Genomic DNA, 113,449 nt, shown 5'->3' on the forward strand with positions numbered 1-113,449 from the left:
CTTAGTTGGCTCGGCGTCCCGCTCAAATCCCATAAAGGCATGATAGGCGTGCTCACGGTAAAGCGTTACCTCGGTGGCGTGAGCTACCACCAGAAGGATAGGGAGCTCCTGCAGTTTGTTTCCACGCAGATTGCCACCGCAATTGAGCGTCAGCAGATGCAGGCCAGGCTTCAACATCTTGCGCAGTATGATCCTCTCACCACCCTACCCAATCGGGAGTTTCTGACGCATCGTCTGGACATCGCACTTACCTCGGCCGAGCGCGAGCAGCGTCACTTATCCCTGCTTTATCTTGATCTGGACAAGTTCAAGCAAGTGAATGACACCTTGGGGCATGATGCTGGTGACTGCTTGTTGCAAGAAGTGGCTACTCGTCTCAAGCTATGCATGCGCGAAACCGACATCGTGGCACGCCTCGGCGGCGATGAGTTTGTCGTGCTGTTGCAGGATGTCTCATCGCCGGAGCAGGCCGCCCTGGTAGCCGACAAGATACGGGGTGTTTTATGCCAGCCTTTCAGCATTGACGGCCGGCTGCTCACCATTCGTCCCAGCATAGGCATTGCGTTCTATCCTGATCATGGACAGGATCGGCATCAATTGCTGAAATATGCGGATAAGGCCATGTATAGCGAGAAGCATTATCGTCAGGGCTTGATATTCCCCTCATGAGGACTTCAGCCAGGCGGTGGTGATCGGTGGGCAGCCAACAGTCGGGAATGCCGTGGTTTCAGTTGCTTGAGTCCTGCAAGCGCTCTGGCTCGTGTGCGTCAATCTTCGCCATTTTTTGCAGTTGCTCTTGCATGGTGACGATGGGCTGCCACCCTAGTAGTTCGCGTGCTTTTGTTACATCCACTGTCAGCGAATCCAGCAAACGTTCTGATATGTCAGACTTTCCCAGCACGCGCGCACTTATCTTAAGCAAGTCTGTGGGTACAGAGACCAGGCGCGGGCTTACCTCATAAGCCTGGGCCACTCTGCGTAACAGTTCGCTTGTCGATACGTCATCCTGATCGGATACAAGAAAGGTTTCATTTGCTGCACGGGGGGAGCGCTCCCGGTCCACGCACAGTGCAATGAAATCAACCAGGTTGTCGAGCGCTAGCAGTGATCGTCTGTTTTTAATGGCGCCCAGCGGAAGGGGAACACCATGCCGAACCCAGCGTAGCATGCTGGCAAAGTTGCCTTTTACCCCGGGGCCATAAATCAAAGGTGGGCGGAGGATGACAATTTCCATGTCAGACTCCATGGAAAGTTGGATGAGGCCTTGCTCGGCCTCCCATTTGGATTGGGCATAAGCGTCTTTCGGCGCGGGCATATCGTTTTCGCAAAATGCGCCCGAATCGCCGTTGACCTTGACTGAGCTCAGGTACACAAATCGCCGCACGCCAGCGATGGCAGCCTGATGTGCCAGGTTAAGGGTGCCGTGCAGGTTGACTTCCCGGAAGGCCGCCAAAGGATCATTGGCGTTATCGCGCATGACATGAACGCGTGCTGCGAGGTGGACTACGCTATCGCAGCCACGCAGGGCGTCGCCAAAGTACGTTTGTGGACCCAGGCTTTCGATCTGGAAAAACGCGTTCTCCGGCGTCGCGGGCCGCCTGCCAAGTTCTACGACAGCGATACCCGTGTGCTGCAGTCGAGCCAGCAAGCCTTTGCCTACGAACCCGGTTGCTCCAGTTATTGCAATGCGAAGTGTCATATCCCTTTCACCAGTCCTGGCCTATCTGCAAAAATTGGGAGCGGCGAATGCCTCATTCATGGATCCCGTCTGTGCGAGGTAATCGCCCCAGGTGTTTGCGAAAATAGTGCAGCATGCTGCCGATGTGCCATCGCATGTAACGAAGATTTTTGTGACTGGCACGCCGCGCATCATGAAATACGGTTGCGTCCGGGCAAAGCAGTACATGGCTACCAGATTTCCAAAGTCGCACGCAGAGGTCAACATCTTCGTAGTAGAGGAAGAAGTGGTCGTCGAATCCTCCCAGACGCTGGAAATCTACTCCGCGAATGAGCATGAGCATGCCCGCTACCCAATCGACAGGGAGGCTGGAAATGCCCGGCGGGACGGCATAACGACCATCGTTTAAGCCCAAGAGTTTGGCGAGGAGAGTCAAGGGTGTCGGGAAGCGTCTGGCACTGTCCTCTGGAGTTCCGTCAGGCGCTAACACGCTTGGTCCAACCAGTCCGACGCGCGTATCCGCCATGCAAGACAGCATTTTGGGGAAAGGGTCGGTCTCGATTCGAATATCCGGATTCATGATGCAAAACCATTCCCCATGCGCATGTTGGAAAGCCGCATTGTGGTTCGCACCAAAGCCTTTAGGCGTGACATTGTCTATTTTCTTGACGACGAACGGAAAGTCTTCCAGCGAGAACGCCATCTCCTCCGGCAGGTTGCACGTCAGGATCACCTCGATTGAGGCGGGGTCGACCCTTGTGGAAATATCCGAAAGCAGTTTCTGGACCAAATCTGCTTGCAAATGGCTCACGATAGAAATTGAAATCAATGGGTTAGCTACCATATGTTTTGTTTAGAGGCGCCGTTCAAAAACCGAGTCTGGTCTTGAGAATAATCAGAATTTTGGTGATGGTCAGGTCAATAAGATTCCGCCATCCAATGTTTGTCACCGCGCATGCTGCCATTCGCAGAGACTTTCCTGTCTGCCCCTCCATATAGACGATGCGCGCAAATGTCGAAAGGACATACCCAGCAGCAGCGGCGGCAGAAAAATAGGGTTTTTTTACGATCAACCAGTGAATGCAAAATGCGCTATTGATACGCCCTGCCTGCACTCGCTTGCGCATGTCAGTGGCCCGAAAATGATAGGAAGCACATTTGAGATTCTGAAATACGAGATTCACTCCCAGCTCCTGCGCGCGCATCATGAAATCTGAATCCTGATGCCGAGTCAGCGTCTCGTCGAACAATACTGTTCTGGCAACATCGACGGGACAAACGAATGTGCTTGTCTGCATGTGCTGTCCCGCAGCAAATACATAATCGGCAACCCGCTCTCCATGACGAATACCCCGGATAGGCAAAAGCGCCCCGGTAGGCCGGTTACGGATCAATTCGAATTTGCCGTAGAGGACAAACCGCTTTGCTGGTAAACGCGCTATTGCCTCCATGGCCCGTTCCAGACGCGTCGGAACCCAGGCGTCATCAGCATCAAGGAATGCAATATATTCCCCCTTGGCGGCCTTGATACCCCGGTTGCGAGAATATGCGCCGTTCATATTGGCATCATTCGTCAGCACCCTCAGGTTTAGCTCTGTCCGGTATTGTTCCAGCACCTCAAGCAAGGTTGCCAGATCGTTTGACGCATCATCGATCACAATCACCTCAAAATCGGTGAAAGTCTGTTGTTTAACGGAGTCCAGAGTTCGAGCAATGGTGGATGATGCGTTGTAACAGGGGATGACAACTGAAAATTTCATACACGAAAGTCTTTACAAGCTTTTTCCCCAACTATCTAGGATCGGGCCAGATAGCTTTACAGGTTGATTAATCAAATTGTTAATTTCCACGCGAGCTTTTTCACCACTCGTATGTATCCAGTCTGCCACCGACTGTTTTCTTAACATTCTTTTTTCTCTCGTGTCGGAATGAATGACTTCATCCACTACACTTAATAATTCACCAGTATTTGATACTCTGCGAACGTCTAGTCTGCATTCGAATGCATATTGTGGATGCATTCCTGTAGCAATGACAGGAATACCCATACTTAAAGCTTCTAAAAGAGCGCCACTACTGGTTGGAGAGATAACAACCGCAGCTCCATGCTGGATTAAATAATCGCTTGTACGCAGCCGACTAAAAACTATGCCGTACTTTTTCTCATAATATGAGATACGCATCTTTTCACCTGCCGGATGCGGAATCGCCACAATTCCCAGATTTTTACAAAGAGGATGGTCTCCTAGCTGATGAAGCAATCGTTCATTTTTTAATGAAGAAACCGTACAGGACAGGATTATCTTCCCACTTTTGGCAATGCTATCCATTGGTATATTTATCGTAGGGTCGCCCATCACTTTAAGGCCATCTGTTTTTGCACCAAGCTGGCTGTAATACTCAAGATCACTTATGCCTCGAAGCAGTGCAACATCCGTAACTATGTCGGCATAACGCCTTACCAAAGCCGTAGGCGCATGAGGTATGTAAACGGATGGAATTTCTCTTTTGCGGGCCTCGGCAACCATCAATCTGGTTTTTATGCTTTCATTGGATGCCACTACTAAGACGCGAGGCTTTTCAATATCCAGGAGGTGCGCTGCGGTATATCTGAATCTGGCAGCGTCATTTATTAAGGGAGCAACAAACGCTAGTATTTTTTTGGAAAATTTAGTACTTAAAGCGGAATATACTTCAGTGGAAATTATGGGGTCAGAGATTGCTACATTTCTTGGTAATAAGCTGGACTTCTCTTCTGTAACGAAGTTTAAAGCAAGGCGTTGATTTCTGGTCACCCAGAAACTCATAACTTGATTGCAGAGCGCATAACCTTCAATTCGTGCAGAGAAATAATTATCTCTCAGAGAGTTGACAAAAGGAAGTTTTAATTTTGCAATCGATAAGAAATACTCTTTGATCCATTGTCCATCAAAAGGCTCAAGTAGCATCAATTTGTTTATCTTAAGGCCTAGATAAGGGCGTATAGCCCAGACCAATGGGTCATGAATATATTCACCCAAGACTTCGTCTATTAATTGCTCTATTTCCCAACTATTGCTGGTTTCCGCGAGTGATATATGAGAATGGAAATTATCTGATGACATATTTAAAAATTAATTGTTGGAGGTTGGTGTTTATTTGTAACCAATCGCCACCAACGAATCCGTTGCGTCTATTCCCGCCAGTATGTCCTGATAACCCCGCTCTAACGGTGCCATAAATGCCCATTTCTCGTGCCCACCCGGTTTTTGTTTTGAAAGCCAATAAAGATGATTGGCTAATGGATAACGCTGATAGCCGGCAATTTCAGCGTTTTGGTATCCGGCGGCTTGCAGGAGCGTTTTCAAACTCTCACGGGTATGAAGAATCAGGTGTTCGCTCCAGAAAGTGAAGCGCTTGAATGCTTCGCAGTCATACAGGGTGAAAAGTGCATCTCTGGCATGGGGTACTTCGATCAGAAGCATGCCTTCGGGGCGCAATACGCGTCGAAGCGAACGGAGAACCTCCAGGGGCTCGGTCAGGTGTTCGAACACATGAAACAGCGTGACGATATCGAGGCTGTTATCTTCTATTGCATCCATACTGTTGACGACATTGTGTCCTTTTGCTGAAACAATTGCTGCGCGTTCTCGACTTGGCTCCAGTCCAGCCGCCCAAGCGGCTTCTGATGCCATTTCGTCGAGCATGCCACCCAGGCCGCAGCCAAAATCCAGCCACCGCTTGTTTCGGATGTATCCACCGAACTCGGCGGCGCGCCGAACATTGTCTTCCAGTCTGGGAGTAACGATATCGGCACCGTGTACGCTGTAGCTGTTTTTTTCTTCGCGTTCTGCGTAATAGGTTTCTGAAACATGGTCGCAGCGCGAGAGGACGATCACCTCTGTCATCGCGTCTCGCAATACGGCAACGTCTTCGCGATCACGTACTCGAGGGTAATAGACTTCCAGGCGGTCGCGGTGTAAAACCCCGAGCTTTTCAAGCGCGATAATCAGGTCGGACATGCTGGGCTCCATGGTTGGGGGCTAGCGTTCAAGGCGCGTTCAATGGTGCGAAGGTTGGCTTCCGTTTCTGTCCATACCTTTTGCTGGGCGGTTGCGATATCGGCATGCACTGTATGTCGATCCTGCTCCAGAGCCTTCAGGGCCGCTTCCAGGTGGTCGGCAAGCTTGGGTGAATCCACTTCAACTCCCCAATCGGGACGCTCGATATCATCAAGCAGGAAGCGCATTTTGTCATGACTGATAATGGACATGATGGGGCGACGCAGGCCGAATGGAATCATTTGCGCATGACCTCGCATGCCAAATGCGAAATCAACGCGAGCATAAAAGTCCATGACTTCTGCCGGGCCTGCGTCGGTCAGGTCGGCCGTGTCGTAATTTACACCTGCTTTATCCAGATACGGTTCGATGTCGCGGTCCATGGTTTTGTGGGCGGCCATGATGATTTTCCAGCCTCGATCCTGTGCCATGCGGACAGCCGCGGCAACATTGTCGAGGACATGGCCGGAGTCCTGTCCGAATCTCAGTGCTGCACGATCGAATGCCGCATTGAAGGCAAATATGCGTTCTTCTTTCGCATCGTGCGCCATCGCGATTTCCCGGTATTCAGGATAAAGTTGCCAGAGTACAGTGGTTGGGCAATATTGCCTGCGCAGTACATCAAATTGCTGTGGCTGCAGGTAGTTTCTCAAGGCATGGATCGAGCCGGTATTTCGTAGCCCGAAGAAGGCACTTTTTTCGGTGAGCGCCCGGATATGCTCAGTAAACACTGGGTCGAAATCATCCTGGCCGCGAAAGCGGTTGTAACCGATGGCGAATATGATCACAGGAATGTCGATGGCATTCACTGCCGATATTTTGCTGTTCCACTGCCAACCGCTGCTACTAACATCACTGCCTGCCTGATCACGCAACAGAAGCCCCCCGCCGCCAATCACGATGCCGTCGAAATTCTGGTTAACCTGAAGTGCATCTTCAAGGGAAAAAGGCTCCCAGGCTTGCCGTAATTCCCAATCACATGGTCCTAGCAGGGTATCAAACGCTTTTCTGACCACCGGAAACAGCAGGGTGTCGCCAGCGTTTCGATTGGCGGAATTGTGCACACCAATATGGAGCAATCGCTTGGCGCCCACGCGACCGCTACTGGTTTTCATGGGCAACTTGACCGGCGGGCCGTAGGTCGTGATGTTACGTAAGGTCATGTTGTTTATTCTTTATCGGATTTCCAGGGCTCAAATGCTTCACAAAATTTACTTGCCAGCGTAAGGTCATCAGGGGCGTTGATGTCGATTGAATGCATATTGTCCATCACGAATCCAAGCGCGTCATCGACATGGAAGGTTCCCGCCCGCTGAAGGATATCGGGTCTGGCCAGAAAGATGGAGCCGTTAACACTGTGCAGCTTTTTGAGACCCTGACGCTGTGCGTTTGGATTTTCTTCGGGAGCAACTCTGACAAGCTTGTCTCCATCCAGGTAGCGCAGATTCGTCATGTATTTGCCCAAGTCGACCACGCTCACTACGCTCGATGCGTGATGGTCGTGAAAGAGCTTGGCTGCCCCCTGTATGTCACTGGCGCGTCGTAGCGGACTGGTCGGCAGCAGCATCATCGCCCCGGCAGGCACATACGCCTCTTCTCTTTTGAGCCACTCCAGCATATGCAATATCACGTGGATGGCGTGGATGTCATCGTTGGCGAGCTCATTCGGCCTTATGCATGGCACCTCGGCCCCCCATTGCCGCGCTACCTTGGCAATTTCTTCGCTGTCCGTAGACACAATGACTCGGGCCACCACATTGGACTTTAGTGCGGCTTCAATGGACCAGGCCAGCAATGGTTTTCCACCAAGGTTGACCAGATTTTTGCCTGGGATGCCCTTGGATCCGCCTCGTGCTGGAATGATGCATACAATCTCATTATTCCCGGACATGGCTAGCCAATCACCTCTGCTAGCGGCTGTGCGGAGAAACTTTTCTCCAGTCTGTCCAGCGCAATCCAGAAACCTTCGCCCCCATTCTTGTGTCCTTGCCAGATTTCTGGAATAAAGGAGATGCCCGGCGACCATTGTTTCAGATCGCGTGCCAGACTTTCGAAATCAATCTCGCCTGCGCCGATCTGCAGGCCTTCATCGTGATGGCCTTTGGCATCGACGATATGAAGATGCGCAACATATTTGCCTACATCGCGCGTGAAGTGCTGCATTGACCAGCCAAAATAGTTGCAGGCCAGTTTGGAATGCGAGATGTCGTAACATATCCGCGTCCCATATTTTTCGCAGAAGCGGGCTATTTCAGTATGGTCCATGAACAGGTTGTGGTAACGCTGTCCTCCGAAGTGCCACGGGAAGGGGGGCATTGTTTGCGGAATAATCTCAACCCCTTCGCTATCAACTTCTGCCAACGCCGCGCCTATGCGGTTGTAAAGCACCTGGCGCTTGGCTTCGGGGAGGAAGTGGTCAGAGGTGAATCCTCCTGCATTGATGATGATCAATGGACGCTCAGTTTTGGGGAAAAATCGTTTGAGATCGCGCGTACGGTTAATGACACGCTGGAGTTCGGCAATCGAGCGAGCGCGGTAAGCATCATCTTCGGAGGATAAGTCCATCACATGGTCGCCCGCGAACAGTTCTGGGCTGTGAATCACGAGACCCAGCGAGGATGGGGTGCTGAAGTAGCTTGATGGGTCCAGGTCGAGATCTCGATAGCTGAAATGAATCTCCACAAAATCCATGGGAACATCTTGTGTTAGTTCCCGGAAGTCATGATAACGGACCGGGATACCCCAGGGCCGGTCAAAGCTATATGGGCGTGGTTGAGCACTTTCACCCATGATGTCGCTTTCGAAGAAAACATCCCCGGGAGACATGTCACGACAGGCCGAGATGCCGAGCAAATCGTTTAGTCGCGATGGCTGCAACCCTCTACCAGGGCTTCGGGCAATAATCATTTCTTCCGAGATTTTTTCACCTTTGCGGATTTCGCGAGCAGCTACCAGAGATTTGGCCAGCACCTCCCGGTTCAGCCTCTCCCCTTGGCTAATGGTACGCGTTGAGCTCGAACCGATGGCCTCTTCGACATTGCGAATGGCTTTAACCATGGTCGCGAATTCGTCAGGTAACAAGCTGACCCTGTGGTCATTACCCTCCATGTTGCGGTCAAGAGTGAAGTGCTTTTCGATAATCTTGGCGCCACGTGCCACGGCTGCGATACATACCTCAAATCCACGCTCATGACCGGAATAGCCTACTGGAACTTGAGAGATTTCCTTCAGGCGATCCAGGTAGGCCAGGTTGATGTCGCTCATGGGGGCAGGATAGGTCGAGTTACAGTGAAGCAGGGCAAATGAGGCTCCCTGTTGCTTGAGCAGCGCAACACTGTCCTGAATTTCCTGCTCCAGGGACATCCCGGTGGATAGGAGCAGCGGCTTTCCGGTTTTTGCTGCAGCCTCAAGCAGGGCATGATTGGTCAAGTCAGCAGAGGCAATCTTGAATCCTTCCAGCCCGTACTCGTCAAGTCGTGCGAGGCTTGCCAGATCCCATGGTGTACAGAGCGGCACCATGCCGCATTGGCGCGTGAAATCCAGGATTTCAAACATCTCATCCACCGAAAGCTGGAATCTCTTCAGCAGGTCAAGGGTATATTCGGAACCCAGGTCTTCGCTCACAGCCTCGCCACTATTGGCGTACAGGCTCTCCATGTCGCGCAGCTGAAATTTGGCGCAATCGGCCCCGGCCTCTGCCGCCAGCTCGACAAGGCGTTTCGCCAGGTCAATGTTGCCGTTGTGATTGTTTCCAATTTCAGCAATCAGAAATGCGGGTTTTTCATGACGAATTTCGTGATTGCCAAATCGTAATACTGGCTCTTCCCGCCAGGCAATGGCGATTAGTCGACCAGCTTCGTCAACAATCGGTATGGAAGTGATCTTGTTTGAAAGGAGAGCCTCTATTTTTTCTGGAGGTTCGCCTTCTCGTACCCAAACAAAGCTGGTATTCGTGATTTGCTGGACAGGTTTCTGAAGATTGATTTCTTGAGTACTGACGACCCAGCGACGAAAGTCGCCATCCGTTACCAAGCCCTCCAGTACCCCTGTTTCAGACAAGCAATAAACCAGACGACGGGTATTGCTGCTTATCTTCTGCAGAGCATGCTGAATCGAATCTTCGTAATATACGATATAGGGCGTGATTTGCTTGCTAATGATCATTACTTTTGCCTTGCATCAATTCCTGAAAATTGCACTCTCGTTTGATAACGCCAGCTTCGACTTCAATGATTCGGTCACACTTGGACAGTGTAGACATTCGATGAGCGATCATAAGAACGGTCATTTCATCATCAAGGCTCGCTATGGTGTCCATGATAGCGAGTTCTGTCGCATCATCCAAAGCACTGGTTGCTTCGTCCAATACCAGAACATCGACATTTTTATATAGTGCCCGGGCGAGTCCAATTCGCTGTCTTTGCCCGCCAGACAAGCGTACGCCACGTTCGCCGACCTTTGTTTTGTAGCCATCCGCGAGGCCTTCGATAAAGTGACTTAATTGAGCTTTTTTTACACTTTGTTCTACCCGATTCATGTCTATCGAAGACGGATCGCAGCCTAAAGCGATATTCTCGGCAATGCTAGCATCGGACAAAAATATTGTTTGGGGGACATGGGCGATCCTGGTTTGCCAGCGCCTGCGGTTATGACCTGACAGGGGAGTTCCTTCGATTTCGACAGTGCCGTGAGTTGGTTCCAGCAGCCCCATCACGAGATCTATCAGCGTGCTTTTGCCGCTACCTGTTTTTCCAATAAATCCGATAGTTTCTCCCCGATGAATAGAAAGATTGATTCCTTTCATGATTTGGGGCCCGTCAGGCGAGTAGGCAAATGACACATCACATAGCGATATCAATACATTATTGTGGAGCTCAGGTGCCTTGTTTTGCTTTTCGATGGCAAGTGCATTATCAGCGGGTATTTCCTGATTAAGCAGCGTCAAAACGTCGTCAATAACGGCCTGATTGCCACTGATGGAGGCCCAGGCTGCATACACTTGCTGCAACTGAGGCAGCAGTTTTTGTGCGCCCAGTGCCAATACTCCCAAGACCGGCACCGCTTCTGCCAGACCGCCCTCCCGACTGACCCACCATGCCAGCACGATCATCAACATCATGCCTATCCCCTCAATAACATAACGAGGCATTGTTCTTATAAAAGAGTTAGTGGCTTGTGCTCGTCGTTGCTGGCTATTTAGCTGGGAAAAACGATTGGAATAAACCCGTTGGGTATTATCAATAATAACGTCACGAATACCCCCCAGGCCCTCCTGTATGGCCTGAATTCGAAGAGATTCCCGGTGAGAGATAATGCTGCTGTTAGCTCGTAAGGTTCGGCGCGAGAATATTGAGGCTCCAACATACAAACAGCTGAACGTCAGCATAGCTACTCCAGCCGTAACAGCATCAACTTGCAATAGCGCCACCAATATAGCCAAGACCATTATCAAGGATACGAAGCCTTGGACTAATGGATTGATAACCTGCTGGACCAGAACATTGACCTTGTTGATACCCCCAATGATTTCACTGGTATTTCTGGCGATATGGTATTTGTAGGGTTGCAAAAGTACCCGTCTGTATATTTCGTTTCCGATATCGCCACCTAACGCAAAAGTGAATCTATTGCTCACATAGAGCAGGGTCACGCGCAACAAGGTGGCGATAAATGCGATGGCCGCGAATAGCAAGGACGCTTCAATCAGCGACAAATCGCAAGGGATGAGGGGAATCTTGCAGGTCCCGCCTCCTGTTTTCCCCGATAAAATCGCCAGAAATGGCACGATGGCACCGAGCGTTGCTACCTCTGCAACTGCTCCAATAAGCATAAGGCCGAACACCATAAAAAACTGCCACTTGCGGCGCGTGGAGAGCTTGCTGTACAGAGTCAATATGTTATTGATTGGCATGGTGGTTTTTGGTTTGGATTATCTATTTCCTGGCTGTTGGCATTTGCTTAAGTATGCGACGTTGAGGATAGTGTTTTCACGCAGTCGTTGCTTGTCTCAAACCATGCTATACACCGCGGCATCATACCTAAAAACTCAGAAAAAATTCGCTCAATGGACTGAAGTGGAATGGTTTTCAAGTGAATAGGATACCATTTCACAAGATGATTTCCTTGTCATCGGTTCCTTGCCGATTATTACTTACTTATCTTTAAACTTGTCATGATTTGCTCATGCCCCTTTGATTAAGTGGCCCTTATCAGCCCTGAAGGACAAGAGTCGCATGAGCCCCGCGTCAGAGTTTGACCAGCGGAGGCCAGATCAGGCGGTCAAAGTGGAGAAACTATGCGCGTGGCAAAGTAATGTCGGGTTGATGTGTTACAGAGGTTCGTACAAATAAAAACGCCCGACGTAAAGTCGGGCGTTTAATGTTGGTGGTGTAGTCCCCTACGAGAGAGAACCTTCCTGCCTCACCGGCGAGGACACCGTAGGCGAGATTATATACGATGCGGAGGTCCGGGTGGACTTTGGCTGTCTCCGCGCATTTCCGACCTTCGATAGCTTGCGCTGCCACGGTCAGCGCCCGGGGTTCTTGACCTTCAGATGGCGGCATGAATAGCGCTGCTGCCCCCAGGACACGGCAAAGGTTTCGGAAACCTCGTACCAGTTGCCACCTGGATGGCCACCGCCGTGGTTCTCCCCCATGCAGGAGCATTCGCAGTGAAAGCCCTCAGCGTTCCAGCATGCCGGAGCGCATTTCTGGTGCTCCCGATACAACTGGATCACGTAGACCTCTTGGTGTCGCCTCAGCGCAAGTTTGATCACGCTGTCGAACCACGCAGTCGGAATTTCCCAGGCCTTGAACTGCGCACACCAATCTGGCTTCAGGCGTCGGCCATCCCGCAGCCACTCCATGTTCCCTTCGGCAAACGGAATGCGCGCCAAGACCGGGAGTGGCTTATTGCGCTTGAAGATGACCGGGATTTTTCCCTGACGCCAGAGATCCTTCAGTTGCGAGTCGCTCAGATCCTGTGACATGAGGGACTCGACTCCCTGGCTCAGCGCTGCTTGTTGGCTTGGGACAGGACCGAGGCCGCCAGTTCTTTCGTCTCTTTGGCGTATCGGTCGCTGGCCAAAACGCGTGCGGCCTTGTCTTCCATCTGGGCACCGGTCTGTTTGTCGCCGCTGCGCTGAGACAGTGCCGAAGCGGCCAGACTCTTGGCCACTTGCGACGAACTGCTGCTTTGCAGCGTTTCCGACGCCAGCCGACCAATTCGTGAGGACGTTTGCTTTGTGTTCTTGGACATCGCTGTTCCTTTCACATCAGGATTTGGAGACGGGCCGGAATGGCACCACCTTATTGCCTTGGGCTGGTTGGTCATCAACCTGCTTCTGGGTTGCTTTCAGTCGCGCAAACTCCACGACATTGGTTTTGCCCTGGAAGTAACCTTCGGGCAATCCGGCGAGTGCTTCCACGTCGCCCGCAGCCAGTCCGATGTGTCTCGGGATGGCGTCCAAAGGCATGACCTTCTCTTCGACCAACAGATCGATGGTGCGACGAAGCAGGCGTGGCTGCTCTGGTCGACGATCCTCGTCTCCGGGTTCCGATTTCGCACCCCACCGAGCAGAGCGACGCTTGAAAAGCATCAGAGCACCATCTTCATCCAGCATCTCAAGTGCTTTGAGCCGCATGATGATCGCCGCTGCCGACACGCCCCAACGGCGCTTCAGCAGCAACAAGTCATCCAGAGTCGGTGGCACACGAACTTCGCTGGCGAACGTTTCGGCGGGCAGCAAAAATGCGCCAGCGAAACGGTGTGCCTGCGCTTCCATCATTTTGTGGCGCGCGTTGTCTGTCGTGCGCTGAATGTGACGATGCAGGATCAGATGCCCGACCTCGTGGGCAAGATCGAAGCGACTGCGGTACCCATTGTTTTTGTCGGCGGACAAAAGAATGAGCGGTCGCCCCAATGCGTCACTCCAAGCCGATAGCCCTTCGATCTGAGCGATGCCGGTTTCTTCCCGGACGACGATCACTCCAGCGCCTTCTACTGCCAGCGCCAAGTCTTGAATCGCCGAACGGCCCAAACGCCACAGGTCCCGGCATTCGCTGGCAGCCTTCTCGATGTCCTCGTTAGTGATCTCTTCTGGATCGGTGTAATCGCGAGAGGGTAAATTGACATCGGGGTAGTCAACGTACTCCATCAGGGCAGCCGCCACGTCCTGGGCCCACTCAAGGCGGGCCTCAAGCATGGCTCGTGCAGCGACGTGTGCTGACGCGTTGCTGCGAAAAAGCGGCAACGACAATTTCGCCCCGGGCGCACGCGTAAACCATTCCGGCGTGACGTTGACCACGCCAGCAAGGCGTTCAAGCGCGTCACGCTCGGGCGCTTGCGTTCCTGCGCGCCACTTGCTGATGGTCGCCGGAGACACATCGACCATCGAGGCCAACTGGACTTGAGTCAGACGACGGGCCGCAAGAATTTGGCTAAGTCGATCTTTCTGAAATCCTTGTACACCACCCCTGCTCATGATCCTGTTCCGTCTTTGTCTTGTTGTTTGCCAATGTTCTTCTTCAGCTTCGGCACAGCCAAATCGTCCTGGCCTGCTGTCGGCTGCTGGTCGTAGCGCTTGATGAATGCGTCAATGGGTTCCCGGAAAAGCCAGCCTTGCATGTGGCGATCTGGGACCGCGATTTCGATGGAGACGGGTGTTTCCGGCTGGCTATGCAGCGACCCTGCAAAGCAGGCCACGACGAACACAACCGCTTGGGATGGCTCCACGTAGCCTGAAAAGAGTCCAGGTTGAACGAGTGGCTCGATGGCTGCGTTCGCCAGGGACATCTGTTTTCGGGTTTCGCTACGCCGCCCGCTGTTCCAGACCCCATACTTGGTGTTGAACCGTGCCAAGGTGAAGATCCCAGACCGGCCTGTGACGATCTGATTGCCGCGTAGCGGTGAGGGAGATGCGTCTGCAACGGCGAGAGCGCGATGGAAGGACTCGTTCATATGGAAGTGGCGCAACTGCCCCACCACGCTGGGCAAGTGCCCGTCATCCATCCCTCGCGCCGCAGCATAGGCACGTTGAGCGCCGACCAGCTTGGCTTCTTCGAGGCCCATGACAAGCTCACGCGGGATATTCCTCACAAGCAGGTCATGGATCGTTTCTTGGTTCGGCTGGGCCATTGGTAACTCCGTCATCGGATTTCGTTCAAGCGGATTCTATCATCAAATAGTTTCGCTTAAAAGGTTTTCTTGTAGTGGATGCTGCGATTGAGGCGGTAACGCCCCCGATTTGTAGCGCGCCCAGCGCATCGTCTGTCAGCAGCGATACCGGGAGAACATGGGCGCAATGTTTCGTTTTGTCTTCCACAAGTTGCATTCGACGAAATAACGGAACATACTCTACCCATGCTCTCCAGTACCCACAATCAACGCGTCCTCGATCTGGCCAGCCAGAAGGGGCTACTGCGCGCCAGCGATCTGGACGCCATCAGTGCGCCTCGGGTCGTTCTGACGCGCCTGACCGCTGCGGGTCTACTAGAGAAGGTGGGGCGTGGCCTGTACCGTCTGCCGGATGCACAGGTTTCGGAATTCGAGAGCTTTGGCACCATCGCCACCAAGGTACCTCAAGCGGTGTTCTGCCTGCTTACGGCGCTGCAGTTTCATGAGCTGACCACGCAGCTGCCGCGTCAGATCTGGATCGCCATGCCTCGGGGTAGCCACCCGCCCCGTGTCGACTACCCGCCCGTCAAGATGGTGCAGTTCACGGGCGATGCCTACTCGGCAGGGATTGAGGAAGTCGAACGCGACGGTGTCAGGCTCCGGGTGTACGGCGTGGCCAAAACCGTGGCGGACTGCTTCAAGCACCGCAACAAGATCGGGCTGGATGTGGCGCTGGAAGCGCTGAAGGACGCCCGTGCGCGCAGCAAGGCCTCCGTCGACGACATCTGGCGTTTCGCCAAGATATGCCGCGTGGCCAATGTGATGCGACCCTACCTGGAGAGCGTCGGATGAGTGCGGCCACCCCAAATGTCGCGGCATCCGTCCGTGCGCGTCTGCTCAATGTCGCCAAGGCGCAAGGCGTCGATTTCAATCAGGTGCTGGTGCGCTTTGCCTTGGAGCGCATCCTCTATCGGCTGACCCAGTCGCCGCACGCGGACCGTTTTCTGCTCAAGGGTGCGCTGCTGTTCACGCTCTGGTACGACATGCCACACCGGGCCACACGCGACGCCGATCTGTTGGGTTTCGGTGCCAGTGATCTGGGGTCAGTAGCCCAAGTATTCCGGGACATCGCAGCTGTACCGGTCGACGACGGCATTGTGTTCGACCCAGCCTCCGTCACGGTCGAGGAGATCCGCAAGGAAGCTGGCTACGGCGGCGTTCGCGTGATGATTGCAGGCGATCTGGCCAGAGCACGCTGCAAGACCCAAATCGATGTCGGCTTCGGCGACGCCGTCACCCCGGCGCCTGTTGATTCGGTCTACCCAGTACTGCTGGAGGAAATGCCCGCGCCACGGCTGCGGGCCTACCCAACGTACACCGTCATCGCGGAAAAGCTCCACGCCATCGCATTGCTGGGCATGACCAACAGCCGCCTGAAGGACTACTTCGATCTGTCGGTGCTGTTGGAACGAGAAACTCTGGACACTGCTCTGCTGGCCCAAGCGATCAAGGCCACGTTCGAAAGACGGGGCATGGCGGTTCCTGACGCGCTGCCAGTCGGCCTGACGGACGAGTTTGCGCACGACGCTTCGCGCCAGGCGCTGTGGCTGGCATTTCTCAAGAAGAACGAACTTCCGCCAGAACCCTTGCCCGCCATCGTTGGCCGCTTGAGCGTGGCATTGGCACCCGCGTTGAACACCGTCGCTCGTTGAATATCCCTTCATAGGGCAGCCGCTTCGCGCCCTTCGCCACGGTCAGTGGCGGTCTCCATACGGACTTTGCATGGAGACCACGATGACTACTCGACTTTGCGCGCACTGCGCCCACCCCTTCGAACCCCGCCCACAGGTTCCCGACCAAGCGTTCTGCTCCGCCCCTGAATGCCAGCGGGCTCGCAAGCGCGACTGGCAGCGGGCAAAACTCCAATCCGATCCTGACTACCGCATCAACCAGCAGGCGGCCCAGCGCGCGTGGTCACAGCGCAATCACGACTATTGGCGCAATCACCGAGATGCACAACAGGTCAACGGCGATCAAGGGGAGCAACCTACCGCCACCCATCGGCAGCCAGTCATCGATCCGGTAAAGATGGACGTGTCAGCTCTGCCTTCCGGCATCTACCGGATCACAAGACGTCCAGATTTTCCGAATGGAACACCCGGCTCTTGGGTGGTTGAAATCACGCTGCTGTGCGAAACCTGTGAATGCAAGATGGATGCGTCAAGAGATGACTTGATCGACACCCAGGGAATCCAGCCTTAACTTCAAGCCCAAATGGGCTCTCGATCATCCTGGATGGCAACAATTTCAACCATGTGCATTCCGGCCGCGTATCGCAGGTCATGTGTATGCCAATGAGGTGAAAGGCAGGCCCGAGAGCAAGTTCACACAACATAAAGTGATCGGGTCTATGCAGGCAGAAGAGTTCTCCATTCCGGGGGCGGATCAGCCACCGACATTTCGGGCTGCCGAATACGTGCGGATGTCGACCGAGCACCAGCAGTATTCGACGGAAAACCAAGCGGACAAGATCCGCGAATACGCCGCCCGGCGCAACATCGAGATCGTTCGCACCTATGCCGACGAGGGCAAGAGCGGCTTGCGCATCGATGGGCGGCGAGCGCTGCAGCAGCTGATCAAGGACGTCGAGACAGGCAGCGCGGACTTCCAGATCATTCTGGTCTATGACGTCAGCCGCTGGGGCCGGTTCCAGGACGCCGATGAGAGCGCCTACTACGAATACATCTGCCGCCGCGCGGGCATCCAGGTGGCCTACTGTGCCGAGCAGTTCGAAAACGACGGCTCCCCCGTCTCAACTATCGTCAAGGGCGTCAAGCGTGCGATGGCTGGCGAATACAGCCGGGAGTTGTCGGCCAAGGTGTTTGCAGGGCAGTGCCGCCTGATCGAGTTGGGTTTCCGCCAGGGTGGCCCGGCTGGCTATGGGCTGCGACGTGTGCTGATCGATCAGTCCGGCACGCTCAAAGGTGAATTGGCTCGCGGCGAGCACAAGAGCCTGCAAACCGACCGCGTCATTCTGCAGCCGGGACCGGATGATGAGGTCGCCGTGGTCAACCAGATCTACCGCTGGTTTGTCACCGACAACCTGACGGAGCTGGACATCGCCGAACGGCTGAACGCACAAGGAACGCGTACTGACCTTGGGCGGGATTGGACACGAGCGACCGTCCGCGAGGTGCTATCCAACGAAAAATACATCGGCAACAACGTCTACAACCGGCGCTCCTTCAAGCTCAAGAAGCATCGGGTGGTCAACGACCCCGTGGCCGGTCAGGTGATGTGCAAATGGAGATAGGTTCGATTTCTGTCATGGCAAGCGTTCCGATGGAAAACGCTGCTCATGCTAGAAACCAAGGGCACTTCGCGTAACGTGATTTAGCGTGAGTACGCGGGTTTGGCGCTATGTCTCTTTGGGCCTATACCAAGCCGCGCGCTGGCCATTCACTTCCCGATACCGAAGCTCGAAAAGGCGGGATTCGTGCACGACCTGCCGCCAACTGCTGCACCCATACTTGGCCGGCAGTTGATCGGGATGCCTTTCTGCAATCCATCGTCCAGCAGTAGCGACCGGCGTCCACTCGTCGACAGCCAACTGATCTGCTGCTTCACGCAATGCGCGAACAATTCCGGCTGCGGGCCAATCCACCGAGCCATCCGGCGCTATGCCGTTGATCACCAGATCGCGGAAGGCATCGGACTGGGCAAACTCCGCCGCCAGACGACGGGCCTGATCCATGTGCTCCGCCCAGCCTCGCAGTTGCTCAAAGTGTTGATCGACGCGACTGTAGGCCGCCACCAAGGACTCTTGCGCACCACGGCATCCGTCCAGACTCCAAAGGTCGTGCTGGTCGATAAAGTGGTGCACCAGGTTGTTCCGCAGCAGAACCAGTTCCTTCAGATCGTTTTGCGTCGTATCGAAATCCTCGGCAGACATCCGCAAGCTCATCTTCATCTTGAACGAGATGATGTTGTCGGGCGCATCTGGTTCGGCGACCTCGTCTTGCTCGCCGCTGGTGACATACGTTCCGAGCAGCGTGCCAACCAACGTACCCAGAGTCTTGTTTGCGGCATCCGCAATGCGCTCCGCTTGGTTCGATTCGAGGGGTGATCCTGACGCGGAGATTTCATGGTGGGCCACGATGGCCTTCATCAGTTGTTCGTACTGCTGCAGACGCAAGAGACAACGGCCCAGCATTCGCTGCACCTCGCGTTGCAAGGTCTGCAGTTCTTCATCTATGGGTTGGATCGGCAAGCCTGTCATCGAGGGACTCACCGTACTGGCAATTGCCCGTTCGAGACGAACTGATCGAAGCTGTCAAAGCTCTCGCCGTCTTGCCAAGACCGATCCCATGACCGTGGTTCAGCACTTTCCAGTAGCAGAAGGGTCAGGACGCGATCTCCTGTGGTGTAGCTGTGCTTGAACTCGCGCAACTTCATGTGTGGTGCCTCCTCCGGGCACCAGATCGCGGCAGACATCTCTGTGCCATCCCACTCCTGCTCAACGGTGGAATCAGCAGCGAGGGTGCCGGGTAATGGTTCCTGCGGATCGTCAGTGCGCCGAATGCGGGCGCGCGTCTTGACCGCGCTGCTGCTGCGCCATTCGTACTTCACGAAACCGTTGTCCCAATAGACAAGGATTGCCCGCTGCGTGGTGAATTTGATGAACCGAATGCACAGCGCCTCGAACGACACCTGGAACCGTTTGGCAAGGGCGCTCAGGACATGCAAGTCGATGCGCTGGTTTGAGATCCACTCGCGCAGCAAGTCGCCAGGCATCAGCAGGTTGCTGGCAAAGTCGTCCGCCTCACGTTCGATGACACGGATAGTGTCCGCGCCGGAGTACACGCTTTCCTTGTCGCAGTTGAAACTTTGCCGCTGATCACGGTGAAGGATGAAGTGGCCCAGTTCGTGAGCTATGGTGAAACGCTGGCGCTCGGGGTTTGCCTTGCCGTTATAGAAGATGCCCCACTCTGCGGTGTCCTGTGGGTTGCGCACCAGCATGCCTTCGCAGCTATTGATGTCCAGCACCATCGGGGCCTTGATCTCCCGCACCCCTTTGCCGTAAGGCGTCTCTGGAAGCATTTGCCGGACGACTTCCAGATTCACGGCATCTGGCATGCCGTCGGCGTGCCAGGCCCGCAACCATCTCAAGACGGTGCTGGCCGCGATGGAACCGGTGAGGGGCTGGGATACGCTCAATTGTCAGACCGCCTTAGCTCTTGTCAGGGAACATGATTTTGAGGGCCTGACGGTAGCGATCTTTCTCCTCGTCCGTCATTCCAGCGTACTCGCGGAAGAAGGCCACATCTTCTGGACTGGCTTGGGGAACCTGATCGACGGGCTCCCCCATCACATCCTCCATCGTCACGCCCAGCACCTTGGCTATCGCCTGAATTCGCTCGGCAGAAGGGCGCTGGCCGTCCTTCATCTCCAGTTCCCATATGTACGCCTTGGTACAGCCGACAGCGTCGGCGACCTGTTGCAAGGTCAATTTCTTTGCCTCGCGTAAGCGTCGCAGGCGTGCTCCGAACGCTGAAGCCATAGCGATGCTCCTGTAGGGGAAAACAGTCAGTTAACAAAAACAAGACCGCTAGTATAGCCGCGAGATACAAACGAGGTCTAGATGTGCCGATTTGATTGACAAGCGGAAATCTGAGGTTCAGAATCGCACTTGTATCTCGCTACTTTACTTGTGCGAGGTGCGTGTTCAGTAACCCAGTCGCTGGCCAGTGCAGTCCGTACATCGGTCGCAGACCTTCGACGCCGATCCAGAAAGGACGATCAAGATGAAGAAGACCTTTGTCGACGTGATGCTCGAGCTGCCGGTGGATGCCACGCTGCGCGACTTCCTGACCACCCACAGCCTGCCGGTGCCCCATGGCTTTGCCTGGGATGACACACCTGAGACCAGCCAGTTTCTGGTCGAAGCGGTTAAGGTCTGGCCCGACATTGCTGCCCGCGACCGGATGACAGCCAACCTCATGGCCAGCGTTCAGTTGGGCGATGCGGCAGGCAAGCAGGCGATGTTTGAGGCGGCCGTGGCCGATGGTGCTGCGCTGGCGGGCTTGGCGCTGTGTGCAAGTGACGTCCACCGTTCCTTCTGGCTATACGTCCACCACCCGGCGCTGTTCGAGCGCGCCTATGACTTCAGCTTTTGGGAACAGCATGGGCAGCAGACGCAGCAATACGACCTTGGCTTGAAACGCCAACCGAACGGTTCGGATGCCAATCTGACAGCGTTGCGTCATGCCATCTCGGCTTTCTACAAGCGCGAACTGCAATGCGGAGACGGCAGCGTGGCGCACTTGGTCGAGCGCAGTCCGGGGGTGTTCCTGTTGTCGGTCCATGTCAAGGACATGGCGATGCTGCGCCTGGAGTTCGAGGGAGCGACCCTGAAGCGCCGGGTCGGCAACCCCAACATTCACATGGTGCTGGAGTACGCCAAGTCCACCGGTGTCGTGCGCACGCTGGTGCGCGGCGGGGCAAAGTATCAGCAAATGCTGGTCGAGGCCTTCGCGGAGCATGTGCTGGGCGTGAAAGCAAGCGCTCACAAGATCAAGTCGCCGACTCTGGATCTGTCGATGCTGCGCACCGGGTTCGATGTGCCGGAGGTCTTTGAGGACGGTTTTTCGATGGTGCAGCTCAAGGCACTCACCCTGCTCAGCCCCGACACGGCGCTGAAGATCGAATGCACGGCGATGCAGTCCAGCCAGCAACGCTCGGTGCACGATTTGCTGAAGGAGAAACTCCCAGGCCCGCTGGAGGGTCAGTGGGCGGTGACAGCGGCACAGGTCAATCTCTATTACCCGCCCGAGCCGGGCAGGACTCGCCCCAAGGTGGTTACCATCGAAGTGACCAGCAAAGGGCGGCTGAACCTGCACAAGTTCGACGCCAACATGCAGGCGCAACTGGAGGGTTACCTTGTCGCGGTGGGCATCTTGCAGAAGGGCCAGACCCTCAGTGCCCAGGAATTGCCGCCAGAGACCGACGCAGTCAGTTCATCATCGGCCTACGAGGACTGATCAATGGCGACGCACGATGCCTGGGCCTTGGTTTGCCGTCTGTTCGCGGGTGGCACGCCGGTACTGCGTGCCACGCTGTCGCCACGCGAGGTATCTGCTTTGTCTCTGCTCGGCAAAACGGTCAGGCCAGCAGTGCTGGATCAGTCTTTTGTGCTCTGCCCCCACTGCCAGCAGCATCGGGCGCAGGTCTGGAGTGACGGCCGGGGCGGTCGGATCTGCCGTTGCCCGGAGTGTGGCCAGGTGCCGGTCGAGGCAATCGATGGTGCGGCATTGGCCCTGGATGAAGACTGGCTGCGGCAGAAAATGCGCCTCGCGCTCGACATCGAGAGTCGCGACGACGTAGATGATTTGGGCGACGGTGCTTGGCGGCTCGGTAACGCCCGCCGATCTCCGGTCGTGCTGGCCCGAGATCTGACGAGAGTGCTGCATGAGCCGACCTTGCTGGATCGTGTCCGAGTTGCGGGTAGCAACATCCGAGTCATCACTCCCAGGCCGCGCACGACTCGTGGATCGCCATTCGGCTCAGGAGTGGAATGGCTGGCGCTGGAAGAACGATTCACGTTCTATGGCGGCGGGATCTCGTTCATCCCTTCGGCACCGTCTGCAGCGCCAGCAGTGGCCGATCCGGCCGCACCTGTGAACGGGCCATTCTCAGCGGACTTCAAGTGGGCGACGCTGCCGGACGTGCAGGCCACGCCGATCCGGTTCACCGATGGTCAGGCTAATGTCTTCGAGTCGCTGTGGTCGTTCAAGGGAGTCGAGGTGGACGGAGAAAGGATCATGCAGCGCGCTGGCCAGAAGAGCGACAAGCCGATTGACCTGTTCAAGATCAAGTCGAAGGACAAGGGCAAGCCGGAGCACGAGGCTCGACTGGCGGCCTACGGAGCACTCGTCGTCACGCAGCAACGCGCAGGCTTGTATTCCATGCCTTGCGCGGCGGCAGTGTTGGCGTGACGGACTGCTGCTCCAAGCAAGCCCGACAACGAATGGCAATGGCACGCGCACAAATCATGGTCGCAAAAGGCCATGTGCGTGTGCCACGGCGAAGAAGTTAGCGCCGATTTCGAGAGAAGAGAGGGCGGAACGGAGCGCAACTGGGGATGTTCCTGCCAGACCACAGGACCCCGGTCGCACACGCAGAATGTGCGGGAACCCCGCGTGGCATGCGGGAAGCACAAATGAAAACGCCCAACTGAGAACAGTTGGGCGTTGAATTTTGGTGGCCGGGGGCAGAATCGAACTGCCGACACGCGGATTTTCAATCCGACAAATTACCAATTTTTTTATGTTGATTGATGTTTTGGTATTTCAGAAAATCACACAATAACATTGAGTTAAGCAATATCACTACTTTTTCATAATTCACGGATATTCATTTTTGTTGATATAATTTGCCTACATAGTGCCTACATGGGAGCGCAAATATGGCAAAGCGGGAAAATTTCACGGCTGACCGAATAGCAGCATTCAAATGCGCACCAGATAAACAGCAGTGTATTTTTTGGGATGGCAAAGCCCCCGGTTTGGGTTTGCGAGTAACGGCCGCTGGTGCTAAGTCCTATGTGTTTGAAACGCGCTTGAATGGTCGTTCCCTTCGTATCACTATTGGCAGCCCCCGAACATGGCAATTAAGCAAAGCGCAGGCTGAAGCAACGCGGTTAAAGGCACTGACTGACCAAGGCATTGACCCCCGATTACAAAAAGCAGACCAGCTTGCCGAGAATGAACGACGGCATAAAGAAGCTATCCGGAAAGACTTAACATTTGCAAAGGCATGGCGAGCGTACATTGAGGCTCGACGTCATAGATGGAGTGCTCGCCATTTAGCAGACCATGAAAATATTTCTCGGGCTGGTAGCAATGAAAAGGTATCGGGCGCTTTATCTGGATTGATGCCTTGTAAGCTGGCAGAGGTTGATGCTTCAAAGGTGAAAGCGTGGCTTCGTAATGAGGCCGCCAATCGACCAACACAAGCTGCACTAGCTTTCCGTCTGCTACGTGCTTTTCTGAATTGGTGCGCAGATATGCCCGAGTATTGTGGCATTGCTGCTGCTGATGCATGTCAAACGCGCACGGCAAAAGATACCTTGCCAAAAAGAAATTCAAAAACTGACTGTTTGCAAAAAGAACAACTTTCAGCATGGTTTGCTGCTGTTCGGGCTATCAACAATCCCATTATTTCGGCTTACCTTCAAACCTTGATGATAATTGGGTCAAGACGTGAAGAGTTAGCGGGACTTAAATGGGAGGATGTTGATTTTCGCTGGCAATCCATCACCATCAGGGACAAAGTGGATGGCATGCGTACTATTCCATTAACCCCTTATGTAAGCAGTTTGCTTTCTGGACTGCCGCGCCGCAATGAATGGGTTTTTTCAAGCGTGACTGCTAAAACCGGAAGATTGCAGGAGCCAAGCATTCAGCATCGTAAAGTCTGCGCGATTGCTGGCATTGATGGTCTTACCCTGCATGGTTTGCGCCGCTCGTTTAGCACGCTTACAGAATGGGTGGAATGCCCGTCCGGGGTGGTGGCGCAAATCATGGGGCATAAGCCCAGCGCCACCGCTGAAAAGCATTACAAGGTGCGACCGCTTGACCTGTTGCGAATGTGGCATACAAAAATAGAGGCATGGATATTGGAACAGGCTGGGGTTGAGTTTGTGCCAGCACAGCCGGGGCTGAAAATAGTTAGCTCAGCATAAAGATTAAAACCGCGTCTAGGGTAGCTCCCGAATCGCTGGCACCTTCACCAGCATGGCGCGGTTTCCTGATTGAAGGTTGACACCTGAAGGGGTGCGAGTATGGAACAAACAAGAGATGAAGCCCTAGCCGATGCGCTGATAAAGGCTGGCGTTACTATTCCCGAAAAATTGGAAGAAGCAAAAGCAAAATTTAGTGGTATGGCAACAATCAGCAAAGAGTCCATTGCAGGGGTGATTGCTGAATGGGCCAAGTCAGACGAAGCAAAACACTACATAACTGCCCCTATAAATTCTGGTGGTGGTGCAATGGGTAGCGGGTACGGAAGGCATGAATGGCCGGATGAAAAACGCCCGGCGGATTGGGATTTGTGGGCATTCATTCCGCACTGTGAATACTGGAAGGCCGTGGCGCTATCGCTTGACCTTGAGCCGCCCGAGCATCAAAACAGCGTTAAAGGATGGCCGCCCGAGTTTGAGCGCCGCTGCAAAATTGCCGAGGCGCATATTGAAGCCAAAATTCTAAAATTGAGCAAAGCCAAAAATGGATATTTTAGTGTTGACCTTTCCGCATTCAGCGAGTGGGCGCAATCACTAGGCTGGAGCCTGCCCGATAGGTTTCCGCATGGCGTGGAAGCGCAAACCGCACCAGCCGCGCAGGTTGAAACAGACAACGCCGAAACTCTATCAGCATTATTTGACCCGGTACCAGTGGAAGCCCTCGAAAAGATGTTTCCCGCTGGTGGGCAATGGAGAGGCTGGGCAGATAAGGCAAGCTCTAACGGACTTGCAGCAGCCCGGCCAGAGCGTGCAAAGTTCAACCCATACAAGGCCGCCGTGTGGTTTGTTAATAGGGGTGCGGAGGGGTGGGCTTTAAGCCGCTGCTATCGTGTGTTAGCAAATAACCTTCCAGCCCGTTCCAAGGACGAAACGCACCTGTTGACCGGGGGCATAGAATAACCGCCAAAATTCCGCCGCACTGCTGAGCAAGCCCGGCAAGTTTCCGCCGTGGTTCCGACATATTCCCGCCGGGTTTCCGTCCGATTTTCGCCACGGTTTTGAAAAGAAAAAACTGAACCATCTTCAACAACGCCGAAAGGCTAGAGGTGGTTCAAAATGCAAATCTCAAAACTTCAACACTTCACCCCGCTGGAACAGGAAACACGTTCCGCAATCCCTACTGATGCAGCCGCATTTCACTTAAACCGCAAGGGGCAGACATTACGGGCTTGGGCATGCCTTGAGAATGGGCCAATTCGCCCAGTGCGTATTAATGGCCGCCTTGCATGGCCTGTTGCTGCAATCAAGCAATTACTGAACGGGGGCCAATAATGGAAAAAGGCCAACTCCCAGTATTTGCAGAATTGACTCTAACCGACACCGGGGATTTTACAGCAAAACAAGCCAGCAAGTTTTCCGGCACAAATAACCCGCGACATTTGCGCGTCATTCATTCGGCGCTGCTTGCGCCAAGAAAGCGCGAAGAAATAGACCGCATCGCTGGTGCATCAAATGGCCCTGAATTAATTGCTGAATTGCGCCGCCGGGGTTTGGAGTTTCCCTGCGACCGAGTGCCAGGCTACGACCGTGACGGATTGCCTGTGAGGTTTGGTGTATATCACCTCACTAAATCAGACCGCCGGAAAATAAGTGACTGGCAAGCTGCGCGAGGTGGGCGAAATGGTTGATATACACTGGCTAGAACGCCTAGAAACGCTCATAGCGCGATTTTCTTACCTTGGGATAGCCCATGACCTAGGCTACCTGACAAAACCCGAGCTATGGGCGCTATATCTTCACCTTTCCCGGCTGGTGGATAGTTAACGATGGCCGCCAGCTTTATATTCAGGCTGGGGCGGGTGAAAGGTAATGGGAGCATTCTGGTGGCGCTGAAGCACAACAAGCGCCTCACGCAAGCTGAACGCGGAGCGGGTCAGAACATCGACCCTGCCAGAGCCAGCCTCAATTACTGCCTATTCGGTAACGATACGCCAGAGAAAATAAACCTAGCCGCCAAAATAGCCTTGCTTGAGGCGGGCATTGAAAGACCGCGCAAAGATGCCGTGATGGCGGTTGAAGTGCTTTTTAGCTTGCCAGTTGACCGCCACCAGCAAGATACACGGCAATACTTCATGGATTGCCTGCAATGGACGCAAAAGCACATGCCGGGGCAATTGCTATCCTTTGATGTTCATTTGGACGAGGCCGCCCCACATGCCCATGCAATCATCCTGCCGCTGGTGGATGGGTGTTTAAGAGGCAGGGATGTGATTGGTAATACTGGCAATCTAAACCGTCTAATACGGCTGTTTTATAGCGAGGTGGCGCGTCACTATGGATTAGCCACCAGAGAAGATAAGCGCCTATCGCCTAGTGAATCAAGGGCGCTTGAGAGGCAAGTATTGCAAAAGCTAGCAAGTGACCCTGTACTGAAGTCAAACGTATGGGCATGCGTACGTGATGCTATCCACAAAGACCCTAAACCCTTTGCGCAAACCTTGGGTATATCCCACCAGCAACCAAGGCAGGAAAAGAGGTCAGCAGTGGAAATCATGACATCAAGGGGCAAAGGCAAAGCATAAACGCTATATAGCGGTTGAGGGCTGAAACTGACCAAACGCTATCCTGTGAATAGCGTTCGGTTATCGGCAACTTAAAAAGACGGTAAGGAAACGGTAAGGAGAGGGTAGCACCGAGGTTGCCACAAGCCTCTAGCAAGATATTAGCAAGGTGCAACCGTTAGCTTTTAATCAACTGCTGGCTGGCCCTAAGATTACCCTAAGGCTTTAGCAAGGAAATGATAGGGGTATGAATGGGCATTCGTGACCAGTACGCGCAGGCGCGAGGGAGGGCAGGCATCGTCACATGCAGTCACATCAAGTCACGGAAATAATTAATTGACTCGATAAAAGGTTTTCGGAGTCCTTAAAGGGCTAGTTTCTTTAGTCCTTAAAGAAGAACGGTGCCAAGGCAGGGATGGCGAGGAAAAACCTACATAGTGCCTACATGATGCATGGAAATAAAAATGGCCTACACGAGAAATCATGTAAGCCATTGATATATATGGTGGCCGGGGGCAGAATCGAACTGCCGACACGCGGATTTTCAATCCGCTGCTCTACCAACTGAGCTACCCGGCCGGCGTTTTTGAGCGCTTGGCTCGCAAACAAGACGCGCATTATAGCAAACTTATTTCCGCTGTGTCATTGCCAATCTGCGCTCACGCAAAGAATTTAAGATATTTTGCCTCCCTGCCATTAAAATGATGCCAACTCATTGTTAGCTGTTCTCATGCATATCCCTGATATTCAAACGCTGGACCGCGGCCTTTCTGCGGCTCTCCAGCATAAAATTGACCATAAAACCAAGCCGCTGGGTGCTTTGGGTCGCCTGGAAGGGCTTGCCATGCAGCTGGGGCTAATCCAGCAGACACTGACGCCCGAGCTGCGTCAGCCAGTGATGATGGTTTTTGCCGCCGATCATGGCATAGTCGCTGCGGGCGTCAGTCCTTATCCGCAGGCCGTGACCATGCAGATGGTGTTGAATTTTCTGCAGGGTGGGGCGGCAATCAATGTTTTCGCCCGACAGGTTGGCATGCAAATCCGCATCGTTGATGCTGGCGTGAATCATGATTTTGCGCCGCATCCCATGCTGCTATCGCACAAGGTGGCAATGGGGACACAGAACATGCTGCAAGGACCGGCCATGTCGGAAGCTGAATGCGAAAAGGCCATGAATACGGGAAAGCAACTGGCGCATGCCGAGATTGCGAAAGGCAGCAATGTGCTGGCGTTTGGCGAAATGGGCATAGGCAACACCACGGCGGCGGCGGCCTTGATGGCGGCACTTTGCCAGTTGCCTGCACAGGAATGTGTTGGCCGGGGTACCGGGCTCGATGACGCTGGGCTGCAACATAAAGTAGAGGTCGTGGAACAGGTGCTGCAATATCACGCCCCGGATCTGCACAGCCCCTCATCCGCCCTGCAACATGTGGGCGGGCTGGAAATCGCCATGATGGCAGGTGCCATGCTGGGGGCGGCAGAAAAGCAGGCGGTGATTCTGGTCGATGGCTTTATCTGTACCGCCGCCATGCTGGTGGCAAGTCGCATAGCCCCGGCCGTCCTGCAATACGCCGTGTTTACCCATTGCTCTGGCGAACACGGCCATCGGCGTTTGCTACAAGCTTTGCAAGCCGAGCCTTTGCTCGACATTGGCTTGCGGCTGGGTGAAGGCACAGGGGCCGCGCTGGCATATCCCCTGCTGCAGGCCGCAGCCAATTTCATGAATGAAATGGCGTCCTTTGAATCCGCCGGTGTGGATGGCAAGAGCGCTTAAATCGCCGTGAAGTTCATTCATCCATTTCTGCTGGCGCTCGGTTTTTTCAGCCGCATTCCCGTCCCCTCCAAGCCGGATTTCAAGCCTGCCGACATGGCCGGAATTTCCGCATATTTTCCGCTGGTGGGTTGGATCATCAGCGCTGGCATGGGCGTTGTTTATATTGCCGTGCATCAACTGCTGCCGCATGGTGTCAGCATACTTTGCATGCTGGCAACGGGGATGTGGCTGACAGGGGCGCTGCATGAAGATGGCTTGGCAGATACGGTCGATGGCCTAGGTGGCGGCCCTGATCGAGAGCGTGTACTTACCATCATGCACGATTCTCGGGTGGGAAGTTACGGTGTGCTGGTGCTGGCCATCATGTTGTTGCTGAAATTCAGCACTTTGTCTGTCATGCCTTCAGGAGCCATGCTGTGGGCCGTATTGGCCGGGCATAGCGTGAGCCGCCTGGCGGGAGTGTGGCTGATGCAAAGCCTGGAATACGTGCGTCCGCAAGGCAAAGGCGGCGGCATGACCCAGCCTCTCGGCAAGCGAGCGCTGGCATTTTCCATGTTGACAGGCTTGCTGCCCTTGCTCGGCGCGGTCTGGTTTATTTCATTATGGGGGCTACTATTGGTGCTGCTGGCTGTGGCCTTGGTGTGGTGGTGGTTTCGCGCCATATTACAGCGTCGTTTGGGTGGTTATACCGGAGATTGCGTAGGCGCCATGCAACAGTTGACTGAAATCATGTTTTATCTGGGAGTGTTGGCATGTCTAAGCCAGTGATGGAATTGTATCTGGTGCGGCATACCACGCCGGATATCGCGCCGGGCATCTGCTACGGACAATCGGATATTGGCGTCAAGCACACGTTTGAAGCCGAAGTGGCGGCGTTGCGGCCCAAGATCGCGCATATCGAGGCCGCCTCGTTTCACAGCAGCCCGTTGCAGCGCTGTATGCTGCTTGCCCAGGCAGTGAGTGCTGGCTCGCGTGATATTCAGCAAGATGCCCGGCTAAAGGAATTGAACTTCGGCGATTGGGAATTGCAATCCTGGGATGACATTCCGCGTGGCTTGCTGGATGAATGGGCGGATGAGCATGTCAAACTGGCGCCGCCCAATGGCGAATCCTTCCACGAGCTATCGTTGCGAGCGCAGGCGTTTGTGCAGCACCTTATCGAGCAGGGCGAAGGCGTGCATGTGGCGTTTACCCATGCCGGGGTGATACGCGCCCTGACGGGATACGCGCTGGATTTGCCGCTCAGCAATGTATTCCGGCTGCATGTGGATTATGCCAGTGTCACCAAACTGATCATTGACCTTGATCGTCAACGGCCGCTATTGCGCGTCGGTTTCGTCAACCGCTGACGCTTGCCTCATGGTTGTCCAGGCCTGCAATGCCTGTTGCAGCATGGCCCAGCCCGCAGGTGTCGGCAGCCCAAGCCTGATGGCAGAAGGGCGGGCAAATAGCCGTGTCCAGATGCCATGTCTCGCCAGATGGGTATGCAGGTCGGCCGCGCGCGGGTCTTGCCAGTAGCTGAAAAGCGCGGTGCTACCCGTCGTTGTGATGTTCGCCGCCTGCAAGATGGTATTCAGCCTGTTTATATCCTGCTGCAAACGACGGCGTTGCACATCCTGCCAATCCGTATCCGCCATGGCCACTGTGGCGATCTGGCGCGCCGGGCCGCTCAGTGTCCAGGGCCCCAGCCATTCCCTTAGTTGATCCAGTAATCCTGGTGCGGCGAGCACCATGCCCACACGCGCACCGGCCAAGCCAAAAAATTTCCCTAGAGAGCGCAGCACAATCAATCCTGGCTCAGAGGCTTGTGCGCTGATGCTGTTCTCCGGTGTCGCGTCCATGAAGGCTTCATCCACAATCAGCCAGCCGCCCGGCGCCAAGGCTTGCCGCCATGCATGTAATTGCGTTGGCGAGCACAGGCGGCCAGTCGGGTTGTTCGGGTTGCACACCACTAGCACGTCGACATTTTGCAGCTCGTTTATCTCGGGCAATCGATCGCGTTCGGTGACGGCATGCCCGTGGTTGCGCCATGCATGGGCATGCTCGGCATACGCGGGAGTGAGTACCCATACGCGGCTGTGTGGGCGTAAATGCGGTAGCGCCTGAATGGCGGCCTGCGAGCCTGCCACGGCCAGTACATGCTCTTGCTGATAATAGCGACGTGCGGTGTCCAGCAGTGCATCGTTTTCTATCGGCAGTCGGTGCCAGAGTGCAGGGCTCATGGCTGGGATCGGGTAGATGTATGGGCTGATGCCGGTGGAGAGATCCAGCCAGGTTTCCAGCGGGCGATTGTAGTCCATGCAGGCTTGCTGCATGTTGCCGCCATGCTCAAGCATGCAGCAGTTTCCAGATCAGCCAGGCAACCAGAACACCCACGCACCACAGCATCATGCTGCGTCTGATCAAGGCCAGCGACGCCGGGATATGGGCTGCCTCAGCTGCTGCCCCCAGTCCGAGATGCGGACGGTCTTTCCACACGCCATGGTAGGGTGCACGTCCCCCCAGTCTGACCTGCAACGCGCCGGCACCTGCCGCCATCACGGGCCCGGCGTTGGGGCTGTACCAGGTGCGCGCCTGGGTGAACCAGCATTTGAGCGCCGACCAGGTATGGCCGCAAAGCGCATAGGCCAGCGCTGTCAGCCGCGCCGGAATCAGGTTGAACACATCATCGAGCCGGGCGGCGGCCCAGCCGAAATAACGATAACGCGGCGTGCGATAACCCCACATGGCATCCAGGGTATTGGCCAGCCGGTAAGCCACCACGCCTGGCCCACCCAGCAGCGCAAACCAGAAAATGGCGGCAAAAATGGCGTCATTGCCATTTTCCAGCACGGACTCCACAGTGGCCGAGGCAATCTGGCCACGGCTCAATTTTTTGCTATCGCGGCTGACCATCATGCCGACGGCTTCGCGGGCACGGACCATGTCGCGCGCCTGCAGGGCCTCAAATACCCGCATGGCATGCAGGTGCAGGCTGCGAGCGCCAATCGCGAGGTAAAGCAGCAGAACGTCGATCAGCCATCCCAGCGGATGCCAGGTGATGAGGATGGCCACGAGTACTGCGGGGAGCAGCAGCATGAGCCAGGCCAGCAAGCCTGCCGCACGACCGCTGATGGCGCCCTGAAGGTGATTCATATGGTGTTCCAGCCGCGATGCCAGCGTGCCGAATCCCACCAGAGGATGCCAGCGGCGCGGCTCGCCCAGCCGCCAGTCCAGCAGGCAGGCGGCGATAATCAATAGGGCTGGGGTTGGCAGCCAACTCATGGAATAATGGACCAATGGCATCCGTTCAAACATTCATGGTTCAGGGTACGACTTCCGATGCGGGCAAAAGCACGCTGGTCGCGGGCTTGTGCCGGGTATTGTATCGCAGGGGCGTGCGTGTCGCGCCGTTCAAGCCGCAAAACATGGCACTCAATTCGGCCGTGACGGTGGACGGTGGCGAGATCGGCCGTGCGCAAGCCGTGCAGGCCCAGGCCTGTGGCCTGCCACCGCATACCGATATGAACCCCGTGCTGCTCAAGCCCAATAGCGATACGGGCTGCCAGGTGATCATTCACGGTCGCGTGGTTGGCAATCAGGAGGCCACGCGTTATCACGATTACAAACCCACGGCCATGAAAGCCGTGATGGCCTCATGGCAACGCCTGTGCCAGCAATATGAACGCGTGGTGGTGGAAGGCGCGGGCAGCCCGGCCGAGATCAATCTGCGCGAGAATGACATTGCCAACATGGGCTTTGCCGAGGCCGCGGATTGTCCGGTACTGCTGGTGGCGGATATTGATCGCGGCGGCGTATTTGCCCACATCGTCGGCACACTGGCCTTGCTCAGCGAATCTGAACGCCAGCGTGTCATCGGTTTCGTCATCAACCGCTTTCGTGGTGATATCGCCTTGCTGCAACCCGGTCTCGACTGGCTGGAGCAGGAGACCGGCAAGCCGGTGCTGGGCGTGCTGCCTTACCTGCATCAACTGCATATCGAGGCAGAAGACGCCGTGCCGCGCGAAGTGGCGCTCAAGGACGACATTCGCCTGCGCGTGATTGCGCCGGTGTTGCCGCACGTCAGCAACCATACGGATATGGATGCCTTGCGTCTGCATCCGCATGTGCATTTCGAATTCATCAGCATGGGCGAGCCGGTGCCGCCCGCAGACCTGATTATTCTGCCAGGCAGTAAAAACGTGCGCGGCGATTTACAGACGCTGAAAGCGCATGGCTGGGAGCAAGCACTTGCCCGCCATTTGCGCTACGGCGGTAAAGTGCTGGGCATTTGCGGCGGCTTCCAGATGCTGGGGCAGCAGATTCACGACCCGCATGGGCTGGAAGGCGATGCGGGCTCAGACCTCGGCTTTGGCTGGTTTGATATGCAAACCACGCTGCATACCCATAAAAAACTGGCGCAGGTGGCAGGGCGCCTGTGCTTTGGTAATCAGGCCGAAGTGACGGGCTATGAGATACACATGGGCGTCAGCGAAGGCCCGGCCATGCAACAGCCCATGCTCTATATAGGCGACACGCCAGAAGGTGCTATTTCAATGGATGGCCAGATAGCGGGCACTTACCTGCATGGCCTGTTTGACCAGGCATCGGCGACCAGCGCCCTGTTGCAATGGGCCGGGCTGCCCGATCTGGAAGCGCAGAAAACCGTGCTGGAATACGACTATATGCAACTGCGGGAAGATGGCCTGAATCGCTTGGCCGATGCGCTGGAACAACATCTGGATTGGGCGCGGCTCGCGCCTTATTTGTAGTACCCGCTCAGCATGCGCGGCGGGTAATTCCATCAAGCTGGGTCTGCCGCCAGCACCTGTATGGTCTGCTCCATGCACTCCACCACTTGCCCTGCGCGTATCTTGGCGGTCTTGCGACTTTCCGGCTTGCCATCCACCGTTACCAGACCATCGGCCACCATGGCCTTGCCCTGGCCGCCAGAGTCGGCGATGCCGGTCAGTTTCAGCAGATTGCAAAGCTCAATGAATTCGCCTTTGAGTGTAAATTCCATGATTATCCTTTGAGTGTAAGTGGCAGCCCGGCGGCGACAAAAGTCACCCGCGGCGCAATGGCGGCAATCGCCTGGTTCAGCCTGCCCTGTTCATTCTGAAACTGGCGGTTGATCTCGCCCAGCGGCACGATGCCCATGCCTACCTCATTGCTCACCAGCAACACTTCGCCGGGCAATGTGGGCAGGGTCTCCAGCAGCGCTTGCCTCTCCTGCTGCCAGTCTACGCCTTCCGGCGGCGCGCAGTCCGGGCATATGCATTGCGCCAGCCACAAGGTCAGGCAATCCACTATCAGGCAACGGTCGGTTGCCGCATGCTCACGCAAGGTGGCCGCCAGGCCAAACGGCTTTTCCACCGTTTGCCAATGCGCCGGACGGCGCTCGCGGTGGTGGGTGACGCGCTCGCCAAACTCACTGTCATACACCTGTGCGGTAGCGATATAAATCACCGTCTTGCCGCTTTGTTCCGCCAGCTTTTCGGCATGCAGACTTTTGCCAGAGCGGGCACCGCCGAGGATCAGATGGGTAGACATGCTTAACTCCAATGCTTTTGATGGGCCTGCCGTGCACCCCATTGCTGAATGATCTCCTGCAGCTGCCGCAAGCCATGTTGAATCAGGCTGGGGCCGGGCTGCAGAATATCCGCTGATTTTATCTCACGCAGCCAGCCTTGCTGCACGGCGGGGATAGTATCCCACCCCGGCCGCGCCATCACTTGTTCCGGCTGAAATTTTTTACCGCACCACGAGCCGATGATGATATCCGGCTGGCGGTCTACCACCTGCTGCGGGTCCGCAATAATCCTGTCCTTGGCGGAGGGAAACTGTGCCAGCTCGGCAAAGGCATCCTCACCCCCCGCCAATGCAATTAGCTCGCCCACCCAGCGTATGCCGCTCATCATGGGCGCATCCCACTCCTCAAAATACACCCGCGGCTTGCGCGGCAGATAATCCGCCGTCTCGCGCACCGCCTCCATCTCCTGCTGCAAGCGCGCCACCAGCGCCTGTGCCTCTGTGGCCTTGTCCACCAATGCCCCCAGGCTCAAGATCATCTGCAACACCTGCGCCAGCGAGCGCTGGTTATACACATGCACCTCCACCCCCGCCCGGATCAGCGCCGCCGCAATATCCGCCTGCAGGTTGGAAAAGCCGATCACCAGATCCGGCTCCAGCGCCAATATCTTGTCCAGCTTGGCACTGGTAAACGCCGACACCTTGGGCTTCTCGCGCCGCGCCGCCGCCGGCCGCGTGGTAAAGCCGGAAATGCCGACGATGCGATCCTGCGCGCCTAACAGGTAAAGCGTTTCAACGGTTTCGGTAGTGAGGCAGACGATGCGGTGGTACATGAGGGTTCCTAGGAAGGTGTCTTTGATAAATCCCGTGAGCATTAGGGAGTGCCAATTAGTTTATACATTGACTCGTAATCGGAATGTAGTAATGCTTGTTTTCCACTGTTATTTATTTAGATTGATTAAGTTGAATGGATTTTTTCTAAAATCTCACTATTGTGAAAACGCGTTTATATGAATACTGAGCTTAGCCAAATATATTTAGCAATGATCCAAGAGGCTATTAATCGCCTAAAAGCATCAGAGTTCTATCTCCATAGCTATTTGGAACACTCTTGGCATCCAAATCTTGAGGCCGCAATTCTTCAGTTAAGGAAAGCCCTTGAGGCAATAGCATTAGCTTCAATTGCACCGAATCAAAAGGAATATGAACGCTTTCGTTCAGCTGCAGAGAAGCAGCCTGACTTTAGAAAGGACTATCACGCTGGCAAGATACTTAAATGTCTTGATCAAATTAACAAGAATTTTTTTCCTTTAGCCCTCACTCCTGCAGTAATGGGTCTGAATGGGGTTATTCATTTTGATCAAAAACGCGGTGAAGTACTTACCAAAAAACGCTTTGAATCAATTTATGATCAACTGGGCAAGCATCTTCATGCGAATAATCCTTGGGGGAATAAAAAATATCATGAGCAATTGGTCGCTGACCTGCCGAGTTTTATTCATGAGGCTTTTGAGCTTCTTGAGTTGCACGCTACATTCATTCGCACCACAGATTTAGCTTATGTATGGATTGTTGAAGCTAAACGCGATGGTGCTAACCCTAATATAATTAGGGCCTATGCGGCTGGTGATTTTGTAATAGAAAATAGCCAAAATACTAGGATTTAGTTCTTAGTTTTGGAGTTAAGTTATTCAAAAATGGTATTTTTATTGTCGTCCGCCCACCCATCTTCCATCACCATCTCACTCAAAGGCTTGGCTTCCGCCCATCCCTCTTCAATCAGCATGGGCTGCGCATAAAAGGCAGGCACATGGCCTAGGCATAGCACGGCGACCGGCTTTGCGCCTTCTGGCATGTTGAGCAGTCTGGCGAGTTGCTCGGGGTCGAAGATGGAGACCCAGCCCATGCCCAGGCCTTCGGCGCGGGCGGCGAGCCAGATGTTCTGGATGGCGCAGGAGACGGAGGCGAGGTCCATCTCGGGCAGGGTGCGGCGGCCGAAGACGTAGCGTTCGCGGCCATCGCACAGGGCGGCGACGATGACTTCGCCGCATTGCAGGATGCCTTCTACTTTCAGGCGTAAAAATTCGGCTTCGCGTTCGCCCAGGGCATGGGCGGTGTGCTGGCGTTCCTGCTCGACCAGGGCGTGTATCTGCTGGCGTAAGGCGGGCTGCGTGATGCGGATGAAGCGCCAGGGTTGCATGAGGCCGACGCTGGGGGCGTGGTGCGCGGCGTTGAGCAGGCGCTGCAGGGTGGCGGGATCTACCGGGTCTGGCAAAAAATGGCGCATATCGCGCCGTTCGGCGATGACGCGGTAGATGGCGGCGCGCTCTTCATCGCTGTAACGAAAGTCGCTCATTTTGCGGTTCCTTGCGGTGAGGCGGTGGGTTGAGTGAGGGCGGATGGACTGGCCTGTTCGATCAGCAGCAGTTTGCCGGTTTTTTCATCGCGGTAGACCTGGCCCACGGATTGATAGCCGCTACCGGGATTGCCGGACACGCTGGGTGGTGCGGCGATTTCGCGGCCGCGCTCCAGTTCCTTGGCGGGTTTGATCATGGCCTGGCCCCCGGCGCTAAGGGCGGCGAGCAGGCCGCAGGCGAATACCAGCATGACATCCACCAGATTGACCAGGCTGGCGCGCGGGTCTTCATCGTCGTGGTCAAAGCGGCTGTGCAGGCGGCGTTTGGCCGGGCGGGCGGCAGCGGCGGGTTCCGTATTTATAGTAGGGCTTGTTTTCATGGCTGAGCTTTTTTCATAACGTGGCTTTCAGCTTTCCAGCGATTCCAGCACATCTTCATACCAGCGGCGGCGCAGCTTGCCGATGACGAGGCCGGCAATACCGGCGATCAAGCCCAGCACGGTGGCATCAAACGCCGTGGTGACGGCTTGCGCGAGTTGGGCCGGGTTGCCCTGCCCCAGCGCGGCGAGGCCAGGACCAAGGGGGATAATGGTCGCCATCAGCCCCAGCATGGGGGGAATGCGCGCCAGCAGATCGGCGCGTTCCAGCCGGTGGCGGGCGGTTTTGATCACGGCATCGCTGGCCGACTGGCGCATTTGGCGCAGACCAAACAGCCGCTCGCCGATGGCAATGCCGGATTCCAGCACGGCGAAGGCGACCGAGGCGATCAGAATGGCGATCACCGGCGTGAGCAGGCTGGTAATGGCCGCGTGCAGATTGTTCATGTCAAACAGCATAAATCGTCCTTTTTACAATGTGATGCCAGGATGGGCTGCCACGGTGATGACAAACCTGCAATGCAGGTTTGTCATCATGCGGCGTTTTATATCGCACCAATCAAGCCTGCGGTTGCTTGCGCATGCCCAGCCAGATACCCAGACCCAGCGCAGGCAGCAGGGCCAGCAGCCACCACCCGAGATGCAATTGCACGGATTTCACCGCGACTTCATACATGGTGGGCGCGGCTTGCACCGGTGTCGGAGGTGTTTTGGCAGCGGGCGCCGGTTTTTGTGCGGCCTTGTTTGCGGGCTTGTTGGTGTTTACTGGCTCGGGTTCTGGTGTCGCGTCAGGCAGACGCGGAGCGTTAGCCTCAGCCTGTGCAGTGGGGCCATAGGTGTTCAGGCCGTCCCCGCGCGCTTTGGATAATACCTGCTGCAAGGCCTGATTATCCTGGCTGCTGAGGTGGCCGGCGAGCCACGACCACATGGGGTGATTGGGCGCGGTGTGACCGCTGCCGGGCAGGCCATTTTTGCTGACCAGTTGCGTGAGCTGGCTGCCGAGCTGGCGCACGGTGGCGTCATCGGCATGCCAGTAGCCTTTTTGCGCGGCAACCAGCATGATCGCCAGCATCTGCGCCTTTACATGGGCGTTGTGCTTGTCTTCCAGGAATTTATCCAGTCCCAGCCCGAGGCCATCGTCCACATACACGCGCTTCACTTCGTCCCAGGCCCAGTCCTTGATGATATCGGGCCGCGTGACTTGCCAGCCCCACAGGTTTTCCATGAACTCGGTGCCCATGGTGCGCGCCCCGGCATAGCCATGATCCATCAGCGGGCGTATCCAGTTCGGGTTCAGGTAGCGGCCACGCATTTCCATCAGCAGGGCGGTTTCCAGCGGATCGTCGCTGACGTTATTGGGGTCGCTGTGATTGAGAATGCGCGCGGCTGGGCGTTGACCGGTGATCTGCTCAGTGGCCAGCGAAAGGCCACCCAGATAATCAAACGCATCGTTGTTATCCATCAGGCCATACAGGTTGGATGCGCGGCCATGGTAGGTGTTGGCGATGCTGCCCAGCGCGGTGGAAAACACAGCATGCGCGGGCTGGCCTTGGGCATCCAGCCCATAAGCGTGGCCCATGCGGGTGAGGTAGGCGTTGCCCAGTTCGCTGCGGTCTTTCCAGCTGCCGGAGCGCTCGGTCAGGCGGTTGATGCCGGTGCCATAGGCGCCGGGGGCATCGCCAAAGATACGCCAAGCGGCTTCACGCCCGGCTTGTGCCAGCGGCATCCCCTGGGTTGCCAGTGCCTGCGTGCGGCGCAGCCAATGCAGTGCCACGCCATTGCTCTCCAGCGATTCATCGGCTTCTTGCCGACCTTCGCCTAGTGGAGCCAGCGCGGCATCCAGCGCATCGCTGAGCTCCGGGTGCTGCTGGCGTATGCGCGTGGCGGAGGCGGCGAGCGCCATGCGGCCTGCGGTGTCTATCCACTGCATCAGGTTGGGGTAAAGGTCACGAAACAGCCCCGAAGTGGTGACGATGACGTCATGCCGTGGCACGCCGGGGGTGAGCTGCATTTTTTGCACAATGCCGCGCGCATTCCACTCTGGCTCGGTGCCCATCAGTCGCAAGATAAAGCTCACGATCACGCCTTCATCGCGCACCGCATCCGATGCCCAGAGAATCACGCCTTCGCTATCCTGAATGCTGTCGCGCTGTTTGACCTTGTCTGCCATGGCGGCGCCCATCTGAAAGCCCAGGCGCGTGGGCAAGACATCGCCATCCAGCGCGTGAAAATTGCGGCCGGTGGGTAATGATTCTGGCGAGCGCAGCGGGTCGTTGCCCTTGCCCGGCGCAATAAAGCCACCATCCAAGGCATGCAAAAAGGCCTTCATTTCAAGGTCTGGCGAGGCGGCGAGCGCATCGCGCGTGGCCTCACTTACCTTGTGTTCCTGCCCGCGACCCATGGAGTCCAGCATCAGCTGCAAGGACGCCTCCGACCAGGGACGGCCAAAGATATGCAGGCCGTGCGGCATGAACTTCTCCTGCAGTTTGGTCAGGTAATGGCCGACTTCATGCGCCAGCAAATCATCATCCGTCTGCTCAAAGCCGATGCCGCGCACCTGCAGCACATCGGCCATGCTGGCTTCCAGCTCCGAGCGCAGTTGCAGGGCTTCTACCAGCCGCCGCATTTCACGGGCGGCTTCGATTTTCATGGTGTCCGAACTGGAGGATTCGTAGGTTTCCACCACCTGCCGCAGTTCCAGCAAGCGGTCATACAGCGGCGTAGCGGTCAGCGGCGGCGTCAGGTGGTCGATCATCACCGCCAGCCCGCGCCGCTTGGATTGCGTGCCTTCGCCCACGCCATCGACGATATACGGATAAATGCCGGGCAGATCGCCCGCGATCAGGCGCGAGTAGTCATTGGCCGAGAGGCCCACGGCCTTGCCGGGCAGGAATTCATAGGTGGAATGGCGGCCGATGTGCACCAGCGCATCGGCGCCGAAATCGGCTTGCAGCCAGTGATAAAACCCCAGGTACTGGTGCGGGGGCGGAATGGTGGTGTTGGCATGCAGCAATTCTTCATCCACCTCCCAGCCGCGTGGCGGTTGGGGGCCGATGAAAATATTGCCGAAGCGGATGCCGGGAATCAGCATGTTGCCGTTATGCACCATGACCTTGCCCGGTGGCTGGCTCCAGCCACGTAGGCCTTCAATGCCCAGGGCCGCGAGGCGGGATTTGTCTTGAGTGAGCTTGTTGCAATCGGTGTGCTGATCCAGGCATTGCTCGTAGCCGGTTTGCAGGGCGGTAAGCTGGCGCAAGGCTTCATTGCGCTTGGGGTGGTCCGCGCCTTCCAGCAGGTGGCGCAGCTCATGCATGGCCTTATCGAGGCGTGTGCGGCCAATGGCGATTTCCCCGGCCTGTTGCGCGGCGACGATATCCGCATGCAATCTTCCAAGTGGGCCTTCCGTCATCTCGCCACGCACGGCGGCGGGCAGGGTGGCAAACCAGCGCTGGTAGCTTGCTGCATCCATATTGGTGACGTGCTGCTGCATGTCGGCCAGGGCGCCGTTGTCTTCCGGCAGGTTAACGCCGCGTTGCTGCATGATGTCGAGCAGCGCCTCGGGCGAGGCTGGCAATTCGCCGGTGGTGTAGCCCGCCTGTTGCAGCGCGTGCAGCATGTCGAACAGGCTGGCGGGCACATCAAGATTATCGGCCCCGATATTCTGGCGACCTGGCGGGTGGTTGTAGTAAATCAGCGCAACTTTCTTGTCGGCATTCGGTTTGTCGCGCAGGGCTTGCCAGCGTATTGCCCGCGTTACCAGCGAGCCGATTTCGGCCGGCAGCATCTGCGGCAGCTTGAGCTCCACGCCGGTTTGTTTGTCCAGCGTGGCGGGGCCAGCGGCCGCAACCACGATAGGTTGCGAGCTGCCTTGAATCTCTGGCATGGCGACGCGGTATTGCACCGAGTTGATTGGCAGGCCATCTTCCGAAAGCTGCCAGGCCGAGGCGGTGCGGTCGGTAAGGCGTATGGCCTTGTAGACAGGCACATCGAGCTGCGACAGCAGGCTGGTGACGGCTTCACGCCCTTCGGCGGCGCCGACCACAAAATCCTGCAGCACTACCAGCCCGGCGGGTGTGGCTGGCGCCACCAGGGTTTTCAGCTGGGCGATGGCATCACGCGAGCTTTCGCCCCAGCGTGCCATCAGCCCCAGGCATTGCAGTTTGCGGCGGGCGCTGTCCTGGCAGATGGCATCGGCGGGTTGCGGATCGCTGGTATTGAGGTCGAGCACCACCAGTACCGGTGCGGCACGCAGACGCAGGGCCGTTGGCGGGATTTCCTTGCCCTGCATGCGCAATACCAGCGCGGGCTGTGGTTTGGGTAATGGCGCTGTGCCATGCGGGTGCAACCAGTAACGCAGGAAGGCCGCCTGGTTTTCACTGCCACCGGCTTGCCAAAGATCATGCAGGGCAAGCCATTGCGCGGCGGCCGGATGGTGGCGGGCGGCGCTGGCAATCTCCGGAGCGAGATTGTTTTGGGTGAGGGTGAGTGCTGCTGCATCCTTGAAGCGGCTGACGGGATCGCCAGCAAAGCGGCTGCGCATGGAAAGGCCGCTTTCGCCATTGAGGGCGATAAAGTTGCGGATATCGCCACTGCCCGCGCGATCCAGCCGGACTTGCAGCCGTTGCGCGGCTTCGCCGTATACGGCGATGGCCATCACGGCATCGGCATTTTTCAGCCAGCGATCCAGGGTTTTGTCGTCCGCTGCCAGCACTTGCGATTGCGTGCGCAGCAGGATTTTATCCTTGCCGTTATTGGCAAGTACTACATGCGCTGCATTGGCTACTGCCGGGGCGGTGCGATCGGAGACAATGCCGAACAGCGTGGCGGCGGAGGCAGGCGGGCTGGAAAGGGTGAGTGCCGCAAGCAGCAGGCCGCCAATCGTGTAAGCAGGCAGCCGGGCCATCATGCGCTGAAGAGGGCGGCAGCCGCTTGCGGATTTGAGGGGAAGTAAAAGTGCAGATAACTCGCGGTCAGGCTGCCATGACGGTAGATGGCCTCGCCGGGTTTGCCGCGCTGGGTCATGGCGGTGTGCATGGGCGGCAAGGTGGTTTCCATGCGGGAATAATGAAAGGTATGGGCGTGGAGGCGCCCATCGGCAAAATCGGCAAACTGCACGCCCAGGCCCTGAAAGCGGGGCTGCATGCTCGTGCTGCCGGGTAGCAGGCCAAACATCGGCGTGGTATCAATCGCGTCACTCAGTGCCATCATGCCGCCGCACTCCGCCAGCATGGGCGTGCCTGCTTGCCAGGCTTGCTGCAATGCCTGACGCATGGCCTGGTTGGCGCTGAGCGTCGCAGCATGGATTTCCGGATAGCCTCCAGGAAACCACAGGGCATCGGCGGCGGGCAGCGCCTGATCTTGCAGCGGTGAGAAAAATTCGAGTTTGGCGCCCATCTCGCGCAGGCAATCGAGATTGGCCGGATAAATAAAACAGAAGGCCGCATCGCGTGCGATGGCGATGGTTTTGCCCGCTAGCGGACGGAACGTATCGGCTGGGGTGTGGGCTGCTGGAGCGAAGTCGGTAACCGGGGGCAGCGGTAATTTGCCCGCGGGCTGCGAGGCCAGCAGAGCCTGTGCGGCAGCGCTGATGCGTTGTTCCAGATCCTCAATCTCATCGGCGCGATGCAGGCCGAGGTGGCGTTCTGGCAATGAAAAGTTGTCGGATTTTGGCAAAGCGCCCAGCCAGGGAATATCGGCGGGCAGGCTCAGGCGCAATAACTCGGCATGATGGCTGCTGCCGGTGCGGTTGCCGATGACACCCGCCGGAATCAGGGCCGGGCGATAGCGATAAAGCCCCGCCGCTAGCGCGCCAAAGGTCTGCGCCATGCCAGCAGCATCTACGGTCAGGGCGACGGGGATATGAAAGCGCTCGGCGATATCGGCGCTGGATGGTGCGCCATCGTAAAGCCCCATCACGCCTTCAATGATGATCACATCGGCATCAAGCGCGGCCTGATGCAGCCTGGCCTGGATGTCGGCCTCGCCATTCATGGCCAGATCGAGGTTGTAAACGGGTTGACCGGTGGCGGTGGCCAGGATCATGGGGTCAAGAAAGTCGGGGCCGCATTTGAAGCCACGCACCCGCAAGCCGCTATCCCGCCAGGCGCGGGCCAGGGCAGCGGTGACCAGTGTTTTGCCTTGATTGGATGCCGGGGCGGAAACCAGCAAGGCCGGGCAGGCCGCCGCTACCACTCCACCCCCGGCATGGCTTGCACGCCATTTTTGAAGGCATGCTTGACCATATTCATTTCGGTGACGGTATCGGCCTGCTCTATCAGCTCTGGCGGGGCGGCACGACCGGTGACCACTACATGCTGCATGGCAGGCCGCGCGGCAATGTCGGCCAGCACATCGGCCAGCTCCAGGTAATGGTATTTGAGCACGATGTTGAGCTCGTCCAGAATTACCACGCCGACACTGCTGTCTTGCATGGCCTGCTGCGCCTGGGCCCAGCCTTGTTTGGCTGCGGCAATATCGCGATCGCGGTTCTGGGTTTCCCAGGTAAAGCCTTCGCCCATGACATGCCAGGTGACATTCGGCTGATTGCGGTAAAAGGCTTCTTCGCCGGTATCGGAGCGGCCTTTGACAAACTGCACCACCACCGCCCGCTGACCATGCCCCAGCGCGCGTGCCAACAGGCCAAACGCTGCGGTCGATTTGCCTTTGCCATTGCCGGTATTCACCAGCAGCAGGCCGCGCTCTACTCTGGCGGCCTCAATCTTGGCATCTACCACCGCTTTTTTGCGCGCCATGCGTTCTGCATGGCGCTGGTTCAGCCCCTGGTCTTGCTCACTCATGCGGCTTGCTTGGCATCAGCGCGCACCAGCTTGATCACGATGTGGATGATGGCGGCGGTGGCGATGTAGAACGCCAGGGTTTGCAGGGAAGAGGGATAGTACTTGGTCAGGCGTGGCAGGAATTCCATCAGCGATGGATCGGCATAGCGACCGGAGAAGAAGTAGAAGCCGCCGCTGGAGAACAAGTGGCAGATAAAGCTGCTGACCAGCACGGCACCGCTTAATGTGAACAGGGATTTGATGGCAAAGCTGTAGTGCCTGGCAAACCAGCGACCGCCCAGCCACAGGCTACCGTAAGCCGGGACCAGGAAGCCATAGGCCGGGCTGGTGCAGAAATCACTGCCGCCACTGGCGCTCACGGAGGCAAAGTCCAGCCCGGCGGCGAGGCCCATAAAGACAGGGAACACCCACATTGGGCGCAGATAAACACCCAGCATGAAAAAGACAGCCCAGGATGCGCTGGGCAGATGGTTGACGCTGGCAAAGTGATTGCCGCGCGTCATGATCATGAGCGCGGCGAGCAGTAGGCCGACGATAAGCTGTTGCTGTTTGGTGAGGTTAAGCATGAGTCATTTGCCTTATGGTTAAAGTATTTAAAATCGGAACATTTCAATATTTTAAATGAAATGTTCCCTTCACATTGCCTCTTGCATGCCCTGTCGTCTGGCAGTGGCTATTTGCCCGCCTTAAAGCGCGGGCGAATAGCGCAGGGTGACGAACAGGTTGGTGCCAAAGGTGCCGTAGTTCTGTGCCAGCTCATATTCGCGATCAAACAGATTGTTCACTCGCGCATTCAATGACCAGTCCTGGTTGATGCGGTAATTGGTAAACACATTGACCAGGGTATAACCACGCAGGCGTTGGGTATTGGCAGCATCATCAAAACGATGGCCTGAGCCTTCGACTTCGCTGCCAAACTGCCAGTCGCCCCACGTTTGGGTCAAGCCCAGCGTGCCATGCTCGCGTGCGCGGCGTGGCAGCCAGTTTCCAGTGTCGGCATCTTCCGCGCGCTGGAAGTCAGCATTGCCATACACCTGTGTGCGATCCCAACTGCCGTTGTAGCTTAGCGTCAGGCCTTTCAGCTCGGCTTCATTGACATTCAGCGGCGTTAACACCGTCCCGACACGGGTGTTGACGATGAGGTCATCCACATTGTTTTTGTAGTAGATGGCACCGAGACGATGGTTGCCATGGGTGTATTGCAGCCCTAGCTCCCGGTTTTCTGCTTCTTCAGGCTTGAGCTTGGCATTGCCAGAAAAGCCAAACTGCAATGGGCTGTAAAGTTGATTGAAGGTTGGTGCGCTGAACGCGGTGCCATACGAGGCGTGCGCTCGCCATTCCGCGTTGATCTGGTAACCATAGGCCAGGCTGCCCGTGGTTTTGTCGCCAAACTGCGAATTCTGGTCGAGGCGCGTGTTGGCCTGAAATTGATGACTGCCGAGCTTGTACTGCCAGCCCGCGAGATAGGATTGAATATGGCGTTCATCCTTGGCAAACGTGGTGGTGCCTTCCACTTTTTGCTCGCGGCGTTCGGTCCCGAGGTTGAATAATCCGACGGGGGTGGTGAGGTCGTTTTGCCATGCATATTGGGTTTGCGTGGTTTTGAACAGCGAGCGGACTTTCAGGGTATTCGCTGTGTTGGGGCTGAATGACTCGAGGTTGTCTTCACTTTGGCCAACGCTGAAATGGCTCAGCCAGTTATCCGTGAACTGGTTTTTGCTGTAGACCGAAACCAGGTTTTGACGGCGGTTTCCATAAAAATCAAAGCGGTTTCTGGGGTTGGCGAGGGGGGTAATGTTGCCGCCATCGTAGTGATTGGTGCCTTCGTTCAACCAGCCCTGTATGCCGAGTTCATGGTTTTCGCTGAAGTGCTGGGCCAGTTTCAGGGAGACATTGCGGTTGCTATAGCCATCGTCATCCGAGTTGTAAGTCGCCAGGGTTTTATTCGCAATGGCAGAGACGCCATTGGTGGAACTGGCTCCCGCCTGCATGCTGAAGCTAGTGTTTTCAATCCGTCCGGCAATGCCTGCCGTGGCACTGCTGCTGCCATAGGTGCCCAGGCCCACACTCGCATTCAATCGAGGTTTGCCTTTCCCGGTTTTGGTAAAAATCTGGATGACGCCGCCGATGGCGTCTGCGCCATATAGACTGCTGGCGGGGCCGCGCAGGATTTCCACGTGTTCAATCTGGTCGAGCGGAATGTTTTCAAGCGCTGTGGTGCCTGTCGTCGCAGAGTTGACCCGCAGGCCATCAACGAGCACGACGGTGTGTGTGGCGTTGGCACCACGGATAAAGACGTCTGACGATTTGCCAGTGCCGCCATTCTGTACGATCTCAACGCCAGGTTGCATGGCGAGCAGTTGTACCAGGGAGGTCTGTCCGGCTTTCTGAATCTGATCTTGTGTAATGACGGAAATATCGCCCAGCGCATCGCTGACTTTTTGTTCAGTGCGTGCGGCGGTGACGACGATGTCTGACAGTGTGGTATCCGCCGCCAGTGAATTGAATGAATGGGCAAAAACAGGTGCAAGCGCAATGGCGAGTGCAGAACGGCGAAGCATGGAATTTTCCTTATGCTGTTCCCGGCAACGCTTGCGCCTGTGGCGTGGTAATCAAGACAGAGTGGAGAACAGCTGAAGCGAGTCTGGTGACGCTGCAACCCCGCAGCCATCCCTTGAATCATCAGGCCGGTCTCCGGGCTCATACGTTTTGTTAATCCGCCTTCCCATGGCGTGAGCCACAGTGGCGTGTAGGATCAACCACACGTAATTACCGTTGCGGGGGCAGCACAGGGTTTGTTTGTGAAAACGCACCTGTTTCCCAGTTTCACCTCATCGCAGAATAGCGACTTCGGCACCTGAACAACTGCTCGAATTATATGCGATGTCGCCGAAAATAAACAGGCGGAGAAAAATGCCGGACCTTGCTTATCAAGCAGGGGCGTGGCATGCGTGCTAAACGAGCAGGGACTCTGTTTTGCCAGACTGAAGGCATTCCGCCCAGCAGATTGCCGGGCGGAATTTGTGTTTGATGCAGGCTGGCGTGATGGTCACACCGCTTGGGATTGCGCGAAAATTAAAGCGATATGCGACTGGGAGCGGAGATCTGCAATTTGAAAAAACGGGCCACCAGCCAGCCGATGGCGATGTACATCAAGGCATAGCCGATATAGGGTGCGTAATACTTTGCGATACGCACGCTGAACTCGGTGATGGTCAAGGTTTCGACTTTGTCCGAAAACGCAAACCAGAAGGCATTGGACACCACAAATGCAATGCTGACGGAAACCCACGCAGACAACGTAAATGGCAATACGGCAAACGGTTTGTCACTGTCTGCCAGCAGGCGCCCGGCGCCCCATACCAGACCATAGGTGGGGATCAACCCCCAATAGCCCGGGGACATGCAGTAATCCGACACGCCTTGCCAGCCCATGGCATAGCCATCCATGCCAAATGCCGCAATCAGCGCCAGCCCCAGCCAGCTGGTATTCGTGATTAGCAAGCCGCCCATGAACAGCACGGCCAGCGTGGCATCTGGCACATATACCTCACTGCCGAAATGCTGGGTGCGAGTGGCGATGATCAAGAGAATCAGGATAGTGCCTACCCAGAAAGACTGTTTGGTGTGCTGCGACATTTCGTCAAAACTCCGTTGTGCGTGCTTATGGCTTGAATTGTAACCGTAAACATTACGGATTGTTAAAAAAACAACCCTCAACAAGTTGAGGGTTGCAAGACGATTACTTGGATGGTGAGTAGCGTACGCTAATAAACAGATTGGTCCCCGGCGTGTTATATGGAGGAGCATTCAGCGAGAATGTGGTCGCAGTCGTAATCAAGGTATATTCTTTGTCCAGTAAGTTGTTGACCCGTGCGTTTAATGACCAGTCTTCGTTGATCTTGTATTTCCCTGTCAAATTCAACAAGGTATAACCTGCCAGCACGATCTGGTTTTCCGGATCATTGAAACGTTTTCCACTCGCCACTACCTCGGTTCCAATCTCGAATTTCCCCCAGGTCTGCCCCAGCCATAGCGAACCGTATTGGCGTGCACGTCGGGCGAGCACTTTGCCGGTATCTTCATTCCGTGGGTCCTGTACATCGGCACTTGCCCGCAGATGGTAATTTTCAACCCAGCCTTCATAGCTCAATGTGGCGCCCTTTATCTTGGCGGATCCCACATTGCTCGGGAAGTCAGTCAGAGTGCCATTCGTGCCCACTAGCAGGTTGTCAATTTCATTGTGGTAGGCCGTCAGGCTGACGCGATGGTGCCCTTGATCATAAACAACTGAGGCTTCGGTATTACGCGAAGTTTCAGGTTTGAGATTGGGGTTGCCCTGATAGGTATATCCAAACCCGTAATCCTGAAATGGCAGGTACAAGTCATTAAATGTTGGTGCCCGGAAAGCCGTACCAAAGCTGCTGTTCACGCGCCAGTTTTCATTCAGGCGATAGCCATAAGCAATATTGCCGGTGGTATGTGCGCCAAACTGGGAGTTGTTGTCTCGACGCAAGCCAACCTTGAAGGCATGGGCCTCTTTCTCAACTAGATAGCTGGCGAGATAACCATTGTTGAACCGTTTATCGGTGGTGTAACTGCCATTGCCGTCGACCTTGTCTTCCAGGCGGTCATACGCCAGGGAAAGCGTGCCTGCTGGCAACTTGAAGTCATTCTGCCAATAGTGCTGACGCTGTTTGGTGCGAAGCGAACTGACACCAAAGCTGCCAACACTGTACAGGTCGTCCTGACTTTCCCCGATGCGGAACTGGCTCCGCCAGTATTCTGTGATTTTGTTTTTGCTGGTAAGGGCGAAACTTTGCTGGCGCAGATCCTGATAGGCCGCAAAATTGTTGCCGTCGAAGTCATAATGACCATCCGATGTGTACAGCTGCGCACCTATTTCATGGCCCTCTGCCAACGTGTGGCTGATGTTGCCATTGAAGCTGAGATTGCGAAAGCCATCGTGATCCTGATCGCGTCCCGACTGTGTCCGGAAAGAGGATATGCCATCGGTGGTGAGGGATGCGATACCTGCCGAGTAGCGTGTATCCCCAACGGCGCCGCTGATGGCAGCAGATGCCTGCTGAGTATTGTTGCTGCCATAACCAGCCGAGGCTGACAGGCGTGGTTCGCCTTTACCCTGGCGGGTGAAGATTTGAATCACACCACCAATGGCATCTGCGCCATACAGGCTGGATGCCGGGCCACGGACGATTTCAATTCGCTCAATCTGTTCAGGCAGAATCTGACTCAATGTTGTGGTGCCCGTGGTCGCCGAGCTGACGCGCATGCCATCAATCAGCACGACCACGGCTTGTGAACCCGTTCCACGCACATGCAGATTGCTGGTCGCCCCGAGCCCGCCATTAGACTCTATCTGAATCCCTGGCTGTGTACTCAGCAACTCCGTCAGGCTGGATTGTCCGGCACGTTCAATTTCTTCGCGCGTGATGACACTAACGTCTGCCAGAACACTGTCACGTGCCTCCTCAATACGACTCGACGTGACGACGATTTCATTGGTGTATACCGATGTGGCTTCCGCATAGGCACCGTTCGTAAACAGCAAGCCTATCGCGCTTGCCAGGATGGTTTTGTTCATGAATACCCCTTTGTGTGCATGCGACCCCGCATGCGAGAAATAAAAAGGGAATACCGTGAGGATTGAGTCTGAGAACTATCCGGAACGAAGGCGCAATAGGAATAAGTGTGTGCGACTCGCTGCGAAAACCGTCACCCCGCGGTATTGCCTGCTTGTGGGCTATCGGGCCGGTCTCCGGGCTTATACGTTTTGTTCATTCGCCTTCCCATGCGTATGCACAGTGGCTTGTTGAATGAACCGCACGTAATTACCGTTGCGGGGGCAGCACAGGAATGGTTGCTCGATGAATTGTCAACGCACCTGTTTCCCAGTTTCACCCGGTTTGCAGACATGCAAATCGGGCACCAGATAACGTGCATCGGATTATACGTGATGCAAAAAAATTCACCAAAGTGAGATTAAAACTTAACGTCTTGTAATACTTTCAAAATTGCTCGTTAGCAGTTGACCATGCAAGCTTTTTACAATTATAGTGCCGATATGGAATCCGATCTGAAAGCCCTCGAAGACAAGGTAGGTGAGCTCGTGCAGCTTTACCATGCCGTGCGTTCGGAGAATCTGCAATTGCGTCAGGAGCTTGCCCAAAGTCGGGATGAATCGCGTCTTTTGAAAGAGCAGATGTCCAAGGCTGGCAGCCGGATCGAGGCCCTGTTAAGCCAATTGCCAGAAGGTAGCCTATGAGCGAAGTGCGTGCAGTTGATGTCAATATCATGGGGCGGGAGTTCAAGGTTTCCTGTACCGATGATGAGCGTGACGGCTTGATTTCGGCAGTCACCTATCTGGATCGCAAGATGCGTGAAATTCGCGATACCGGCAAGGTGATTGGTATTGAGCGTATTGCGGTAATGGCCGCCCTCAACATGGCGCATGAGCTTTTGACTACCCGTAGCGGCGGTTTTGACATCGGGGATTTGAAGCGTAGAATGATGTCCATGCAGGAACAGATTGACGAGGCGATTGCCGAGCAAAACAAGTTGTTCTGATCGAATTTTTTCTTTTGCCATGTCTGTCATGGCGCCAGTTTGTTCCCTGCGGTATTGTTTAGGTCATAAATTCCTTGAACTAGTCTTTGGCATCGGTTTCGGTGTGTTGATTCACTGTTGAGCGCGCTCCTAATGTGGGTGTACCTGATGTGTTCCACGCTGTTACCACTTGAACCTTTTGGTTCAGGATGCTGGCCTGGGTGATGCTTGCGGGGAACTCCCACATTGCAAAAAGCACGTGATTCCACTGGAATCACGTGCTTTTTTTATGCTCATGCCCGGGTGCTTTTGCCTTATCGCAATTCGTGATATTTCAAATCGCCCAGACTCACGATCTCCAGCGCACGTTCGTGTGTGGCTTCCAGGATCACCGGTGGGGCAAAACCGGCTTCTGCGGCTTCATGCCAGCGCGCGGCACATAAACACCAGCGATCACCGGGCTTTAATCCCTCAAAGCCATATTCGGGACGCGGTGTGCTGAGATCGTTTCCCCGGGATTGGGAGAACGCCAGAAACTCCTCGGTGACTTGCGCGCAGACCGTATGGCTGCCGGTGTCTTCGGGGCCGGTTTCGCAGCAGCCGTTACGGGTGAAGCCGGTCAATGGTTGGGTGCTGCATGATTGCAGCGGGGTGCCTAACACGTTTTTTGCCATGGTGCAGTTCCTGTATCAGTGCTTGAGTGAGTATGCTCCTCGATCTTGAGGTGCAAAACCGAGAAGCTGGCTGGGCTTTGACGTTACGCCATTGAGTTGGATTATCATACGTAAAACTGAACGTTATAGAGAAGAAAAATGCGATATTGGTTAATGAAGTCTGAGCCCGGCGATGTGTCGATTGATGATCTTGCCGGTTTCCCCAATCAAACGGTGGACTGGTATGGCGTCCGCAACTATCAGGCACGCAATTTCATGCGTGACCAGATGAAGGTCGGCGACGGCGTGCTGTTTTACCACTCCAACTGTGCCGAGCCCGGCATTGTTGGCATCGCCGAGGTGAGCAAGCTGGCCTACCCTGACCGTTTGCAATTTGTGGAGGGGCATAAATATTATGATCCCAAGGCAACGCCAGAAAATCCCCGCTGGTTCAATGTGGACGTCAAGCTGGTGCGCAAAACCCGCCTCTTGGGCTTGAAGGAAATGCGCGAAACACCGGAACTGGAGAGTTTGCGCATCTTGCAACGTGGTAATCGTCTTTCCATTACCCCGGTAGATCCGCGTGAATGGAATGTCATCATGAAGCTGTTGGAAGCCTAGCATGAGCAAGCAGTTCGACGCGCTTGGCCAGGAGCATATGGAATTCATCTGGCAGCAGCCCATGTTCTTCGTGGCCACTGCCGCGGCGGAAGGCAGGGTCAATCTTTCGCCCAAAGGTTTGGATTCGTTGCGCGTGCTGGATGCCAACACGGTGGCCTGGCTGAATGTGACGGGGAGCGGTAATGAAACGGCTGCGCATCTGCTGGAAAACCCGCGCATGACGCTGATGTTTTGTGCATTTGAGGGCAAGCCGCTGATTTTGCGCCTGTATGGGCAAGCCGATGTGGTACATCCGCACGATCGGGCCTGGAATGCGCTGGCCGCACGCTTTGAGCAGCTGCCAGGAGCGCGGCAGATTTTCATATTGAACGTCGATCTGGTACAGACGTCGTGTGGCATGGCGGTGCCGCTGCTCAGCTATCAGGGGCAGCGCACCCAGCTGACGCAATGGGCAGAAAAACAGGGCGAAGCTGGCATGCGGCGCTACTGGCAGGACAAGAATCAGCGCAGTCTGGATGGCAAGCCAACCGGAATTTTTGGGCCTGACCTGTTCGATACGGTTTAGCCAGTTTGATTGGCATTCGCCCATTTGATGTGCCAATGCGCGATACAAAAAAGCCCGCGAGTGCGGGCTTTTTGTTGATAGGCGCTGAATTAATTCACGCTTGAATTAATTAGGCTGATCCAGACTACCCATGGCTTTGGGGTAAGTGACCAGACCCCAAGGCATATCCTTGTCAGTCACGCGTTTGACGACATCCAGTGTCGCCGCATCAAACACGACAACTTCGTTGGATTTGCCGCATGCCAGCAGAATCTGCTTGTCATCGGGTGTGAAGCTGAAGTGCCAGCAACGATCACCGGTGGTAACAGACTTCACTTTGCTGTAGGTCTTGGCATCATAGACTTCCAGGGCTTTTTCCTTGGAAGTGGCGACATAGATGTGCTTGCCGTCGCGGTCATAGGCGATGCCGTAAGGGCCTTTGCCGGTATCCACGGTTTTCAGCACTTTGAACTTGTCATCCAGCACCACAAACTTGTTGCCGAACTCCAGCGTGGCGACATAGGTTTTGCCATCGGGTGAAACCTTGATGCCGCGGGGGCGTTCGCCGTATTGCTTGGTCTTGATGGTCTTTAGCAGTTTGCCCGTGGCAATGTTATGCACGGTAATGGTGTTGTCAGCCTCGTTGGTGATGATGAGCTTTTTGCCATCCTTGGAGAATTCGATGCCTTCGGTTTCAGGGCCACCGACGATTTCGCGGATTTTCTTGCCCTGCTTCAGATCAACGATCGCAATGCGTGCGGGTTCGTCATCATCGTCGTCATCTTCCTTCGCGGCGGGCTCACCTGGTTTGGGTGGTGGGCCACCTTTAGAGCTGGGCTCAAACGAAACAAATGCAAAGTCGCCCTTGATGCGGACAAATTCGGGATTCTTGCCGATTTCAATATGCTGCACCAGCTTGCTGGTGGCGGTATCGATCACGGAGATATTGCCATTTTCCTTGTTGGCGGTGATCAGCAATTTGCCGTCGGCTGTTACGCCTAGGCCACGAGGGGCCTTGCCTTGAATGTCGATGGTTCTGCTGGTTTCCAGGGTGTCCAGATTGATCACGCTGACGCCGGCATCCTGATTGGTCACATAGGCGATACCTTTATCCGCCATTGCCGCATGGCTCGCCAGCAAGCCGCTGGCTGCCAGGATCAAACTGGCGCTGAACCTCATGATGAGGGGGGTGGATTTCATGCTGACTCTCTCCTTCTTACGTGGTTGGTGACGTGCTTTTTATGATCTGTTGTAGGCAACGTCATTTTGCATAGGTTCATTGCCGTGTCGCATGTCGGAAGTTGCTGCACGGGTCTAATGGCGCTCATGCAATAATCATGCTGGAAAATTAAATCTAATTAGTTCAATGGGTTGAGTTTTTAGTGAAAAGAACATGGTTGTATGCAGCCACCACATTGGTTGCATACAACCAGCCTGCTAGCCTAAAAATAATTCGTAGGCGGGGTTATGGCTTTCATTCCAGTGCGGATAACCCAGGTTCTGCAAGAAGTCCGCAAATGCCTGTTGGTCTTCAGGAGGTACTTGCATGCCGACCAGCACCCGGCCGAAGTCTGCGCCGTGGTTGCGGTAGTGAAACAGGCTGATGTTCCAGTTATGGCCCATGGTGTCGAGGAAATTCATCAGCGCACCGGGCTTTTCGGGGAACTCGAAACGGTATACACATTCATGTTCGGCTTGCGGCGCATGACCACCAACCAGGTGGCGCAGATGCAGCTTGGCTACTTCGTTGTCGGTCAGGTCCAGTGTAGCCAGGCCATGCGCCTGCAGCATCTCGACCAGCGCACGTGACTCGGCGGGATCCTGAATGGCGATGCCGACATAGATATGTGCCGCCAGCGGATCGGAATAGCGATAATTGAATTCAGTAATGCTGCGGCCACCCAGCAGGCGGCAGAAGGTTTTGAACGAACCCGGCTTTTCCGGAATGGTCACCGCCAGCACGGCTTCCCGTTTTTCGCCAATTTCGGCGCGCTCGGCGACAAAGCGCAGGCGATCAAAGTTGATATTGGCGCCAGAGGCAATGCCTATCAGCGTTTTGCCTTGCAGCTGGTTGCGTTTTGCGTATTCCTTAAGCCCGGCTGTTGCCAATGCCCCGGCGGGTTCCAGGATCGAACGGGTATCTTCAAACACATCCTTGATAGCGGCGCAAATGGCGTCGTTATCGACCAGGATCATGTCATCCACATATTCACGTGCCAGGCGGAAAGTTTCTTCGCCGACCTGCTTGACCGCAGCGCCATCGGCAAACAGCCCGACCTGATCCAGCATCACCCGCTGGCCTTGATCCAGCGAAAGCTGCATGGCATTGGCGTCGCTTGCCTCTACGCCGATGATCTTGATCTCCGGGCGCACCTGTTTGACATAGGCGGCAATGCCGGCAATCAGGCCGCCGCCACCTACGCAGCAGAAGATGGCTTCGATGGGCTCTGGATGCGCATCCAGGATTTCCATGGCAATGGTGCCCTGGCCTGCAATCACATAAGGGTCATCAAAGGGATGAACAAAGGTCAGGCCTTGCTCCTGCTCCAGTTTGAGCGCATAGGCATAAGCGTCCGAGTAAGAGTCGCCTTGCAATACGACTTCGGCACCGCGGTTCTTGACTGCATTGATCTTGATCATGGGCGTGGTGGTGGGCATCACGATCACGGCACGGCAATTGAGTTTTTGCGCGGCGAGGGCGACGCCTTGGGCATGGTTGCCCGCTGAGGCGGTGATCACGCCACGTTGCAATGCATCGGCGCTGAGGTGCGCCATTTTGTTGTAGGCGCCGCGGAGCTTGAAGGAAAAAACCGGCTGCATGTCCTCGCGCTTGAGCAAGACCCGGTTGCCAATTCTGGCGGAAAGATTGGGCTGAAACTCCAGTGCGGTTTTGCTGGCGACGTCGTAGACGCGCGCAGAGCGAATTTTTTCCAGGTAGTCGTTTTTCATTAGGGGGCCGGGCGTGTATGATTCAAGTTTGGACGTGATTATAAAGAAAACAGGTAGGTAAAAGTAAAATGGCAACACAAGACGAATTGAAACAACAAGTAGCGAAGGCCGCGGTTGAATACGTTAAGGGCGGCATTATTGGCGTAGGCACTGGCTCTACTGCCAACTTTTTTATCGACGAACTGGCCAAGGTCAAAAGCAAGATTGATGGCGCTGTAGCAAGTTCGGAAGCTACTGCACAGCGTTTGCGCGCCCACGGCATTGAAGTATTTGACCTCAATAGCGTGGATGGCATGGAAATCTATGTCGATGGCGCCGATGAAATCACCGAGCACATGCACATGCTGAAAGGCGGCGGTGGCGCTTTGACCCGCGAGAAAATCGTGGCGGCCTGTGCCAAGACGTTTATCTGTATCTGTGATGCCAGCAAGTACGTGCCTGTGTTGGGCAAGTTCCCGCTGCCAGTGGAAGTGTTGCCCATGGCCCGCAGCCATGTGGCACGCGAGCTGACCAAGCTGGGTGGGCAACCCAAGCTGCGCGACTTTACCACCGATAACGGCAACCTGATTCTGGATGTACATGGTTTGGAGATCCTGAATCCGGTTGAGATGGAAGCCAAGATCAACCAGATCGTGGGTGTTGTCACGAATGGTCTGTTTGCCGCGCGTCCAGCAGATGTCTTGTTGCTGGCGACTCCGGAAGGCGTTAAGACTTACAAGCGCTAATATTGGCAACAAATGGGCTGATCGGGTTTTATGCCAGATCGCTCAGGCCGATAAATCGGGAAGAAGAAGCGGTTGGGGTTGTGCGGACAGACATCAAACTGTCACATTCGCTGATTACACTACAGCGCTCACTTGATGACTGACCTGCGCTCTACATACTGAATAAAGGATCTGCGCTATGCAATTTGAACATACTTTCAAGCAATACGATGCCGAACTGGAAGCCGTGCGTGCCAAAGTGCTCCAGATGGGTGGCCTGGTGGAGCAGCAGATCGTCAATGCGCTGGATGCATTGGTTAATGCCAACGCCAGTCTGGCCGAAAGCGTCATTGCCAACGATCATCGCGTAAATGGTCTTGAAGTGCAGGTAGATGAGGACTGCAGTCATATCATTGCCCGTCGCCAGCCAGCTGCTGGTGATCTGCGCATGATCATGATGATGGTCAAGACGATTACCGATCTTGAGCGTATTGGTGACGAGGCAACCAAGATTGCCCGCGTTGCCCAGAAAATCTACGAGTCCGATCGCATGTACACCCCACGTTTTGCCGAAATCAAAACCATGGTGGGCCTGGTGCGCGAAATGCTGCGTACTTCGCTGGATGCATTTGCCCGTCTGGACGTAAGCAAGACCGTGGATGTCGCCCGTCAGGATGAGCAAGTGGATGAGCAGTTCCGTGCCGCCATGCGTCAGTTGATTACCTTCATGCTGGAAGATCCCCGTACCATCTCCATGTCGCTGGAAGTGCTGTTCGTGGCCAAGGCTGTGGAACGTATCGGTGACCATGCCAAGAACATCGCCGAATATGTGGTGTACATGGTAAAGGGTAAGGATGTGCGCCATACCAGCATGGAAGAAATGGAACGCGAAACCCTGCAGTCCTGATTCCGGGAACCTGCATAGCAAAACCCCGTCTCTCCAGGTCACCGGAAGACGGGGTTTTTGTCTTGAGGTGCGCCAATCGGGCATTTCAGGATTTATACTAAGAATTCATCACCTCTATTCCCAAAGGTTGTTTTGGCTACACAAATACCGGCACCTACTGAAATCGCCGCAGTAGATCTAGGCTCCAACAGTTTCCGTCTGCAATTGGCCAAAGTGGTCGATGGTCATCTCATTTTTCATGACTCCTTGCGTGAAGCGGTGCGGCTGGGGGCAGGACTGGGCAAAGACAAGCGTCTGGATGAAGACGCGCAGCGCCGTGCGATCGAGTGCCTGAAGCGATTTGGTGAGCGACTGCGCGGTTTGCCTCCCCATGCGGTCAGAGCCGTGGCGACTAATACCTTTCGTGTCGCCAAAAATGCGCCACAACTGCTGAAAGAAGCCGAAGCGGCATTAGGGTTCCCGATCGAAATCATTGCCGGGCGCGAAGAGGCGCGCATGATTTTTGTGGGGGTCAGTCATTGCCTGCCGCTATGCGAGCACAAGCGGCTGGTGATCGATATTGGCGGCGGCTCTACTGAATTCATTGTCGGCGAGGGTGTCGAGCCTATCCAGATGGAAAGCCTCTATATGGGCTGTGTCAGTTACAGCCTGCGGTTTTTCCCGGAAGGCCGCCTGACGGAAGACAACTTTGAGCAGGCGCGCATCGCAGCCGCGACTGAAATTCAGGCAATCCGCAAAAACTTCTCGTCTTCCAACTGGCAGGAGGCGGTGGGTTCTTCCGGGACCGCGCGTTCCCTGGGTGAAATCATTCGCCTGAATGGCTTGAGCGATGGCAGCATCACCTATGAAGGCTTGCGTTTTATCCGGCAGCAATTGATCAAGGCGCGTGATATCAAGAAAATCGAGCTGGCCGGCGTCAGCGCAGATCGCGCGGCGGTATTGCCGGGAGGGCTTTCCATCATGCTGGCGGCATTTGAGGCGCTCAACATCGACAAGATGACAACCGCTGATACCGCGCTGCGAGAAGGTGTGCTGTATGAACTACTGGGCCGCATTCATCATCATGACACCCGCGAAGCGACGGTGAGCAGCTTCATGCGGCGCTACCATGTGGATGCTGCACAGGCTAAGCGTGTACACAAACTGGCGCTGGATTTGCTGGCGCAGGTGAGTGACCAGTTGCGCATGGATGTGGTCAAGGCAGAAAACTACCTGACCTGGGCCGCCAAGCTACATGAGATTGGCATTTCTATCGCGCATAGTGGCTATCACAAGCATTCGGCGTATGTGATTGAGAATGCAGATATGCCAGGCTTTTCCAAAATGGATCAGGAAACCTTGGGATTTCTGGTGCGCGCGCAACGCCGTTCCCTCGCCAAACTGGCGGTGCCCATGTTGTCGGACGATCATTGCCTGCTGGTGCTGATTTTGCGCCTGGCGGTGCTGTTTCATCGCAGTCGCCTGAGCGATCGGCAGCCCAAGCTGGGCCTGAAAGGGCACGGTCAGCGCTTTGAATTGGCGGTGGAGCCGGGCTGGCTGAGTGAAAATCCGCTCACCGATGCCGAGTTGCGCAACGAAGTGGATTACTGGCGCGAGATTGGCATCAGTCTGACCCTTGCTTGATCGCCAGGTGTTGATGGGACGGATCAGAAGTAATCGTTGCGGGTTGATTCACTACCCGTCATTTACTGGTTTAACTCGACGGTAAATCAAATACGCCCGCCAAAGGAGATTCCCTTGGCGGGCGTATTTCCTTAGATCTCCGGTGGCAGGTCCTGCCCGAGCTCCTGAATCAGGAAGTTCTGAGCGCTGAACGCGGTACCACGACGTGCCGGACGCAGTTTGTATGTGCCGTCTGGCAGCATTTCCCAGGCGTTCGTATTGTCTTTGAGGTAAGGCTCCAGGCCCTCGCGGATAACGCGCTTTTTCACCTTGGCATCGAGTATCGGCAGGCAAACTTCAATCCGACGGAAGAAGTTGCGGTACATCCAGTCCGCACTGGCGAGGTACACATCCTCAGCCCGGTTGTTGTAAAAGTAGAAAATGCGGGTATGTTCCAGGAAGCGTCCAACAATCGACCGCACGCGGATATTGTCCGACACGCCGGGGATGCCAGGCTTCAGCGCGCAGACGCCGCGCACGATCAGGTCAATCTCCACTCCTGCGGCTGACGCGTCATACAACGCGCGGATGATGTCGGAATCCAGCAGGGCATTCATCTTGGCGATGATGCGGGCTTTCTTGCCGGACTTCGCGATCTCCATCTCGTTCTGGATGGCCTTGATCAGCCGTTGGTGCAGGGTGAATGGCGATTGCCACAGATGGCGCAGCTTGCTCGCCTTGCCCAGGCCGGTCAGTTGGGCAAACACATCATTCACGTCTTCGCAGATTTCTTCCTGACAGGTCAGCAAGCCAAAGTCGGTGTAGAGACGGGCGGTGCGCTGGTGGTAATTGCCAGTCGACAAATGCACGTAGCGACGCAGTCTGTCATCTTCACGCCGGACTACCATGGCCATCTTGGCGTGCGTCTTGTGACCCACTACGCCATAGATCACATGCGCACCGGCATTTTCCAGTTTGGCCGCCCAGTTGATGTTGGCTTCTTCGTCGAAGCGCGCCAGCAGTTCCACGACGACCGTGACTTCCTTGCCTCGGCGCGCCGCCTCAATCAACGATTGCATGAGGGTGGAATCAGCACTGGTACGGTAAAAAGTCTGCTTGATCGCCAATACGGTGGGGTCTTCCGACGCCTGTTTGATGAACTCGATGACCGGATTGAACGATTGGTAAGGATGGTGCAACAGCACATCGCCCTTGCGTATCACCTTGAATATGTCGGCTTCCTTGGCGAACTCTTTGGGGGCGCTGGGGGTATAACGGGCAAACTTCAGATCGGGACGGTCCACCCAGTCTGGTACTTGCATCAGCCGCACCAGATTGACGATGCCATTCACCTGATAGAGGTCTTCTGGCCCCAGGCCAAACTGGCCCAGCAGGAAGGAAGACATGGCCGGTGGGCAGCTGTCGGCGACTTCGAGTCGCACAGCGTCGCCATACTGGCGGTGCGAAAGCTCGCCCTGTAGCGCGATGCGCAAGTCTTTGGTTTCTTCATCGTCCAGGTTGAGGTCACTGTCGCGAGTGACACGGAACTGGTAGCAACCTTTGACCTGCATGCCGGAGAACAACTCATCCACATGCGCATGCAGGATGGAGGACAGGAATACAAAGCCATATTCGCAACCTGCGATATCGCTGGGCAAGCGAATCACACGCGGCAACGCGCGCGGTGCTTGCACTACCGCAACACCGGAGTTGCGGCCAAAGGCATCCTTGCCTTCGAGTTCTACCGCAAAGTTAAGGCTCTTGTTCAGTACGCGCGGAAACGGATGCGATGGATCCAGCCCGATAGGCGTGAGAATGGGCATCAGCTCGCGGAAGAAATAATTGCGTATCCATTCGCGCTGGGTATCGTTCCAGTGTCCACGGCGCAGGAAGCGGATATCGAGCTGCGCCAATTGTGGCAGCACGATGTTATTGAGGATGTTGTACTGGTGATCAACCAGCTCGTGGGATTCGCTGCTGATTTTTTCAAATGCCTGCTTGGGCATCAGGCCATCCGGGCCTACGTGCAGCGAGTTGTATTTGATCTGTTCCTTGAGACCCGCCACGCGGACTTCAAAGAATTCGTCCATGTTGCTGCTGAAAATACAGAGGAATTTGAGGCGCTCAAGCAGAGGGACACGTTCATCTTCGGCTTGGGCCAGCACACGGCGATTGAAGGCAAGAATGCCAAGTTCGCGATTTACAAAGTATTCGGGGCTCAATTTGAGTGGGAACAAGATTAAAACCTCACTCTATCGATGCAATATGACAAAACGATGACTCATGTGAAGTTTTTGCGAAGCACATGCGCCATCGTCGACGTTAACATCCGCTATTCATTCAGTCTTTTGGAGGTACATAGCCAGAAGCCGTATCTGCTCCACCGCCGAAAAAGTAAGCTTCGGTTTGCTGGGAGAGATATTTTCGCGCCTGGGGGTCAGCCAGGCTCAGGCGGTTCTCATTTACCAGCATGGTTTGCTGCTTGAGCCAGCCGGCCCACGCTTCTTTGGATACGTTTTCATAAATGCGTTTGCCGAGCTCGCCAGGGTAAGGGGGGAAATCCAGGCCTTCCGCGTCATGTCCCAATTTAACGCAATGTACAGTCCGTGCCATAAGTGTTCTATCTCGCAAATGCCAAAACGACATGATAACGCATGGGGTATGCCGGGGGGTAGTTCTGCTTGGGGCTGAAGTGGCGCACGAAAGTGCAAGGGGAGGAGCATGAGGTTGTCTCCAGCCTCATGCTTTGGTGCTTGATTGTTAGAACGCGCCGCGCAAGCCGACCATGATGGAACGGCCACCCATGGGGGCAATGTCCTTCAGGTAGGAAGTGTGGTCGCGAATCTCTTCGTTCAACAAGTTGTAGGCCTTGGCAAAGGCCTCCAGATAAAACTGGGATGGAATGCGGTAGGTGGCCGTCAGGTTGACCTGGGTGTAGCCATTGGTGGCCAGCTCTGCATCTGCCGTGCGGTCTTGCTTGAAGGCATGTAGCACATCCAGCTTGGAGCCGAAGCGATCCAATTGATACAAAAAGCCGAACCCCAGCTTGAGTGGCGCAATGCGTGGCAGTGGGTCGCCCGTGTCGCGGTTGGTGGCGCGCACGTAATCGCCGCGCAAGGTCAGATCAAGATCGCCCGTGCCTTCGTATACGCGGAATTTGCCTTCGCCCTCCAAGCCTTTGAAAATGGCGGGCACTTGCAGAATTTGCGCTTCGGTAAGATCACCGCCGACCACACCGTCTTCATCCACTTGCCGCCCGGTATTGTTGAGCGTGATGAAATTGCTGAAGCGAGTGTAGAAAGCGCCCACGCTGAAGCTGTTCTTGCCCTCTTTCCAGCGTAATTGGGTATCTACACCGTTGGAACGTTCGATATCCAGATTGCTGTTGCCGATTTCGTATTGGGCTGTGGCGACATGGGCGCCATTGGCATACAGTTCGTTGTAGCTGGGCGCGCGTTCGTTATGCGAGAGATTGCCTACCAGCGACCATGTGGGTGTCAGGGCGTACAAGGCGCCAAATGCGGCGCTACGCGGTGCAAAATCTCGCGAAACTGCCGGGCCAAATTTTCCGCCGCCATTCGAATCTACATCTACTTGCTCAGCGCGGCCTCCCAGACTTAATTTCAACGCATCCAATGGCAGCTCCTCATAAACATACAAGGCTTTGCTGTCGGTGCTATTTTTGGGAATGAAGGCTTCTTCGCCCAAGGCCTGGAAGCGGGAGTTCTGCAGTTGCAGACCCACCACGCCAGACAGCGGACCGATGTTGCCGTGACGCGCTTCAATCGCAGTTTCCAGACCACGGTTACGGAAGGTCGTGCCTACTGCGCCATCTTCGATTTCCTGATGCTGGTAATCGGTATGCGCCATCTTCACCTTTACCGCCTGCACGATATTGCCGAGATCACGGAATTCGGAAGCGAAGTCCCAGCGCTGGCTGTCCATGTCAATACGAACGTCTTTTTCTGCCACCGTGCCGTAATTGCTGTTGTAATCGGAGTAGGAAAGCCCGGCATAGCCGTTACCGAAATTCACCGATGCGCCCAATGCGCCGCCATCGGAACGCGAACTGCTGTTGACCAGGCGACCGCTATCTTCGCGGGCTGTGCCATCCGCCTCGCTTTTGCGACGAGAGACGGCATAGCCTGGGATATCCAGATCATCGGTTTTGCGTTCGTAGGCATCGGCATGCAAGGTCAGAACACCATTGCCAGCGTCAATGACGGCAGCGCCACTTTTCTGGTTATCAGCGCCACCGAGGCGGACTTCGCCACGACCCGTCACGCCATCAATCGCTTCTTTGGGAATGCGATGATCAATGGCATTTACCACGCCACCAACGGCGCTACCGCCATACAGCAATGCTGCCGGGCCGCGTACCACGTCGATCTGCTCAATGATCAATGGGTCTAGTGCGACGGCATGATCAGGGCTCAATGCAGAGGCATCCAGAATACCAATGCCGTTTTGCATGATGCGAACGCGGTCATTATCCAGGCCGCGTATCACCGGGCGCGAAGCATTCGGACCAAAATAACTGGAGCTAACGCCCGGGATGGATTTCAAGGTTTCACCCAAGGTGCTTTCCCGTTGAAGCGACAAATCTCGGCCGCTCAATACGGAGACTGGCGTTACCAGAGCGTCGGAATCCACCCCCAATGGGTTGGCTGTAACAGCGACGGGAGCTAATTGCAGGGTACTGGAGGATTTTGTAGCGTCATCTGCGGCATAAGCGTGAGTGGCAGATAAGGCAGGACTGAACGCCAGGGCGATAGCCATGAATAGTTTTTTGCGTGCGCCAGGGCGCGCGGCAGGGGAGATCGGCAGCATGGGTAAACCTCAATTGCATAACATGGGATGAGTGTCGGCGATTAACCGGCACAGCGAACAATGGTTATGCGGCAGAGGGCGGAGCGCGAGCCGAGAACTGGCTTGAAAATGCAGGGTTAAACGGGGTGCTCTGGTCATGCCAGGCTAGTTCAGAAAAAGGGACTATGGGGATGGCATGGATGGCAGGCTGCAGGCCTGCTGCCAACTCGCCAAAGCTCAGGCATTTATCGCAAAAACCACCATGAGGCGAAGCATCCTGCTTTTGCGACAGAATATCCGTGTAGTGGGATATTTCATGCACGGCGGCGCTCTGTTGGCCAAAGGCAAACAGGAAGACGAGCGAAACGGTGAGAAATATGCGACGCAACATAGTTGCAAGTTTAGCAGAAATTTACACAATGCGGACAGTGCCTAAGCATCGCATACATTTATGACATTAAAAAAACAAAAGGCCGCTGAAGCGGCCTTTGTGTCTGCTAGCTTAATTTCTTAAGCGGCGAAGTTTGCCGAAGCAAAATCCCAGTTAGCCAGAGAAGCCAGGAAGGTCTCAACGAACTTGGGACGTGCATTGCGGTAATCGATGTAGTAAGCATGTTCCCATACGTCGATGGTCAGCAGTGCCTTGTCACCGGTAGTCAGTGGGGTGCCAGCGGCGCCCATGTTGACGATATCCACGGTACCGTCAGCTTTCTTCACCAGCCATGTCCAGCCAGAACCGAAATTGCCCACAGCAGATGCTTGGAAGGCTTTTTTGAACTCATCGAAAGAGCCCCATTTTGCATTGATGGCATCGGCCAGTGGGCCAGTAGGAGCACCGCCACCATTTGGCTTCATGCTGCTCCAGAAGAAGGTGTGATTCCAGATTTGCGCGGAGTTGTTGTAGATGCCGGCTTTGGAATTCTTGATGATGTCTTCCAGGCTGCTGTTTTCGAATTCAGTACCTTTGATCAGGTTGTTCAGATTGGTGACATAGGCTTGGTGATGCTTGCCGTAGTGAAACTCAAGTGTTTCTTCAGAAATGTATGGAGCAAGCGCGTTTTTAGCATAAGGTAAAGCAGGTAATTGATGTTCCATTGAGATTTCCTTTGAATAAATGAGGGAGGTGTGACGAAGCTTAGAGTTTTATTCTGCCATAAGAATTCGAGAATTCTCGTGCTGAGAATGATTCTCAAAAATGGCGAAGCGCGAGCTGAGCAATGCTTGCAAGGCTGTATGTGACCACAAAAGAAGCTTGTCGCCTCTTGCTGTAGAGACGCATGTCAGCAAGGCTGACGTGATGTCGTAGCCAAAATCCAGAGTGTTACTTTTTACGCGCGCGTGGATGTGCTGAATCGTAAACTTTGGCGAGATGGTGACAACAGGCAGAGGTCTGCCTGTTGCGGTGGAGACTCATGTCAGCAAGGCTGACGTGATGTCGTAGCCAAAATCCAGAGTGTTACTTTTTACGCGCGCGTGGATGCGCTGAATCGTAAACTTTGGCGAGATGGTGAAAATCCAGATGCGTATACACCTGTGTAGTGCTGATGTTGGCATGCCCCAGCATCTCTTGCACGGCGCGCAGATCTCCACTGGATTGCAGTACATGGCTGGCAAAACTGTGTCTGAGCATGTGAGGATGCACGCGGATATTGATGCCTTGCCGGATCGCCCATTGCTGCAGGCGATATTGCACGGCGCGGCGACTTAAGCGTTTGCCGAGGCGTGACAGGAAAAGCGCCGAGGTATCCTGAATCGGTAACCCTGATCGTATGGAAAGCCAGGCTTGCAAGGCATTCATGGCATGTTGCCCTACAGGGACGATGCGTGTCTTGTTGCCTTTGCCGGTGACGGTGATGGTCCCTTCGCCCAGATTCAAGGCATCCAGGTCCAGGTTGACCAGTTCGGCCAGACGCAGACCGGAGGAGTAAAACAGCTCCAGCATGGCATGGTCACGTTGGGCCAGGGTGTCTTCATCCTCTATCGAAACCAGTTGCACCGCTTGGTCTGGCGATAAGGCATGCGGTAATGATTTTGGTGATTTTGGCGCACGGATACCCTGGCACGGATTGGCTGAAAAACCATGGCGCTGAATAAGAAACTCGAAAAATCCACGCCATGCGGAGAGCATGCGCGCGATGGATCGCCCCCCCAGGCTGCGGCCATGCAGCGTGGCCACATACCGGCGAATATGCGCTCCGGTCATTTCTTTCAAGGGAAGCTCGCCATGCAGTTCCAGCAAAATTCGCAGGTCGCGCTGGTAGTTTTCGCGCGTTAATGGACTTAAGCGCCGCTCATGGCTCAGATGGTCGAGATATTGGGCAAGATAATCGACCATCTGGGTTTAGTTCTGCACTTTAGCTGAGCGTAACATGGCGTAGCAGGGCGGCACTGACCAGCTCGCCGATGCGCTTGAGGAAAAGTGTGCCCATTTCGGGATAAAAGCGATTGCCATCGTCGGAGGCTAATGCCAGCAGGCCAAAGGCATGTTCGCTACGCAGAGCAATGAGGGCATAGGACTGCGGTGCCGCATCAGCGCCAAACCATGTGCCAAGATCCAGTCCGGGCTGCTTGCCACAATACGGGGTGAGCAGATTTTGTGTCCACTGGCTGAGCTCGGCATCCACTTGCTGGTAGGCCTCATGTGCGGCGTGCGTCAGCTCTTGCGGTGTGGCCCACAGGCGAACCGCGACGTGCGGCACCTGAAAGTCTTCGCGCAGGCTGTGAACAAGCAGTTGCAGCAGAATATCAAACTCCTGGGCGGCGAGCAGACCCAGACTCAGGCGATGCACCTTCTCACTGATCGTGTCGTTTTCCTTGCCATAGCTCAGCAGCTCCGCCATGCGTGACTCAAGCACACGGATCTTGTCGCGTTGTGCAAGCTGCTGGCGTTCCGCCAGTGATACGGTCCCGATACCATGCGGGCTGGGCAGATACATATCCGCCAGCAACATGGGGTGACGTTCAAAAAACTGCGGATTTTTTTGCAGATATTCAGCGACCTGATCGTCTGAAACTTGCAGTGTGACTTCCATGTAAATTCCTTGTGCTTGATGGAGAGGGCGGATGATATCCGCCCGGATTTATAGATCGATAGCGCCGGTAAATACGGTAGCAGCAGGCCCCGTCATCCAGACTGGGCTATCGCCACCCGCCCAGGCGATGCTCAACTCTCCGCCGTGAGTGCTGACGCTGACCGGGGATGCAAGATGACCTAACCGTATACCGGTTACGACAGCCGCGCAAGCCCCGGTGCCGCAGGCCAGGGTTTCCCCGCTGCCGCGCTCGAATACGCGCAAGCGGATGTGATGCGGGTCGACAATCTGCATGAAACCGGCATTAACCCGCTTGGGAAAACGCCGGTGGGATTCAATCTGGGGGCCTTGTTCGGCAACTGGCGCAGTGTCTACATTATCTACCAGTTGAACGGCATGCGGATTGCCCATGGAAGCGATAGCCACTTCGATGGTTTCTTGTGCCAGATCAAGCGAATACCAAGATTGTGTAGACTCGGCTTCAAAGGGCAGGTCAGCGGGCAAGAAGCTTGGAGGGCCCATGTTGACGGTCACCTCGCCACTGTCTTCCAGACGAGGATAAATCAGGCCGCGTGCAGTTTCCACGCAAATTTCGCGCTGCTTGGTCAGGCCCTGGTCATGTACAAATTTCACGAAACAGCGGGCACCGTTACCGCATTGTTCCACTTCTCCGCCATCTGCATTGAATATGCGATAACGAAAAGCTGCTTCAGGGGCAGTGGGGCGCTCGACGATCAGCAGCTGGTCACAGCCCACGCCAAAATGCCGGTCAGAAATTGTGCGGATTTGATCCGCTGTCAGGGATACTGGCCGGGAGTAGGCATCAATGACGACAAAGTCATTGCCGATGCCCTGCATCTTGGTAAATTCAAGTTTCATCATGGGTTGCCGTTGCTAAGTGTAAGCCGATAAATACTCTGCATTATAAGTAGAGTCGCTGTTTGCCCCTAATTATGCCGCCGGTGTTGCGCTGGCAGTCTCAGCTTTACGGGACTGAGGTTGCTTGAAGCGCCGATAGCTCCATAAATATTGTGCAGGATATTGCCGAACAAGTTGTTCAATGGCGTCATTAATACGTTGGGGTGATGCATCGCCTTGCAAGGGGGTAATATGAATGGCAAATCCGCGACCCCATGAAAGGCGCTCACCAAAGGCCATGAGGACAACGGCCCCTGTGGCTTCTTGTAGTTTGCTGACCAAGGTCATGGTGTAGGCAGGATGATTGAAAAACTGTGCCCAGACGCCTTCGCCATGCTCGGGTACCTGATCGGGAAGTATGCCCACGGCTTCGCCTTTTTTAAGGGCTTTCAACAGACTGCGGACTCCACTCAGGGTGGTCGGGGCCAGCTTCATCTGATCATGAAGACGGCCTTGCTCCAGAACGCCAGACAGCCAGGACTGGCGCGATGGCCGGAACAGGATGGTGATGGGATGCCGTGTGGCATAGAAGCGAGCCGTGATTTCATAGCAACCCAGGTGTGGGGTGAGAAAAATAATACCCTTGCCGCTGGCAAGCGCCTGGTCGACGTGTTCCCAGCCATGCTGGCGCTTGACCCAGCGCAACATCGCGGGGCGTGAACGCCCCCAGAGTGACAGGGTCTCAAGGATGGATTTACCGGTCTCGGCCACATTGCGGCGTAGCAGGCGACGAAAGTGATAAGAGGTGTTGGTCAACCCGACCATTTTGAGATTTTTGCGGGTACGACGAGAAAATTTTTTGTCCGTCCAGAAGGTGATCCAGCCTGCCACAACACCGACGAGATGCAGCAATAGCAAGGGCCATGCAGCGAGGAAACGGAGTAGTACGTTGAGCATGTATTTCTTTTTGAACCAAGGGGATTTTGCTATTCTAGCAATCTTTTGCCGTCCAGCCTGTGACGACTTTAATCTTTCAAAAATATCCACTATATAAAACCGAGAAGCGATGAGCGAATATCTTTTTACCTCCGAATCCGTATCCGAAGGCCATCCTGACAAGGTGGCTGACCAGATTTCAGACAGCATTCTGGATGCTATTCTCGAGCAAGACCCTACGGCACGCGTCGCGGCTGAAACGCTCACCAACACTGGCCTGGTGGTACTGGCCGGTGAAATCACCACATCCGCCAATGTGGACTACATCAAGGTAGCGCGTGAAACCATCAAGCGCATCGGTTACGACAATACTGACTATGGCATCGACTATAAGGGTTGTGCTGTGCTGGTGGCTTACGACAAGCAGTCTCCTGATATTGCACAAGGTGTCGACAATGCCAATGATGATCCGCTGGATCAGGGCGCTGGCGACCAGGGGCTGATGTTCGGCTATGCCTGCGATGAAACCCCGCAATTGATGCCTTTGCCTATCTGGCTGTCTCACCGTCTCATGGAGCGCCAGTCGCAACTGCGCAAGGATGGTCGTCTGCCTTGGCTGCGTCCTGATGCCAAGAGCCAGGTCACGGTGCAGTATGTGGATGGCAAGCCGCACAAGATTGATACCGTGCTGATCTCTACGCAGCACGCGCCAGAAAAGTCGCTGGACGAAATCCGTGAAGCCGTGATCGAAGAGATCATCAAGCCGACCTTGCCTGCGGAACTGATCAAGGGCGAAATCAAGTTTCTGGTAAATCCGACCGGTCGCTTTGTGATTGGCGGACCTCAGGGCGATTGCGGTCTGACTGGTCGCAAGATCATCGTGGATACCTATGGTGGCGCTGCGCCGCACGGTGGCGGTGCTTTCTCCGGCAAGGATCCTTCCAAGGTTGACCGCTCAGCGGCCTATGCCGGGCGCTATGTGGCCAAGAATATCGTAGCGGCGGGGCTTGCCTCGCGCTGCCTGGTGCAGGTTTCGTACGCCATTGGTGTGGCACGTCCGACCAGTGTCATGGTGGAAACCTACGGCACAGGCAAGGTGCCGAATGAAGTGCTGACCCAACTGGTGCTGGATCATTTTGATCTGCGTCCCAAGGGCATTGTGAAGATGCTGGATCTGTTACGGCCGATTTATACCAAAACGGCCGCCTACGGTCATTTTGGCCGCGATGAACCAGAATTCAGCTGGGAGGCTGTAGACAAGGCTGCTGCCTTGCGCGCTGCTGTGTAGTTTCGATAGCCAAAAAATAAACCGCGCTCAACATCTAGCCATCTAGTCGAAAGCCATTATGTTAAAGCGTATTGCTGTTACCCAGGTGCGTCTGGGTATGTATATCCAGGAGCTGGGAGGCTCCTGGATCGACCATCCATTCTGGCGTAAGTCTTTCAAACTGGAAGACCCCGCCATGCTGAAAACCTTGCAGGCAAGTCCGGTCAAGGATCTTGTCATTGATGTAAGCAAGGGGCTGGATGTATTGCACGAATCTGGAAATGCCGAGGCCAGAGAGGCAGAAGAGGCAGCGCCGCTTGCGCCATCAGCGGAACCTGAAAGTCCATCCCTTGGGGCAGACCTCAAGCCCTCTTCGTCTGCACCGGCGATCAAGCGCATCAGCGCGGAGCAGGAAAGGGCGCAGGCAAAAAAACTCCTGAAGGCCTCCAAGCAGGCCATTACCTCAATGTTTAATGAAGTGCGCATGGGCCAAGCCGTCAATGCAGCCGACGCCATGCCGCTGGTCGAAGAGATCACCGCGTCTGTATCGCGAAATGAAGGGGCGCTCATTAGCTTGGTACGGCTGAAGCATAAAGATGATTACACTTATATGCACTCGGTGGCGGTCTGTGCGTTGATGGTGGCCTTGTCCAGGCAACTTGGCATGGATGACAAGCAAACCAAGCAAGCGGGCCTTGCCGGCCTGCTGCACGATATTGGCAAGTCTGCCATTCCGCTGGACATACTCAACAAGCCAGGCAAGCTGACGGATGAAGAGTTTGACATTGTGCGTGGTCATCCCAAGGCGGGTCATGAGATTCTGCTGGCCTCGAATGGGGTAGATGAGGTCGCGCTGGATGTCTGCCTGCATCATCATGAGAAAGTCGATGGCACGGGGTATCCCCACAAGCTGCCAAACGATGAAATCAGCATCTTTGCCAAAATGGGTGCCGTTTGCGATGTGTATGACGCGGTGACCTCCAATCGTCCCTACAAAGAAGGCTGGGAGCCGGGTGTATCGCTGCAACGCATGGCGCAGTGGAGTAAAACGCATTTTGATGATCGGGTATTCAAAGCCTTTGTGAAAAGCGTGGGCATTTACCCCATCGGCTCCATGGTCATGCTGCAGTCTGGACGACTGGGTGTTGTGGTCGACCAGAATCCGGTTTCGCTACTCAAGCCGCTGGTGAAGGTATTCTTTTCCACCAAATCCCGCACACGCATTCCTGTAGAAGTATTGGACTTATCCAAACCAGCGGTGCAAGACAAGATCATGGGCCATGAAGACCCGATACTGTGGGGCATTGAGGATATCCACGATCTATGGAGCCAGTAACTTGTTAACTACTGAATAGCGCGTATAATCGCGAGAATTCCGAGGAGCGCTGCAAGTCCGCTTCGCCAGGCGAAGCCTTCCCAGGCTCGGAACAATGCAGTAAACGGCGCTCACCTTACCAACCCGTGCCGGACACGGGATGAGGGTGAGCAGCGTCAACAGACCTCCCAACCCCCTTCCCTCCGGCCACAATTCAAAGGAATAGAAAATGAATTCTGTGGCTGATATCAAAGATTATGTAATTGCCGATATGAACCTTGCCGCCTGGGGCCGCAAGGAAATTGCGATTGCCGAGACCGAAATGCCGGGTCTGATGGCGATCCGCGAAGAATATGCCTTGACCAAGCCTTTGCGCGGCGCCCGTATTACCGGCTCCCTGCACATGACCATCCAGACTGCCGTGCTGATCGAGACGCTGAAGGATCTGGGGGCCGAGGTGCGCTGGGCTTCCTGCAATATTTACTCTACACAGGATCATGCGGCAGCAGCCATTGCCGCGACGGGCACCCCTGTGTTTGCGGTCAAAGGCGAAACCCTTGATGAATACTGGGATTACACGCACCGTATTTTTGAATGGACCGATGGTGGCTATTCCAACATGATCCTCGATGATGGTGGCGATGCTACGCTGTTGCTGCATCTCGGTACCAAGGCAGAAACCGATCCTTCGGTATTGAGCAGCCCTGCCAGTGAAGAAGAAATCTGCCTGTTCAATGCCATCAAGGCCAAGCTGGCGGTTGATCCGACCTGGTATTCCACCCGTCTCAAACACATCAAGGGTGTGACCGAGGAAACCACCACAGGCGTGCATCGTCTTTATCAAATGCACAAGGAAGGCCGTCTGGCATTCCCTGCCATTAACGTGAACGACTCTGTCACCAAGTCAAAATTTGACAATCTCTATGGTTGCCGTGAATCGCTGGTGGATGGTATCAAGCGCGCTACCGATGTCATGATCGCTGGCAAAATTGCGGTGGTTGCCGGCTATGGTGATGTGGGTAAAGGGTCTGCGCAGGCATTGCGCGCACTTTCTGCCCAGGTGTGGGTAACCGAAATCGACCCTATCTGTGCCTTGCAAGCCGCAATGGAAGGGTACCGCGTGGTCACCATGGATTATGCCGCTGAGCATGGCGATATTTTTGTGACGGCCACAGGTAACTACCATGTGATCACCCATGACCACATGGCGAAGATGAAGGACCAGGCTATCGTCTGCAATATCGGTCACTTCGATAACGAGATCGACGTCGCCTCTTTGGAAAAATACCAGTGGGATGAAATCAAGCCACAGGTTGATCACGTGATTTTCCCGGATGGCAAGAAAATCATCCTCCTGGCCAAGGGGCGCCTGGTGAATCTTGGTTGTGGTACTGGCCATCCGAGCTATGTCATGAGCTCGTCATTTGCCAACCAGACTATCGCCCAGATTGAGCTGTTCACCCGTACCGAGCAATACCCGGTTGGTGTTTACACACTGCCCAAGCATCTGGATGAGAAGGTGGCCGTATTGCAGTTGAAGAAACTGAATGCCCAGCTGACCCGCCTCACCGATCAGCAAGCAGCCTATATCGGAGTATCGGTGGAAGGCCCATACAAGCCCGAGCATTACCGCTACTAAAAAACGCCAGGCCCGCTTTCGCGGGCCTGTTCAAGGAGATAAGCCATGAAATTACTATTGGTCTGGATACTGAACGCGCTGGCGTTGCTCGCGGTTACCTACCTCATTCCATCCATTCATGTGTCCGGCTTTGTCGCAGCACTTATCGCAGCGGCTGTGATTGGGCTAGTCAATATGCTGATACGGCCTATTCTCGTATTGCTGACCTTGCCGGTCACCATTGTGACGCTGGGGTTGTTCATCCTCGTGATCAATGGTCTGTTGTTCTTGCTGGTGGGGCATGTGTTGCAGGGCTTTGAGGTGCATGGTCTATGGGCTGGCATTGTCGGGGCATTCCTCTACAGCGTGATTTCATGGTTATTAAGCGCAATTGTGCTGCGCGATTGAGAAAGCGCAGACTCTGATGGATAACCAGGAACTCATGATCAGTGTTGAATTTTTCCCCCCGAAAACCGAGGAGGGGATGGCCAAGCTTCGCGAGGCACGTACACAACTGGCCAAGCTCAATCCCAAGTTTTTTTCGGTAACGTTTGGTGCTGGTGGTTCAACCCGTGACCGCACTCTTGATACGGTGCTGGATATTCAGGCTGCCGGGTTTGAGGCAGCACCGCATATCTCGTGCATCTCATCCAGCAAGCAGGAAATCCGTGATCTGCTGCAACTCTACCAGCAGCACGACATCAAGCGGCTGGTGGCATTGCGTGGTGACATTCCCTCTGGCGAAGTCAGCGCTGGCGATTTCCGCTATGCCAATGAGCTGGTGGAATTCATCCGGCAGGAAACGGGCGATCATTTCCATATTGAAGTGGCAGCCTACCCTGAATTTCATCCGGAAGCGGCATCGCCCACTGCGGATCTCGCCAACTTCAAGCGCAAGGTGGATGCCGGCGCCAATTCCGCCATCACCCAGTATTTCTACAACCCGGATGCGTATTTCTATTTCCGGGATGAATGTACACGCCTGGGTATTGATATGCCGATTGTGCCGGGCATCATGCCTATCTATAACATTACCCAGCTGGCGCGTTTTTCCAGTGTGTGTGGCGCAGAAATTCCGCGCTGGCTACGCTTGCGCTTGCAGGATTATGGCGATGACCTTGCCTCGCTGCGGGCGCTGGGGTTGGATGTGGTAACGGGAGTGTGCGAGAAACTGCTGGCCGGAGGCGCCCCCGGCCTGCATTTTTATACATTGAATCAGAGTGGGATGATCACTACCCTGGCCGAGCGCCTAGGCCTGAAGACGGCCTGACGCTTAATGTGAACAACCTACCTTGCGCTGTTTAATGCAGCGTAGGGTGGGCGTCACCGAAGACGGCGTCTTCCACAAACAGGTAGTCCTTGGTTTTGCCCTGTTTCCACAAAGCCATCAGCACGATCCAGCGTGTTTCATCGAGGCCAATGACCGGCTGTGGCAAGGCCAGCGCACGGTCAACGATCAGTTCGCGCTCGGTGGCGTTCAGCACTTTCGCCTGTTCAAGGAACATGATGAAGCTCAGGCTTTCACTACTGATCTTGGTGGTTTCGGGTTCGCTGAAAATACGGAAACCCGAGGTGTTGAGTTCGGTGCCGGCCAGTTCCTTGGCGGTCATTGCTTCAAGGGCGCTGAACCAGTCAAAGGCGTGATTAATGTCATCACTATCGAAACCTGCGGCGAATAATTCTTTGGCGAGAGTAGATTGGTCGGGACGGATATCTGCTTCAAAGTAATTCTCAAACATATATACCAGCACTTCGAACATATATATTCCCCTATGTGGATTCTTCTAAGAATTAAGCCTGACATCTATATCTTTTAACGCCAGAATCAGGCCAAGCTTTAATTCTTAGAAGCAATCCTCGCAATCGCTGCAGTCAGCTCATGCGCTGGTAGCGACCACCGGGCAGTGCCGCCACTTTATTTTCCAGCTCCAGTACCATCAGCATGGCCGAAAGGCTATCACTCGTCAAGCCACTTGATTGCTGTAAGGCATCAATACTGATGGGGTCATAACCCATGCAGGCGAGTAGTTGTGTATGGGAGGTTTCCTCAGGACCATGTCCATCAAAAGCATCTTCCTGAGAAGCTTGTTGCTGTTGGGGATGCAGCGGAGCCATCTCCTGCACGATATCCTGTATGCAATCGACCAGTTTTGCCCCTTGCTTGATCAACTCGTGGCAACCTTTTGAAACCGGAGAATGGATGGAGCCAGGAATGGCAAAGACTTCGCGCCCTTGTTCTGCCGCCAGTCTTGCCGTGATGAGCGAGCCACTTTTGGCATTGGCTTCCACTACCAGGCACCCTTGGCTTAATCCGCTGATGAGGCGATTGCGTCGGGGGAAATTCTGCGGGCGAGAAGGCGTGCCCAGTGCAAATTCGGAGATGATCAGGCCCTGTTCCACGATCTGATGGGCCAGTGCGCGGTGTTTGGATGGATAAACAATGTCGAGACCGGTGCCGACCACGGCGATCGTGATGCCTTTGGCTCGCAGGGCACCTTGATGCGCGGCGCCATCAATCCCGAGCGCCAGGCCGCTGATGACGCAATAGCCTTGCTCACACAGAGCCTGGGCAAAATCAGCCGCATTTTTTTCGCCTTGCGGCGTTGCATTGCGACTGCCGACAATCGCCATCCCAGGCAAATCAAATGCCGCCAATTGGCCTTTAGCGTAAAGCAGGGGCGGTGGATCGGCAATTTCGAGCAGGGCGGGTGGGTAACGGCTATCTGCCAGAGTGAGCAGATGATTGTTTTCCTGCATGAGCCAATTGGCAGCGAAGTCGGTGGCTGCCAGATCAGGGCCGCCGGTAATGGCTTCGGCAACAGATTCAGGGACAACTTGCCGCAGGGCATCCTGCGGCGCTGCAAAAATCTGTTCCAGACTGCCAAATGCTTTGAGAAGCTGACATATCCGCTGGCCACCCAAGCCTGGAACCAGGCTCAGGGCTATCCAGAGGCGGGCTTCCTCTAAATCTGACGCACTCAGGGACATTCAGCCTCAGGGCGTGTTGACGGTATCCAGCAGATTGACGGGCTCTGCTGCCTGCATGATCAAACCGTAAGACACGCGATCAAACGTCCGGAAGACCATCAGCAAACCAATGCGCTCATCGGGCAATTTGACCAGAGACTTGTCATTGGCCGGATCTTTCTTGGGGTCATACTTTTCATCGGTTTTTGCCTGTGGCTTCTTGTTTTTCTCTTCATTAGGATCCACATCCTTGAAGCGGAACTCTGGCAATTTGAATTTTTCTTCAGCCTTCTTTTCAGTGGGCTTGCGGCTGACGTAAGTGCCTGCGCGGTTAATGCTCAGCACGTGGCCTTCTTCCAGGCCATCCAGCTTGCCCTTGTTGATCGAGATGATGGTGTTGGCGCCCGCTTCAGCCACGCCGCCGTAAATGGCCATGATGCGGCCTTTGATCTCGCTGTCAGGGGCATGCGGGATGTAATTGAATTGCAGTTTATCCTCGATTTTAACCAGGCGGTCATCGCTGAAAATCTCTTCTTTGGCGCGGGTAATTTCCCCCGTGGCAGGATCGCCGAATTTGGTGACCTTGAGATCACCCAGATAAAGGGCTTCCAGTCCCAGTGGCTCTTTGTTCTCAGGGTCTACCATGATTTTGCCGGGGCGGTAGATATGCCAGACGTTGCCTTGATCTTCGGGCATCTTGTCGATGTAGACCTTGTTGCCAGGCGCATAGGCAACGCGGTTTTGCGGGCCTGCAATAATGGTGGGCGAATCTTTAAGGGAATCTGCCTCGACAATCAGCGGGCGACTAAGGAAGGGGGCAATGGTGCTGGGGGAGATGCTGGGAACAGCTTCCCTTTCAAGCGGCTCTTCACGAATACCCGGTTGCAGAGTAACGGTCTCGCGCAGTAGGCGCAGCTGAGGTTCTCCGCTGCTGGTGTCCAGCACGACAACGTCACCGGGATAGATCAGATGTGGATTCTTGATCTGTTCGCGGTTCATGTTCCACACCTTAGGCCACTTCCAGGGATCCTTGAGGAATTTGCCGGAAATAGCCCAGAGCGTATCGCCTTTCACCACGACATAGCGTTCGGGGCGGTCAGGCTGCAGCTGCACATCATCCGCCGCGGCAGGTAAAGCCAGACAAGCCAATACGAGCGGCGTTATAATGTATCTCAACATATTCAAGACCTCGGCAATGATGCGGCATGAAATATCCGCGAACTTGCATTAAATTCTGCATGTAATTCATTCAACAATCAAGATTTATGGCAATTTTAGACATATTAAACTACCCCGATCCACGCCTTTATACGGTTGCCAAGCCGGTAAAGGAAGTGAACGCAGACATCCGTCGCCTGATCGATGACATGGCGGAGACCATGTACGCTGCACCGGGCATAGGCTTGGCTGCTACCCAGGTCGATGTCCATCAGCAAATTATTGTCATGGATCTGTCCGAAGCCAAGAACGAGCTGCGGGTATTCATCAATCCTAAAATTACCGCAAAATGTGGCGCCCAGGATTACGAGGAAGGTTGCCTCTCGGTGCCAGGCATTTATGAAAATGTGACGCGCGCCGCCGAGGTGACCGTGGAAGCGCTGGACCGCAATGGCGAGCCATTTGTGCTTGAAGCACAAGGCTTGCTGGCCGTTTGCATACAGCATGAAATGGACCATTTGCTAGGCAAGGTATTTGTCGATTACCTGTCACCACTCAAGCAAAACCGTATCAAGACCAAACTCAAGAAACGTCAGCGGGATCGCTAATATGCCCGCACTCAAGATCATATTTGCTGGCACGCCAGACTTTGCCGTGCCAGCGCTGGCAGCTCTTGTTGCATCGCAGCATGAAGTTGTGATGGTGCTTACCCAGCCGGATCGCCCGGCGGGGCGTGGGATGAAGCTCAAGGCCAGTCCGGTCAAGGAGCTGGCCTTGCAGCACCAGATCCCGGTGTTGCAGCCCGAGACCTTGAAGGATGCGGACATACAGGCGCAGATCGCTGCGGTGGATGCCGATGTCATGATCGTGGCGGCCTATGGGCTGATCATCCCGACCCCCGTGCTCAACATGCCTGCCCTCGGCTGTTACAACATCCATGCTTCATTATTGCCGCGCTGGCGCGGGGCTGCGCCCATACAGCGCGCCTTGCTGGCGGGGGATGCCGAAACCGGTGTGACGATTATGGAAGTTGTGCCCGCGCTGGATGCGGGTGCGATGGTCGAGAAAGGCGTATTACCCATCACTGGGCGCGATACCGCACAATCACTACACGATGGTTTGTCGCTGATGGGGGCTCAGTTGATGGTGAAGGCCATGGACACCTTGGCGGCTCAGCGCAGCCTGCCTGCCGAGCCGCAGGACGAAGCCTTGGTGACATATGCCGCCAAGCTGCAAAAGGCTGAAGCGGGTATAGACTGGACGCAGAGCGCCGAAGTGATTTCGCGCCAGGTGCGCGCGTTTAACCCTTTCCCTGTCGCGCAGGCCAAACTCAACGAAGAGATCTGCCGTATCTGGATGGCGACGGCCATGGACGGTAACGCAGAGCCCGGCGTGGTGGTTTCGGTGGGTGATGCCATTGTAGTTGGCTGTGGTCAGGGTCTGCTGCGCATTGAGGAATTGCAGATGCCAGGTGGCAAGCGCCTGCAGGCGGGGCAGTTTGTGGCCGGGCATGTACTCAAGCCGGGCGATCGCTTTCATTCGGTATCGCCACAGGCTTGAATTTTTGCTGATGAGCCGCATCTAAGGGGCATCCTTCCCTTATTAATGAAAGACTTGAGGAATACACATGTTAGGTAACTGGTTGAAAACCTCCATTCTGATGGCGGGCATTGTGGTGCTGTTTGGTACCGTGGGCGCTGCGCTGGGTGGTGCTGGTGGCATGATGATCGCGCTGTTGCTCGCTGCGGCCATGAATGTTTACGCCTACTGGTTTTCCGACAAGGCCGTCCTCAAGATGTACAACGCCCGCGAGGTGGATGCTTCATCAGCCCCGCAGTTCTACAACATGGTGAAAGAGCTGGCGCAGAATGCCCAGTTGCCCATGCCCAAGGTCTACATCATTGACGAAGACCAGCCTAACGCATTTGCCACTGGGCGCGACCCCGAGCATGCGGCGGTCGCCGCCACGACAGGCATCATGCGTATCCTGTCCGAGCGCGAATTGCGTGGCGTAATGGCGCATGAGCTGGCCCACGTCAAGCACCGTGACACGCTGATCTCCACCATCTCTGCCACCATTGCCGGGGCTATTTCATCAATTGCCCAGTTTGGCATGCTGTTTGCAGGTGGCCATGACCGTGAGCGCAGTGTGCATCCGGCCGTGGCGATCCTGATCATGATTCTGGCGCCGATTGCTGCCATGTTGATCCAGATGGCGATTTCACGGGCACGCGAGTTTGAAGCTGACCGTGGCGGCGCAGAAATCAGTGGTGACCCCACCGCGCTGGCGGCCGCCCTGAAAAAAATCCACGATTACGCTCATCAGATCCCGCTGGAAACGGCTGAGCAGCATCCTGAAACCGCCCAGATGATGATCATCAATCCCTTGTCAGGCGAAGGAATCAAGGGGCTGTTCAGTACACACCCGCAAACCCAGGAGCGTATCGCGCGCCTGATGGCCATGGCCTGACCACTCCTCACAAGTGGCCGCAGACCTTAAGTTCTGCGGCTTTGTTTTTTTAGAATCTCCCGAAAGGCCGTTTTGCAACTAGCTCAACAACTCGCCGCCGAAGCCGTGCATCAGGTGCTGACGGGCCGTAATCTTGGCGTCACTCTGGATGCCATGTTCAGTCGGCAGCGCAGCCTGACCCCGCAACAGCGTGGCATGACACAGGACCTCAGCTACGGCTGCCTGCGCCAGTATGGGCAACTGCAGGCGCTGTTGAATCAGCTTCTGCAAAAACCGCTGCAGGATGAGCGCTTGCGCTGTCTGCTGCTGGTGGCGATCTATCAATTGCAGCAGGCGCGAGCCGCCAGCCACACCATTGTTGACCAAGCCGTGCAGGCCTCGGCGCAATTCAAAAAGCCATGGGTCAAGGGCTTGACCAATGCCGTCTTGCGTAACTTCCTGCGCCAGCAGGATGCGCTGGTAAAAAACATAGACCCCGCTGATGATGTTGCCCGCTACTCTTATCCGCAATGGTGGGTAAACAAGCTGCGGCATCAATATCCGCAGGACTGGGAAGCCATGCTGCTGGCAGGCAATCAGCACCCGCCCATGACCTTGCGTGTTAACCGTCGGCATCTCGCCGTCGAAGCCTATCGCCAGCAACTGGCCGATGCCGGTATAGCCGCGAGTCATTTGGGCGACAGTGCGGTGACATTGACCCAGCCTATCCCGGTCGAGCGTATTCCCGGGTTTCTCGAGGGGGATGTCTCCGTGCAGGATGCCGGTGCGCAATGGGCCGCTCCACTGCTTGATCTGGTACCCGGCATGCGTGTGCTGGATGCCTGCTGCGCCCCGGGCGGCAAGACAGGCCATATTCTTGAGCTGGCCGATGTGGACCTCGTTGCCATGGATAGTGACGCTGACAGATTGCGCCGTACGCAAGAAAACCTGCAGCGGTTAAAGCTGAAAGCCCAGCTCGTCACCGGCGATGCGGCGGATGCTTCCGGATGGTGGGATGGTCAGCCGTTTGATCGCATTCTGGCCGATGTTCCATGTACGGCGTCCGGCATAGTCCGCCGGCATGTGGATATCAAATGGCTGCGCCGCGAGGCGGATGTGGCGTCCTTCGTTCGTCAGCAGGCACTCATTCTGCCGCAACTGTGGCAGTGCCTGGCAAAGGGTGGTAAATTGCTTTACGCAACGTGCTCGGTTTTTCATGAGGAAAACCAACAGCAGATTGACCGGTTTCTGCAACAGCACGCCGATGCGAAGCAGTTGCCGCTGAGTCAGGATGCTTCGCCTCATGCTCGGCATGGACAACTTTATCCTTGTGCAGCACATGACGGCTTCTTTTATGCACTTCTACAAAAAAACTGATTTTCGTCGTTTATTTGCCACGCTGTTGACCGGCAGTTTTGTTGTTTTCATGCTGACTACGGCATACGCTGCCGTCAGCAATCTTCACATCCGCAATGCCGAACTGGTGCCCACTGAAGATAGTTATCTGCTGAATGCCGATTTTGATGTCACGTTGAGTCCCACGGTAGAAGAAGCCCTGAACAAAGGCATCCCACTGACGTTCCTGATTGAATTCCAGCTGACCTCGCCACGTCGTTACTGGTTTGATGACGAAATCGCCACGGTCAGTACCTATGTCACCCTGAGCTACCATGCCTTGTCACGGCAATATCTGGTCAATCTCAATAATCACCATCAGCGCTCCTTTGCGTCCTTGCAGGATGCGAAGCAGGAACTCTCGCGGCTGGAGCAGTGGCCTGTTTTTGAGAAAGCCTTGCTGAAAAAAGGCGAAGCCTACAAGGCTGCCTTGCGCGTGCGGCTGGATCAAACCAAGTTGCCCAAGGCCTTGCAGGTCGATGTGATTGGCGGCTCCGAGGACTGGAATATGGTCTCCCAGCGTTATCGTTGGGTGCCCACGCTGTTTTAGCATGCCTTTGTCCCAATGAAATACATCGTTTTTATCAGTGCCCTGCTAGGTGCAGTTTTGCTGTATCTGCTGTCGCATGCCAGCACCAATACTGCCGCTTCGGGTAATTATTACACCTTGTTGCTGGTGCTGAATGGCGCCTTGGCCGTGGCATTGATCGTCATGATCAGCATGCAGCTCTGGCGACTGTTTCGCCAGATGCGCGCCCATGTCATGGGCAGTCGGCTTACCCTGCGTTTGCTGGGCGCCTTTGCCCTCATGGCGATTATTCCCGGTGTGATCGTGTATGCGGTATCGGTCAATTTCCTGACGCGCTCGATTGAGTCCTGGTTTAACGTGAAAGTGGAAGCCGCACTGGAAGGCGGTTTGCGTCTGGGGCAAAGTGCGCTCGATATCATGTTGTCTGATATTGAGGAAAAAGCCGAAAGCATGGCAGTGTCCCTGGCGTTTCAGCCATCGAATTCGCACCTGAGCGTGCTGAATGACCTGCGAGAAAAAAGCGGTGTGGAAGATGCGGTACTGTTGACCTTGCAAGGGCGTATCCTGGCATTTTCAAGCAATAACCCGGCGACCTTTCTGCCTGAGCTGCCCAGCATTCCTCAATTGCGCCAGGCACGGCAGCATGTATACGGCACCATAGAACCTATTCCGGATAAAGGCCTCTATCTGCGGGTACTTGCCCCGATCGTGATGCCGGATCTGGCGGGGGAAACCCGTATTTTGCAGCTATTGCAGCCGGTGCCAAAAAGCTTGTCTACCACCGCGGAATCCGTGCAGGATGTGTATCAGGATTATCAGGAGCTGTCGCTCAGTCGTGAATCGTTGAAAGAGGTGTTTGCACTGACGTTGACGCTGGTGCTGATGCTCGCCATGTTATCAGCCGTGTCGATTGCTTTTGTGCTGAGCCGTCGCCTGTCAGCGCCGCTGGGCGTTCTGGCCGAAGGTACCCGCGCCATCGCCAGAGGCGATTACGGCACCATGCTGCCGGTGCATGGCAAGGATGAGCTGGGCATACTGGTGCAATCCTTTAACAGCATGACGAGACAATTGGGCGATGCCACGCTCGCTGCCGAACGCAACCGGGCGCGGGTAGAGGCAGCTCGCGGTTATCTGGCGACCATTCTGGCGCACTTGTCGTCCGGCGTTCTGGCGTTGGATGATCGTGCACAATTGCGTACCTGCAATATGGCGGCTTCCAATATTCTTGGCGTCAACCTGAGCAATTTTCTGGAGCAGCCTTTCCAGCAGCTGGGGCAAACACATGTGGCACTGGAAGCGTGGGTAGAGCTGATTCTTTCGCATTGTGGCGATGACGACACGGGCGAATGGCAAGAGGAAATGGAGCTGGTGACAGCCCAGGGCAAGCGCATTCTGCTGGTGCGGGGCACCCGGTTGCCGCAAACGGCGGATAGCGGCTTCCTGATTGTATTTGATGATGTGACGACCATGGTACAAGCCCAACGCGACGCGGCCTGGGGCGAGGTGGCGCGCCGACTGGCCCATGAGATCAAGAACCCGCTGACACCTATTCAGCTATCGGCCGAGCGCCTGGAACACAAGCTGGCGGCCAAGCTCGAAACCGACGATGCCGATATGCTGCGGCGGGCGACCAATACCATCGTGACGCAAGTGGCCGCCATGAAAACCATGGTGAATGAATTCAGTGAATATGCACGGGCGCCTGCGCTTAATCTGAGCGAGCTGGCGCTGAACAGCCTGATCAATGACGTACTGGCCTTGTATGAGCCGGCAGACATTCAGCTTGAAATCAGCCTGGCGGATGGTTTGCCATCGGTGATGGGCGATGCCACCATGCTAAGGCAAGTGCTGCACAATCTGTTGCAAAATGCCCAGGATGCGCTGGAGGGCAGAGCGGACGGGATGATTCAGATCATCACGGCGGCTGACGTGGACACGGTCAAGCTGGAGGTACGAGACAATGGCACCGGTTTCCCGCTGGAAATTCTCAGTCGTGCCTTTGAACCCTACATGACCAGCAAACGCCATGGGACCGGTCTTGGTCTGGCGATCGTCAAGAAAATCATAGAAGAGCATAAAGGCCACATTCATATTGAAAACCTGGCAAAGGGGGGCGCAAGCATTACTGTGACTTTGCCAGCAAAAACGAAAAGGGTGGAGTAATCGCAATGACCGCAAGACATGTGCTAGTTGTCGATGATGAGATCGGCATACGTGAGCTACTGTATGACATTCTGCAGGACGAAGGTTACCAGGTAAAACTGGCAGAAAACGCGGCGGAGGCTCGGGTTTATCGGGAGCAGATGCGTCCTGATCTGGTGCTGCTGGATATCTGGATGCCGGATTGTGATGGCATCAGCCTGCTGAAAGAGTGGGGGAATAGCGGCCTGCTGACGATGCCGGTGGTCATGATGTCCGGTCACGGCACGATTGATACCGCAGTGGAGGCTACCCGCATCGGGGCCTTTGATTTCCTGGAAAAACCGATCGCTCTGCAAAAACTGCTGAAGACCGTCAGTGCTGCGCTAAAGCATGGTGAGCAGTTACCGCGCTCCGACATGACCCTGCTCAACCTCGGCAAGAGTCCGGTCATCAGCGAACTGCGTCAGCGCCTGGAGCAGATTGCAAGCGTCAAGACCCCGCTACTCCTGATCGGGGAGCAAGGCAGTGGCGCCGAGTTGTGCGCCAAGTTTCTGCATAGCCCGGATACTCCCTGGCTGAGCCTGACCGACTATGAGCAGCTGGCGACAGCGCCGCTTGATATTCTGGATCAGGTGCAGGAAGGCATGCTGTTTATTCCAGAAGTGGCCGATCTTAGTAAAAACCAGCAAAAAGGCCTGCAGCTGTTATTGGCACGTGCCGACAAGTACGGCGCCCGCGTCGTGTGTGTCACGGCCAAAAGCCTGCCACAGCTGGTGGTTGCCGGGCGGTTTGATAACTTGTTACTGCAATCTATCTCTGCTACCAGCCTGCGTATCCCCAACCTGTCTGATCACCGTGAAGACATCCCCGACCTGGCCCGTGCCATGGCGGCGCTGCTGGTCGATAGTGGCGAGGTGCTGTACCGGGAGTTTGATGTGGCAGCACTGAATGCGCTGCGCAATGCTGAATGGCCAGGCAATATTACCCAGCTGGATAGCGTGATACGTAACCTGATGCAGACCAGCCTGGGCGAAAAAATCACCCTGACGGATGTGAATCGTGTGCTGGAGCAGTTTGCGGCATTTCAGGCGGCCCTGCCTATCGTCGAGACTTCTTCGGCCAGTGCAGGTCTGGCAGCCTTGAATATCGACAAGCCTTTGCGCGAAGCCCGCGATGATTTTGAGCGTCTGTATTTCGAGCATCATCTCGTCAAGGCCGGCCATAACATGAGTCGGGTGGCGGAGGCCGTGCAGCTGGAGCGTACCCATCTTTATCGCAAGCTGAAGCAGCTGGGTATCAAGGCGAAATAAGCCAGGCAGCAAGTCAGCGAGAGCTGACTTTGCTTGCCACCGGTTTGCTGCGTCTGGGTTTTGATGGTTTTGTTCGCAAGGCGGCCGCATAAGCCTTGCGTGCCCAGCTGGCTGCCAGGTCACGGTCTTCCAGGATGAAATCCGGGGCTTGATAGTAGGGCAAGTCTATCCAGCGGCCCTGCTTTTCATAGCCAAAACGGGGCAAGGCCAGCGCTTGAAAGTCCCCCGCATTTTCCTCATCGGCCTTGAGATACAGGGTCTCTTCAAATACCAGCCCAAAAGTCAGCCCCTGATAATAGAGCGCATGGCCGCCAAACATGCGTCGCATGCTGATGGGGCCTAACAGCGCAAATATATCGGGCAAGTAGTCGGTGAATTCGCTCATTGTTCAAGCATTCAATGCAGGTTTAAAAGCCATTCCAAACCGTTAGCTCCGCCAAGCTGTTCAATCCTGTTCGGAGAGCTCCAATACCACCGGCGTATGATCCGATGGACGTTCCAGCTTGCGCGGGGCCTTGTCTATCCAGCTGGCCTGGCAGGCGGCCAGCAATGGGGTGCTGACCAGAATGTGGTCAATGCGCAGCCCCAGATTGCGGCGAAAACCCGCCATGCGGTAATCCCACCAGCTGAAGCTGGCTTCTGGTTGTTCAAATAAACGGAACGTATCATGCAGACCCAAATCGACCAGCCCTTGAAACGCCGTCCGCTCAGGCTCGCTGACCAGCACCTGGCCTAACCAGGCAGCGGGGTCGTGTACATCGCGGTCTTCGGGGGCAATGTTGTAATCACCCAGCAAGGCCAGCTTGGGATGGACTGCCAGCTCTGCCTGCAGGTGCGTGGTGAGCGAAGCCAGCCAGTTGAGCTTGTATTGATATTTGTCTGAATCAACACTTTGCCCATTGGGAATGTAAGCGCAGACGATGCGTATGCCTTTGACCGTCGCGGCAATCAGCCTCTTTTGCTCATCGGCAAAGTCTGGAATGCCGTAGCTCGGATGTTCCAGCACATGGCGGCTGAGAATCGCGACCCCGTTATAGGTTTTCTGGCCGCTATGAATGGCGTTATAGCCAATGGCGGTTAGTGCTTCGTAGGGGAATTTGCTGTCTTCCTGCTTGGTTTCCTGCAAACACAAAACATCGGGCTGATTGGCGGTGCACCAATCCAGCACGTGCGGCAGGCGTACGTTGAGCGAGTTGACATTCCAGGTGGCGAGTTTCACGTAAAGCTCCTGTGGATGCGTGGGCGCATCTCTTGGTGGGGGCCGCTGACCAGGGTCGTGGCGTGGTTAAGTTAAGGGGATTTGGCCTCGGTGGCCGGTTGTTTGTCAGCGACCTTGGCCGCCTTGGACGGTTTTTTAAAGTCCGCCATGGGATTGCTGCGCGGGTACCCTGCTTGGTCCAGTGCAGTATTCCAGGTGGATTCTTCAAACCCCAGATGAGGATTTTTGCCTACCATCAGGAAAGGCACTTGCAAGCGGCCAGTCAGTTTCTGCAATTCCAGCTTGTCTTCGTCCTTGTTCTTCAGGGTGTAGGGCGCGCCGCGTTTGTCCAGCAAGGCTTTGGCTTGATCGCATGGGCCACCGCATTCCTTGAAGACATACAGGGTGAGGGGGTTTTTTTCGACAGCCACCTTGATTTCATAAGGCTCTTTGTCGGTTTCCACCACATTCAGGCTTTGTTTCAGCTTTTCTACCGAGCGATTTTTCGCCGGTGGAGTATCCCCATAATTCACGCTTTCAGCATCGGTCCATTTGTATACATCCGCCACGCAGCTGGTGGCGCTGCATAGAGCGATCAGGAGCAATGCACGAAAGCGCATCATGGTGGTGTTTCCTCAGGTAGTCATGCCGTTGTGGCGCAATAGCGCATCAATATCCGGTGCACGCCCACGGAACGCAATGAAGGATTCCAGCGCCGGGCGTGAGCCGCCTTGTGCCAGGATCTCATCCCAGAAACGGCGGCCCGTTTCTTCGGATAATACCCCGTTTTCTTCAAACAGGCTGTAGGCATCGGCAGACAGCACTTCCGCCCACTTGTAGCTGTAATAACCAGCACCGTAGCCGCCAGCAAAAATATGCGAGAAGTTATTCGGAAAGCGATTCCATTTGGGTGGACGTACTACGGCTACTTCGTCGCGCACTTCCTCGATCAGGTCCAGCGAGCTCTTGCTGCCATTGGGGTCAAAGTCGCCATGCAGACGCATGTCGAACAGAGAGAACTCGATCTGGCGCACGGTCTGCATGCCCGCCTGGAAATTCTTGGCAGCGATCATCTTGTCGAACAAGTCGCGTGGCAATTGCGCGCTGGTCTCCACATGCTTGGTCATGTGACGCAGCACATCCCACTCCCAGCAGAAGTTTTCCATGAACTGGCTGGGCAGTTCCACCGCATCCCACTCCACGCCTTTGATGCCGGAAACGCCGTAATCATCCACCTGCGTCAGCATATGGTGCAGGCCATGGCCGAACTCGTGGAACATGGTGATCACTTCATCATGCGTAAACAGCGCAGGCTTGTCACCTACCGGTGCCGAGAAATTGCAGGTGAGGAAAGCCACGGGCGTTTCAACACCATGCGATTTTTTGCGACGGGTAATCGCTTCGTCCATCCAGGCGCCGCCGCGCTTGTTGTTGCGGGCGTACAGATCCAGGTAGAACTGTCCCACCAGCTTGCCCTGATGGTCGGTGATTTCGTAAAACTCGGCATTGTCATGCCATACCGGGGCGTTTGACTTGCGCACATGCACGCCAAAAATGGTCTCGGTGACCTTGAACAGGCCATGCAGCACTTGCTCTTCCGGGAAGTACTGCTTCACTTCCTGGTCGGAGAAGGCATATTTTTCTTCGCGCAATTTTTCTGAGGCATAAGCAATATCCCAGGCCTGCAGATCAGTGAGTCCGAGTTTGCTGGCGGCGTATTCACGCAGCTCCTGCATGTCACGTTCGGCAAACGGCTTGGCACGCACGGCCAGCGTTTGCAGAAACTCTTCCACCTGAGCCGGGCTTTCCGCCATCTTGGTGGCGAGCGACATTTCAGCGTAATTGCGATAGCCCAGCATGACGGATGCCTCATGCCGCAGCTTGAGTATGCTGGAGATCAGGGCGGTGTTATCCCACTCTGCTTTACCAAATTCCGAAGCCCGCGTGGCATAGGCACGATACAGCTGTTCACGCAAGGCACGGTCATCGGCATATTGCAGCACAGGCATGTAGGAAGGGAAATGCAGCGTGAATTTCCAGCCAGTCTTGCCATCTTCACGGGCGGCGTCCTGGGCCGCTTGCAAGGCATCCTGGGGAATGCCGCGCAGGGTATCGGCTTTGTCGATATACAGGCTGAAGTCGTTGGTGGTATCGAGCAGGTTTTCCTCGAACTTGGCGGACAGCGTGGATAACTCTTCCTGTATGGCCTTGAACCGGGCTTTTTGGTCATCGGGCAATTCGGCACCGCCCAGGCGGAAGTCACGCAGCTCATTGTCGACAATCTTGCGTTGGGCGGGGCTCAAGCTCCCGTAGCCTGCACTTTCGCGCAGGGCGCGGAAACGCGCATACAAGCGCTCATCCTGTGAAAGATCTGCATAAAAGGCGGTCAGCTTGGGCAGGTTGTCGTTGTAGGCCTCGCGCAGTTCCGGGCTGTTGACGACGGCATTCATGTGCGACACCTGGGACCAGGCGCGCGAAATCTGCTCTTCCATGTCCTCCATCGGGCGCACGAAGTTTTCCCAGGTGGGCGTTTCCGTTGCGCTCGCCAGTTGTTCCAGTATGGCGCGGCCCTGATCCAGCAAGCGGTCTATGGCCGGGGTGACATGGTCGGCTTTCACTTCATTGAAGCGGGGCAGGCCGGAAAAATCCAGCAACGGGTTATCTTGCAAAGCCTTGTCGTTCACGTGAGCCATCCTTCTGGGGAATACTGGTTTATCAAAAATGCAGTTAAGTTATTTAGTTAATCAGGCGGAGCGTAAATGGGTAACGGTAAGTCTCTCCTCGGCTGGCCGCGACGGCAGCCAGGAAGCTGAACACAATATTCAGCAGCCAGACGATGCCCATGAGCACAAATCCCACCAGGATGAAAATCAGCGCCGAGCTGATGGCCTGGGCAATCAGCACCGTAATCTGAAAATTCAGTGCTTCGCGCGATTGCTGGCTGATGTAGGGGCTATCGTTGCGTTTAAGCAGCCAGACAATCAGGCTGGGGAAAACGGAAAAAAGAATACCGCCCAGGTGTGTCAGCACCATGATATTCAGGTCGTCTGCGGGAATATCCTGCGGTTCACGCTCGTGTTCTAAGTCTGCCATGTCGTTGTCTCCTTTACTGGAGATTCAGTTTTTGCAGCAAAGGTTCCACCCGATCAATATCCTGGGTACCCAGAATCTTGCGTGCTACCGGGGTGATCAAGGGCAGATCGCTCTGCAGGATTTCGCGTTTTACCGTCAGGATTTGCGATGGATGCATGGAGAACTGACGCAAGCCAAATCCCAGCAACAGCCTGGCAAGCTTGGCTTCGCCCGCCATTTCGCCGCAGACGGATACTGGTTTGCCCAGTTTGTTGCCCGCGCGTATGGTCATCTCCACCAGTTGCAGCACAGCGGGATGCAAAGGGTTATAGAGATGCGAAACAGTATCGTCAGTGCGGTCAATCGCCAACGAATACTGAATCAAGTCATTGGTGCCGATGGACAGGAAGTCCAATTCGCGGGCAAAGGCCTCGGCACATAAAGCCGCTGCGGGGATTTCAATCATGCCGCCGACCTGGATATCTTTGTCGTAATGGGATTTTTCCGCATCCAGACTTTGCTTGGCGCGCTCAATCAGCACCAGGGTTTGCCGTAACTCGGTAATCGAGGAGAGCATGGGGATCAGTATCTTGATCTTGCCGTAATGTGAGGCGCGCAAGATGGCGCGCAGCTGCGTCAGGAAGATTGCCGGTTCTGACAGGCACAGGCGAATGGCACGCAGCCCCAGCGCCGGGTTGGTGCATGTGCGAGCGGTATCCGGGTTCATTTCCTTGTCTGCGCCCAGATCCAGCGTGCGGATGGTAACTGGCAAATCCTTCATGGCTTCGGCTACGCTACGGTATGCCTGGAACTGCTCTTCCTCACCGGGCATCTCGCGCCGGTTCATGAACAGAAATTCGGTACGGTAGAGACCGATGCCGGTCGCGCCCGCCGCTTTGGCATGGCTCACATCTTCCGGCACTTCAATGTTGGCATGCAGTTCAATGTTGGTGCCATCCAGCGTCACCGCTTTGGTAAGCTTGAGGCGTTTCAGCTTTTGCTGCTCGATTTCCCATTGTTCCTGCCGCAGCTTGTATTCGGCCAGAGTGTCTTTGTCCGGATTGACAATGACCACGCCCTGGTTGCCATCGACGATAATCAGCTCGCCATCACGTACCAGCGTACGTGCCCGTTGCAAGGCGACGATGGAGGGAATGTTCAGGCTACGGGCCAGAATTGCCGTATGCGAGGTGGCCCCGCCGACATCGGTGATGAAGGCGGCGAACTGGTGCTGCTTGAACTGAATGGCATCGGCCGGGGAGAGATCATGCGCCACCAGGATGATGGCACTCTCTTGCGAGCGCAGTGGCACCTGGCTCGGGTGCCCGAGCAGGACCTTGATAATCCGCTCGACAACCTGGATCACATCCTGTTTGCGCTCGCGCAGGTATTCGTCTTCAAATTTCTCGAACTGGGCGACCAGATCTTCCATCTGCTGCTTGAGCGCCCATTCGGCATTGCAGCCTTCGGCCTTGATCATCTGTTTGGGCGTTTCAGACAGCGCATGATCCTGCAGGATCATCAGATGCGTGCTGATGAAAGCGCTAAGCTCAGGTGGTGCTTTTTCCGGCAGCAAGCGCCGCACGGTTTCCAGGTCGTGCTTGACGGTTTTTACGGCCTTGTCAAAGCGGATGATTTCATCGGCAATCAGGGCCTTGGGCACCTGGAAATGTACTACTTCAAGCAAGGCATGCGAGACCAGATGGGCATGGCCGATGGCAATGCCGCTGGACACGCCAACGCCATGGATGGAAAAACTGACTTTGGAAGCGGGGCTGGGGGCGGCCACGATAGACTTATTCCGGTTCGCCAAACTTGCCCGAGATCAGGGTCACCAGCGCCTGCATGGCGGCCTCTTCATCGGCCCCATTGGTTTCGAGCACAATCTTGCTGCCCTTGCTGGCGGCCAGCATCATGACGCCCATGATGCTCTTGGCATTGACTCTTCTACCGTTGCGCTCGATCCAGATTTCGCTGCCAAACTGGCTGGCGGTTTGCGTCAGCTTGGTGGATGCGCGTGCGTGCAGGCCGAGTTTATTGATGATTTCTATTTCTTGTTTAGTCATGGTGCTTGCATGCTTCCTCAGTAAAATGGATAACGCCTTCGCTACCCCCGCTCAATGCTTTTTGTACCAGTAGCTGAATATCGCCGTTGCGGTACGTCAGTGTGCGCACCAGCATGGGCAGGTTCACTCCGGCCACACCTTCAACCCGTCCCGGCTTCAGCAACTTGCCCACCATATTACATGGGGTCGCCCCGTAAATGTCCGAGAGGATCAGCACACCGCTGCCCTCGTCCAGTTCATTCACCAGCTGCTGCGCCTGCGGCAGCATGGCGGCTGGATCATCGTGGGTGCCGATGCCCAGTTGCTTGAGCAATGGTGGGCGCGTACCCATCACATGACTGGCACAATGTATCAGGCTCTCACCCAATGTGCCGTGCGCAATAATCAGTATACCTATCATGAAAGCGTCCTGTTGCCGGGGTCCGGCATCGTGAATTTGAACAAGCTTGTTTACTCCAGCTCGCGGTGCCTGATTAGCACTTTTTGTTGTTTATCCTTGAAGTACTGGCTCAGCTGCTCGACAAAAAATACCGAGCGATGCTGACCGCCGGTGCAGCCTATCGCGACCGTCAGATAGCTGCGATGGTCGCCATCAAAACAGGGCAGCCAGCGCTCTACGTAGCCGCGTATGTCCTGCAGCATCTCCAGTGCCATGGGCTGTTGCCGCAAAAAGTCCTGCACTGGGGCGTCCTTGCCGGTGAGCGGGCGCAATACCGGATCGTAATGGGGGTTGGGCAGGCAGCGCACATCAAACACAAAGTCGGCATCCAGTGGAATGCCGTGCTTGAAGCCGAAGGAGACAAACAACAGCGTCATGCCCGTGCTCTGCTGAACGACAAAATCGCGCACCCAGTTGCGCAAGGTGTTGGCGCTAAGGTTGCTGGTGTCGATGCGGTGATCCAGGTTCACCAGCCGGTTCAAGAGCTGCCGCTCGTATTCTATGCTCTCGGCCAGTGTGGTTTTTTCATCGCTAAGTGGGTGGCGGCGCCGCGTTTCGCTGAAGCGCTTGACCAGAGTTTCAGCGTTGGACTCCAGATAGAGCACTTGCACGGAGATCCCTTTGTCGCGTAATGCCTGGATGTTTTCCGGCAAGGTTTCCAGCGCTGCGCTACGGGTGTCTATGCTGATCGCCACGCGCTGCTGGGTGGCGGGCGCCAGATGTTCGGAAATCTGGGGTAACAGGGTGGCGGGCAGATTGTCTATGCAATAAAAACCGGCATCTTCCAGGGCGCGCAACACGATGCTTTTGCCCGAGCCAGAAAGACCGGTGACGATGATGAGCCGCATCTTGCTGGTGGCCACGCTTAACCCTCTACTTGTTGCTGGCGTTTCATGGCTTTGCTCATCTCGCGATGCTGGCGCTGCATGAATTGCTTGGTGCCGTTAATGCCCCGCAGCAACAGCATGTGGTTGCGCACGGCGACTTCGACCAGCACCGCAATATTGCGGCCAGCGGCCACGGGAATCATGACTTTGGGGATTTTCACACCCAGTATTTTTTCGTGATGCGATTTGATCTTGAGCCTGTCCAGCAGTTGCGGTGCCAGAGTATCGGCCATCTCAAGCTGAATGATGAGGTCGAGCGGCTTGGTCGGTTTGACGGCGTTGTCACCAAACAGGGCACGGATGTTCAGGATGCCCAGCCCGCGCACTTCCAGGAAATCCTGCAGAATAGGTGGGCACCGCCCCTCAAGCCGGTCCGGCGCAATGCGGTAAAAATCGACAATATCATCCGCCACCAGGCGATGCCCGCGCGAGATCAGTTCCAGTGCGAGTTCGCTTTTACCAATGGCCGGGTTGCCCTTGATCAGAATGCCAAAGCCTTGTACTTCGATGAAAACACCATGGGAGCTCTCGGATTCGGCGACCGCTTGCGCCAGGTAATGGCTCAAGACATCCATCAGCCCCGGGCTGCGCATGGGCGAGGTAAACAAGGGAGTTTGAAAATCATCCGAGGCTGCATTCAGCTCGGCCGGTGGTTTTTCACCATTGGCCACGACCACGGCGGCCAGGTCGGTGGAAAACAGATTGTGGATGGCTTTCTTGAGCTCTGGCTTGGGCAGGCTGCGCAAGTAATCCATCTCGGCACAGCCCAACACTTGCACACGGTTGGGATGCACAAAATTCAGATGTCCGATCAGTGCCAGCGAGGGCTTGGTTACCGTTTCACTGGTGAGCAGGTTTTCGCCGCCATTCAGCCCGGAAACCCAGGTGAGTTTGAGATTGCGGCGCATATCCCGGTAAAGCTGTGCAACACTGATGGTAGCCATATGATTACCTTATGTTCGACAGGGACAAGGCGGCTAGCGGTGAGTAAGAGAACACGCCATTGCCTTGTCCCCGATTGGACCTTTATTCCGCAGCCGCCTGATGCTTGAGGGCACCGTTGGCTTTGTGATGGTCGCTTACTTTTTCCTTGTGCTTCAGAACCTGGCGGTCCAGCTTGTCAGCCAGCGTGTCAATCGCGCTATACATATTGTCGCCGCTGCTTTCTGCATGGATATCGTGACCCGGCACATGAATGGTGGCTTCCACTTTCTGCGCCAGCTTCTCTACGCTCATGGTGACTTTGACGTCAATCACATGGTCGAAGTGGTTACTCACGCGCTCAAGCTTGCTCTGCACATATTCGCGCAGGGCTGGGGTAACGTCGAGATGGTGTCCGGTGAGATGCAGGTTCATGATTTACTCCTTCAGGTAAAACGCAGATCAAAGCGATCTGCGCTGGTTGGCCGCGGGTATCTGCAAAGACTCGCGGTATTTGGCAATGGTGCGGCGAGCAACGACGATGCCCTGTTTGCCCAGGATATCCGTGATCTGGTTATCCGACAGCGGCTTTTTCGGGTTCTCTTCGCTGACCATTTGTTTGATCAGGGCGCGTATGGCAGTGGCGGAACAAGCGCCCCCGGATTCGGTAGCCACATGGCTGCCAAAGAAATATTTAAGCTCGTAAACCCCGCGTGGTGTGAGCATGTACTTGCGCGTGGTGACGCGTGAAACCGTGGATTCATGCAGACCCAGCTCATCGGCAATTTCGCGCAATACCAGAGGACGCATGGCGACTTCACCGTGCTCAAAGAAATTGCGCTGGCGATCCACAATGGCCTGGGAAACACGCAGGATGGTCGAGAAGCGCTGCTGGATGTTCTTGATCATCCACTTGGCTTCCTGCATCTGGCTCATCAGATACTGGCTCGAGCTTTCGCGGTTGCGCTTGAGGATGCCGGCATATAGCTGGTTGATGCGCAGCTTGGGCACGACTTCATCATTCAGATGGGCCAGCCATACGCCTTTGATTTTCTTCACCACGATTTCATGCTGAATGTAATGATCAGACGTGATTTTGCTGAATTCACCACCTGGGCGGGGATTGAGTTGCAGCACTAGCTGTTGCACTTCGCGCAATACGTCATCGTCGCAGGTCAGCAGCTTTTTCAGTTTTGCGTAATCGCGGGCTGCCAGCAATGGCAAATGCGTTTCGGCAACCTTGATGGCAAGATCCACATAAGGCGTATCTGGAGGCAAAGCGTGCAATTGCAAGGAAAGACACTCCGCCAGGTTGCGTGCACCTATGCCAGGTGGATCCAGATTCTGGATATGCTTGAGCGCAGTTTGCAACTCCAGCATGTCGATCTCGAGTTCCGGTGGCAGCATGTCTGCCAGGTCTTCCAGTGACTGTTCCAGATAGCCGTCATCAGTAATGGTATCAACCAGCAGCATGGACAAGGTCTGATCGCGTTCGGACAGCGGCAGCAGCTTGAGTTGACTCAGGAGATGATCGCGCAGGGTGAGGCTGACGGCTTCCTGATAGCTGAAGTCATTGTCATCATCATTGCCGGAGCTGCTGTCTTCCCAGCGGTTACTGCCGCTGCTGCTGCCGAATTCGAAATAGTCATCGCCACCAAAATCCTCCTGGCGGGGAGCTTCTTCCGGTGTGGCGGCCACGCTGGGTTCAGGGGCAATAGGGGCCGCAATGAAGTTGTCCGGGATTTCCAGGGGTTCTTCGATCTTGTCAGCGCGTTCCAGCAACGGGTTCGCCTGCAACAGGGTTTCCAGCTCTTGATTGAGCTCCTGTGTGGATAGCTGCAACAAGCGAATAGACTGCTGCAACTGCGGAGTCAGCGCCAGATGTTGCGAAAATTTGAGTTGTAAGCTTTGCTTCATACGTGGGGGCCGCCAAATGGATGCTTAAAGGCGGAAGTCCTTACCAAGATACACTTCTCTTACGCTATCGTTGTGAATAATTTCGCTGGGTTTGCCTGCCGCGAATACCCGTCCTTCATTGACAATATAGGCGCGGTCGCAAATGCCCAGGGTTTCGCGCACGTTATGGTCCGTGATCAGCACGCCAATATTGCGTTCGGTCAAAAAGCGGATGATCTTTTGAATATCCAGTACGGCGATTGGGTCGATCCCGGCAAATGGCTCATCCAGCAAAATAAAGCTGGGGTTGGTGGCCAGGCAGCGGGCGATTTCAACGCGGCGGCGCTCACCACCGGACAGGCTGACCGCCATGCTGTTGCGGATATGGGTGATGTGCAGTTCCTGCAACAGCGACTCCAGCTGGTTTTCCATCTGTTCTGGCGCCAGTTTCTGCAATTCCAGAATCGCCATGATGTTTTCGGCCACCGTCATCTTGCGAAAAATCGACGGCTCCTGTGGCAGGTAAGCGAGGCCCAGGCGCGCGCGACGATGGATAGGCAGGCGACTCAGATCCTTGCCATCCAGCAAAATGCGCCCATCATCCAGGGCTACCAGGCCTACCATCATGTAAAAACTGGTGGTCTTGCCAGCGCCGTTGGGGCCCAGCAAGCCTACAACTTCGCCGCTGTTGAGTTGCAGCGAAATATCCTGCACCACCGTGCGGGATTTATATTTCTTGCGCAGACCTTCTACAATTAATTGGCTCATGTTTACTCAGGTATTCGTGTTGCAGGCGACAGGGCAGCTGGATTGTCCAGCCGACTCAATTGGCCGTTGCGCCATCCGCGCCGGCTGCCGGTTTTTTCTTGGGCTGGATGACAGCACGGACTCGACCACTCGGTGTGGCTGGAGTGGCGGCCTGGCTGCCGCCGCCAATCACCTCGGCGTATTCGGCGTTGGCGTCATACATGATGTAGTCGCCATGTACGATATCATCGCCTTTTTTTACCCAGGCCTTGGTGTAGAGCTGTACCTTGTCCATACGTCCATCGTACTCGATACGTTGACCACTGCCTTCCATATATTCGTTTTTACCTTCCATTTTCTGCTTGAAGGTGGAGGGGGTTTGCGGATTGCCGTAGGTCGTGCTGTGCTGAAAGCCTTCCTTGTCTTCGCGGACAACCAGTTTATCGCCGCGAATCATCAGGGTGCCCTGTGTGAGAATCACATTGCCGGTATAGATGCTGGTTTTCTTGGCATCGTTCACGGTGACGGCATCTGCTTCCAGATTGATGGGCTTGTCCTTATCCGCCTTTTCGGCATGGGCAGGCAGGCAGGCCATCATCAAAAGTAGCGGTAAAAGGCTACGGTGCAGGGTTGTCATATTATCTCCGAATCCGGGCTTGGTTGTTGGTACTGGTGCTTCGCTTGTCCTGTTTAGCCTGTTTCTTCGCGGGGCTGGCTATTGCCTTGGCTTTTTTCTGCGGTGCAGCCTTGCTGGTTTTTGCCGGAGCGCTGGCGGGTGCCTTGCTGGCCGCCTTTTTGGTAGCGCTAGGTGGCAGGTAATGGGCGCGTACACGACCACGCAGATTCACGGTCTGGTTTTTCTTGTTGAATACCATGCCATTCGCATGAATGACCGTTTCCGGCGCCTGGGTAATCACCACAGGTTTGTCGGTAACCGCGACCTCCTGCTTGGGGAACATCTTGAGGTATTGGGTGCGTACCGTCATTTCCCCTTTATCCTTTGATGCCTGGCGGACCACAACCACATTATCCATGAATTCCACGGTCTCGCCATCGCTGGAAACATTGCCGCGTTGCCCTTCAATCTGGGTGTATGGCTTGTTGATCGCATATTGCGTAAAGCGCGGTCGCTCAAGCTCCGTGGTGTCGTCATCCGGGTAATGCTTCATCTTTACCGCCGCCAGCACATAGGCTAGTGCACCGTTGACATTGGTCCGTGTTGTTACAAAGTTATCCAGGATGTAATCCGGGTCATGGCGCAAATTGGCATCCGGCCGCCGTTCGGGAGGCTGGACACTGCGATCTATCCAGAACGTGAGCAACGCCAGCAGGGCGAGCAGCACGAGCGGAAACACGACGGTTGGACGTCCCAATCTCAATCCTTACTTCAGGAACCGGGCCATCTGTGCGTCAAAGGTGCCTTGTGCTTTCATCAGCAGTTCGCACACTTCACGCACGGCACCGTGGCCCGCAGGGCGGCTGGTGATGTAATGCGCATATTCTTTCACCAACGGCATGGCATGCGGCACGGTAATGCCCAAGCCACCATAACGAATGGGGGGGATATCAATGACATCATCGCCCATGAAGGCACATTCTTCGCGGCTGAAGCCAAATTGCGCGCGGACTTCGTCAAACGCTGCCAGCTTGTCATCGACACCCTGATGAAAATGCAGAATACCGACATTGGCGGCGCGCTTGACCACGACTTGCGATGTGCGGCCGGTGACGATCGCCATATGCACGCCGGTGGCTTTCAGCAGTTTCATGCCGAGGCCGTCATGCGAGTGGAAAAATTTGTATTCCTGACCGTCGTCGCCCAGTCCAAGGCCGCCGTCGGTCATGACGCCGTCGACATCGAATACCACGAGTTTGATGCGCTTGGCGCGTTCTTCTACGGACAACAATTCAAACCACCTTTGCAATAAGAAGATCGTGCATGTTTAATGCCCCGATCAGGGTTCCCTGCTGATCGGTGACCAACAGGCTGGTAATTTTTTTCTGCTCCATGATGGCAACCGCATCGACTGCCAGTTGCTCCGGGCGGATTTGCTGAGGCGATGAGTGCATCACATCGCGCATGTATGTGCTGTTTATGTCCACGGCATTCTCGAATGCCCGACGCAAATCGCCATCGGTAAATACCCCAACGGCATGCTGCCCTGCGTCGACAATCGCCGTCATGCCGAGGCCTTTGCGCGACATTTCCAGCAGGCCTTCTTTCAGGCTGGCTTCAATCCCCACGCTCGGGATGGCCTCGCCCGTGCGCATCACATCGCGCACATGCAGCAACAGCTTGCGACCCAGCGTACCACCCGGATGCGACAAGGCGAACTCCTCGGCGGAGAATCCACGCTGATCCATGACGGCAATCGCCAGGGCATCGCCCAGTGCCAGCGAGGCTGTGGTGCTGGCGGTGGGCGCCAGCGCCAGCGGGCATGCTTCTTCGGTAACGTGGGCATCCAGGCTGACATCTGCCGCTTTCGCCAGCGTGGATTGCGGATGGCCGGTGATGCTGATCAGACGCGCGCCCATGCGTTTCAATGTGGGCAGAATCACCCGTAATTCATCTGCCTCGCCGGAGTTGGACAGGGCAATGACCACATCCTTGCCGGTAATCATGCCCAGATCGCCATGGCTGGCCTCAGCGGGGTGGACGAAAAAAGCAGGTGTACCTGTACTGGCAAACGTGGCGGCGATTTTGTTTCCGATATGACCGGATTTGCCCATGCCAGTCACCACAATGCGACCCTGGCATTGTAAAATGAGTTCGACGGCACGCGTGAAGCTGTCATCCAGCCTGCGGGCTAATGCTTCCACCTCGCGTGCTTCAATTAACAGGACTTCCCTTGCCAGATCAATCGGCGTTTTGCTTGCACCGATTTTTCGTATTTTTGATGGTTCCATACCCGGCAAGTATAAAAGGGAATGTCCGACGAATAAAGGATTTATACGTAATCCATGCCGACTTTTGATAAAGTCGGCATAAATTTTGCCTGTAGGTTTTTTTCAAGGGGAGGCGTGCATGAAAAGGGTTGTGTCTGAGGATCAAGCCAGCTGCCAGAGGATATCGGTTGACGGTCAATGCTTGACGGTCGGCCTTGTCTGCTTTCTCTTGCCATTCACTCCAGGCAACCCTCTTTAAATGTTGAGTTCCTTCAAAGCCATTTTAATGCACGATACCTTACCCGCTATTTTGATCCTGCTGACCAGCTCGGTGCTGGCGGTTGCCCTGTTTCGTGCCTTGCGCCTGCCGGCCATGCTGGCTTATTTCCTGGTCGGGCTGGCTTTGGGGCCGCATACCTTCGGCATTTTGCCGGATACCGAAGCCAATCGTGAGCTGGCAGAGTTCGGCATTGTATTCCTGATGTTCAGCATCGGGCTGGAGTTCAGCCTGGCCCAGTTGTATGCCATGCGCAAAACCGTGCTCGGCCTCGGCGGTATGCAGGTGCTGCTGACCATGCTCGCTGTCATGATGGCCTGCATAGCCTTTGGACTCAGCTGGGAAACCGCATTTGTCATCGCGGGCGCCCTGTCCATGTCATCGACCGCCATTGTGTCGAAAATGCTGGTGGAGGGGCTGGAGCTGAATTCGCGCCATGGCCGTCTCGCCATTGGCGTGCTCTTGTTCCAGGATATTGCCGTGGTGCCGATGCTGGTGCTGATTCCAGCGCTGGCCTCGCATGGGGGTGATCTCGGGCAGGTATTGCTGATCTCCCTGCTAAAGGCCGCGGTCATGCTGATCATCCTGTTTGTGTTTGGCAAGTCGCTGATCAACCCCTGGTTCAGTCTGGTAGCACGGCAGCGCTCGCGCGAGCTGTTTGTGATGAATGTTCTGATGGTGACGCTGATGCTGGCATTTGCCACCAAGCTGGCCGGGCTTTCGTATGCGCTGGGCGCCTTTATCGCCGGTATGCTGATTTCTGAAACCCGCTATCGTTATCAGGTGGAATCCGATATCGCGGCATTCCGCGACATTTTGCTGGGCCTGTTTTTCATTACAGTAGGCATGTTGCTCGATATGCACGAGCTGGCGGCCAACTTTGGATTGGTATTGCTGGTGACGTCCGGATTCATCCTGTTCAAAGGTGTGCTGGTGGCGGTGCTGAGTCGCGCGTTTGGTCACGAGCCTGGTGTGGCAATTCGCACCGGCATTACGCTGGCACAGGCGGGTGAGTTCAGTTTTGTATTGCTTTCGCTGGGCTTGGGGCGTGGTCTGATTGATGGTCAGGCATTGCAAGTGGTGCTGGCGGCCTCGCTGATTTCCATGGTGGTGGCGCCCTTTATCATTCAGCACAACGAGCGGCTGGGCGAACTGCTGTCGCGCAGCTATGTGCGCAATCGTGAAAAACAGATTCAGGATATCGAAAGCGTAGGCAAGGAACTGGTCGACCACGTGATCATTTGCGGTTTTGGCCGCAGTGGCCAATATCTGGCACGCTTTCTCAGTGAAGAAAATATTCCCTTCATTGCGCTGGATATTGACCCTTCACGGGTGCGTGAAGCCGCTGCAGCGGGTGAAAACGTGATCTACGGTGACGCTGGCCGGCGCGTGGTCTTGGCAGCGGCCGGTGCGGCGCAAGCCAAGGCGCTGATTATCAGTTATGACGATGCGCCCTCCGCCATGAAGATTCTGCATGTGGTGGAAGACAATTACCCCAAGTTGCCGGTCATCGTACGCACGGTGGACGATGCCAATATGGAAGGCTTCCGCAAGGCGGGCGCGGCAGAGGTGGTGCCCGAAGTGCTGGAAGGCAGCCTGATGCTGGCCTCGCATGCGCTGGTCTTGCTTGGCGTGCCACTGAATCGGGTAGTGAAACGTATCCGTTTGTTCCGGGAAGAGCGCTACAAGATGTTCCGCGGCTTTTTCCACGGCATGTCCGATCTGGACGAAGAAGCGCAGGAAACGCCACGCCTGAATTCGGTGCTGATTACCTCTTCCGCCTATGCACTCAACATGCGCCTGGGTGATATCAATTTCTCCGGGCTCAATGTGGAGGTGAAGTTTATTCGTCGCCTTAACCTCAAGCCATGGGCTCCCACCTCTGAGTCCGTCTTTATCGAAGGTGATGTGGTCGTCTTGCTGGGCACACCCAAGGATCTTGTCTTGGCGGAAAAAGCCTTGCTGCAAGGACGCTAAAGTCCGACACTCTTCTTTTTAATTGCACCTGATTATTCAAATCTTATGAGCCGTAACATTATCGTAGCAGGGGGCGGCATACTTGGTTGTATGACCGCCATGTCCCTGATTCAGCGTGGTCATCAGGTTACCCTGGTGGAGCGCGGCCAGATTGGCGGGCATGGGCAGGGTGAGGCTTCCTGGGCGGCCGCAGGTATTCTGTTTCCGCTACTGCCGTGGGCCTATGTCGAGCCGGTAAACCGACTGGCCGTTGCCAGCATGCGTGCCTATGGCGAGCTTTGCCAGCGCCTGCTGGAAGATACCGGCATAGACCCTGAGTATCAGCAGGATGGCATGCTGCTGTTGCCGGATTACAAACGCGAGCAGGCCTTGGCGTGGGCAAGCCAGTATGGATTTTCCGAGCAGGCGGCGGCCCCTGCCCACAGTTTCGCGGCAAATCTATACGATGACCCCATGTGGCTGCCGGAAGTGGCGCATGTGCGGCCGCCGGTGTTGCTGGCGGCATTGAAGCAATGGTTGCTGCAACAGGGAGCTGCCATCCTTGAAAACACCGAGCTGCTGCCTTTGGCAGCCGCTCCGGAAAGCGATCGCCTGACGCGCTGGCAGACCCGTGCGGGCCACGATCTTGAAGCGGATGCGTTTGTAATGACCGCCGGCGCATGGAGTGGTTTGTTGCTGGGAGACCAGCAGCCACTGCCCATCAAGCCCATGCGCGGACAGATGCTGCTTTACGCGCAACCCCCTCAGCAAAAACTCACGCATATCGTTTTTCGTGAAGGGTTTTATATGGTGCCGCGGCGGGATGGCCTGATTCTGGCGGGCAGTTGCCTGGAGGATGTCGGGTTCGACCATGCGGTGACCGATGACATGGGCAGCCAGCTGGCTGCCAAAGCCGCAGCCCTGTTACCTGAACTGGCGGATGCGCCCATTCTGGCCCACTGGAGTGGTTTCCGCCCTGGCTCGCCGGATAATGTGCCTACCATTGCCGCGCACCCCCGCTACAAAAATCTGTATATCAATAGCGGTCATTTCCGTTACGGCCTGACCATGGCGCCGGCGAGTGCGGAGCTCCTGGCTGACTTGGTGCAAGACAATGCTTCTGAAGGGGAGCTTGCCGCTTACGCCTACCGCGCTGCCGAATAGGCGCGCGGGCAGGCAAGGGTGGTGTCGCGCTTACTTGAGCTGTTTGATGATCTTGTCGGTAATGTCCACGCGCTTGCCGACATACGCTGAGGTGTTGTAGAACACGATGTCGTAGCCTTCACTCTGCGCGACGGCGGTGACGGCTTTGTTGATGCGATCCTGCAGGTTGGCAAGTTCATCCTTCTTGCGCTGCTCAAACTCTTCCTGCAAGGCACGCTGGCGGCGCTCAAGGTCCACGCGCTGGTTATTCAGATCACGACGTTTGGTTCTCGCCACGCTCTCCGCCATGGTCAGCGAATCCTTGCTGAAAGCGGTTTCGCGGTCTTCCAGTTGCTTGTAGGCTTGTTGCAGCTCAGCATTGCGCGGCTTGAATTCGGCCTGCAGCTTTTGACCCGTGGCCAGAAACTGGGGCGACTGCATGACCGTTTGCAGATGGACATAGCCGATCTTGATTTCGGCGCTGGCATGCATGGAGGCCAATGCCAGAGTGGCGGCGAGGGCAATGTGCTTTAATGTTTTCAAACGATCTCCTTGTGACGTAGCTCTTGAGCTGGCAATAGGATACCCCTTCATCCCGTCTCTTCCAAATAGCGCGTCGCCGTTATTTCGATTCATGTGCGGCTGGCGGCCTGCCAGTGGCCGGATTTTCCTCCCTGTTTTTCCAGTAATTGCACGTCCCGAATCACCATGCCCCGATCCACTGCCTTGCACATGTCGTATATCGTCAGCAAGGCCACGCTGGTGGCTGTCAAGGCTTCCATTTCGACCCCGGTACGACCGACGGTTTCGGCAGTGACCGTGCAATGGATGACAGGTTGGCTGCTCTCTATCTCGAACTCCACCCCGACCTTGGTCAAGGCAATCGGATGGCAAAGCGGGATGAGGTCAGCACAGCGCTTGCTGCCTTGAATGGCGGCAACCCGGGCGATTCCGAGCACGTCGCCTTTTTTGCTATTGCCCTCCTGAATCAGTGCCAGCGTCGCAGGCAGCATGCTGATGCTGCCCCGTGCCACGGCAATGCGCCTGGTCTCTGCTTTATCGCCAACATCGACCATATGGGCCTGTCCGCTGGTGTCAAAATGGGTGAGTTGCGTCATGATGGGGCCGGCTCCGGAACGGTGAACTTGCTTGAGAATGCCGTTATCATAGCAACAATGAAGCTTGTTTATATCTCTGTCGTCGCCGTCATGGCGCTGTTTTTTGTGCCCACATCCCCCGCGGATGGCTTGCCCGATCTGGGCGATGTTTCGGCCACCGTGCTCTCCCCGCTGGATGAAAAGAAAATTGCCGACCAGATCATGCGTAGCGTCATGGCGAGCGATGATGTGGAGCGCGACCCTGAAATACAGGATTATGTGCAGCAACTGGGCATGCGCCTGGTGGCGGCGAGTTCGGACAAGCTGTTGCCCTTCAAGTTTTTTGTGGTGAAGGATAATTCCATCAATGCCTTTGCCATGCCCGGTGGTGTGGTCGGCGTGCATACCGGCCTCATCGTTGCTGCAGAAAATGAATCCGAAGTGGCTGGCGTGCTGGGCCACGAAATTGGCCATGTGGTGCAGCGCCATCTGGCGCGCATGATGGCACAGCAGAAACGCGACTCCATTATCAGCATGGCGACCATTGGTCTTGCCCTGCTGGCGGCGCGCGCCAATCCCCAGCTTGCCAGCGGCGCCATGGTGTCGGCCAGTGCCGGGTCCCTGCAAAAGCAGCTGGACTACACGCGCGAGCACGAGCGTGAGGCTGATCGCGTGGGTTTGCAGATCATGGCCGATGCCGGATTTGATACGCGCGGCATGCCGGCTTTTTTTGAGATTCTGCAGCGGGGCACGCGGTTTATTGATGGCAGTGCGCCTTCATTCCTGCGTACCCACCCACTGACCACGGAGCGGATTGCCGATGTGCGCTCCCGCGTGGAGCAAGGTGCTTATCGGCAGGTGCAGGATAGTGCGGAATTTCAATATGTGCGGGCCAAGCTGCTGGCTAATCTGGGGCCTGCCCGGCAAGCCATGGAGCTGTTCAGGAACAATCTTGCACAACGCATGTACACCAACGAAGCTGCCCAGCATTATGGGCTTGCCATTGCCAGTTTGCGGGCCAATGACGTAAAGACGTCAGCCAACGAGCTGGCCTGGCTTAACCAGAATGCCAGTCCGCACGCCATGTTTGCCAGTCTGGCAGCCAACATTGAGGTGGCGAAACAAAATACGGCGGGCGCCACGCGCTTGTTCCAGCAAGGGCTGGAGCACTATCCCCGATCCCGCGCCCTGATCTTCGGTTATGCGGAGCACCTGCTTCGACTCGGGAAGACTGACGCAGCGCTTGAGCTGGTAGCGCAAAATATCGACCTCTACCCGGATGATCCCTATTTTTATGAATTGCGCGCAAAGGCGTATACCATGCAGGGCAAGCGTTTGTTGCGGCACCAGGCACAAGGCGAAGCCTATGTGCGCAGCTATAACGTGCCACGGGCGATTGAGCAGATGGACCTGGCAGCCAAGGCGGGCGATGGCGATTTTTACCAGCAATCGATTGTAGAAGCGCGCCTCAAGCAGTTGCGCCTGCTGTTGAACGACCCCAAGGACAGGGGCTAGACAATGAAAGGGACAGCCATGAAAAGACGCGGATTTATCCTGATGACCGGTGCAGCATTGCTCAGTGGTCTGCTACTGCCACTGCGGGCGCTGGCGGCGGTGTGGAATAAAGCGGCTTTTGAGGCGACGACGCTGGCTGGCGCCACCCAGGGCCTGCAGGTCGACAAGGAAACGCCCAGCGCGGACATCACGGTCAACGCGCCAGACCGCGCGGAAAACGGCGCAGTCGTGCAGGTTGAGGTCATCAGCCGGATCCCCGGTACAGAAGCGATTGCGATTGTGGTGGAGCATAACCCTACGCCCCTGATTGCCAATTTCATGTTTGCCAAAGGCGCAGAGCCTTACGTCGTGACGCGCATCAAAATGGCGGAAACCGCCGAAGTGAAGGCGATTGTCAAAGTGGGGTCACGCTATTTCACGGCGGGCAAGCAGGTTGAAGTGCTGGAAAACGGCTGCGGCTAGGAGGCAACATGGCAGATAACATCAAAATGCGGGCGCAGCTCAAGGGTGACGTGACCGAGCTGAAAGTGCTGATGACGCATCCCATGGAAACCGGACGGCGTAAAAATGACCTGGATGAAGTGGTGCCAGCACATTTTATCCAGTTGGTGACGATCAGCCTGAATGGCAATGTGGTGACGGAGGCGCAATGGGGGACAGGTATTTCCAAGAATCCCTATTTGACCTTGCACTTGCGCGGTGCCAAGGTTGGCGACATGGTCGCCGTGGTCTGGCATGACAACAGGGGGCAGAGCGCCCGCCATGAAATTGCTGTCACGGCGGGCTAGCGACTAGCTCGACTTACAGATCAGCTTCCCAGGCATTGCCATAGACTTTGCCATTCCGCGACAAAATCCACATCTGGTACATACTGGTGCACCACATGAAGGTCGAGGCAATGCTGTAACCCAGACCGCCGATGATGGTGAGCCAGGCAAAACCAGGGTTCAGCTTGGTCAGCCACCATGACAGCACATCCAGAATCAGAAAGGCGAAGGGGAAGGCGATGGCCAGAATCTTGAGTTTGCGTGGCACGTTGACCGCAAAGCTGAAAATAAGCGACATGAAGAAGAAGATGAACGCGATACCAAACAAGTGGATGTGCGAGACGCGCGTCAGGCTTGCAACGCTGGCGCCTTCATTTACCTGAGCCACTTTCTTTACTTCATCAAAATGGGTGAAGTTAGGGATGCCAGGCACATTGCTGTGGCACATGACACAGTGCTGGGCGAACACTTGCTTGAAGTGGGGTTCCCATTCCTTCTCTGGGGCGCCATCGCGCGCCCATTTGATGATCTCCAGACGCACTTCAGGTGGTGCCTTGTCTTTCATGGCGCCATTCAGCATGCCTTCGAGGCGGCTGCCGCTGCGATCACCGTAGTAGCTGTAGACGATGTCGTCTTTTGACAAGCCGATTTTGCCGTCTGCCATGCCGTGGGTCAGCATGATCTGCAAACCTGCCATGCAGAGGCCGACGCCGATGACCAGCAAATAGCCAGAAAACAGAACCTTGACAGGGGTGGGGAGGTTGGGAAGGTTGAACCAGTCCATTGGTGATGTTGACTTCATTTGATTCTCATAAAGCAGGTTGAAAAAGCGGGATGACGGCTGCGGATTAACGTGGCGTTACATTGCTCGGCAAAGAGCTGTATCAGGCACAGCAGTTTCAACGAAAGAATACCTCAAACTTTGGTTCCTGCTACAAAATAAACAGCATTTTTATCCAGCGACAGATTTTTTTGCATAGGTATCTTTCGGAAATGATGGAACAAATCGCGGCAGACAGGGTTTAATCAACATGCCGGGGAGAGTGCGGCATTATTACCACATTGATATGCAAAATATATCAAAAGTATTTAAACAATCAATTTTTATTATTATAAGACTTTCTCTATACTGAGCTTCGTTTCCAAACCAACCCAAAAGGAGATTTACATGAGCACCTTGATCAACACTGAAGTTAAGCCATTCAAAGCCCAGGCATTTCATAACGGCAAGTTTATTGAAGTGACCGATGCCGCTCTGAAGGGCAAATGGTCCGTGCTGATTTTCATGCCAGCGGCTTTTACCTTCAATTGCCCAACAGAAATTGAAGATGCTGCTGACAATTACGCTGAATTCCAGAAGGCGGGCGCCGAGGTGTATATCGTCACTACCGATACGCACTTCTCGCACAAGGTATGGCACGAAACATCGCCAGCCGTGGGCAAGGCTCAGTTCCCGCTGGTAGGTGACCCGACTCACCAACTGACTCGCGCTTTTGAAGTGCACATTGAAGAAGAAGGTCTGGCACTGCGCGGCACCTTCATCATCAACCCAGAAGGCGTGATCAAGACGGCTGAAATCCACGACAACGCCATTGCGCGTGACGTGAAAGAAACCGTACGCAAGCTGAAGGCAGCGCAATACGTGGCCAATAACCCAGGCCAGGTTTGCCCAGCCAAGTGGAAGGAAGGCGAAAAGACCCTGACGCCTTCTCTGGATCTGGTAGGCAAGATCTAAGGCGGGAATAGCGCCTTTAAACGTCCCTGCTGCGGCAGGGCGTTGAGCACAGGGCATGGAAGGCTAACCGCCGACCGTGTCCTGCCCTCGACGCTATCCCTGGAATAAACGTAACCAAGCCCGCGCCAAAAGCGCAAGGCAGGGGTGAACTCACCCCAAACAACTGGAGAACACCATGCTTGACGATACACTCAAAACCCAACTTCAGACCTATTTGGGCATGTTGCGTCAGCCTATCCGGCTGATTGCTTCGCTCGATGAGAGTGAAAAAGCCGCTGAAATGCGCGAGCTGCTGCAAGACATTGCCGCGCTGTCCGACAAGGTCAGCCTGGACTTGGCAGGCAGTGATGCACGCAAGCCTTCGTTCGTGATTGCACGTGACGGGGAAAGCAACGGCGTGCGCTTTGCTGCCATTCCGCTGGGCCATGAGTTTACGTCGCTGGTGCTGGCTTTGTTGTGGACCGGTGGGCACCCACCTAAGGTGGAAGCCGATGTGATTGAACAGATCAAGGCGCTGGATGGCGATTTCCGCTTTGAGGTTTACATGAGCCTGTCCTGCCATAACTGCCCGGACGTCGTGCAGGCGACGGCATTGATGGCCATCCTCAACCCCAAGGTACAAACTACCGTGATTGATGGTGCCTTGTATCAGGATGAAGTGAATGGTCGCAACATCATGGCCGTGCCGACGACTTACCTGAATGGTGAGCCATTTGGCTCGGGTCGCATGACGGTTGAAGAAATGCTGACCAAGCTGGATACCGGTGCGGCAGCGCGCGAAGCGGCCAAGCTGGACCAGAAGGCGCCTTATGATGTGCTGATCGTGGGCGGTGGACCAGCGGGTGCCTCGGCCGCTATCTATGCCGCTCGTAAAGGCATACGGACCGGTATCGTGGCCGAGCGGTTTGGCGGCCAGGTGATGGACACCCTGGGCATTGAAAACTTCATCTCGGTGAAGGAAACCGAGGGTCCCAAGCTGGTGGCAGCACTCGAAGAGCACGTGCGTAGCTACGATGTCGACATCATCAACCTGCAACGCGCCGAGTCGATTACGCGCGGCGAGCTGGTTGAAGTGAAGCTGGAAGGTGGCGCGACGCTGAAGAGCAAGGCGGTGATTGCCGCAACCGGGGCCCGGTGGCGCGAGCTGAACGTGCCCGGTGAAAAGGAATACCGCGGCAAGGGCGTGGCGTATTGCCCACACTGCGATGGTCCCTTGTTCAAGGGCAAGCGCGTTGCGGTGATTGGTGGCGGTAATTCAGGCGTAGAGGCAGCGATTGACCTGGCCGGGTTTGTTGGTCATGTCACCCTGATCGAATACGACACCAAGTTGCGTGCGGATGCCGTGCTGCAGAACAAGTTGTTCAGCTTGCCGAATGTGACCGTGATCATTAATGCGCAAACGACCGAAGTAACCGGCGATTCCCAAAAGGTCAATGGTTTGGTGTACAAGGACCGCGCCACAAGCGTGGATCATCACCTGGAGCTGGAAGGTGTCTTTGTACAAATCGGTTTGTTGCCGAATACCGACTGGCTCAAGGGCAGTGATGTCGAGCTGAGCAAGTTTGGTGAGATCAAGGTAGATGCGCATGGGCAGACATCAATGGCGGGTGTGTTTGCGGCGGGGGATGTGACGACCGTGCCTTACAAGCAGATCATCATTGCCATGGGTGAAGGTTCCAAGGCTGCTCTGGGCGCATTTGATTATCTGATACGCCAGTAAGCATGAGGCTGTAAATCCTTTTATGGCAACCGAGGTTGCCATAAAAGGCCAGGGCCAGTGTTCTTTCCCGGGTAGGGGAGAACACTGGCCCTGAATTTTTTGGTTTTGCCGTTGTTACAGCTCAAGCATTTTCTGGTTTTTAAATGGCTTGAGAGATGACAAACGATGGGTATTGGTCAAAGAAGGTGACTCTGACGTTGAAACCCAGATCACGGGCCCGTTGTGCGAGCAGCGTGAAAATGTGCAGTTCATTCTTCAGCGGGATCAGGAACACATTGTCGGCAAATGCCTGGGTAGACTCCGACTTGTGCTGCTCCTTGTTCAGCTGAATGATGTTTTGACTGCTGGTGATGAAGGTGACCCAATTCTTGTTTTCATGATTGGGGTTCGGCCTGTCTACGATCAATAGTGCTGAGTGCATTTTTTATCTCCTCGTTTTTAAAAGACCTACAGTTTCCTTACTAAAAATCAAAACCGTGAAACTAGCATTACAGGTCTCTACAAGAAAATCAATACTCGCAAGATGGATATAGCTTTAAATTTTTATGATTCTGTTGCCGAGGGTCGTCACGACAGGCTTAGCAACTGCCGCAACAATGGCAGCGTCACCGGGCGTTTGTAACTGAGTGACCATTCATCCAGGGCATCGAGCGTGGAAACCAGCGTGGGCAGATCACGACGCAAGTGGCGCAGGCAATAATCCAGCACTTCATCCGGCAATCGCATGCCGCGTGCAGCTGCATGCTGGCGCAAGGCCAGGGCTTTTTCTTCATCGCTGAGCGGATGCAGCTGATAGCTAAGCCCCCATGCCAGGCGCGTGGCAAGGTCATCACGGAGCTGCATGGCGGTTGGTGCAGCGATGCCAGCAGCCACCAGCACGCCTTCACCAGCACGCAGGTGGTTGTAGCTGTCAAACAAGGCAATCTGCTCTTCATTGCTCAGCAGGTGTACATCATCCGCACAGATCACATGCACGCCCAAGGCTTCGCCCGCGCGGTTGCAGGCATGCAGCAGATGGCTCTTGCCGCTGCCCGTTTCTCCCCACAGATAGATAAAGCGTTGCGGACTTTGCCCTTCCAGTGCAGCACGCAGGCTGTGCAGGGCCTCTGCATTGCGGCCTGGAACAAAATTGTCCAGGCTGGGCAAGGCGGATGGTTGAATGTCGAGCAGTAACTGTTTCATGGCATTTAGCCGCAGAGCGGCAAGAGTGAGGCCTGCATTTTATGTGAACCTGCTTAATGCAGGTAGATATCGCTATTGAGATAGGCACGCTTTGCATGACGCAGGCCGACGGCAATCGCGGCGCTGACAGGCAAGGCCAGCAGGATGCCGGTAAAGCCGAACAATTGACCGCCAGCCAGCAGGGCAAAAATCACCATGACAGGATGCAGGCCTATACGGTCTCCCACCAGCCAAGGCGTGAGCCACATGCTCTCCAGCATCTGACCAATACCAAACACCGCGATGACCGGAACATACTGGGCAAAGGTGGTGAACTGAAGCACCGATGCCAATGCTGCGAGCAGCATGCCAGTGCCGATGCCCAGGTAAGGCACAAAGCCAAGCAAGCCTGCAATGAGACCGATGGGCAGCGCCAGCTCCAGCCCGGAAAGCCAGAGACCGGTCGCATAAAAGGCGCTCATCAACAGCATGACGGATAACTGCCCGCGTAAAAATTCCGCCAGCATCATGTCGACTTCACGGGCAATTTCCACGGTTTTGGCATACCAGCGGCGTGGCAGCAGCTGGTCAAACCGATTGAGGATATCGTGCCAGTCGCGCAGCAGATAAAACAGCACAATCGGGATCAACACCAGGTTGGCCAGCCAGGCAAAAAGGGCTAGCCCGTGGTCGCTGAGTGCCAGCAAGAACTTGCCCACGAAATCACTGGCAGATTTCCAGTTGCTGCTGATCACTTGCTGGACTTTGGCAGCATCAATATCTACCGCGACGCCGAAATGCTGCAACAGCCAGGGCTCAATGCGCGTACGCAAGCTGGTAATGTAGGTCGGCAGTTTTTCCATGATCAGCATGAATTCGCGTTGCATCATGGGGATCACGATCAGCAGCAAGATGCAGATGATGGCAATCAACATCAGCATGACCAGCAGTGAGGCGATAGTCCGCCCCCATGTGAACTGCCAGAGGCGTACCTTAGCCAGTCTGTCGACCAGTGGATTGCAGATATAGGCGAAAATGGCGGCAATCAGAAACGGCGCCATGATGGGCAGCAGCAGATATACCACCAGCAGGAACAGGCCGCCGAGCAGAATCACGCGGTAATCAGGCAACAGGTTTTCTCGTTTGGCGGTCATTTCGGGTAAAATTATATTTAATTACTGTAATTTATCTTGTGGAAAGCGAGAACTCAACTTGAATTCTGATCAAACCAACGGTGGTGCCGCACCAACTTCAATGAGCTATCGCGACGCCGGTGTCGATATCGAAGCCGGCGATGCGCTGGTCGAGGAGATCAAACCGTTTGCCAAGCGTACCATGCGCCCCGAAGTTTTGGGCGGAATTGGCGGATTCGGCTCGCTGTTCGAAGTCCCGAAAAAATTCAAAAACCCTGTGCTGGTTTCCGGTACCGATGGCGTGGGCACCAAGCTCAAGCTGGCATTCCAGCTGAATAAGCACGACACCGTGGGCATTGATCTGGTGGCCATGAGCGTGAACGATATTCTGGTGCAAGGCGCTGAGCCCCTGTTTTTCCTGGATTACTTTGCCTGCGGCAAGCTCGAAGTCGGCGTTGCTGCGCAAGTGATCAAGGGCATTGCGCTGGGCTGTGAACAGGCCGGCTGTGCGCTGGTGGGCGGCGAAACCGCTGAAATGCCTGGCATGTATCCCGCAGGTGAATATGACCTCGCCGGGTTTGCCGTGGGTGCGGTCGACAAGGAAGCCATCATTGACGGAACTACCATTGCGGCGGGTGACGTCGTGCTGGGTCTGGCGTCCAGCGGGGCGCATTCCAACGGTTACTCACTGATCCGCAAGCTGATCGATAAATCCGGCATTGACATGGATAGCGATTTCCATGGCAAGCCCTTCCGCGATGTGGTGATAGCGCCTACCCGTATTTACGTCAAGTCCCTGCTCAAGTTGCTGGCAGCCATGCCGGTCAAGGGCATGGCTCACATTACCGGTGGCGGCATTACGGAAAATATCCCGCGCGTATTGCCTGCCGGGCTGACCGCTGAAGTTCGCCGCGACAGCTGGACCCTGCCGCCCTTGTTCCAATGGCTGCAGGCGCAAGGCAACGTGGTTGATGACGAGATGTACCGTACTTTCAACTGTGGCATTGGCATGGTGGTGATTGTGTCAGCTGCGCAGGCGCCAGAGGCAATCAAGCTGCTGGCAGATGCTGGTGAGCAGGTATGGCAGATTGGCCAGATTCGCGTTCAGCAGCCTAACGAAGCGCCTACGGTCGTGGTGTAATCGCCGGAACGAAAACCAGCGGCTATCGTCACATGGACATCGCTCACTTCAAGTAGACATCATGCGCTATCTTTCATTACGCAATTCCATACTCACGGCTTGTTGCCTGCTGGCGGCGTCGGTTGTGCACGCTGCGCCGCGCCAGGTGGAGCTGGTGTATGAAGCCACCCGCAATGGCCAGCCATTCGCCACGGTGACCGAGACCTTTCGTCAGGAAAATGGCCGTTACCGCATTGAAAGCGTGACGCAGGGTGTAGGCGTGTACGCCTTGTTTGGCAAGCGCCGCCTGCTGAGCGAAGGCGAAGTGACCGAGCAAGGGCTCAAGCCCAGCCACTTCGAGCTGCATCAGGGCGACAACGATAAAAAATCGTTGCTGACAGACTTCGATTGGGCCCAGAACCAGCTCAATATGCAGGTGAAAGGCAAGACTGTCACCGCACCCCTTGAGCCAGGCGCCCAGGATCTGGCCAGTTTCATATACCAATTCATGTTCCGCCCACCTGTAGGGGAGGATGTGAATATGCCGGTGACAACGGGCAAAAAGCTGCGCAGTTATCACTACCGGGTGACGGAGCGCGATGTGCCGCTTGATCTGCCCGGCGGCCATTTCAAGACGCTGCATCTGGTCGATGCCACGCCGGAGGGCGAGGACAGCAAGGAATTCTGGCTGGCGACAGACCAGCATTACCTGCCGGTCCGTCTGGAAATGCGCGATGACAAAGGTGCCAAAATCGAGCAGATTCTGACCAGCGTGCATGCGGAATAAGCAAGACGATCCTCAGCGCAAGTACTACCTCCGCTATGCCCTGGCCCTGCTGATTTCATTGCTGTTGCATGTGGTGTTACTGGGAGGGCTGGATCTCAGACTGCCAGATCTGCCCTCTGCCCCCAGCACCATGCAGGTGGAGATGATGCCTGCGCCCTTGCCCAAACCATTGCCCCCGGCTATTAAGCCCAAACCTAAAAAAGCGGCCCCGGCAGCAGTGCCGGCGACTCCGCAGGATGCTACGCCCGCTGTGGAGGCGCCTGCAGAGACGGCTCCATCAACACTTGCGGAGGCTGGTGATGCCGTTACCACCCCCGTGCTCGAGGAAAATGAACCGCAGGAAGAAGTGACCGAGGCCCCACCTGAGCCGATCCGGCCTGATCCAGTGAATTACGTGGAGATGGATTACGAGGTAAAGCGCGGCGGTCAGCCGGGCGCCATTGGCAAAGCGCATGTGCTTTTCAACATGCATGATGGGAACCGATATACGCTTAGTAGTGAAACTGAGGCCCAGGGTCTGGCCTCGTTATTTGTTCGCGGCAAGCTGGTGCAGCGTAGCGAGGGCATTGTCACTGAGCATGGGTTGCAGCCCCAGCATTTTTTCTATCAGTACGGTAGCAACGATGCCAAGGCACAGCTCGCCGAGC

Annotated in this window: 114 protein-coding genes, 1 tRNA gene and 3 riboswitches (2 of these 118 only partly in view); of the genes, 45 read left to right on the forward strand and 70 right to left on the reverse strand. The window is 55.4% G+C overall.

Annotated features, from left to right (window positions below):
• A protein-coding gene (locus tag LG203_RS07735) for a sensor domain-containing protein (protein ID WP_230345252.1) crosses the window boundary here: on the forward strand, positions 1–669 show its final stretch. It extends 684 nt beyond the left edge of the window; only the last 669 of its 1,353 coding nucleotides appear in the window; its start codon lies off the left edge, out of view; its stop codon occupies positions 667–669.
• Between the two features lie 58 nt (positions 670–727).
• Here the strand turns inward: LG203_RS07735 and LG203_RS07740 are convergent, their stop codons facing one another.
• From LG203_RS07740 to LG203_RS07800, 13 genes are all read right to left on the reverse strand, one after another.
• Complete coding sequence (locus LG203_RS07740) at positions 728–1,699, reverse strand: UDP-glucose 4-epimerase family protein (protein ID WP_230345253.1); 972 nt, start codon at positions 1,697–1,699, stop codon at positions 728–730.
• Positions 1,700–1,751: 52 nt separating this feature from the next.
• Positions 1,752–2,522 carry a glycosyltransferase family 2 protein gene (locus tag LG203_RS07745; protein WP_230345254.1) on the reverse strand — a complete coding sequence of 257 codons (771 nt, stop codon included), beginning with the start codon at positions 2,520–2,522 and terminating at the stop codon, positions 1,752–1,754.
• A 22-nt stretch (positions 2,523–2,544) separates the two neighbouring features.
• Positions 2,545–3,438, reverse strand: a complete 894-nt coding sequence (locus LG203_RS07750) for a glycosyltransferase family 2 protein (protein WP_230345255.1) — start codon at positions 3,436–3,438, stop codon at positions 2,545–2,547.
• A 12-nt stretch (positions 3,439–3,450) separates the two neighbouring features.
• Positions 3,451–4,782, reverse strand: coding sequence for a hypothetical protein (locus tag LG203_RS07755; RefSeq protein ID WP_230345256.1), 1,332 nt, complete (start codon positions 4,780–4,782; stop codon positions 3,451–3,453).
• Positions 4,783–4,812: 30 nt separating this feature from the next.
• Positions 4,813–5,679 carry a class I SAM-dependent methyltransferase gene (locus LG203_RS07760; RefSeq protein WP_230345257.1) on the reverse strand — a complete coding sequence of 289 codons (867 nt, stop codon included), beginning with the start codon at positions 5,677–5,679 and terminating at the stop codon, positions 4,813–4,815.
• Positions 5,667–6,881, reverse strand: coding sequence for a polysaccharide pyruvyl transferase family protein (locus tag LG203_RS07765; protein WP_230345258.1), 1,215 nt, complete (start codon positions 6,879–6,881; stop codon positions 5,667–5,669). Before LG203_RS07765 ends, LG203_RS07760 begins: the two co-directional genes overlap by 13 nt.
• 5 nt (positions 6,882–6,886) lie before the next feature.
• Complete coding sequence (locus LG203_RS07770; RefSeq protein WP_230345259.1) at positions 6,887–7,609, reverse strand: acylneuraminate cytidylyltransferase family protein; 723 nt, start codon at positions 7,607–7,609, stop codon at positions 6,887–6,889.
• Positions 7,610–7,611: 2 nt separating this feature from the next.
• Complete coding sequence (locus LG203_RS07775) at positions 7,612–9,882, reverse strand: N-acetylneuraminate synthase family protein (RefSeq protein WP_230345260.1); 2,271 nt, start codon at positions 9,880–9,882, stop codon at positions 7,612–7,614.
• Positions 9,872–11,629: an ABC transporter ATP-binding protein gene (locus LG203_RS07780; RefSeq protein ID WP_230345261.1), complete on the reverse strand. Its 1,758-nt coding sequence runs from the start codon at positions 11,627–11,629 to the stop codon at positions 9,872–9,874. Before LG203_RS07780 ends, LG203_RS07775 begins: the two co-directional genes overlap by 11 nt.
• A 615-nt stretch (positions 11,630–12,244) precedes the next feature.
• The gene (locus LG203_RS07785) at positions 12,245–12,706 is read right to left on the reverse strand and encodes a hypothetical protein (RefSeq protein ID WP_230345262.1); all 462 of its coding nucleotides are present in this window, start codon (positions 12,704–12,706) and stop codon (positions 12,245–12,247) included.
• 20 nt (positions 12,707–12,726) lie between these two features.
• On the reverse strand, positions 12,727–12,975 hold the full coding sequence (locus LG203_RS07790; protein ID WP_020200504.1) for a hypothetical protein: 249 nt from the start codon (positions 12,973–12,975) through the stop codon (positions 12,727–12,729).
• Between the two features lie 16 nt (positions 12,976–12,991).
• A complete protein-coding gene (locus LG203_RS07795) occupies positions 12,992–14,200 on the reverse strand; it encodes an XRE family transcriptional regulator (protein WP_230345263.1) in 1,209 nt (402 codons plus the stop codon).
• A complete protein-coding gene (locus LG203_RS07800) occupies positions 14,197–14,853 on the reverse strand; it encodes a hypothetical protein (protein ID WP_230345264.1) in 657 nt (218 codons plus the stop codon). Before LG203_RS07800 ends, LG203_RS07795 begins: the two co-directional genes overlap by 4 nt.
• A 225-nt stretch (positions 14,854–15,078) precedes the next feature.
• On the opposite strand from LG203_RS07800, the gene LG203_RS07805 reads away from it, so the two are divergent.
• The 4 genes from LG203_RS07805 (at position 15,079) to LG203_RS07820 (ending at position 18,145) form a co-directional block, all read left to right on the forward strand.
• Positions 15,079–15,684 carry a type IV toxin-antitoxin system AbiEi family antitoxin domain-containing protein gene (locus LG203_RS07805; RefSeq protein WP_230345265.1) on the forward strand — a complete coding sequence of 202 codons (606 nt, stop codon included), beginning with the start codon at positions 15,079–15,081 and terminating at the stop codon, positions 15,682–15,684.
• Positions 15,681–16,544 carry a nucleotidyl transferase AbiEii/AbiGii toxin family protein gene (locus LG203_RS07810; protein ID WP_230345266.1) on the forward strand — a complete coding sequence of 288 codons (864 nt, stop codon included), beginning with the start codon at positions 15,681–15,683 and terminating at the stop codon, positions 16,542–16,544. Before LG203_RS07805 ends, LG203_RS07810 begins: the two co-directional genes overlap by 4 nt.
• Before the next feature lie 82 nt (positions 16,545–16,626).
• Positions 16,627–17,094 carry a hypothetical protein gene (locus LG203_RS07815; RefSeq protein WP_230345267.1) on the forward strand — a complete coding sequence of 156 codons (468 nt, stop codon included), beginning with the start codon at positions 16,627–16,629 and terminating at the stop codon, positions 17,092–17,094.
• Between the two features lie 148 nt (positions 17,095–17,242).
• The gene (locus tag LG203_RS07820) at positions 17,243–18,145 is read left to right on the forward strand and encodes a recombinase family protein (RefSeq protein WP_230345268.1); all 903 of its coding nucleotides are present in this window, start codon (positions 17,243–17,245) and stop codon (positions 18,143–18,145) included.
• Between the two features lie 105 nt (positions 18,146–18,250).
• Here LG203_RS07820 and LG203_RS07825 read toward each other — a convergent pair whose 3' ends face one another.
• From LG203_RS07825 to LG203_RS07835, 3 genes are read right to left on the reverse strand one after another with little or no spacing between them, the layout of a single operon-like run.
• Positions 18,251–19,111 (reverse strand): OST-HTH/LOTUS domain-containing protein, encoded by an 861-nt coding sequence (locus LG203_RS07825; protein ID WP_230345269.1) that lies wholly within the window; start codon positions 19,109–19,111, stop codon positions 18,251–18,253.
• An 8-nt stretch (positions 19,112–19,119) separates the two neighbouring features.
• Positions 19,120–20,049 carry an ImmA/IrrE family metallo-endopeptidase gene (locus LG203_RS07830; RefSeq protein WP_230345270.1) on the reverse strand — a complete coding sequence of 310 codons (930 nt, stop codon included), beginning with the start codon at positions 20,047–20,049 and terminating at the stop codon, positions 19,120–19,122.
• A gap of 13 nt (positions 20,050–20,062) precedes the next feature.
• A complete protein-coding gene (locus tag LG203_RS07835) occupies positions 20,063–20,392 on the reverse strand; it encodes a helix-turn-helix domain-containing protein (RefSeq protein ID WP_062794267.1) in 330 nt (109 codons plus the stop codon).
• A 244-nt stretch (positions 20,393–20,636) separates the two neighbouring features.
• Between LG203_RS07835 and LG203_RS07840 the strand changes: the two genes are divergently transcribed.
• The 6 genes from LG203_RS07840 (at position 20,637) to LG203_RS07865 (ending at position 27,153) form a co-directional block, all read left to right on the forward strand.
• The gene (locus LG203_RS07840; RefSeq protein ID WP_230345271.1) at positions 20,637–21,872 is read left to right on the forward strand and encodes a hypothetical protein; all 1,236 of its coding nucleotides are present in this window, start codon (positions 20,637–20,639) and stop codon (positions 21,870–21,872) included.
• Between the two features lie 3 nt (positions 21,873–21,875).
• On the forward strand, positions 21,876–22,826 hold the full coding sequence (locus tag LG203_RS07845; RefSeq protein ID WP_230345272.1) for a hypothetical protein: 951 nt from the start codon (positions 21,876–21,878) through the stop codon (positions 22,824–22,826).
• Between the two features lie 470 nt (positions 22,827–23,296).
• The gene (locus tag LG203_RS07850; protein WP_230345273.1) at positions 23,297–24,574 is read left to right on the forward strand and encodes a tyrosine-type recombinase/integrase; all 1,278 of its coding nucleotides are present in this window, start codon (positions 23,297–23,299) and stop codon (positions 24,572–24,574) included.
• 99 nt (positions 24,575–24,673) lie between these two features.
• A complete protein-coding gene (locus LG203_RS07855) occupies positions 24,674–25,531 on the forward strand; it encodes a hypothetical protein (protein WP_230345274.1) in 858 nt (285 codons plus the stop codon).
• A 371-nt stretch (positions 25,532–25,902) separates the two neighbouring features.
• Positions 25,903–26,259 carry a hypothetical protein gene (locus LG203_RS07860; RefSeq protein ID WP_230345275.1) on the forward strand — a complete coding sequence of 119 codons (357 nt, stop codon included), beginning with the start codon at positions 25,903–25,905 and terminating at the stop codon, positions 26,257–26,259.
• A gap of 138 nt (positions 26,260–26,397) precedes the next feature.
• Positions 26,398–27,153 carry a plasmid recombination protein gene (locus LG203_RS07865; protein ID WP_230345276.1) on the forward strand — a complete coding sequence of 252 codons (756 nt, stop codon included), beginning with the start codon at positions 26,398–26,400 and terminating at the stop codon, positions 27,151–27,153.
• A gap of 482 nt (positions 27,154–27,635) precedes the next feature.
• On the opposite strand, the gene LG203_RS07870 is transcribed toward LG203_RS07865, so the two are convergent.
• Positions 27,636–27,711 (reverse strand) — tRNA-Phe (locus LG203_RS07870).
• A gap of 151 nt (positions 27,712–27,862) precedes the next feature.
• On the opposite strand from LG203_RS07870, the gene cobT reads away from it, so the two are divergent.
• From cobT to cobC, 3 genes are read left to right on the forward strand one after another with little or no spacing between them, the layout of a single operon-like run.
• Positions 27,863–28,906, forward strand: a complete 1,044-nt coding sequence (gene cobT / locus LG203_RS07875; RefSeq protein WP_230345277.1) for a nicotinate-nucleotide--dimethylbenzimidazole phosphoribosyltransferase — start codon at positions 27,863–27,865, stop codon at positions 28,904–28,906.
• A 6-nt stretch (positions 28,907–28,912) separates the two neighbouring features.
• Complete coding sequence (cobS, locus tag LG203_RS07880; protein WP_230345278.1) at positions 28,913–29,674, forward strand: adenosylcobinamide-GDP ribazoletransferase; 762 nt, start codon at positions 28,913–28,915, stop codon at positions 29,672–29,674.
• Positions 29,659–30,255, forward strand: a complete 597-nt coding sequence (gene cobC, locus LG203_RS07885; RefSeq protein WP_230345279.1) for an alpha-ribazole phosphatase — start codon at positions 29,659–29,661, stop codon at positions 30,253–30,255. Before cobS ends, cobC begins: the two co-directional genes overlap by 16 nt.
• Here the strand turns inward: cobC and cobD are convergent.
• Together cobD and cbiB are read right to left on the reverse strand one after the other, a co-directional pair.
• Positions 30,226–31,242: a threonine-phosphate decarboxylase CobD gene (cobD, locus tag LG203_RS07890; protein ID WP_230345280.1), complete on the reverse strand. Its 1,017-nt coding sequence runs from the start codon at positions 31,240–31,242 to the stop codon at positions 30,226–30,228. The genes cobC and cobD overlap by 30 nt on opposite strands.
• Positions 31,235–32,170, reverse strand: a complete 936-nt coding sequence (gene cbiB, locus LG203_RS07895; protein ID WP_230345281.1) for an adenosylcobinamide-phosphate synthase CbiB — start codon at positions 32,168–32,170, stop codon at positions 31,235–31,237. The genes cobD and cbiB overlap by 8 nt, the downstream gene beginning before the upstream one ends.
• Positions 32,171–32,184: 14 nt before the next feature.
• Here cbiB and LG203_RS07900 point away from each other — a divergent pair, with 14 nt between their 5' ends.
• Positions 32,185–33,657: a cobyric acid synthase gene (locus LG203_RS07900; protein WP_230345282.1), complete on the forward strand. Its 1,473-nt coding sequence runs from the start codon at positions 32,185–32,187 to the stop codon at positions 33,655–33,657.
• 32 nt (positions 33,658–33,689) lie between these two features.
• Here LG203_RS07900 and LG203_RS07905 read toward each other — a convergent pair whose 3' ends face one another.
• The 3 genes from LG203_RS07905 to LG203_RS07915 are packed head-to-tail and all read right to left on the reverse strand — an operon-like array spanning position 33,690 to position 35,250.
• Positions 33,690–33,908, reverse strand: coding sequence for an RNA-binding S4 domain-containing protein (locus tag LG203_RS07905; RefSeq protein ID WP_013440967.1), 219 nt, complete (start codon positions 33,906–33,908; stop codon positions 33,690–33,692).
• A 2-nt stretch (positions 33,909–33,910) separates the two neighbouring features.
• Positions 33,911–34,438, reverse strand: coding sequence for a bifunctional adenosylcobinamide kinase/adenosylcobinamide-phosphate guanylyltransferase (cobU, locus tag LG203_RS07910; RefSeq protein ID WP_230345283.1), 528 nt, complete (start codon positions 34,436–34,438; stop codon positions 33,911–33,913).
• A 2-nt stretch (positions 34,439–34,440) separates the two neighbouring features.
• Positions 34,441–35,250 (reverse strand): cobalamin-binding protein, encoded by an 810-nt coding sequence (locus LG203_RS07915; RefSeq protein WP_230345284.1) that lies wholly within the window; start codon positions 35,248–35,250, stop codon positions 34,441–34,443.
• 177 nt (positions 35,251–35,427) lie between these two features.
• Here LG203_RS07915 and LG203_RS07920 point away from each other — a divergent pair, with 177 nt between their 5' ends.
• Positions 35,428–36,084 (forward strand): hypothetical protein, encoded by a 657-nt coding sequence (locus tag LG203_RS07920; RefSeq protein ID WP_230345285.1) that lies wholly within the window; start codon positions 35,428–35,430, stop codon positions 36,082–36,084.
• A gap of 20 nt (positions 36,085–36,104) precedes the next feature.
• Here the strand turns inward: LG203_RS07920 and bluB are convergent, their stop codons facing one another.
• From bluB to LG203_RS07970, 10 genes are all read right to left on the reverse strand, one after another.
• Entirely contained in the window at positions 36,105–36,773 is a 669-nt protein-coding gene (gene bluB, locus LG203_RS07925) for a 5,6-dimethylbenzimidazole synthase (RefSeq protein ID WP_230345286.1), read from the reverse strand.
• Entirely contained in the window at positions 36,770–37,153 is a 384-nt protein-coding gene (locus LG203_RS07930; protein ID WP_230345287.1) for a DUF2149 domain-containing protein, read from the reverse strand. The genes bluB and LG203_RS07930 overlap by 4 nt, the downstream gene beginning before the upstream one ends.
• A gap of 27 nt (positions 37,154–37,180) precedes the next feature.
• Positions 37,181–37,609: a MotA/TolQ/ExbB proton channel family protein gene (locus LG203_RS07935; RefSeq protein WP_015829172.1), complete on the reverse strand. Its 429-nt coding sequence runs from the start codon at positions 37,607–37,609 to the stop codon at positions 37,181–37,183.
• Between the two features lie 100 nt (positions 37,610–37,709).
• Positions 37,710–42,056, reverse strand: a complete 4,347-nt coding sequence (locus LG203_RS07940; RefSeq protein ID WP_230345288.1) for a cobaltochelatase subunit CobN — start codon at positions 42,054–42,056, stop codon at positions 37,710–37,712.
• Positions 42,053–43,342, reverse strand: coding sequence for a cobyrinate a,c-diamide synthase (locus tag LG203_RS07945; protein WP_230345289.1), 1,290 nt, complete (start codon positions 43,340–43,342; stop codon positions 42,053–42,055). Before LG203_RS07945 ends, LG203_RS07940 begins: the two co-directional genes overlap by 4 nt.
• A complete protein-coding gene (cobO, locus tag LG203_RS07950; protein ID WP_230345290.1) occupies positions 43,336–43,947 on the reverse strand; it encodes a cob(I)yrinic acid a,c-diamide adenosyltransferase in 612 nt (203 codons plus the stop codon). The genes LG203_RS07945 and cobO overlap by 7 nt, the downstream gene beginning before the upstream one ends.
• Complete coding sequence (locus LG203_RS07955; RefSeq protein ID WP_230345291.1) at positions 43,944–44,513, reverse strand: hypothetical protein; 570 nt, start codon at positions 44,511–44,513, stop codon at positions 43,944–43,946. The genes cobO and LG203_RS07955 overlap by 4 nt, the downstream gene beginning before the upstream one ends.
• A 120-nt stretch (positions 44,514–44,633) precedes the next feature.
• Positions 44,634–46,508 (reverse strand): TonB-dependent receptor domain-containing protein, encoded by a 1,875-nt coding sequence (locus tag LG203_RS07960; protein WP_230345292.1) that lies wholly within the window; start codon positions 46,506–46,508, stop codon positions 44,634–44,636.
• Positions 46,509–46,615: 107 nt separating this feature from the next.
• Positions 46,616–46,823: riboswitch (cobalamin riboswitch) on the reverse strand.
• Positions 46,824–47,022: 199 nt separating this feature from the next.
• Positions 47,023–47,586, reverse strand: a complete 564-nt coding sequence (locus LG203_RS07965) for a hypothetical protein (RefSeq protein WP_230345293.1) — start codon at positions 47,584–47,586, stop codon at positions 47,023–47,025.
• A 103-nt stretch (positions 47,587–47,689) separates the two neighbouring features.
• Complete coding sequence (locus tag LG203_RS07970; protein WP_230345294.1) at positions 47,690–49,552, reverse strand: TonB-dependent receptor domain-containing protein; 1,863 nt, start codon at positions 49,550–49,552, stop codon at positions 47,690–47,692.
• A 148-nt stretch (positions 49,553–49,700) separates the two neighbouring features.
• Positions 49,701–49,916: riboswitch (cobalamin riboswitch) on the reverse strand.
• A gap of 86 nt (positions 49,917–50,002) precedes the next feature.
• Here LG203_RS07970 and LG203_RS07975 point away from each other — a divergent pair.
• Positions 50,003–50,233: a hypothetical protein gene (locus tag LG203_RS07975; RefSeq protein ID WP_013440983.1), complete on the forward strand. Its 231-nt coding sequence runs from the start codon at positions 50,003–50,005 to the stop codon at positions 50,231–50,233.
• Positions 50,230–50,535: a cell division protein ZapA gene (locus LG203_RS07980; RefSeq protein ID WP_230345295.1), complete on the forward strand. Its 306-nt coding sequence runs from the start codon at positions 50,230–50,232 to the stop codon at positions 50,533–50,535. Before LG203_RS07975 ends, LG203_RS07980 begins: the two co-directional genes overlap by 4 nt.
• Before the next feature lie 293 nt (positions 50,536–50,828).
• Here LG203_RS07980 and LG203_RS07985 read toward each other — a convergent pair whose 3' ends face one another.
• Positions 50,829–51,188 (reverse strand): DUF2237 family protein, encoded by a 360-nt coding sequence (locus tag LG203_RS07985; RefSeq protein WP_013440985.1) that lies wholly within the window; start codon positions 51,186–51,188, stop codon positions 50,829–50,831.
• A 138-nt stretch (positions 51,189–51,326) separates the two neighbouring features.
• Here LG203_RS07985 and LG203_RS07990 point away from each other — a divergent pair, with 138 nt between their 5' ends.
• Together LG203_RS07990 and LG203_RS07995 are read left to right on the forward strand one after the other, a co-directional pair.
• Entirely contained in the window at positions 51,327–51,788 is a 462-nt protein-coding gene (locus LG203_RS07990) for an EVE domain-containing protein (RefSeq protein ID WP_230345296.1), read from the forward strand.
• Between the two features lies 1 nt (position 51,789).
• The gene (locus LG203_RS07995) at positions 51,790–52,353 is read left to right on the forward strand and encodes a pyridoxamine 5'-phosphate oxidase family protein (protein WP_230345297.1); all 564 of its coding nucleotides are present in this window, start codon (positions 51,790–51,792) and stop codon (positions 52,351–52,353) included.
• Between the two features lie 105 nt (positions 52,354–52,458).
• Here LG203_RS07995 and LG203_RS08000 read toward each other — a convergent pair whose 3' ends face one another.
• Positions 52,459–53,532: a cytochrome D1 domain-containing protein gene (locus tag LG203_RS08000; RefSeq protein WP_230345298.1), complete on the reverse strand. Its 1,074-nt coding sequence runs from the start codon at positions 53,530–53,532 to the stop codon at positions 52,459–52,461.
• Positions 53,533–53,769: 237 nt separating this feature from the next.
• Complete coding sequence (gene ilvA, locus LG203_RS08005) at positions 53,770–55,281, reverse strand: threonine ammonia-lyase, biosynthetic (protein ID WP_230345299.1); 1,512 nt, start codon at positions 55,279–55,281, stop codon at positions 53,770–53,772.
• A 68-nt stretch (positions 55,282–55,349) separates the two neighbouring features.
• Here ilvA and rpiA point away from each other — a divergent pair, with 68 nt between their 5' ends.
• The 3 genes from rpiA to ppx all read left to right on the forward strand — a co-directional run bounded on the left by rpiA (position 55,350) and on the right by ppx (position 58,515).
• A complete protein-coding gene (gene rpiA / locus LG203_RS08010; protein WP_230336262.1) occupies positions 55,350–56,006 on the forward strand; it encodes a ribose-5-phosphate isomerase RpiA in 657 nt (218 codons plus the stop codon).
• Positions 56,007–56,184: 178 nt separating this feature from the next.
• Positions 56,185–56,892, forward strand: a complete 708-nt coding sequence (gene phoU, locus LG203_RS08015; protein ID WP_013440991.1) for a phosphate signaling complex protein PhoU — start codon at positions 56,185–56,187, stop codon at positions 56,890–56,892.
• 132 nt (positions 56,893–57,024) lie between these two features.
• Entirely contained in the window at positions 57,025–58,515 is a 1,491-nt protein-coding gene (gene ppx / locus LG203_RS08020; protein ID WP_230345300.1) for an exopolyphosphatase, read from the forward strand.
• A 131-nt stretch (positions 58,516–58,646) separates the two neighbouring features.
• On the opposite strand, the gene ppk1 is transcribed toward ppx, so the two are convergent.
• The 9 genes from ppk1 to LG203_RS08065 all read right to left on the reverse strand — a co-directional run bounded on the left by ppk1 (position 58,647) and on the right by LG203_RS08065 (position 68,150).
• On the reverse strand, positions 58,647–60,731 hold the full coding sequence (gene ppk1 / locus LG203_RS08025; RefSeq protein ID WP_230345301.1) for a polyphosphate kinase 1: 2,085 nt from the start codon (positions 60,729–60,731) through the stop codon (positions 58,647–58,649).
• A gap of 103 nt (positions 60,732–60,834) precedes the next feature.
• Positions 60,835–61,107, reverse strand: a complete 273-nt coding sequence (locus LG203_RS08030) for an oxidative damage protection protein (RefSeq protein WP_230336265.1) — start codon at positions 61,105–61,107, stop codon at positions 60,835–60,837.
• Between the two features lie 147 nt (positions 61,108–61,254).
• On the reverse strand, positions 61,255–63,324 hold the full coding sequence (locus LG203_RS08035; protein ID WP_230345302.1) for a TonB-dependent receptor: 2,070 nt from the start codon (positions 63,322–63,324) through the stop codon (positions 61,255–61,257).
• A 64-nt stretch (positions 63,325–63,388) separates the two neighbouring features.
• Positions 63,389–63,694, reverse strand: coding sequence for a hypothetical protein (locus LG203_RS08040; protein ID WP_230345303.1), 306 nt, complete (start codon positions 63,692–63,694; stop codon positions 63,389–63,391).
• A 119-nt stretch (positions 63,695–63,813) separates the two neighbouring features.
• On the reverse strand, positions 63,814–64,398 hold the full coding sequence (locus LG203_RS08045; protein WP_013440997.1) for a superoxide dismutase: 585 nt from the start codon (positions 64,396–64,398) through the stop codon (positions 63,814–63,816).
• A 361-nt stretch (positions 64,399–64,759) separates the two neighbouring features.
• Entirely contained in the window at positions 64,760–65,638 is an 879-nt protein-coding gene (xerC, locus tag LG203_RS08050; RefSeq protein WP_230345304.1) for a tyrosine recombinase XerC, read from the reverse strand.
• A 19-nt stretch (positions 65,639–65,657) separates the two neighbouring features.
• Positions 65,658–66,335, reverse strand: a complete 678-nt coding sequence (locus tag LG203_RS08055) for a DUF484 family protein (protein WP_230345305.1) — start codon at positions 66,333–66,335, stop codon at positions 65,658–65,660.
• A gap of 48 nt (positions 66,336–66,383) precedes the next feature.
• Positions 66,384–67,214: a diaminopimelate epimerase gene (gene dapF / locus LG203_RS08060; RefSeq protein WP_230345400.1), complete on the reverse strand. Its 831-nt coding sequence runs from the start codon at positions 67,212–67,214 to the stop codon at positions 66,384–66,386.
• A 72-nt stretch (positions 67,215–67,286) separates the two neighbouring features.
• Positions 67,287–68,150: a lysophospholipid acyltransferase family protein gene (locus tag LG203_RS08065; RefSeq protein WP_230345306.1), complete on the reverse strand. Its 864-nt coding sequence runs from the start codon at positions 68,148–68,150 to the stop codon at positions 67,287–67,289.
• A 109-nt stretch (positions 68,151–68,259) separates the two neighbouring features.
• Here LG203_RS08065 and metK point away from each other — a divergent pair, with 109 nt between their 5' ends.
• The 5 genes from metK to metF all read left to right on the forward strand — a co-directional run bounded on the left by metK (position 68,260) and on the right by metF (position 73,599).
• A complete protein-coding gene (gene metK, locus LG203_RS08070; RefSeq protein ID WP_230345307.1) occupies positions 68,260–69,417 on the forward strand; it encodes a methionine adenosyltransferase in 1,158 nt (385 codons plus the stop codon).
• Positions 69,418–69,475: 58 nt separating this feature from the next.
• Positions 69,476–70,732, forward strand: a complete 1,257-nt coding sequence (locus LG203_RS08075; RefSeq protein ID WP_230345308.1) for an HD-GYP domain-containing protein — start codon at positions 69,476–69,478, stop codon at positions 70,730–70,732.
• A 35-nt stretch (positions 70,733–70,767) separates the two neighbouring features.
• A riboswitch (S-adenosyl-L-homocysteine riboswitch) is annotated at positions 70,768–70,851 on the forward strand.
• 89 nt (positions 70,852–70,940) lie between these two features.
• Positions 70,941–72,350 (forward strand): adenosylhomocysteinase, encoded by a 1,410-nt coding sequence (gene ahcY / locus LG203_RS08080; RefSeq protein ID WP_230345309.1) that lies wholly within the window; start codon positions 70,941–70,943, stop codon positions 72,348–72,350.
• A 45-nt stretch (positions 72,351–72,395) separates the two neighbouring features.
• On the forward strand, positions 72,396–72,737 hold the full coding sequence (locus LG203_RS08085) for a phage holin family protein (RefSeq protein WP_230345310.1): 342 nt from the start codon (positions 72,396–72,398) through the stop codon (positions 72,735–72,737).
• 16 nt (positions 72,738–72,753) lie between these two features.
• Positions 72,754–73,599, forward strand: coding sequence for a methylenetetrahydrofolate reductase [NAD(P)H] (gene metF / locus LG203_RS08090; protein WP_230345311.1), 846 nt, complete (start codon positions 72,754–72,756; stop codon positions 73,597–73,599).
• A 31-nt stretch (positions 73,600–73,630) separates the two neighbouring features.
• Here metF and LG203_RS08095 read toward each other — a convergent pair whose 3' ends face one another.
• The 3 genes from LG203_RS08095 to LG203_RS08105 all read right to left on the reverse strand — a co-directional run bounded on the left by LG203_RS08095 (position 73,631) and on the right by LG203_RS08105 (position 76,475).
• Positions 73,631–74,089, reverse strand: coding sequence for a DUF494 domain-containing protein (locus LG203_RS08095; RefSeq protein WP_230336276.1), 459 nt, complete (start codon positions 74,087–74,089; stop codon positions 73,631–73,633).
• A gap of 112 nt (positions 74,090–74,201) precedes the next feature.
• A complete protein-coding gene (gene dprA, locus LG203_RS08100) occupies positions 74,202–75,317 on the reverse strand; it encodes a DNA-processing protein DprA (protein ID WP_230345312.1) in 1,116 nt (371 codons plus the stop codon).
• Between the two features lie 6 nt (positions 75,318–75,323).
• Complete coding sequence (locus tag LG203_RS08105) at positions 75,324–76,475, reverse strand: LysM peptidoglycan-binding domain-containing protein (protein ID WP_230345313.1); 1,152 nt, start codon at positions 76,473–76,475, stop codon at positions 75,324–75,326.
• A gap of 86 nt (positions 76,476–76,561) precedes the next feature.
• Here LG203_RS08105 and def point away from each other — a divergent pair, with 86 nt between their 5' ends.
• The 7 genes from def (at position 76,562) to LG203_RS08140 (ending at position 84,279) form a co-directional block, all read left to right on the forward strand.
• Positions 76,562–77,062 carry a peptide deformylase gene (gene def / locus LG203_RS08110; protein WP_230345314.1) on the forward strand — a complete coding sequence of 167 codons (501 nt, stop codon included), beginning with the start codon at positions 76,562–76,564 and terminating at the stop codon, positions 77,060–77,062.
• A 1-nt stretch (position 77,063) separates the two neighbouring features.
• Entirely contained in the window at positions 77,064–78,014 is a 951-nt protein-coding gene (fmt, locus tag LG203_RS08115) for a methionyl-tRNA formyltransferase (protein ID WP_230345315.1), read from the forward strand.
• A 67-nt stretch (positions 78,015–78,081) separates the two neighbouring features.
• Complete coding sequence (htpX, locus tag LG203_RS08120; RefSeq protein ID WP_230345316.1) at positions 78,082–78,924, forward strand: zinc metalloprotease HtpX; 843 nt, start codon at positions 78,082–78,084, stop codon at positions 78,922–78,924.
• 72 nt (positions 78,925–78,996) lie between these two features.
• A complete protein-coding gene (gene rsmB, locus LG203_RS08125; RefSeq protein ID WP_230345317.1) occupies positions 78,997–80,280 on the forward strand; it encodes a 16S rRNA (cytosine(967)-C(5))-methyltransferase RsmB in 1,284 nt (427 codons plus the stop codon).
• Positions 80,258–80,848: a DUF4390 domain-containing protein gene (locus LG203_RS08130; protein ID WP_230345318.1), complete on the forward strand. Its 591-nt coding sequence runs from the start codon at positions 80,258–80,260 to the stop codon at positions 80,846–80,848. The genes rsmB and LG203_RS08130 overlap by 23 nt, the downstream gene beginning before the upstream one ends.
• 15 nt (positions 80,849–80,863) lie before the next feature.
• Entirely contained in the window at positions 80,864–82,990 is a 2,127-nt protein-coding gene (locus LG203_RS08135) for a sensor histidine kinase (protein ID WP_230345319.1), read from the forward strand.
• Between the two features lie 5 nt (positions 82,991–82,995).
• Positions 82,996–84,279 (forward strand): sigma-54-dependent transcriptional regulator, encoded by a 1,284-nt coding sequence (locus LG203_RS08140; protein WP_230345320.1) that lies wholly within the window; start codon positions 82,996–82,998, stop codon positions 84,277–84,279.
• 13 nt (positions 84,280–84,292) lie between these two features.
• On the opposite strand, the gene LG203_RS08145 is transcribed toward LG203_RS08140, so the two are convergent.
• From LG203_RS08145 to LG203_RS08225, 17 genes are all read right to left on the reverse strand, one after another.
• On the reverse strand, positions 84,293–84,664 hold the full coding sequence (locus LG203_RS08145; protein WP_230345321.1) for a TfoX/Sxy family protein: 372 nt from the start codon (positions 84,662–84,664) through the stop codon (positions 84,293–84,295).
• 60 nt (positions 84,665–84,724) lie between these two features.
• On the reverse strand, positions 84,725–85,498 hold the full coding sequence (xth, locus tag LG203_RS08150) for an exodeoxyribonuclease III (RefSeq protein WP_230345322.1): 774 nt from the start codon (positions 85,496–85,498) through the stop codon (positions 84,725–84,727).
• 71 nt (positions 85,499–85,569) lie between these two features.
• Complete coding sequence (locus LG203_RS08155) at positions 85,570–86,100, reverse strand: glutaredoxin family protein (RefSeq protein WP_230345323.1); 531 nt, start codon at positions 86,098–86,100, stop codon at positions 85,570–85,572.
• 12 nt (positions 86,101–86,112) lie between these two features.
• Positions 86,113–88,161: a M3 family metallopeptidase gene (locus LG203_RS08160; RefSeq protein ID WP_230345324.1), complete on the reverse strand. Its 2,049-nt coding sequence runs from the start codon at positions 88,159–88,161 to the stop codon at positions 86,113–86,115.
• 52 nt (positions 88,162–88,213) lie between these two features.
• Complete coding sequence (locus tag LG203_RS08165) at positions 88,214–88,570, reverse strand: DUF4870 domain-containing protein (protein WP_230345325.1); 357 nt, start codon at positions 88,568–88,570, stop codon at positions 88,214–88,216.
• 13 nt (positions 88,571–88,583) lie between these two features.
• Positions 88,584–90,338, reverse strand: coding sequence for a phosphoenolpyruvate--protein phosphotransferase (gene ptsP, locus LG203_RS08170; RefSeq protein ID WP_230345326.1), 1,755 nt, complete (start codon positions 90,336–90,338; stop codon positions 88,584–88,586).
• Positions 90,339–90,345: 7 nt separating this feature from the next.
• On the reverse strand, positions 90,346–90,615 hold the full coding sequence (locus LG203_RS08175; RefSeq protein WP_013441023.1) for an HPr family phosphocarrier protein: 270 nt from the start codon (positions 90,613–90,615) through the stop codon (positions 90,346–90,348).
• Positions 90,608–91,015, reverse strand: a complete 408-nt coding sequence (locus LG203_RS08180) for a PTS sugar transporter subunit IIA (protein WP_230336292.1) — start codon at positions 91,013–91,015, stop codon at positions 90,608–90,610. The genes LG203_RS08175 and LG203_RS08180 overlap by 8 nt, the downstream gene beginning before the upstream one ends.
• Before the next feature lie 50 nt (positions 91,016–91,065).
• Entirely contained in the window at positions 91,066–91,902 is an 837-nt protein-coding gene (gene rapZ / locus LG203_RS08185; protein ID WP_041362502.1) for an RNase adapter RapZ, read from the reverse strand.
• Positions 91,903–91,919: 17 nt separating this feature from the next.
• Positions 91,920–92,885: an HPr(Ser) kinase/phosphatase gene (hprK, locus tag LG203_RS08190; protein ID WP_230345327.1), complete on the reverse strand. Its 966-nt coding sequence runs from the start codon at positions 92,883–92,885 to the stop codon at positions 91,920–91,922.
• 82 nt (positions 92,886–92,967) lie between these two features.
• Complete coding sequence (gene hpf / locus LG203_RS08195; protein WP_230345328.1) at positions 92,968–93,297, reverse strand: ribosome hibernation-promoting factor, HPF/YfiA family; 330 nt, start codon at positions 93,295–93,297, stop codon at positions 92,968–92,970.
• Positions 93,298–93,324: 27 nt separating this feature from the next.
• Positions 93,325–94,779 (reverse strand): RNA polymerase factor sigma-54, encoded by a 1,455-nt coding sequence (locus LG203_RS08200; RefSeq protein WP_230345329.1) that lies wholly within the window; start codon positions 94,777–94,779, stop codon positions 93,325–93,327.
• A gap of 24 nt (positions 94,780–94,803) precedes the next feature.
• The gene (lptB, locus tag LG203_RS08205; RefSeq protein WP_013441029.1) at positions 94,804–95,526 is read right to left on the reverse strand and encodes an LPS export ABC transporter ATP-binding protein; all 723 of its coding nucleotides are present in this window, start codon (positions 95,524–95,526) and stop codon (positions 94,804–94,806) included.
• Between the two features lie 55 nt (positions 95,527–95,581).
• Positions 95,582–96,142, reverse strand: a complete 561-nt coding sequence (lptA, locus tag LG203_RS08210; protein ID WP_230345330.1) for a lipopolysaccharide transport periplasmic protein LptA — start codon at positions 96,140–96,142, stop codon at positions 95,582–95,584.
• Position 96,143: 1 nt separating this feature from the next.
• On the reverse strand, positions 96,144–96,878 hold the full coding sequence (gene lptC, locus LG203_RS08215; protein ID WP_230345331.1) for an LPS export ABC transporter periplasmic protein LptC: 735 nt from the start codon (positions 96,876–96,878) through the stop codon (positions 96,144–96,146).
• A gap of 9 nt (positions 96,879–96,887) precedes the next feature.
• Positions 96,888–97,412, reverse strand: a complete 525-nt coding sequence (locus LG203_RS08220) for a KdsC family phosphatase (protein ID WP_230345332.1) — start codon at positions 97,410–97,412, stop codon at positions 96,888–96,890.
• Position 97,413: 1 nt separating this feature from the next.
• Positions 97,414–98,412 (reverse strand): KpsF/GutQ family sugar-phosphate isomerase, encoded by a 999-nt coding sequence (locus tag LG203_RS08225; protein WP_230345333.1) that lies wholly within the window; start codon positions 98,410–98,412, stop codon positions 97,414–97,416.
• Between the two features lie 265 nt (positions 98,413–98,677).
• On the opposite strand from LG203_RS08225, the gene LG203_RS08230 reads away from it, so the two are divergent.
• Positions 98,678–100,645: a cation:proton antiporter gene (locus tag LG203_RS08230; protein ID WP_230345334.1), complete on the forward strand. Its 1,968-nt coding sequence runs from the start codon at positions 98,678–98,680 to the stop codon at positions 100,643–100,645.
• A 45-nt stretch (positions 100,646–100,690) separates the two neighbouring features.
• Positions 100,691–101,788: a glycine oxidase ThiO gene (gene thiO, locus LG203_RS08235; RefSeq protein WP_230345335.1), complete on the forward strand. Its 1,098-nt coding sequence runs from the start codon at positions 100,691–100,693 to the stop codon at positions 101,786–101,788.
• Positions 101,789–101,818: 30 nt separating this feature from the next.
• Here the strand turns inward: thiO and LG203_RS08240 are convergent, their stop codons facing one another.
• Positions 101,819–102,310, reverse strand: a complete 492-nt coding sequence (locus tag LG203_RS08240) for an OmpH family outer membrane protein (protein WP_230345336.1) — start codon at positions 102,308–102,310, stop codon at positions 101,819–101,821.
• 89 nt (positions 102,311–102,399) lie between these two features.
• Entirely contained in the window at positions 102,400–102,885 is a 486-nt protein-coding gene (moaC, locus tag LG203_RS08245; RefSeq protein WP_230345337.1) for a cyclic pyranopterin monophosphate synthase MoaC, read from the reverse strand.
• 57 nt (positions 102,886–102,942) lie between these two features.
• On the opposite strand from moaC, the gene LG203_RS08250 reads away from it, so the two are divergent.
• The 3 genes from LG203_RS08250 to soxZ are packed head-to-tail and all read left to right on the forward strand — an operon-like array spanning position 102,943 to position 105,167.
• Positions 102,943–104,379 carry a beta-barrel assembly-enhancing protease gene (locus LG203_RS08250; RefSeq protein WP_230345338.1) on the forward strand — a complete coding sequence of 479 codons (1,437 nt, stop codon included), beginning with the start codon at positions 102,943–102,945 and terminating at the stop codon, positions 104,377–104,379.
• 18 nt (positions 104,380–104,397) lie between these two features.
• Positions 104,398–104,841 carry a thiosulfate oxidation carrier protein SoxY gene (locus tag LG203_RS08255; RefSeq protein WP_230345339.1) on the forward strand — a complete coding sequence of 148 codons (444 nt, stop codon included), beginning with the start codon at positions 104,398–104,400 and terminating at the stop codon, positions 104,839–104,841.
• Positions 104,842–104,849: 8 nt separating this feature from the next.
• A complete protein-coding gene (gene soxZ, locus LG203_RS08260) occupies positions 104,850–105,167 on the forward strand; it encodes a thiosulfate oxidation carrier complex protein SoxZ (protein ID WP_015829212.1) in 318 nt (105 codons plus the stop codon).
• Positions 105,168–105,180: 13 nt separating this feature from the next.
• On the opposite strand, the gene LG203_RS08265 is transcribed toward soxZ, so the two are convergent.
• Positions 105,181–105,930, reverse strand: coding sequence for an elongation factor-1 alpha (locus LG203_RS08265; RefSeq protein WP_230345401.1), 750 nt, complete (start codon positions 105,928–105,930; stop codon positions 105,181–105,183).
• Positions 105,931–106,314: 384 nt separating this feature from the next.
• Here LG203_RS08265 and ahpC point away from each other — a divergent pair, with 384 nt between their 5' ends.
• Complete coding sequence (gene ahpC / locus LG203_RS08270) at positions 106,315–106,881, forward strand: alkyl hydroperoxide reductase subunit C (RefSeq protein ID WP_013441042.1); 567 nt, start codon at positions 106,315–106,317, stop codon at positions 106,879–106,881.
• A 175-nt stretch (positions 106,882–107,056) separates the two neighbouring features.
• Complete coding sequence (gene ahpF / locus LG203_RS08275; protein ID WP_230345340.1) at positions 107,057–108,601, forward strand: alkyl hydroperoxide reductase subunit F; 1,545 nt, start codon at positions 107,057–107,059, stop codon at positions 108,599–108,601.
• A 139-nt stretch (positions 108,602–108,740) separates the two neighbouring features.
• Here the strand turns inward: ahpF and LG203_RS08280 are convergent, their stop codons facing one another.
• The 3 genes from LG203_RS08280 to LG203_RS08290 all read right to left on the reverse strand — a co-directional run bounded on the left by LG203_RS08280 (position 108,741) and on the right by LG203_RS08290 (position 110,916).
• Positions 108,741–109,022 (reverse strand): hypothetical protein, encoded by a 282-nt coding sequence (locus LG203_RS08280; protein WP_013441044.1) that lies wholly within the window; start codon positions 109,020–109,022, stop codon positions 108,741–108,743.
• Between the two features lie 146 nt (positions 109,023–109,168).
• A complete protein-coding gene (locus LG203_RS08285; protein WP_230345341.1) occupies positions 109,169–109,783 on the reverse strand; it encodes an HdaA/DnaA family protein in 615 nt (204 codons plus the stop codon).
• Between the two features lie 53 nt (positions 109,784–109,836).
• Positions 109,837–110,916: an AI-2E family transporter gene (locus tag LG203_RS08290; protein WP_230345342.1), complete on the reverse strand. Its 1,080-nt coding sequence runs from the start codon at positions 110,914–110,916 to the stop codon at positions 109,837–109,839.
• A gap of 100 nt (positions 110,917–111,016) precedes the next feature.
• On the opposite strand from LG203_RS08290, the gene purM reads away from it, so the two are divergent.
• The 3 genes from purM to LG203_RS08305 all read left to right on the forward strand — a co-directional run.
• Positions 111,017–112,036, forward strand: coding sequence for a phosphoribosylformylglycinamidine cyclo-ligase (gene purM, locus LG203_RS08295; protein WP_230345402.1), 1,020 nt, complete (start codon positions 111,017–111,019; stop codon positions 112,034–112,036).
• Positions 112,037–112,097: 61 nt separating this feature from the next.
• Complete coding sequence (locus tag LG203_RS08300; protein WP_230345343.1) at positions 112,098–112,802, forward strand: DUF3108 domain-containing protein; 705 nt, start codon at positions 112,098–112,100, stop codon at positions 112,800–112,802.
• On the forward strand, positions 112,792–113,449 hold the 5' portion of the coding sequence (locus LG203_RS08305) for a DUF3108 domain-containing protein (protein ID WP_230345344.1). Its footprint extends 380 nt past the window's final position; the window shows 658 of its 1,038 coding nt (coding positions 1–658); the start codon lies at positions 112,792–112,794; the stop codon falls past the right edge of the window. Before LG203_RS08300 ends, LG203_RS08305 begins: the two co-directional genes overlap by 11 nt.

This window comes from Methylovorus mays, from assembly GCF_020531915.1.
In the GTDB taxonomy this organism is placed as follows: domain Bacteria; phylum Pseudomonadota; class Gammaproteobacteria; order Burkholderiales; family Methylophilaceae; genus Methylovorus; species Methylovorus mays.

Excerpts from the sequence above, each read along its gene's own strand:
- LG203_RS07740 (WP_230345253.1), bottom strand. The coding sequence starts at position 1,699 with ATGACACTTCGCATTGCAATAACTGGAGCAACCGGGTTCGTAGGCAAA.
- LG203_RS07745 (WP_230345254.1), bottom strand. The coding sequence starts at position 2,522 with ATGGTAGCTAACCCATTGATTTCAATTTCTATCGTGAGCCATTTGCAA.
- LG203_RS07750 (WP_230345255.1), bottom strand. The coding sequence starts at position 3,438 with ATGAAATTTTCAGTTGTCATCCCCTGTTACAACGCATCATCCACCATT.
- LG203_RS07755 (WP_230345256.1), bottom strand. The coding sequence starts at position 4,782 with ATGTCATCAGATAATTTCCATTCTCATATATCACTCGCGGAAACCAGC.
- LG203_RS07760 (WP_230345257.1), bottom strand. The coding sequence starts at position 5,679 with ATGTCCGACCTGATTATCGCGCTTGAAAAGCTCGGGGTTTTACACCGC.
- LG203_RS07765 (WP_230345258.1), bottom strand. The coding sequence starts at position 6,881 with ATGACCTTACGTAACATCACGACCTACGGCCCGCCGGTCAAGTTGCCC.
- LG203_RS07770 (WP_230345259.1), bottom strand. The coding sequence starts at position 7,609 with ATGTCCGGGAATAATGAGATTGTATGCATCATTCCAGCACGAGGCGGA.
- LG203_RS07775 (WP_230345260.1), bottom strand. The coding sequence starts at position 9,882 with ATGATCATTAGCAAGCAAATCACGCCCTATATCGTATATTACGAAGAT.
- LG203_RS07780 (WP_230345261.1), bottom strand. The coding sequence starts at position 11,629 with ATGCCAATCAATAACATATTGACTCTGTACAGCAAGCTCTCCACGCGC.
- LG203_RS07785 (WP_230345262.1), bottom strand. The coding sequence starts at position 12,706 with ATGTCACAGGATCTGAGCGACTCGCAACTGAAGGATCTCTGGCGTCAG.
- LG203_RS07790 (WP_020200504.1), bottom strand. The coding sequence starts at position 12,975 with ATGTCCAAGAACACAAAGCAAACGTCCTCACGAATTGGTCGGCTGGCG.
- LG203_RS07795 (WP_230345263.1), bottom strand. The coding sequence starts at position 14,200 with ATGAGCAGGGGTGGTGTACAAGGATTTCAGAAAGATCGACTTAGCCAA.
- LG203_RS07800 (WP_230345264.1), bottom strand. The coding sequence starts at position 14,853 with ATGGCCCAGCCGAACCAAGAAACGATCCATGACCTGCTTGTGAGGAAT.
- LG203_RS07805 (WP_230345265.1), top strand. The coding sequence starts at position 15,079 with ATGCTCTCCAGTACCCACAATCAACGCGTCCTCGATCTGGCCAGCCAG.
- LG203_RS07810 (WP_230345266.1), top strand. The coding sequence starts at position 15,681 with ATGAGTGCGGCCACCCCAAATGTCGCGGCATCCGTCCGTGCGCGTCTG.
- LG203_RS07815 (WP_230345267.1), top strand. The coding sequence starts at position 16,627 with ATGACTACTCGACTTTGCGCGCACTGCGCCCACCCCTTCGAACCCCGC.
- LG203_RS07820 (WP_230345268.1), top strand. The coding sequence starts at position 17,243 with ATGCAGGCAGAAGAGTTCTCCATTCCGGGGGCGGATCAGCCACCGACA.
- LG203_RS07825 (WP_230345269.1), bottom strand. The coding sequence starts at position 19,111 with ATGACAGGCTTGCCGATCCAACCCATAGATGAAGAACTGCAGACCTTG.
- LG203_RS07835 (WP_062794267.1), bottom strand. The coding sequence starts at position 20,392 with ATGGCTTCAGCGTTCGGAGCACGCCTGCGACGCTTACGCGAGGCAAAG.
- LG203_RS07840 (WP_230345271.1), top strand. The coding sequence starts at position 20,637 with ATGAAGAAGACCTTTGTCGACGTGATGCTCGAGCTGCCGGTGGATGCC.
- LG203_RS07845 (WP_230345272.1), top strand. The coding sequence starts at position 21,876 with ATGGCGACGCACGATGCCTGGGCCTTGGTTTGCCGTCTGTTCGCGGGT.
- LG203_RS07850 (WP_230345273.1), top strand. The coding sequence starts at position 23,297 with ATGGCAAAGCGGGAAAATTTCACGGCTGACCGAATAGCAGCATTCAAA.
- LG203_RS07855 (WP_230345274.1), top strand. The coding sequence starts at position 24,674 with ATGGAACAAACAAGAGATGAAGCCCTAGCCGATGCGCTGATAAAGGCT.
- LG203_RS07860 (WP_230345275.1), top strand. The coding sequence starts at position 25,903 with ATGGAAAAAGGCCAACTCCCAGTATTTGCAGAATTGACTCTAACCGAC.
- LG203_RS07865 (WP_230345276.1), top strand. The coding sequence starts at position 26,398 with ATGGCCGCCAGCTTTATATTCAGGCTGGGGCGGGTGAAAGGTAATGGG.
- cobT (WP_230345277.1), top strand. The coding sequence starts at position 27,863 with ATGCATATCCCTGATATTCAAACGCTGGACCGCGGCCTTTCTGCGGCT.
- cobC (WP_230345279.1), top strand. The coding sequence starts at position 29,659 with ATGTCTAAGCCAGTGATGGAATTGTATCTGGTGCGGCATACCACGCCG.
- cobD (WP_230345280.1), bottom strand. The coding sequence starts at position 31,242 with ATGCTTGAGCATGGCGGCAACATGCAGCAAGCCTGCATGGACTACAAT.
- cbiB (WP_230345281.1), bottom strand. The coding sequence starts at position 32,170 with ATGAGTTGGCTGCCAACCCCAGCCCTATTGATTATCGCCGCCTGCCTG.
- LG203_RS07900 (WP_230345282.1), top strand. The coding sequence starts at position 32,185 with ATGGCATCCGTTCAAACATTCATGGTTCAGGGTACGACTTCCGATGCG.
- LG203_RS07905 (WP_013440967.1), bottom strand. The coding sequence starts at position 33,908 with ATGGAATTTACACTCAAAGGCGAATTCATTGAGCTTTGCAATCTGCTG.
- cobU (WP_230345283.1), bottom strand. The coding sequence starts at position 34,438 with ATGTCTACCCATCTGATCCTCGGCGGTGCCCGCTCTGGCAAAAGTCTG.
- LG203_RS07915 (WP_230345284.1), bottom strand. The coding sequence starts at position 35,250 with ATGTACCACCGCATCGTCTGCCTCACTACCGAAACCGTTGAAACGCTT.
- LG203_RS07920 (WP_230345285.1), top strand. The coding sequence starts at position 35,428 with ATGAATACTGAGCTTAGCCAAATATATTTAGCAATGATCCAAGAGGCT.
- bluB (WP_230345286.1), bottom strand. The coding sequence starts at position 36,773 with ATGAGCGACTTTCGTTACAGCGATGAAGAGCGCGCCGCCATCTACCGC.
- LG203_RS07930 (WP_230345287.1), bottom strand. The coding sequence starts at position 37,153 with ATGAAAACAAGCCCTACTATAAATACGGAACCCGCCGCTGCCGCCCGC.
- LG203_RS07935 (WP_015829172.1), bottom strand. The coding sequence starts at position 37,609 with ATGCTGTTTGACATGAACAATCTGCACGCGGCCATTACCAGCCTGCTC.
- LG203_RS07940 (WP_230345288.1), bottom strand. The coding sequence starts at position 42,056 with ATGATGGCCCGGCTGCCTGCTTACACGATTGGCGGCCTGCTGCTTGCG.
- cobO (WP_230345290.1), bottom strand. The coding sequence starts at position 43,947 with ATGAGTGAGCAAGACCAGGGGCTGAACCAGCGCCATGCAGAACGCATG.
- LG203_RS07955 (WP_230345291.1), bottom strand. The coding sequence starts at position 44,513 with ATGCTTAACCTCACCAAACAGCAACAGCTTATCGTCGGCCTACTGCTC.
- LG203_RS07960 (WP_230345292.1), bottom strand. The coding sequence starts at position 46,508 with ATGCTTCGCCGTTCTGCACTCGCCATTGCGCTTGCACCTGTTTTTGCC.
- LG203_RS07965 (WP_230345293.1), bottom strand. The coding sequence starts at position 47,586 with ATGTCGCAGCACACCAAACAGTCTTTCTGGGTAGGCACTATCCTGATT.
- LG203_RS07970 (WP_230345294.1), bottom strand. The coding sequence starts at position 49,552 with ATGAACAAAACCATCCTGGCAAGCGCGATAGGCTTGCTGTTTACGAAC.
- LG203_RS07975 (WP_013440983.1), top strand. The coding sequence starts at position 50,003 with ATGCAAGCTTTTTACAATTATAGTGCCGATATGGAATCCGATCTGAAA.
- LG203_RS07980 (WP_230345295.1), top strand. The coding sequence starts at position 50,230 with ATGAGCGAAGTGCGTGCAGTTGATGTCAATATCATGGGGCGGGAGTTC.
- LG203_RS07985 (WP_013440985.1), bottom strand. The coding sequence starts at position 51,188 with ATGGCAAAAAACGTGTTAGGCACCCCGCTGCAATCATGCAGCACCCAA.
- LG203_RS07990 (WP_230345296.1), top strand. The coding sequence starts at position 51,327 with ATGCGATATTGGTTAATGAAGTCTGAGCCCGGCGATGTGTCGATTGAT.
- LG203_RS07995 (WP_230345297.1), top strand. The coding sequence starts at position 51,790 with ATGAGCAAGCAGTTCGACGCGCTTGGCCAGGAGCATATGGAATTCATC.
- LG203_RS08000 (WP_230345298.1), bottom strand. The coding sequence starts at position 53,532 with ATGAAATCCACCCCCCTCATCATGAGGTTCAGCGCCAGTTTGATCCTG.
- ilvA (WP_230345299.1), bottom strand. The coding sequence starts at position 55,281 with ATGAAAAACGACTACCTGGAAAAAATTCGCTCTGCGCGCGTCTACGAC.
- rpiA (WP_230336262.1), top strand. The coding sequence starts at position 55,350 with ATGGCAACACAAGACGAATTGAAACAACAAGTAGCGAAGGCCGCGGTT.
- phoU (WP_013440991.1), top strand. The coding sequence starts at position 56,185 with ATGCAATTTGAACATACTTTCAAGCAATACGATGCCGAACTGGAAGCC.
- LG203_RS08030 (WP_230336265.1), bottom strand. The coding sequence starts at position 61,107 with ATGGCACGGACTGTACATTGCGTTAAATTGGGACATGACGCGGAAGGC.
- LG203_RS08035 (WP_230345302.1), bottom strand. The coding sequence starts at position 63,324 with ATGCTGCCGATCTCCCCTGCCGCGCGCCCTGGCGCACGCAAAAAACTA.
- LG203_RS08040 (WP_230345303.1), bottom strand. The coding sequence starts at position 63,694 with ATGTTGCGTCGCATATTTCTCACCGTTTCGCTCGTCTTCCTGTTTGCC.
- LG203_RS08045 (WP_013440997.1), bottom strand. The coding sequence starts at position 64,398 with ATGGAACATCAATTACCTGCTTTACCTTATGCTAAAAACGCGCTTGCT.
- xerC (WP_230345304.1), bottom strand. The coding sequence starts at position 65,638 with ATGGTCGATTATCTTGCCCAATATCTCGACCATCTGAGCCATGAGCGG.
- LG203_RS08055 (WP_230345305.1), bottom strand. The coding sequence starts at position 66,335 with ATGGAAGTCACACTGCAAGTTTCAGACGATCAGGTCGCTGAATATCTG.
- dapF (WP_230345400.1), bottom strand. The coding sequence starts at position 67,214 with ATGAAACTTGAATTTACCAAGATGCAGGGCATCGGCAATGACTTTGTC.
- LG203_RS08065 (WP_230345306.1), bottom strand. The coding sequence starts at position 68,150 with ATGCTCAACGTACTACTCCGTTTCCTCGCTGCATGGCCCTTGCTATTG.
- metK (WP_230345307.1), top strand. The coding sequence starts at position 68,260 with ATGAGCGAATATCTTTTTACCTCCGAATCCGTATCCGAAGGCCATCCT.
- LG203_RS08075 (WP_230345308.1), top strand. The coding sequence starts at position 69,476 with ATGTTAAAGCGTATTGCTGTTACCCAGGTGCGTCTGGGTATGTATATC.
- ahcY (WP_230345309.1), top strand. The coding sequence starts at position 70,941 with ATGAATTCTGTGGCTGATATCAAAGATTATGTAATTGCCGATATGAAC.
- LG203_RS08085 (WP_230345310.1), top strand. The coding sequence starts at position 72,396 with ATGAAATTACTATTGGTCTGGATACTGAACGCGCTGGCGTTGCTCGCG.
- metF (WP_230345311.1), top strand. The coding sequence starts at position 72,754 with ATGGATAACCAGGAACTCATGATCAGTGTTGAATTTTTCCCCCCGAAA.
- LG203_RS08095 (WP_230336276.1), bottom strand. The coding sequence starts at position 74,089 with ATGTTCGAAGTGCTGGTATATATGTTTGAGAATTACTTTGAAGCAGAT.
- dprA (WP_230345312.1), bottom strand. The coding sequence starts at position 75,317 with ATGTCCCTGAGTGCGTCAGATTTAGAGGAAGCCCGCCTCTGGATAGCC.
- LG203_RS08105 (WP_230345313.1), bottom strand. The coding sequence starts at position 76,475 with ATGTTGAGATACATTATAACGCCGCTCGTATTGGCTTGTCTGGCTTTA.
- def (WP_230345314.1), top strand. The coding sequence starts at position 76,562 with ATGGCAATTTTAGACATATTAAACTACCCCGATCCACGCCTTTATACG.
- fmt (WP_230345315.1), top strand. The coding sequence starts at position 77,064 with ATGCCCGCACTCAAGATCATATTTGCTGGCACGCCAGACTTTGCCGTG.
- htpX (WP_230345316.1), top strand. The coding sequence starts at position 78,082 with ATGTTAGGTAACTGGTTGAAAACCTCCATTCTGATGGCGGGCATTGTG.
- LG203_RS08130 (WP_230345318.1), top strand. The coding sequence starts at position 80,258 with ATGCACTTCTACAAAAAAACTGATTTTCGTCGTTTATTTGCCACGCTG.
- LG203_RS08135 (WP_230345319.1), top strand. The coding sequence starts at position 80,864 with ATGAAATACATCGTTTTTATCAGTGCCCTGCTAGGTGCAGTTTTGCTG.
- LG203_RS08140 (WP_230345320.1), top strand. The coding sequence starts at position 82,996 with ATGACCGCAAGACATGTGCTAGTTGTCGATGATGAGATCGGCATACGT.
- LG203_RS08145 (WP_230345321.1), bottom strand. The coding sequence starts at position 84,664 with ATGAGCGAATTCACCGACTACTTGCCCGATATATTTGCGCTGTTAGGC.
- LG203_RS08155 (WP_230345323.1), bottom strand. The coding sequence starts at position 86,100 with ATGATGCGCTTTCGTGCATTGCTCCTGATCGCTCTATGCAGCGCCACC.
- LG203_RS08165 (WP_230345325.1), bottom strand. The coding sequence starts at position 88,570 with ATGGCAGACTTAGAACACGAGCGTGAACCGCAGGATATTCCCGCAGAC.
- LG203_RS08175 (WP_013441023.1), bottom strand. The coding sequence starts at position 90,615 with ATGACTAAACAAGAAATAGAAATCATCAATAAACTCGGCCTGCACGCA.
- LG203_RS08180 (WP_230336292.1), bottom strand. The coding sequence starts at position 91,015 with ATGATAGGTATACTGATTATTGCGCACGGCACATTGGGTGAGAGCCTG.
- rapZ (WP_041362502.1), bottom strand. The coding sequence starts at position 91,902 with ATGCGGCTCATCATCGTCACCGGTCTTTCTGGCTCGGGCAAAAGCATC.
- hprK (WP_230345327.1), bottom strand. The coding sequence starts at position 92,885 with ATGGCTACCATCAGTGTTGCACAGCTTTACCGGGATATGCGCCGCAAT.
- hpf (WP_230345328.1), bottom strand. The coding sequence starts at position 93,297 with ATGAACCTGCATCTCACCGGACACCATCTCGACGTTACCCCAGCCCTG.
- LG203_RS08200 (WP_230345329.1), bottom strand. The coding sequence starts at position 94,779 with ATGAAGCAAAGCTTACAACTCAAATTTTCGCAACATCTGGCGCTGACT.
- lptB (WP_013441029.1), bottom strand. The coding sequence starts at position 95,526 with ATGAGCCAATTAATTGTAGAAGGTCTGCGCAAGAAATATAAATCCCGC.
- lptA (WP_230345330.1), bottom strand. The coding sequence starts at position 96,142 with ATGACAACCCTGCACCGTAGCCTTTTACCGCTACTTTTGATGATGGCC.
- LG203_RS08225 (WP_230345333.1), bottom strand. The coding sequence starts at position 98,412 with ATGGAACCATCAAAAATACGAAAAATCGGTGCAAGCAAAACGCCGATT.
- LG203_RS08230 (WP_230345334.1), top strand. The coding sequence starts at position 98,678 with ATGCACGATACCTTACCCGCTATTTTGATCCTGCTGACCAGCTCGGTG.
- thiO (WP_230345335.1), top strand. The coding sequence starts at position 100,691 with ATGAGCCGTAACATTATCGTAGCAGGGGGCGGCATACTTGGTTGTATG.
- moaC (WP_230345337.1), bottom strand. The coding sequence starts at position 102,885 with ATGACGCAACTCACCCATTTTGACACCAGCGGACAGGCCCATATGGTC.
- LG203_RS08250 (WP_230345338.1), top strand. The coding sequence starts at position 102,943 with ATGAAGCTTGTTTATATCTCTGTCGTCGCCGTCATGGCGCTGTTTTTT.
- LG203_RS08255 (WP_230345339.1), top strand. The coding sequence starts at position 104,398 with ATGAAAAGACGCGGATTTATCCTGATGACCGGTGCAGCATTGCTCAGT.
- soxZ (WP_015829212.1), top strand. The coding sequence starts at position 104,850 with ATGGCAGATAACATCAAAATGCGGGCGCAGCTCAAGGGTGACGTGACC.
- LG203_RS08265 (WP_230345401.1), bottom strand. The coding sequence starts at position 105,930 with ATGGACTGGTTCAACCTTCCCAACCTCCCCACCCCTGTCAAGGTTCTG.
- ahpC (WP_013441042.1), top strand. The coding sequence starts at position 106,315 with ATGAGCACCTTGATCAACACTGAAGTTAAGCCATTCAAAGCCCAGGCA.
- ahpF (WP_230345340.1), top strand. The coding sequence starts at position 107,057 with ATGCTTGACGATACACTCAAAACCCAACTTCAGACCTATTTGGGCATG.
- LG203_RS08280 (WP_013441044.1), bottom strand. The coding sequence starts at position 109,022 with ATGCACTCAGCACTATTGATCGTAGACAGGCCGAACCCCAATCATGAA.
- LG203_RS08285 (WP_230345341.1), bottom strand. The coding sequence starts at position 109,783 with ATGAAACAGTTACTGCTCGACATTCAACCATCCGCCTTGCCCAGCCTG.
- LG203_RS08290 (WP_230345342.1), bottom strand. The coding sequence starts at position 110,916 with ATGACCGCCAAACGAGAAAACCTGTTGCCTGATTACCGCGTGATTCTG.
- purM (WP_230345402.1), top strand. The coding sequence starts at position 111,017 with ATGAGCTATCGCGACGCCGGTGTCGATATCGAAGCCGGCGATGCGCTG.
- LG203_RS08300 (WP_230345343.1), top strand. The coding sequence starts at position 112,098 with ATGCGCTATCTTTCATTACGCAATTCCATACTCACGGCTTGTTGCCTG.